Consider the following 112,511-nt stretch of genomic DNA (forward strand, 5'->3'; position numbering starts at 1 on the left):
AAAAGCGGTACTGAACCTGTTGCTCTGCGTGCGTGGCGACAAAGGTGCCTTTACCTTGGCGGCGAACCACCAAGTTTTCGGCAGACAGTTCGTCTATGGCTTTGCGAACCGTGCCTTGGCTGACGCGATAGCGGGCGGCTAAATCCATCTCGCTGGGGATGGCTTCCCCTGGCTTCCATTCGCCCGACTGCAAACTTTGAAGAATGAGGCCCTTGATCTGCTGGTACAGCGGGCTGAAGGCCGGCGTCAAATTGACCAAGCCAGATGCGTCGGCACCCATTAGGGACGTCGAAGTGGCATTGATCAAGGGGGACGGTTGCAGCGTTGCCATCAAGGTCGGGTCAAAAAGAAGAAATGTGTCAGGTCTTTGTCAACCTCAGATCATATCTTCTATAAGACATAAGACAGATGCCTTTGAGGGTTTTCGAGGGTAAAATTGATCGACATTCTTTTTTCAATCACTACTTGGAGTTTTTCTCATGAGCAAGAAGCCTGTTCGCGTTGCCGTCACTGGAGCAGCTGGTCAAATTGGTTACGCCCTGTTGTTCCGCATCGCCTCTGGCGAAATGTTGGGCAAAGACCAACCCGTCATCTTGCAATTGCTGGAAGTGCCCGTTGAAGGTCCACAAAAAGCCCTGCGCGGCGTGATGATGGAATTGGAAGATTGCGCATTCCCCTTGTTGGTCGGCATGGAAGCCCACGGCGATCCGATGACGGCTTTCAAAGACGTCGACTACGCGTTGTTGGTCGGCTCACGTCCACGCGGCCCTGGCATGGAGCGCGCTGAGTTGCTCGCCATCAACGGCGCCATCTTCACCGCACAAGGCAAGGCTTTGAACGCTGTGGCTTCACGTGACGTGAAAGTTTTGGTTGTGGGCAACCCCGCCAACACCAACGCCTACATCGCCATGAAGTCGGCACCTGACTTGAAGCCAGGCAACTTCACCGCTATGTTGCGTTTGGACCACAACCGCGCTGCGTCGCAAATCGCGGCGAAAACAGGCAAGGCCGTGGCCGACATCGAGAAATTGACTGTGTGGGGCAACCATTCGCCCACCATGTACGCCGATTACCGCTTCGCCACCATCAACGGCGAGTCTGTCAAAGACATGATCAACGACCAAGAGTGGAACGCCAACGTGTTCTTGCCAACCGTGGGCAAGCGCGGCGCGGCCATCATTGAAGCGCGTGGCCTGTCCTCGGCTGCTTCGGCTGCCAACGCTGCCATCGACCACATGCGCGACTGGGCCTTGGGCACCAACGGCAAGTGGGTGACGATGGGTATCCCATCACAAGGCTGGTATGGCATTCCTAAAGACGTCATGTTCGGTTTCCCCGTCACTTGCGAAAATGGCGAATACAAAGTGGTTGAAGGCTTGGCCATCGACGAGTTCAGCCAAGCTTGCATCGACAAGACGTTGAAAGAGTTGACCGACGAACAAGCTGGCGTGGCCCACTTGGTCTAAGCCCCACAAAGACAACGTGATGAGCCATCCGCGCGACGTACTGCTGGGCGCACAGTCCTCGGGAGCTTTGCTTCCCGTCTGTGACCATTACAGCGGTGTCGAGGTGCGGATGCGCAAAAGCTTGCAATTGCAAGCCGAGATGACGCAAGAGTTTGGAACCTGCGTTTTCGACGTCACGCTGGATTGTGAAGACGGTGCCCCTGTGGGCGGCGAGGCAGAGCATGCCGCGTTGGTCACGGAATTGGCACTGGCTGCCGCGCCCCAAGCCCGTGTGGCTGTGCGCGTGCACCCTGTGGATCACCCCAGTTTTGAGGCAGACATTGCCACTATTGCAGGCAAAGCTGCGAACCGCTTGACGCACATCATGGTGCCCAAGGTGGAGTCGGTCGCTGACGTGGTGCGCGCCGAACAAGCCTTGAACCAAGCAGGCGCAACAGATTTACCGCTGCATGTGCTGATTGAATCGCCAGCAGCCGTTCACCGTGCCTTTGACATTGCTGCGCACGCGCGCGTGCAATCGCTCAGTTTTGGATTGATGGACTTTGTGTCGGCCCATGGCGGTGCCATTCCTGCTGGCGGCATGTCTTCCGCAGGTCAGTTCACCCACCCTTTGGTGGTGCGTGCCAAGCTGGAAATTGCCAGCGCCTGTCATGCCCACGGCAAAGTGCCTTCGCATTGTGTGGTGACCGAATTCAACGACACGCAGGCTATGCGTGCCGCCGCCGAGCGCGCGGCCCATGAGCTGGGTTACACCCGCATGTGGAGCATTCACCCCGCGCAAATTCGCCCCATTTTGGAGGCCATGTCTCCCAAAGCAGCGGACATTGAAGTGGCCAGCGAGATCGTGCTGGCTGCGCAGGCCGCCGATTGGGCGCCGATCAGCCACCGCGGTCAGTTGCATGACCGAGCCAGTTACCGTTTCTTTTGGCAAGTGTTGGAACGTGCGCATCGCACAGGACGTCATTTGCCCGCAGAAATCCAACGATTTTTCCAAGACTAATCCGGAGGTGTTCATGCGTTATTTGGTATTAGGTGTGTTGGCTTGTTTGTGTTCTGGCTTGGCTTGGGCTGAGGTTGACGAGACCTTGGGTAAAAGCAAAGCAACCCATATCAATGCTCAAAAATTGGCCAAACCCAGCTTGAAAGCAAGCCCCAAATTGACGCCTGCTGAGCTTGCCAAATTAGCGACCGAAAAAGAAATTGCCCAAAGGCGTGCCGCCTTTGTTCCCACAGCCGCTGTGGCCACGACGGCCGCAACTGCCACACTTTCTCCAGCAGCAGCACCGCTACCGAACCCTGCGCTGGATGCCGCTGCACCCGCAACGATGCCCGAAGCGCAAGCCGCGGTGACGGGCGATGTGCACGTGGGTCGCATGGTGTGTGAGTTGGGCAATGCTGTATCGGTCACGCCAGATCCCAGCCGACTCGGAACCTACTGGGTGCAAATGCGGCAACATCGTTATCACATGACGCCTGTCGCGACCTCCACGGGCGCGGTACGCCTTGAAGACAAGCAAGCGGGCGCCATGTGGCTGCAGCTGCCCCATAAATCGATGTTGATGAACAGCAAAATCGGCCAACGCATGGCCGATGAGTGTCAAAGCGCCCACCAATTCGATGAAGCCAGTCGCATGAAGTCGGGTCCGCCATCGACTTTGCTGGATGGCCCCAGCTTCGCCAAAAAATAAGCCACCCATTTCCTTTTTGATTTGTTAGACCGGAGAAAACCATGTTGAAAGCCTACCGTGACCACGTAGCCGAGCGCGCAGCGCTGGGCATTCCCCCACTGCCGCTGGATGCCAAGCAAACGGCTGAATTGATCGAGTTGATCAAAGCCCCCGCCGCTGGCGAAGAAGCGTTCTTGATGGACTTGTTGACCCACCGCGTGCCACCCGGTGTGGACGATGCGGCTAAAGTCAAAGCCTCTTTCTTGGCTGCTGTGGCTCACGGCGAAATCAAAGTGGGCTTGATCTCTAAGTCCAAAGCCACTGAGCTGTTGGGCACCATGGTGGGTGGCTACAACGTACACCCGTTGATCGAATTGCTCGACGACGCTGAAGTGGCTGCTGTGGCCGCTGAAGCTTTGAAGAAAACCTTGTTGATGTTTGACTTCTTCAACGACGTCGCTGAAAAAGCCAAGGCCGGTAACGCCAAAGCCAAAGAAGTGATGAACAGTTGGGCCGATGCCGAGTGGTTCACCACACGTCCTGAAGTCGAGAAAAAAATCACCATCACTGTCTTCAAGGTGCCAGGTGAGACCAACACTGACGATCTGTCTCCAGCGCCTGACGCATGGAGCCGTCCTGACATCCCCTTGCACTATTTGGCGATGTTGAAAAACACCCGCGAAGGCGCAGCGTTCAAGCCAGAAGAAGACGGCAAGCGCGGCCCCATGGCCATGATCGAAGAGCTGAAGAAAAAAGGCAATTTGGTCTCTTATGTTGGCGACGTGGTGGGCACTGGTTCTTCACGCAAGTCAGCCACCAACAGCATCATTTGGGGCTTTGGTGAAGACATTCCTTTCGTGCCAAACAAGCGTTTTGGTGGTGTGACTTTGGGCGGCAAGATTGCCCCCATCTTCTTCAACACCCAAGAAGACTCAGGCGCTTTGCCGATCGAAGTGGACGTGACTGCACTCAACATGGGTGACGTGGTTGACGTGTTGCCCTACGACGGCAAGATCGTGAAGAACGGTGAAACCATCACCACGTTCCAGCTTAAGAGCGATGTGCTGTTTGACGAAGTGCGTGCCGGTGGCCGTATCAACTTGATCATCGGTCGCAGCTTGACCGCCAAGGCCCGTGAGTTCTTGGGTCTGCCAGCTTCCACCGTGTTCCGTTTGCCTACTGCACCCATCACCACCAACGCTGGCTTCACGCTGGCGCAAAAGATGGTCGGTCGTGCCGTTGGTTTGCCAGAAGGCCAAGGCGTTCGCCCCGGTACTTACTGCGAACCCAAGATGACCACCGTGGGTTCACAAGACACCACAGGCCCGATGACCCGCGACGAGTTGAAAGACTTGGCTTGCCTCGGCTTCTCTGCTGACATGGTCATGCAATCGTTCTGCCACACAGCGGCTTACCCCAAGTCGGTAGACGTCAAAACGCACCGCGAATTGCCAGCGTTCATCAGCAACCGTGGCGGCGTGGCTTTGCGTCCAGGCGACGGTGTGATTCACTCTTGGTTGAACCGTTTGTTGTTGCCTGACACCGTCGGTACTGGTGGCGATTCACACACTCGCTTCCCTATCGGTATCAGCTTCCCAGCTGGTTCTGGCTTGGTGGCCTTCGGTGCCGCCACAGGCGTGATGCCTTTGGACATGCCCGAGTCCATCCTAGTGCGCTTCAAAGGCGAAATGCAACCTGGCGTGACACTGCGCGACTTGGTGCACGCCATTCCTTTGTACGCGATCAAGCAAGGTTTGTTGACTGTGGCCAAGGCCGGCAAGATCAACGAATTCTCTGGTCGCATCTTGGAAATCGAAGGCTTGCCCAACCTCAAGGTCGAGCAAGCGTTTGAATTGTCTGACGCGTCTGCTGAGCGTTCTGCTGCTGGTTGCTCGATCAAGCTCAACAAAGAGCCTGTCGAGGAATACCTCAAGTCCAACGTGGTGTTGATGAAGAACATGATTGCCGACGGCTACGCCGACGCACGCACCTTGGCTCGCCGCATCGAAAAGGTGGAGCAATGGTTGGCTGCACCTAGTCTGTTGGAAGCCGACAAAGATGCTGAGTACGCACACGTCATCGAGATCGATTTGGCAGACATCAAAGAGCCGATCGTGTGCTGCCCGAACGACCCAGATGACGCCAAGTTCTTATCTGAAGTGTCTGGCACCCACATTGACGAAGCCTTCATCGGCTCTTGCATGACCAACATCGGCCACTTCCGCGCAGCTGCCAAGTTGCTCGGCGGCCAGCGCGACATCCCTGTCAAGTTGTGGGTGGCACCGCCAACGAAGATGGACGAGAGCGAGCTGATCAAAGAAGGTCACTACGCGGCGTTCGGCACAGCCGGTGCGCGCACCGAAATGCCAGGCTGTTCGTTGTGCATGGGTAACCAAGCGCAAGTGCGTGAAGGCGCGACGGTGGTGTCTACCTCCACACGTAACTTCCCCAACCGTTTGGGTAAGAACACCAACGTGTACTTGGCATCTGCCGAGTTGGCCGCCATCACCTCGAAGATGGGCAAGTTCCCAACCGTGGCTGAATACCACGCTGCAATGGGCGTGGTCAACAGCGACGGCGCAGCCATCTACAAGTACTTGAACTTCAACCAGATCGACGAGTATGTTGAAACTGCCAAGGGCGTGACTGCTTAAGCAGCCCGCGTCTTCACCCAGCGCTTCGGTGTTGGTTGATAAAAACCCGCAAAGCGCGAGCCTTGCGGGTTTTTTTATGCGTGGCTAAAAATCACTCAGGATCGATTTTTGCGTCTCGTACCACTTTGGCCCAGCGGGGAGCTTCAGCCTTGATGAGGGCCGCAAATTGCTCGGGCGTGCCGCCGCCCACCTCGTTGCCTTGACTCAAGATTTTGTCTTTCACCTCAGCCGTTTGCAGCGCTTGGTTGCACACGGTGTTGAGTTGCTTGACCAGCTCAGGCGACATGCCTTTGGGACCAATCAGGCCTTGCCAATTCAGCACTTCCACTGCTGGGTAGCCTTGCTCTCCCATGGTGGGCAGATCGGGCAAAAGAGGAGAGCGTTTTTTGCTGGTGATGGCCAGGGCACGCATGCGTCCACCTTGGATAGCGGGCATGGCGGCATACATTTGTTCAAACATCATGTGCACTTGGCCGCTCATCAAATCTGTAGCGCCAGCAGAGCCGCTTTTGTAGGGGGCATGAATCATGTCGATGCCTGCTTCATGCTCAAACAAGGCGCCGCTCAAATGGTGTGAACCGCCGATGCCGCCAGAGGCGTAGCTAAGTTTGCCAGGGGATGCTTTGGCTGCTGCTACGAGGTCTTTCACCGTTTTGTAAGGCGAGTCGTTGCGCACCATCAAAATGAGCGGGCCGCGCTCGATCAAGCAAATGGGTGTGAGGTCGTTGAGTGGGTCGAAGTTGAGCTTTTTGAACAAGGCTTGGTTGACGGCCAAGGGGGCGAAGTTGCCCATACCTAGGGTGTAGCCGTCTGGCTTGCCACGGGCAATGGCTTCGGTGCCAATGTTGCCGCCTGCACCCGCTTTGTTGTCGATGATGATGGGCTGCCCCAAGATGCTGCCCATGGCTTTGGCGACTTGGCGAGAACGGCTGTCGGCGTTACCACCTGCCGCGTAGGGGCAGATCCATGTGATCGTTTTGGTGGGGTATTTGTCTTGGGCTTGTGCGAACAGTGGCAGCAAGCTGGCACTGGCCGTGGCTTGAATGAGGGCGCGGCGTTTCATGGTCGGAGTCTCCTTATTTTTAAATGTAACAAAGCACAGGTCCCTGCTTGAGAACTTTGGACGCTGCCGGCATAGCACAATCACGTCCATGAATCGAAGTGTGTTGATTGCAGGAGGTGGCATTGCAGGCATGGCAGCAGGCTTCGCGGCTGCGCGTGCAGGCTGGCAATCTAGCGTGTTTGAACGGGCTGGCGCGTTTTCAGAAGTGGGTGCTGGTGTGCAGCTAGGCCCAAATGTGACCCGCATTTTGCAAGCTTGGGGTTTGGGTGATGCCCTCACGCAGGTGGCAGCATTTCCTTCGGGCTTGCATGCGCGCAGCATGACAACAGGAGAGGTGTTTGCCACACTGCCTTTGAAAGACGCGACTGCAACATATGGTGCGCCTTATGCCACCCTTCATCGCGCTGATTTACATGGCCTGTTATGGCAGGCAGCATCGCGCGAAGGTGTCACGGTGATCAGCGACGCTGTGGTGCAGAAGGTGAGCCAATCTTCGGATGATGTGGTGTTGGATGTCATGCAGCACGCGCAATGGCAGCAGCACACTGCGGCTATGGCCTTGGCTGCTGATGGTGTGTGGAGCCCGCTACGCCAACAACTTTTAGGGGACGGTTTGCCAAGCTTCACGGGGCACATCGCCTACCGAGCCTTGGTGGCACAAGCCGATTTACCTGTGAAATTTCGTAGTCAAGATGTGTCGGTGTGGATGGGTTCGCAAGCCCACGTGGTGAGCTACCCCGTGCGAGGCGGTGAGTATTTGAATGTGGTGTGTTTGACCGAAGGGCGTTTGCTGGATAGCGATGCGCACGACTTGCAGGTTTTGCAAACATGGAATGCCAAGAAGTCTGAATCGCAAACTGTGGCCGAACTGCACTACGCCCTACGTGGTGCTTGTCGTCCGTTGATTGATTTGATGGCTGCCTGTCGCGATTGGCGTTTGTGGCCTTTGTGCGGCAGACCCGCTATGCAGGGCCCACAACAGCATGTGCAAGGCCGTGTGGCTTTGGTGGGCGACGCCGCACACCCCATGCTGCCGTATTTGGCGCAAGGCGCAGGCATGGCAATTGAAGACGCACATGCATTGGCTGAAAAATTACTGGGTGCATCAGCAGCGAATGTGCCCGAACGATTGCAGGAGTTTGCCAGCGTCCGCTGGCAACGCAATGCGCGAGTGCAGGCGAGGGCGATTCGCAATGGGCAAATATTTCATGCCTCTGGGCCTCTGCGCGTGGGGCGCGATCTAGGCTTGCGCCTGATGGGCTCGCGTTTGATGGATGTGCCCTGGCTCTACGGCTACCGTCAGCCTTGAACCTCTTTAGCTAAGTGCAGGCAATCCGTGGCGCATGCGTGCACGTTGGCACGCATCGCTGCCTTCTTCAAACTCTCTGCAAGGGGAGGGGCGCCATTCGTAAATGCCGCAAGTGGCTTTTTCGCCCACTTTGCCGCTGAGTGCTGCGCAACGCGGCGGGGAGTAATCGGTGCCGCGCATGCGGCACATCGTCGACGTGAGCTCTTGGCCCAAACCTGACGGCACAGAGCCGCCGTGTGTATCCATTTCCTCCACGCTGAAATCGACCCGAAAGTTGGCGCAGCATGCACCGCAACTGGTGCAGGCCGACATCACTGACGTCCGAGCAGCAGGTACTCCATGAGCGCCTTTTGCACATGCATGCGGTTTTCGGCTTCGTCCCATACGACCGATTGCGGGCCATCGATCACGTCCGCCGACACTTCTTCGCCACGGTGAGCGGGCAAGCAATGCATGAACAGCGCGTCGGGTTTGGCGGCCGCCATCATGTCGGCGTCCACGCACCAATCGTTGAAGGCTTGTTTGCGCGCTTCGTTTTCAGCCTCATAGCCCATGCTGGTCCACACGTCGGTGGTGACCAAGTCTGCCCCTTGGCAAGCTTGCATGGGGTCGGTAAAAACTTTGTAGCAATCGCTGTTGCTGAGGCCTGCAATGGCGGGGTCGACTTCATAGCCACTTGGCGTGCTGACGTGAACGGTAAAGCCCAGCATATCGGCCGCCTGCAGCCAGGTGTTGGCCATGTTGTTGCCATCACCCACCCAAGCCACCACTTTGCCTTTGAGGCACTCTAGGGGATGCGCGGTCAAGCCGCGGTGTTCGATGAAGGTGAACAAGTCCGCCATGATTTGGCAGGGGTGAAATTCGTTGGTCAAGCCGTTGATGACGGGCACGCGCGAATTGGCGGCAAAGGTGTTGATCTTGTCTTGCCCGTAAGTGCGGATCATGACCAAGTCAGTCATGCGGCTGATGACTTTGGCGCTGTCTTCGATGGGCTCTGCGCGTCCGAGTTGGCTGTCGCCCGTGGTTAAGTGCACCACCGAACCACCCAGCTGGTACATACCGGCTTCAAAGCTCACACGGGTACGCGTAGAGGCTTTTTCGAAAATCATGGCCATCGTACGGTCGGCTAGTGAATGGTGCTTCTCGTAGGCTTTGAATTTCTTTTTGATGAACGCAGCCCGTGTGAACAAGTAGGCGTATTCATCGGCCGTGAGGTCGGTGAATTGCAGGTAGTGTTTCAGCGTTTGGGTCATGCGGCTTCTGCCAAGAAAGTTTTGATAAGCGGCACAAGGATGGCCACCACTTCGTCGGCCTCTGCCTCGGTGATGATGAGCGGTGGCACCAAACGCACCACGCTGTCTGCCGTCACGCTGAGCAACAAGCCCGCGTCGAGTGCACGTTGCATCAACGCGCCACATGAACGGTCGAGGTCGATGCCAATCATCAAGCCTTGGCCGCGAATTTCTTTAACGCCTTGCACGCCATCAAGCTCTCGGTGGAGTGCTGCGTGGAGGTGAGCGCTGACTTGGCTCACGTTGTTGAGCAATTGGTCTTCTTCCATGATGCGGATGGTTTCTACACCGGCGCGCATCGACAGCGGGTTACCACCAAAGGTGGTGCCATGGTTGCCCGGTTGGAAGATGTGGGCAGCTTTGGGGCCAGCCACCACCGCACCAATCGGCACGCCAGAACCCAAGCCTTTGGCCAAAGGCATCAGGTCAGGCACGATGCCTGCCCATTGGTGTGCAAACCATTTGCCCGTGCGGCCCATGCCGCATTGCACTTCGTCAATCATCATGAGCCAATCGCGGGCGTCGCACAGCTGGCGAACTTGCTGCATGTACTCAGCGCGCATGGGCGTCACGCCACCTTCGCCTTGGATGGCTTCCATGAACACCGCCACCACATTGGGGTTGCCTTCAGTGGCTTTTTTCAGTGCGTCGATGTCGTTCACAGGTACGCGGACGAATCCACCCATCATGGGTCCAAAACCTTCTTTGATTTTGTCGTTACCCGTGGCGGCAAGGGTCGCCAATGAGCGGCCATGGAAGGACTTTTCGTAGACCACGATCTCTGGCGACTCAATGCCCTTCATATGACCGAACTTGCGCGCCAGTTTCAGCGCTGCTTCATTGGCTTCCAAGCCGCTGTTGCAAAAGAACACGTTGGTCATGCCCGACAACTCGACCAGCTTGGCTGCCAGTGCTTCTTGCAAGGGGATGTGGTAGTAGTTGCAGCTGTGCATCATCTTTCCCACTTGGTCTTGCAAGGCGGGGGTGAGCTTGGGGTGAGCGTGGCCCAAGGTGTTGACGGCGATGCCAGCCAAGGCGTCGAGATAACACTTGCCGTCGACATCCCACACGCGCAAACCTCGGCCATGCGACACAGTCATTGGCAGGCGGCCATAGGTGTTCATGCAATGAGGGGATGCGGCAGGCGTGGTCATGTCAACTCCAAAAATAAAAACGACCCAACGAAGGTTGAGCCGTTGAAGCGTGATTTTAGAGGCAGCTTTTGACGCTTTCGTGAAACTGCCTCGCGACGTTCGCCCTGGCACCCGCATGACGCTAAAAAGCCATAAGTCTTATATAAGATAGAATGCATGACACACTGGCGACAGAGGGAGATCCCCCTTCGCTCAAGCCCAACATTCAGCATCTACCCGATGGTCTCACCCTCTGCCAAAGAAGTATTTATCCTGGGACTCACCCAAGAAGGACGCACATTCCGCCCCAGCGATTGGGCTGAGCGTTTGGCGGGTGTGATGAGCCAGTTTCGCCCAGGCGGCGCAACGCCGGGTAGCCATTTGAGCTATTCGCCTTGGTGTGTGCCCAATACCTTGGAGGGCAACAAGTGCGTGATTGTTCATACCGACTTGCGCGATGAAGAGCCTATGGCTTGGAGTTTTGTGATGAACTTTGCCAAAGACAACGGCTTGCAAGTGGTCGAAGCTTGTCTTTTGCCCGAGCCTCCCCCCAAATAACGTAGAACCTTGGCGCTTGGCTTGAAAAAGTCGAGGCAACAAAAAAGCCGCTTCACAGCGGCTTTTTGCTTTTTCTTTGCTGGCAGCGCACCCGTTACAAACGGCGGCTTGACGGATCAAGCCGGGCTGTTTGCCTGAGTGATCAGGCGGCAAGTGCCAAGGCCTTGACCTTGGTGGAGAGGCGGCTCTTATCGCGAGCAGCTTTGTTCTTGTGGAAGATGCCTTTGTCGGCAACCGTGTCCACCACAGCTTGCATCTTGGCAAACAGTTCGGTGGCTTTGGTTTTGTCGCCAGCCAAAACGGCTTTCTCGACGTTCTTCACCGCGGTGCGGTACTTCGAGCGCAACGAGGTGTTGGCGGCATTGATTTTGATGTCTTGGCGGACGCGTTTACGACCTGATGCCAGACGTGGGTTTTTTTTCTTGGGTTTAGCTGATGCCATGATGAGTTTCCTAGAGGTTTGTGGATGATGCCAGCAAAGCCCACGATTGTAGCCATAAACGCAGCGCTCGCTACACTCAGAGCCGTGTCACTGTTCAAATCTGCTTCCATCGTCTCGGGCTTGACCCTCATTTCACGCATCACGGGTTTGATGCGTGAACTCCTCATTGCCTCCACCTTCGGTGCCAGCGCCTTGACCGATGCCTTCAATGTGGCGTTTCGGATTCCCAATTTGTTTAGACGCTTGTTTGCTGAGGGCGCCTTCAGCCAAGCCTTTGTGCCTGTTTTGGCGGCCAGCCGCCAGCAGCAAGGCGATGAGGCGACCCATGCATTGATCAGCCAAGTCGCGACGTTGTTGGCGTGGGCGCTTTTTGTGACCTCTGTTTTGGGCGTTTTAGCCGCGCCTTGGTTGGTGTGGGCCATGGCCAGTGGTTTGCAACAGTCATCCGAGGGTTTTGAGGTGGCTGTGGTCTTGACCCGTTGGATGTTTCCCTACATCGCTTTCATGTCGTTGGTGGCGCTGGCGGCGGGGGTGCTCAACACTTGGAAGCGCTTTGCGGTGCCAGCGGCCACGCCAGTTTTGCTGAATGTGTCGATGATCGTGGCGGCTTGGTGGGGCGGGCCGTGGTTGGGCAGCTTGGGTGTGCCGCCCATTTATGCCTTGGCTGGCGGCGTCATGCTGGGCGGTCTGGCGCAACTCAGTGTGCAACTGGTGGCACTGCGTCGTTTGGGGCTGTTGCCACGCATTGGCTTACGTTGGCGCGATATTCGTCACGCTTGGTCAGGCCCGGGTCCTAAGCGCATCTTGCAGCTCATGGTGCCCGCCTTGCTGGGCGTGAGCGTTGCGCAAATTTCGCTGTTGATCAATACCCAAATTGCTTCGCACTTGGTGGCGGGCAGCGTGAGCTGGCTCAGTTATGCCGATCGTTTGATGGAGTTTCCGACCGCTTTGTTGGGTGTGGCGTTGGGTGTGGTGCTGATGCCCCAGCTCTCTGCTGCCAAAGCGGCCAATGACACGGCCAAATACTCAGACATGCTGGACTGGGGTTTGCGTTTGGTGGTGGTGCTAGGCGTTCCTTGTGCGTTGGCTTTGCTCGTGTTTTCCAAAGCCCTGGTCGCGGTGCTTTACAACTACGGGGCGTTCAGTGCGCACGATGTGCAGCAAACCACGCTTGCCTTGATGGGCTATGGCGTGGGCTTGCTCGGGTTGGTGGCCATCAAGGTGCTGGCACCCGGTTATTACGCCAGTCAAAACATACGCACGCCGGTGCGCATTGCGGTGGCGGTGTTGGTCATCACACAACTGCTTAATTTGGTGCTGGTCCCTTACTTGGCCCATGCTGGTTTGGCCCTCTCTATTGGCTTGGGTGCCTTGGTCAACGCGGCTTGGCTGCTATGGGGCTTGCGCCATAACGGCACGTATGTGATGAGCGCGGGCTGGTTGCGCTTTGTATTACAAGTACTGGTGGCGTGCGCCGTGCTGGGTGGGTGGCTGACTTGGGCTGCTCAGTTTTGGGATTGGACGGCTTTGCACGCCACACCGTTTTTGCGCGTGGGTTTGATGGCGGGCGTGTTGGCAGGCAGTGCGCTGTTGTACTTTGGTACGCTGTCACTCACAGGCTTAAAGCTGCGTGTTTTGTTGCGTCGATGAAAGGCGAGTTGCATGAATTTCAATTTAGAGGTACCCACTGCACTTGAATACTTTGAGTCTCTGGTGCAGAGCGATGCCCACTTTCCGTTGCTCGAAGCAGCCGCGAGTTTGGCGCAAGACGAATACCCCGAATTCGACATTCAGCAAGTGCTTGACCAAGTTGATCAACTCGTCGGACGCCTTAAGCAACGGTTGCCAGCGGATTCAGGCGCGCTACAAAAATTGCGTTTGTTGAACCAGTTTTTCTTCGATGAGCTGGGATTTGGTGGCAACCTGAACGATTACTACGACCCTGACAACAGCTTTTTACATGTGGTGCTGCGCACGCGTCGCGGCATTCCCATCAGTTTGGCCGTGTTGTGGCTGGAGTTGGCGACGGGCCTTGGGCTGGAGGCGCAGGGGGTGAGTTTTCCGGGGCATTTTTTGGTCAAAGTCCGTTTGCCCCATCCGCACGATGGCATGGCGGTGATCGATCCTTTTTCTGGCCGCTCCTTGGGCAAAGAGGACCTGATGGAGCGATTGATGCCGCTTTACAACGAGTCTGGCTTGGTGCGCAACGGTGAGGTGTCGGATGACTTGCTCAAACAATGTTTGCGCACGGCCACACCCCGAGAAATCATGGCCCGTATGCTACGTAATTTGGAAGAGGTCTACGTCAGCCACAACGACGCGCCACGTCTTGCGCTCGTGAAAAAGCGCCTGCAGGTGTTGATTCCTGAGGCGCCTGACGCCGACTAACAGCCCTTCGGGCCTGTGTTCGGCTCTGATTGAAGCAAGGTTATTGCACCAACACCGCCGCCGTGTCGCCGCGTTCGGCAATCACGCCAATGGTGTGCACTTGCTCGCCGTGCGCGCGCAGCACCTCTGCGCAGGCCTCGGCGTGGGCAGCGTCGATGACCACCACCATGCCAATGCCGTTGTTGAACGTGCGGTTCATCTCAATGTCGTCAATACCCGCTGTGCTTTGCAACCAAGCGAACAGCTCGGTTTGTGGCCAGCTGCCCTTGGTCAAGTGCGCGGCCATGCCTTCTGGCAAGACGCGTGGGATGTTTTCAAGCAAACCACCGCCCGTGATGTGCGCCAGCGCTTTGATGGGTTGGGTGGCCAACGCGGCCAACACGCTCTTCACATACAAGCGGGTGGGGGCCATGATGGCTTCTTTGAAGGGCTTGCCATCTAGGGTGACGGGGGCGTTGGCACCTGCGCGGTCGATCACCTTGCGTACCAGCGAGAAGCCGTTGGAGTGCACACCAGCAGAGGCCAAGCCCAGCACCACATCGCCAGGTTTGACGTCTTGACCGGTCAAGATTTTGGATTTTTCAACGGCACCCACCGCAAATCCTGCCAAGTCGTATTCGCCATCGGGGTACATACCTGGCATTTCAGCAGTTTCACCGCCGATCAATGCGCAGCCTGACAGCTCGCAACCTTTGGCAATGCCTCCCACAACCGCTGCGGCCGTGTCGATGTGCAATTTGCCGCACGCAAAGTAGTCGAGGAAGAACAGAGGCTCTGCGCCTTGCACCAAAACGTCGTTCACGCTCATGGCCACCAAATCGATGCCCACGGTGTCGTGCATTTGCCATTCAAACGCGAGCTTGAGTTTGGTGCCCACGCCGTCGGTGCCGCTCACCAGCACGGGTTCTTTGTAGCGCTTGGGCACTTCAAACAGAGCGCCAAATCCGCCAATGCCTGCCAACACGCCCTCGCGCATGGTTTTTTTGGCCAGGGGTTTGATGCGTTCGACCAAGGCGTCGCCAGCGTCAATGTCGACACCGGCGTCTTTGTAGGAAAGGGGTTTGTTCATGATGAGAATGTGCTGGGGCGAGCAGAAGGTGCGCGCCGATAGAATCAACACGTAATTTTAGAGCCAACACCTCCACCCGCTGTATGCAATTCAACCCCGCGCAACAACATGTCTTAGCCTGGATCGGCCTGTCGGCTGTGACCGCGCTTTTTTTGTGGTTGCTGGGTCCTGTGTTGATGCCGTTCGTGGTGGCGGCTGTGCTGGCCTATGTGCTGAGCCCTCTGGTGCGCGGTTTGCAGCGCCTGTTTGGACGCCGCTTGCCCCGCTTGATGGCGGTGGTGTTGGTCGAGGTGCTGTTTTTGCTGCTGCTGGTGGCGCTGTTTACTTTGCTGATTCCCATCTTGGCCCACGAGTTGCCGCGCATGCGCGACCAACTGCCGTTGCTGGTCGAGCGCTTGCAAACCGACATTGCGCCTTGGTTGCAAGCCAAAGGCATTCCAGTCATGTTGGACAGTGCCAGCATCAAAGCCTTTGTATTGCAAAACTTCAGCACCTCGTTTGAAGACGGCCTCAAGCAAGCGCTGAACTCATTGCGCATTGGCGGCAGCGTGGCCCTGACCGTGGTGGGTAACTTGGTGCTGATTCCGGTGGTGCTCTTTTATTTGTTGGCTGATTGGCAACGCTTGGTGCGCCATGTGGAAGCGCTGGTGCCCCTGCCCGCACGCGCGGCTTACGATAACTTTGTCTCTGAGTGTGACGATGTGTTGGGCCAATACCTTCGCGGCCAGTTGTCGGTTATGGCCTTGTTGGCGGTCTATTACAGCTTGGCGCTGTGGGCATTTGGCTTAGAGCTGGCGTTCCCCATTGGTGTGTTCACCGGCTTGGCCGTGTTTGTGCCTTACGTGGGCTTTGGCCTCGGACTGGTGCTGGCGGTGTTGGCGGGTGTGTTGCAGTTTGCGCCCAGTGAAGCCATGCTGATGGTGGCGGTGGTCTATGGGTTGGGTCAGCTGATTGAGAGCTTTTTGTTGACCCCGCGTTTGGTGGGCGAACGTATTGGTCTGCACCCCCTGCATGTCATCTTTGCGTTGATGGCGTTTGGCGAACTGTTTGGTTTTGTCGGTGTTTTGGTGGCTTTGCCTGTCAGTGCCGTGTTGCTGGTGGCGATTCGTCGTTTGCGCGCGCAGTACCAAGCCAGCCCCATGTATCGGGGTATTTGAGATCGCATGCAGCAAATCGCGCTCGATATTGGTTTGGTTTCTGGCCCCACGCTGACCAATTTTTTGGCGGGCCCCAATTTGGCGCCTTGGCAGCACATTCAGTTGTGGGTGGCCAGCGATCTACGTTCACCGGTGCCTACTTATTTGTGGGGGGAAGGCAGTTCTGGCAAAACCCATTTGCTGCGCGCAGCCCAAGCCGCGCTGCGCGACCAAGGCTGTGCGGTGGGCTGGATGGATGCATCGGTGTCTGAGCCTGCGGCGTTTGACAATGCTTGGCGGGTGTTGATCTTGGACGATGTGCATCTCTACAGCGCCTTGCAACAACACACCGCCTTCAACTGGTTTGTCAACGCCATGACGCCCGACGATGGACAGCAGCGCTGGGTGTTGTCGGCGGGTGACGCGCCGCCAACCGCGTTGATGCTGCGTGAAGATTTGCGAACCCGTTTGGGCTGGGGCCATATTTTTCAATTGCAGGTGCTGAGCGAACCCGAACGTCGCGCCGTGCTGCGTCAACAGGCCGATGAGCGTGGCGTGTTTTTGAGCGATGACGTGATGGACTTCATGCTCAAGCGCTTCAGTCGCGACCTCAGTAGCCTCGTACAACTCCTCGATCAACTGGATGGCTACGCCTTGCAAACACAACGTGCCATCACCATCCCGTTGCTCAAATCTATGCTGGAAGCCATGTGATGAAACTCGCCCTATTTGACCTCGACCACACCTTGTTGCCGATTGACTCTGACCAATCGTGGGGGGAGTTCACCGTGCGCTTAGGCTGGCACGAACGTGATGCATTCATCAAGCGCAACGACGAGTTTTATGCCCACTACCAAGCGGGCACTTTGGACATTCACGACTACGTGCGTTTTGCAGCCGATGCGTTTTGCCAGCGCAGCCCAGAAGTCGCTGCTCAAGCCCATGCGCAATTCATGCAAGAGGTGATTCAACCGGCCATTCGACCCGAAGCATTGGCTTTGGTGCAAAAGCACCGTGATGCCGGCGATCGCATCCTCATCATCACCGCCACCAACGAGTTTGTGACCCGCCCCATTGCCAAAGCCTTTGGCGTGGACGAGTTGATTGCGGTCGAGTTGGTGCGCGATGCCAAGGGTTGGTTCACCAACGAAATCAGCGGTTTGCCTAGCCTGCGCGAGGGCAAAGTGCAACGTCTGCAACAATGGCTCACACGCGAAGGCTTGGACTGGGCCGATGTAGACACCACGTTTTACAGCGATTCCCGCAACGATTTGCCCCTGTTGGAGCGCGTCAACCACCCCGTGGCCACCAACCCCGACCACACACTGCGCGCCGTGGCCTTAGAAAAAGGCTGGCCGATTTTGGAACTCTTCCCAAAACAATGATCAAACAATTCATCAACAAGCTGATGGGCAAATCGCCTGACAGCACCAAGCCCAATCTGGGCAAACGCCAAGTGGTGCCTGCCAAGGTGCATGGCATCAATGTCGATTGGGTCGACGAGCGCGCTTTGAACGTAGTCCGTACCTTGCAAGACCGTGGTTTTGAGGCCTACATCGTGGGCGGTGCCGTGCGCGATTTGTTGCTCGGTCTGAAGCCCAAGGACTTTGACGTGGCCACCAATGCCACGCCAGAACAAGTCAAAGCCGCATTCCGTCGCGCCTTCATCATTGGCCGACGTTTCCGCATCGTGCACGTGGTGTATGGCCGTGGTCGTGAGCATGACGTGATTGAAGTGTCCACCTTCCGTGCGAACTTGGACAACGCCGATGCCGAGCAAGTCAAGGGTAACGAGCGCAGCAGCAAGCAAGAGCTGGCCAACATGAAACACGCCGTCGACGCCAGCGGTCGTGTGTTGCGCGACAACGTGTGGGGCCCGCAAGACCAAGATGCAGCGCGCCGTGACTTCACCATCAACGCCATGTATTACGACCCCGAAACGGGCAACGTGATCGACTACCACGGCGGCATTGCTGACGCGAAGAAAAAAGTCATCCGCATGATTGGCGACCCCGCCTTGCGTTACCGCGAAGACCCCGTGCGCATCATCCGTGCGGTGCGTTTTGCGGCCAAATTGGCAGCGTCCGGCTTCAAGTTGGAAGCTAAAACAGCGGCCCCTTTGAAGCGTGCAGTCAAGTTGCTGGCCGATGTGCCGCAAAGCCGCTTGTTTGACGAAATGCTCAAGCTGTTGCAAACCGGCCACGCCTTGGCCAGCATTGAGCAACTCAAGCTCCAAGGCTTGCAAAAAGGCATTTACCCACTGCTCGACATCGTGGTGGAGCGTGCGGATGACGAATTTGTCAAAGCCGCTTTCAATGACACCGATCGCCGCGTGGGCGAAGGCAAACCGGTCGCACCTAGCTTCTTGTTGGCATGCGTGTTGTGGTCGGATGTGCGCGATATTTGGGCGCAGCGAAGCGTTAAACAGCCGTCGTTTCCGGCGCTGCAAGATGCGATTGACGAGGTGTTCGAGTCGCGCATTGGCGATGTCTCTGGCCGCGGCAAGTTGGGCGCGGACATGCGCGAAATTTGGACCATGCAGCCCCGTTTCGACAAACGCGTGGGCAGCGGTCCTTGGACCATGGTCGAGCAAGCGCGCTTTCGTGCGGGCTTTGACTTCATGCGTTTGCGTGCCGATGTGGGCGAGATTGATGTGGTCTTGGCCGATTGGTGGCAAGAGTTCAGCATGGCCGACGACGCCACGCGCGAAGACCTGCTGCAGCAAGTCCGCTTGGAGCAACAAAAGAATCAGCGTGCACCCCGTGTTCACTCGGTGCGTCGTGCCGAAAAGCCCGTGGATGATCCGCGCTTCCGTGAGGTAGGGCCAGATACTGAGTCTGCTGCAACTGATGCGCCAGAAAAAAAACGCCGTCGCCGTCGTCGCAAACCCAATGGCGGTGGCGAGAGCGCACCCGCGGCTGAGTAAGCATTTTCGATGGTTTTCTTAACCGAGCCATCCGTCTTGGCGTATGTGGCGCTGGGTGCCAATTTGGGTGATGCAATGGCTGAGGTTCATCAGGCTTTGCGCGATCTGTCGACCATTGACGGCACCCGTTTGGTCCGCACCTCGTCGCTTTACAGAACGGCACCCCACGAAGCTTCTGGGCCTGATTTCATCAATGCGGTGGCCTTGCTTGAGACGCAGTTGTCCCCTTTGGACTTGTTGCACGCACTTCAGAACATTGAGCATTCTCATGGGCGTCAGCGGCCTTACAGGCATGCACCGCGCACCCTCGATTTAGATCTCATTTTTCATGGCGATGTACAACTAGCCACGCCTGAGTTGACGTTGCCTCATCCGCGCTGGCAAGAACGTGCTTTTGTGTTGGTGCCTTTGGCTGAGGTGTGTCCAGATCGCGTGAGCGCGAGTTTGTTGGCGACTGTGAGTCATCAAGTGATTGAAAAGTTCACTGACGCTGAATGATCATTTTTTTGTGAATCGCGGGCACTGCCTCATTGATCTTTTTTAAGCGAGCTAGCGTTTACACTCTCTTGTCATTAAATTGTCATAAATCATTCATCTCACAGGAGAGCCCATGCTATTTGGGAAGCTGTTGCCGACAGAGGGCAATTTTTTCGTCATGTTCAACCAGCACGCCGATCGCATCGTCGAGGCTGCACATGCATTTTCAAACTTGGTCGCTAACTACAACGACCCTATATTGCGCGACAAGTACAACCAAGAGGTGGACAACGCAGAGCGCGCAGCCGACCGTGTGACCCAAGATGTCAACCGTGCCATTCATAAAACCTTCATCACGCCGATTGATCGCGAGCAAATTCACTCGCTCATCAACACCATGGATGATGTGGCCGACTTGATCCAAGACTCGGCCGAAACCATGGCACTGTACGACGTTCGTCACATGACCGATGAGATCGTGCGTTTGACCGATTTGAGCGTCAAGTGCTGTGAGCGTTTGCGCGATGCTGTGTATTTGCTCGAAAAAATTTCGGACCAAGCAACCGCTGAAGCTGCACTCAAAACTTGCGAAGAGATTGATAAGTTGGAGTCAGATGCGGACCGTGTCATGCGCAGTGCCATGAGCAAACTGTTCCGCGAGGAGCCCGATGTACGCGAAGTCATCAAACTCAAAGCGATTTATGAGTTGTTGGAAACTATCACCGACAAGTGTGAAGACGTGGCTAATTTGATCGAGGGCGTGGTCCTCGAGAACTCTTGAGTTAGGCGGTTTATTCATGGAAACCGCACAAACCGCCTTTTGGGTGGTCGCTTTGTTGGTGGCGTTGGCTTTGCTGTTCGATTTCATGAATGGCTTTCACGATGCCGCAAATTCGATTGCCACCGTGGTCTCTACGGGAGTTTTGAAGCCAGGCCAAGCCGTTTTGTTTGCTGCATTTTTTAACTTTGTAGCGATTTTCATTTTCCACTTGAGTGTGGCGGCGACGGTCGGCAAGGGCATCGTTCAGCCTGGTATTGTGGATACCCATGTGGTGTTTGGAGCCTTGGTGGGGGCGGTAACTTGGAACATCATCACTTGGTACTACGGCATTCCCAGTAGCTCGTCTCACGCGCTGATTGGTGGCATTTCGGGAGCTGTGATTGCGAAGGCGGGCACCAGCGCTCTGATCTCTGCTGGCATTTTGAAAACTGTGGCGTTCATTTTTGTCTCACCTTTGTTGGGATTCACACTAGGCTCGTTGATGATGGTTGCGGTCGCTTGGATTTTCAGAAGCTTTCGTCCCTCGCGCGTTGACAAATGGTTCCGTCGTTTGCAACTGGTTTCCGCTGGTGCATACAGTTTGGGTCATGGCGGAAACGATGCCCAAAAAACGATTGGCATTATTTGGATGCTGTTAGTGGCAACGGGCTACGTGTCTGCCACTGACACGTCGCCCCCCAATTGGACAATCGTGTCCTGTTACTTGGCCATTGGCCTGGGCACCATGTTTGGCGGCTGGCGGATTGTGAAGACCATGGGTCAAAAGATCACCAAACTGAAGCCAGTTGGAGGTTTTTGCGCTGAAACGGGCGGGGCCATGACCTTGTTCTTGGCCACTGGTTTGGGCATTCCTGTTTCCACGACACACACCATTACCGGTGCGATCGTGGGTGTTGGATCGACCCAGCGCGCCAGTGCCGTACGTTGGGGCGTCGCGGGTGGCATCGTGTGGGCTTGGATTTTGACCATTCCCGCCAGCGCTTTTGTGGCGGGCGTGGCCTACTGGATCAGCATGGTCTTATATTGAGTTACTGAGAAATTTTCCGCGCTTCTTCGATTTGATATTCGAAGTAGCGTTGAAAGCTGAACACGATGCTAGACATGAGCACCGTGGCCCCAATCAGCAACGCACAAACGATAGCGCCGATGGTCAACCAACCGGTTTGACCAGCCGGCGCTTCTTCGTTGGCGCTTGGGTTGAACTTGCGGTTCCAGACTTCAGGCGTCATCAAGGCATAAACGATGGCGTTGAGCGCACAAGCGGCGAACGTGAATCCCGCCAAAGGGATGAGCCACCAACTCGCCACATCATCTAAGCCGTACTTTTGGACCCGTTCAATGCCGTAAAACCCGAGTGCGGTTGGGACTGGCAGCAGCCAGCCCAGGGTGTCCCACATGCCAAAAAGATAGAAACGATGCAAGCCCAAAGGGCCTCCTGCGAAGGCCAACCAAGCGGCAAGGGTTTTGTTTTTCATAGGTCGTGAGTGTAAGGCGCTATACTTATGGGCTTTTCAGCGTGTCGCAGGCCGGGTGGCCTTAGCGCGTGTCTCAAACGTTGAAAACACCCACCACCCGAAGGATTCATCATGGTCGTCATCCGACTTTCCCGCGGCGGCTCTAAAGCCCGTCCATTTTTTAACATTGTTGTGGCAGACAAGCGCGTCCGTCGCGATGGTCGCTTCATCGAGCGCATCGGTTTTTACAACCCCATCGCTCGTGGCGGTGAAGAGGGCTTGCGCATTGCACAAGACCGTCTGACCCACTGGACAGGCGTTGGTGCTCAGTGCTCACCTACCGTTGAGCGTTTGATCAAGCAAGCTGCCAAAGCAGCCGCTTAATTTGACAGTCCCTGCACCTGCCATGCTGCTTGGCCTCGAGTCTGCGGAACTTCCTGCGGACGCTATCGAGGTGGGTCGAATTGCAGATGCTTGGGGCGTCAAGGGCTGGTTCAAAGTCTTGCCCTACAGCGCTTCTCCGGAAGCGCTTTTTTCTTCCAAGCGCTGGTTTTTACAACCTGCGACGCAAGGTGCCAAGACATTTTCTGGCACGCTTCAATTCAAAGTCATTGAAGCCAAAGATCACTCGGGTTCTGTGGTAGCCCACGGACAAGACGTGACGGACCGCAACCAAGCGGAGCTTCTCAAAGGTGCTCGCATTTTTGTCGCACGTTCTAGTTTTCCAACGCCTGATGCGGATGAGTATTACTGGGTCGATTTGCTCGGCTTAGAGGTCGTCAACCGTGAAGGTGAGGCTATGGGGCAAGTCCGTGAGCTCTTGCACACCGGCCCTCAAACCGTGTTGGTGCTGGAGTTCGTTGCAGACGACAAAACCCAAGAACGCATGATTCCTTTTGTCAGCGCCTACATCGACAACGTCGATTTGGCCGGCCGCCGTATCACGGTGGACTGGCACACCGATTACTGACGCCACCGCTGAAAGACGCCTTGTGCGCTTTGACGTCATTACCCTTTTTCCTGAGCTGTTTGAGCCTTTTCTCAAAATTGGCGTCACACGCCGCGCTTACGAGTCGCAACTGGTCGACGTCCGTCTGTGGAACCCACGCGACTTCGCCTTGGGCAATTACCGCCGTGTGGATGACCGTCCCTTTGGCGGTGGCCCTGGTATGGTCATGATGGCGGAGCCCTTGGCGGCTTGTTTGGCGGCCATTCGCGTGGATCGCCAACAAGCGCGCGAAGTGGCACCTTTGGTTTTGTTTTCGCCCATTGGACAAGCCCTGCGGCATCCCGCCGTGCAACATTGGTCTGACAGCCAAGGTGCAGTGTTGTTGTGCGGGCGTTATGAAGGCGTTGATCAGCGATTCATTGACGCGCATGTGGATGTCCAAATCAGCTTGGGCGACTTTGTGTTGTCGGGCGGCGAGTTGGCTGCAATGGCCTTGTTGGATGCGGTGGCGCGTTTGCAACCTGGGGTTTTGAACGACGAAGGCAGCCACCAACTCGACAGCTTCAACCCAGCCTTGGATGGCTTGTTGGATTGCCCGAATTACACACGCCCCGAAGTATGGGCCGAGCAGGGCGTTCCGCCTGAGTTGTTGTCCGGTCATCACGTCAATATTGAACGTTGGCGCCGTGACCAGCGATTGCTGTTGACGGCTCAGGTGCGCCCCGAACTTTTAGAGGCCGCCCGCGCAGCTCACAAACTGACCGCACTAGATGAGCAGGTATTGAGCGCCAATAAGACGCTATAATTGTGGGCTTTTCGATCCTCTGATCGGCCGCTTCGGGCACTGCGACCTGAAGCCTTTTGTGTAGCGCGATCAAGATCTTTAGAGGAAACCATGAACCTGATCCAAACTCTCGAGGCAGAAGAAATTGCTCGCCTCGGCAAAACCATCCCCGAATTCGCACCTGGCGACACCGTCATTGTGAGCGTCAACGTGGTTGAAGGCACTCGCAAGCGTGTCCAGGCCTACGAAGGCGTGGTGATTGCCAAACGCAACCGTGGCCTCAACAGCGGCTTCATCGTGCGCAAGATCTCCAGTGGCGAAGGTGTGGAGCGTACGTTCCAAACTTACAGCCCTTTGATTGCCAGCATTGAAGTCAAGCGTCGTGGCGACGTGCGTCGTGCCAAGTTGTACTACTTGCGCGACCGTAGCGGTAAGTCTGCACGTATCAAGGAAAAGCTGGTCAGCAAGTCTGCCGCAGCTTCCAAAGCCGCAGCAGCCGCAGCAGCAGCGCAATAAGCAGGTTTGTAACAACTTGTGATTTGCTTGCTAAGAAGCCGCCCCGAGTGACAAGCTTGAGGCGGCTTTTTTCATGAGCCAACTTCCTTTGTTTGACCCTCAAAAAATCGCGGTGTCGCAAGTCGACCACCACTTGCCGGCCGTGCCGCTTCACGCCTTCACAGCCGAGGCCTTGCAAGCGCGCTTCACCCGTCCCCCTGTTTGGCAACCTGAACTGGTTCGTGAGCGAAAGTTCCTTGAACGAGCCCCTGCGCAAGCCGCCGTTTTGTTGGCTTTGGTCATGCGCGATGAGCCCACCGTGTTGTTGACGCAACGCACCGCACACATGTCTACCCACTCGGGGCAAATTGCATTTGCTGGCGGGAAGTGCGATCCAGAAGATCTAAATGTCACAGCTACGGCCTTGCGTGAGGCCCAAGAAGAGGTTGGGCTAGATGCGCGTCATGTCCAAGTGTTGGGTACCTTGCCTGAATACATCACAGGCTCGGCGTTCTTTGTGACCCCCGTTGTGGCTATGGTCTCGCCACAGATGAACTTGCAGTCCAACCCTGATGAGGTGGCCGACACCTTTGAAGTGCCCTTGGCTTTTTTGATGAATCCTGCGCATCACCGTTGGCACAGGTTTGAGCACGAGGGGGTGAACCGCGAATGGCTGTCCATGCCGTATCAAGACGGCCCCCATCTGCGCTTCATTTGGGGGGCGACGGCAGGCATGTTGCGCAACTTTTACCGATTCATGTCGGCTTAAGCCCAAAGCATCAAGGGCCTAACGCTATCATCTGCGTATGAGTTTTTTGGCCCTGCTTTTTGCTTTGTTGATTGAACAAGCCCGTCCGTTGGCGCACAACAGTTGGGTGCATCGCAGCTGTCGTTCTTGGGTGGTTTGGTTAAGTCAAACCTTGGATGCGGGTCACGCCCGATTGGCTTGGACGACTTGGGCCCTGGCTGTGGGTGTACCGACCCTCATTGCCTTGCTGTTGCATGCAGCACTGATGTTCGTTTTTGGCTGGCCTGTGGCCGTTGTATGGAGCGTTGGCGTCTTGTATGCCTCGCTTGGATTCCGCCAATTCAGCCACCATTTCACCGATATACGTGACGCTCTAGATTCGGGCGATGAGCGCCTTGCCCGTGAGTTGCTGGCCGATTGGCAGCATGTGTCGGTCGGGAGCTTGCCACGCAGCGAATTGCTACGGCACGTGATTGAACATTCTGCTTTGTCTGCGCACCGACATGTGTTTGGCGTGTTGGCTTGGTTTTCTGTCTTGGCTGCCATTGGGTTGGGTCCTGCAGGCGCAGTTTTCTACCGCATGAGCGAGTTGGTGTCACGCCATTGGCGCAATGTGGATAAGCAAAAAAAGGGTTGGGTCAGCGACACCTTACAAGATACCGGTGATGCTGCTTGGCATGCTGTTGACTGGATACCCTCACGGTTGACGGCGCTCGCCTTTGCCGTTGTCGGTAATTTTGAAGAAGCCATTGATTGCTGGCGCAACCATGCGCAGCGCTTCCCCGATGACAACGATGGTGTGGTCTTGTCTGCCACTTCTGGTGCATTGAATGTGCGTTTGGGTGGTGAAGCATTGCGCCCAGACGCGGCCACCCGCTTGGGTGAAACTCTGGACGACGTTGACAGTGAAAGCACGCCAGGCCGTACGCCAGAAATGGCGCATTTAGCCAGTTTGGTGGGTCTCGTTTGGCGCAGTGTTGTGCTGTGGATGGTGTTGCTGGCGCTGCTGACGTTGGCCCGTTTGTTGGGCTGACCGCTTCAGTAGTGGGCAGGCTGCGTCAATTCGGCAAACAGCAAACCATAGAGTTTGTAACGCGACGCTGTGATTTCGCCTGCCGTCACAGCGGCTTGGACGCCACAGCCCGGCTCGTGCAAATGCGAACAGTTGTAAAACTTGCAATGCGCCACATGCGGTTTGAAGTCCGGCATGTAAGCAGCCAGCTGCATGGCATCAATGTGATGCATGCCAAATTCTTGAAACCCCGGTGAGTCAATCAAACCCGTCGTTCGCTCTGCATCGACCCAATGCCAAGTGGTGGAGGTCGTGGTGTGTCGGCCAGAATTTAGGGCATGCGAGATTTCACCCGTTGCCACATTGGCATCGGGAATAAGTTGGTTGATCAAGGTGCTTTTGCCGGTGCCTGAGGGGCCGAGGACCAAAGTGGTTTTGTGATCTAACCGTTCAGATAAATCGCCCAAGTCTGCGTCTCTGAGGCCCAGAGAAAGCACGGTGTAGCCCATGCGCGCATAAGGTTCTAACCTTGCCAAGGCGCGATCAAAAGGGATTTTTAGGTCACGTTTGTTGAGCGCGATCAAGGGCGTGATGTGTTCCGCTTCTGCCGCGATCAAGGCGCGTGTGAGTTGCATTTCAGAAAACTCGGGCTCCGCAGCAATCAAGATCAAAATTTGATCGAGGTTGGCGGCAAACGACTTGGTGCGAATTTCGTCTTGTCGGTAGAACAAGTTGCTGCGTGGCTCGACTTTTTCAATCGTGCCTTCGTCGGTACTGGCCAGCCATTGCACACGATCGCCCACCACCACCTGACTTTTTTTGCCACGTGGGTGGCAAATGCGTCGCTCGCCGTCGGGTGTTTCCACCACACAGTGACGGCCGTGGCTCGCCACCACTAAACCGGTTTGTTTCATGCGTTGAATCGCGCCAAGCGCTGCGCAGCAGGTGGGTGCGAGTAGTAAAACGCGACAAACCAAGGGTCTGGCGTGAGCGTTGCTGCATTGTCTTGGTACAACTTGAGAAGGGCGCTGCTCAAAGCGCTGGCTTGGCTGTTTGCGACTGCGTAGGCATCTGCCTCAAACTCAAATTGACGTGATCGTCGCGCCGACAACGGTGAGATGAAGAAGGTCAGCAGGGGCAGCGTCAGCATGAACAGCAGCAAGGCCAGAGCACTGTTACCGCCCGTCAAATTCGGTGTGACGCTCAAGCCGGTGTAAAACCAAATTTGTTGGGAAAGCCAGCCCAGCAATGCCAAGCCAGCCAAGCTCATGGCAAAACTCGTGGCCATCATTTTCAAAATGTGTCGGTGTTTGAAGTGACCCAGTTCATGTGCCAGCACCGCTTCCATTTCGTCGCCATTGAGTTTGGCCAGCAAGGTGTCAAAGAACACCACGCGCTTGGAGGCCCCAAAACCAGTGAAGAATGCATTGGAGTGCGCTGAACGGCGGCTGCCGTCCATGACGAAAAAGCCTTTGGCTTTGAAGCCAGCACGGTCCATCAACGCGGTCACGCGCGCTTTCAAGGTGTCGTCTTCGAGCGGTGTGAATTTGTTGAAAAGCGGCATGATGAAGTTCGGTGCAATCCACATCACCAAGAGCTGGTAAGCCACCAACGCAGCCCAGGTGTACAGCCACCAAAGCGAGCCACCCGTGTCCATCAACCACAAGACCAGCCACAAGATAGGCAGGCCAAGCACTGCGCCTACCAACAAGCCCTTGAGCATGTCACTGAGCCACAAGCGCACCGTGGTGTGGTTGAAACCAAACCGCTGTTCAACACCAAATGTTTGGTACAGAGACAAAGGCAAACCAATCAGTCCGCCGATGAGTGCAAAACCAACGACCAAAGTGACTTGTTGCGCCAAGCCAGTGCCCATGACATTCAGGGTCACTTGGTTCAGTAAATCAAGTCCGCCCAAAAGCGTCCAGCCCAACAGCATGGCGGCATCCAAAGCCATATCCAGCATGGCAACGCGGGATTTGGCGAGGGTGTAGTCGGCCGCTTTTTGGTGGGCTTCCAAGCTGATGGTGTGTGCGAAAGCTGCTGGCAAATGGGCGCGGTGCTGTGCCACATGACGCACTTGACGGCCGCTGAGCCAGAGTTTGGTGAGCAAGTTGGCAACCAGCAAGAGCGCCAGAGATACGGTCATCGCAAAAGAGGGGTTCATCATGGGGGCTGAGTTTAGATGAAGCGTCGTGAGTGATGGGCGACAATCTTCCACATGTCTGAAACTACCAACCTCCCTGTTGTCCCCAAACTTGCCAAGTCCGATATGAATTTGGTGTGGCTTGATTGCGAAATGTCGGGTCTTGAGCCTGAGCGCGAACGTTTGCTCGAAATCGCTGTAATCGTGACGTGTCCCAATTTAGTTACCCGCATTGAAGGGCCGGTTTTTGTCATTCACCAAAGTGATGAGGTCCTCAACAAGATGGATGCTTGGAACAAAGGAACACACGGTAAAAGTGGTTTGATCGACAAAGTCAAAGCCTCCACCATCACCGAAGAGCAAGCGCAAGAACAGCTGATTGCATTCTTGAAGCCTTATGTGTCCAAGGGCGTATCTCCCATGTGTGGCAACACCATTGGTCAAGACCGTCGTTTTTTGAACAAATACATGCCCAAATTAGAGGGATGGTTTCATTACCGCAACGTGGATGTGAGCACGCTGAAAGAATTGGCACGTCGTTGGAAACCGGAGGTCCAAAAAGCCTTCAAGAAGGCGCAAAAACACACGGCGTTGGCCGATGTTCATGAGTCCATTGATGAGATGCTTTACTACCGCGAAAATTTCTTGAAGCTTGATTAACCTTCAAGTTTTATAGTGATTAGGTAGAAACCCGAATTTGTGCCATAATCCAAGGCTTCACTACACAGAGTAGTGAATTTGTACATCTACCTTCATTCATCGGGCTCGCCAAATGAGTCCCAAGCACTGAAAAAACCCTAGACGGGTCAGAGCAGGTTCCGTTTGATGGTTGATGTTTTTTAACCTAGAACGGAGCAGCCGCACAACCTGCGGCGCTCACGTGCGAGAAAAAATCATGACTGACACTTTAAATGTGACAGGCGAATTTGCGCCTGCCGAAACTATTTCTATTTCCGCTCCAGAAGCCATCTCTTCTGAAACTATTTCTACAGAAGCGGTTCACGCTGAAGCTGAAGCAGTTGTTGAGCAACCCGAAGCTCCTAACGGTTTCGTCTTGCTAGGTTTGGCACCCCAGTTGGTGCAAGCGGTGAAAGACTTGGGTTACACCCAACCCACCACCGTTCAGCAAAAAACCATTCCTTTGGCTTTGCCAAACGACAATGCAGATGCCAAAGCTGGTTTCATCGACTTGATGGTGTCTAGCCAAACAGGTAGCGGTAAAACGGCTGCATTCTTGTTGCCTGTGTTGCACACCTTGTTGAAGCAACAAGCAGAAGCTGAAGCCAAAGAGCGCGCCGAGTTTGAAGCCGCTGTCGCTGATGCAGAAGCCAAAGGCGAGCCAGCGCCTAAGCGCCCCAAGCGCAAAGACCCGACCAATACACGCAACTTCAAAGCCCCAACACCTGGCGCTTTGATCGTTTGCCCAACCCGCGAATTGGCCCAACAGGTGGCTCACGACGCCATCGACTTAGTGCAACATTGCCGCGGTCTGCGCGTTGCCAACGTGGTGGGCGGCATGCCTTACCAGTTGCAAATTGCCAAACTGCAAAACGCCGATTTGGTGGTTGCCACACCTGGCCGCTTGTTGGACTTGCAACGCTCCATGCAAATCAAACTGGACCAAGTTCAGTTCTTGGTGGTGGACGAAGCCGACCGCATGTTGGACCTCGGTTTCTCGGACGACTTGGCTGAAATCAATCAGCTCACCATTGACCGCAAGCAAACCATGATGTTCAGCGCCACGTTTGCGCCGCGCATTCAGCAGTTGGCCACACGCGTCATGCGTCAACCCCAACGCGTGCAAATCGACTCGCCCCAAGAGAAGCACAGCAACATTCGTCAAATCTTGCATTGGGCGGACAACGCACAACACAAGCGCCGTTTGTTGGACCACCTGTTGCGTGACACCACGATCAACCAAGCCATCATCTTCGCCAGCACCCAAATCGAGTGTGACGGCTTGGCCAATGACTTGCAACAAGAAGGCTTCTCGGCTGTGGCTTTGCACGGTGCGTTGAGCCAAGGCTTGCGTAACCGTCGCTTGATGGCTTTGCGCCAAGGTCAAGTGCAGTTCTTGGTGGCCACCGACGTCGCAGCTCGCGGTATTGACGTGCCCACCATCACACACGTGTTCAACTTCGGCTTGCCCATGAAGTCTGAGGACTACACCCACCGCATTGGCCGTACTGGTCGTGCGGGCCGTGATGGTTTGGCTGTGACTTTGGCCGAGTTCCGCGACAAGCGCAAAATTTATGACATCGAAGCCTATACACGCCAGCAGTTCACGGCTGAAGTGATTCCAGGCATGGAGCCTACCCAACGTGTTGAACAACGCGGTGGTCGTGATTTCGACCGCAAAGGCGGCGGTGGCAAATTTGGTGGCGGTGGCGGCGGTCGTGGCAACAGCTTCGGTGGCGGCGGCAAATTTGGCGGCGGCGGTGGTGGTCGTTTTGAAGGTCAAGGACGCTTCGAAGGCCGTTCGGAAGGACGCTTTGAAGGTCGTTCAGAGCCACGTTTCGACGACCGCAAACCTCAGTCATTCGAGCCACGTCAAAACAACTTTGACGCCCGTCAAGGCGGCCCTCGCGGCAACTTTGGCGAAGGCGCTCCACGTGGCGGCGGCCAAAACTTTGGTCAGCCATCGGGCCCCCGTAGTTTTGAAGACCGTGCACCCGCTCGTGGCCCTCGCGCCCCGTTTGAGGCAGGCCGTACGCCTTTTGACAAGGCGCCACGTCCAGCTGGCAAGTCGTTTGGTAGCTTTGACGCCAAGAAGCGTGCACCTAAGCCTCGCACACCGCGTTAATTTTCAGCTCGGCTGAACCAGACGTTCAGCCAATGCACGACACACATGTGTACGGCATTGGTTTGAACGTCTTTTTTTTGGTTAACCGTTAAACCCCCAGTTTACGGGCCACAAAATCTAAGCGGTCTTGACCCCAGAACATCTCGCCATCGACCACATAGCTGGGGGCGCCAAAGAGATGTGCATCAATCGCTCGCTGCGTGTTGTGCGAGTATATGGCCTGAACTTCAGGGGTTTGTGCGTTGGCCATGCAGCGGGCCTCTAGGCCACATTCGTGCAGCAACTCCGTGAGTACTTGTGCATCGGCGATGTTGCGTTGTTGCACCCAAACGGCGTGAAACACGGCACTTGTGTAAGCCATGGCGGCTTGCGTACCGTGCTGCTGATTCACCGCAATGATGACGCGTGAAGCATCGTCGCCTGCCACCGGGAAAAATTGAGGTTCGACATTCAGGGGCATGTTCAGTGCTTGGCTGAACCGCGCCAACTCCAGCAGCCGGTATTGTTGGCGCTGTGGTGCACGTTTACCCAAGGGCAGTCCGCCAGAAACGGCAAAAACTTGGCCGAAGTCCACGGGCATCACGTGCAGCGTGGCACCGGCTTGGGTTGCTAAATTCCAGATGCGTTGATGACCCAAATAGGCCCAAGGGCTTTGTGCGGCGAAGTAGTAATCGATGGTGTGTTGCATAGATCAGGGAAGGTTCAAAAGAAATGATCAGTAATGGGGTGGCAATTCGTCGCGCAAACTACGAAATGAACCGCTACCACCGTCGGGGGTTTGCAAGCGCAATTGGCTCACCTCGCGAAGCAAGGCATCAATTTGTTCTTGTTGGCGAAAAATGGTTTGGTTCAATTGTTCCACCAAGTCTTCGGTGAAACTGGCCTTGATTTCAAGGTCCATCAAGCGCTGGTCAATGGCTGTGTGTGTTTCCATGGCTGTATTGGACATCAAACCCGCGCTTCTTCTCGTCACTTGTGCGAATCCCTTGGGCCCATGGCTGCAAGTTTGGCTCGCAGATTTTCGAGTTCACGTTGGTAGCCTTCAGCATCCCCGTAATCGACAAAGCCGGTGTAGTAGGGGTGAGCCACCAACAGCTTGCGTGCGTGTTTGATGGGGCACCAGTATTGCTCGGTACGGGCCACCACTTCGCGAGCGTACGACATCAAGCCGTTGCCATAAGAACAATAGGCGCAGTTGATTTTTTCAATCAAATTCAAATAGGCAAGGTGGGTGCGGTCATACACAAAATAATCACTGCGCACCACGCGTGTGATGCCATAGGCGCGAAAGCAAATGTGTTGATAAATCGTGACGGCGATGTCCAGCAATAGCATGGGAAAAATCAGGCTGTAAATCACGGGTGCTGTCAACACACTGAGCCAGTTGGCACTCAGCATGTAGTGCAGCAAACCCGTTTTAAAGCGCTTGTGTTGGGCCAAGATCTCTGCTTCGAACTGAATTCGTTTCTCTTCGAAATCCGCTTGCAATTCGGCACGTCGCGTTTTCATGACTTGCTCGATTTCGGACTCCATTTGTCCGATGCGATCTAACAATTCTGCGATTTTTGGGTTCATAAAGGTCTCGATTCAAAGTCATTATGAGTCGGCTCGGGCTAAAATAGCAGGCACATGTGGCCTAATTAGGGGCTTTAACTTTTTATTTGGAAATCTCATGGGAAACAAAATCGTCACCGAAGCGGATCGCAAGCGTTCACCTAAGCCTATCGCTTTGCCTGGCACCTCGTTGCCAACAATGGGCAAAGGTCAGCGCATCAGCTTGGAGCGTGGTGTTGCAACGCGTAGCAAAAAGAACCCAGGCAAGCGTTCTTCTAAAGGCGGTTAATTCGTCCGAGTCTGCGAAGACCCATAAAAAAAGCGACCTTTTCAGGTCGCTTTTTTGTGGGCGCTCAGAAAGCTGCGCCTAAGGTGATCAGGTTGTACTAAGCAGCTTCAAGCCGCATCCGGCAGCTCAATCTTCACCTCGAGCACCTCAAGGTTGCCGTGACGCTCCAAGTTGACCTTGATGTCATTGGGATTGATGTTCACGTATTTGGACAACACCGCCACCAAATCGCGTTGTAAGGCTGGCAAGTAGTCAGGTTGCGGATTGAGACCTGTGCGCTCGTGGGTCAGGATGAACTGCAAACGTTCTTTGGCAACGCTCGCTGTTTTTTTCTTCTCGCCGAGTAAAAAAGACAAAAGTGACATGGCTTATTTCCCGCCGAAAAGACGTTTCAGCAGACTTGGCTTGACGTGTTCAGTGAAACGCATGGGCACTTGTTCACCCAAGAAGCGGCTGATCACGTCTTTGTAGGCTTCGGATACATCGGTATTGGCCAGATGCACAGCGGGCAAACCTTGGTTTGAGGCGGTCAGCACGGTTTCTGATTCAGGAATCACACCGATCAATGGAATGCGCAAAATGTCTTGGATGTCTTCCAACGACAGCATGTGGCCTTCTTCCACGCGGCTGGGGTTGTAGCGGGTGATCAAGAGGTGTTCTTTGATGGGCTCACCGCCGTCAATGGCGCGTTGTGTCTTGCTGCTGAGCATGCCCAAGATGCGGTCTGAGTCGCGCACGGAAGACACTTCGGGATTGGTGACCACCAATGCTTCGTCTGCGAAGTGCATGGCCATCATGGCGCCAATTTCAATGCCCGCAGGTGAATCACACACGATGTAGTCAAAGCCCATGCCCGCCAGCTCTTTGAGCACGGTCTCGACGCCTTCTTTGGTGAGGGCGTCTTTGTCACGTGTTTGAGAGGCAGCCAGCACAAACAAGTTGTCGCACTGCTTGTCTTTGATCAATGCTTGGTTGAGCGTGGCTTCGCCGTTGATGACGTTGATGAAGTCATACACCACGCGACGCTCACAACCCATGATCAAGTCGAGGTTTCGCAGACCCACGTCAAAGTCGATGACCACTGTTTTAAAGCCTCGTAATGCGAGGCCAGAGGAAAAACTGGCACTGGTCGTGGTTTTGCCCACGCCGCCTTTGCCAGAGGTCACCACAACGATTTTTGCCATGAAAAGCCCTAATTTGTTCGAAATATCAATTTTTCAATTTTACAGTGCTTGCATGATGAGTTTGTCATCTTGCAGGCTGATCTGCGTGGGTTTGCCTGTCAGTTCTTTGGGCAGCGGTGAGTCGCCGCTGGTTCTGTAAGTGCCCGCGATCGACACCAGTTCGGCCTCTAAGGAAGATGTGAAGATGCGCGCTTGCGTGTTACCGCGCGCACCCGCAATCGCTTTACCGCGCAATGGCGCGTACACATGGATGTGCCCATCCGCCATGATTTCAGCACCCGGGTTAACCATGGCCAATACCACCAAGTCGCGGCCTTTGGCATACACATGCTGCCCTGATCGCAGGGGTTTATCGATCACCATCGCGGGCAGACTGGCCGCTTGCACTTCTCGCACCACTTCGCGAACCACTTCGACCTCGCGAATCACCTCTTGCACCACGGTCTCAACGCGCTGCGCCGCAGGTATTTGCACGTTCACGTCGCGCGCTTCAAACAAGCCTGCGGCGTTGGCGTTAATTAATTGGTATGCATTGGCGCCGCGTACGGCCACAGGCACCAAGCGGTGCGTGCGAAGACAGGCGCAAACAGCGGGCAAGTCAAGAATTTGGTCTGGGTCAACGAGGCCGCTTAAATCAATCACCACTGCGTCGTTGTCAAAAAAGTCGGGGGTTGCCCCCAGGCGGCGCGCTAAATCGGCTGTCAGCGTCGCGGTGTCGGGTGTTTTGAGCAAAAAAGCGACCAAAGGCAGGGTGGCACTTTTGATCTCGTAGGCGTGGGGCACAGAGGCTTGGCTCATGGATAGACCGGCAGAAAATAAAAGGTGAACTTTACACGGCAAGGTCTTGTTGGGCCTATTAAACTTTTTGATATGAATCCATCACACTTTGCACGTCGTTTTGTCACCACGCTTCCTTGGGTCTTTACCGCTGTGGCGGTTATGGCACAAACGGCACCCACCGCAGACTTGGGCCGTGTAGACGTGACTAGCGGCCGCGACAACGACACGCAGCAACGCCGCGAATCGACGGCCAGCAAAATTGTGATTGGTCGCGAAGAAATTGAGCGACAGGGCGACTCCAACCTCGGCGAAATTTTGAAGCGCATGCCGGGTATCACTTTGGGCGGAGCGCCTGGTCGCGGTGGCGGTATTCGCATGCGAGGTTTGAGCCAAGGCTACACACAAATCTTGCTCGATGGCCAACGCGTGCCACCGGGCTTCAGTGTGGAGTCACTCACGCCGGAGATGATTGAGCGTGTCGAAATCTACCGCGCACCCACGGCCGAGACGGGCGCACAAGCCATTGCGGGCACCATCAACATCGTCACGCGTGAAGGCCGCAAAGGCATGCCCACCGAGTTGAAAGCGGGCTCATCGTTTCAAGGTGGCTATGCATCGCCTAGCGCATCGTTGGTCAAGTACCACGACGCTGAAAAATGGACCGCCAACTACACCTTGTCGGTCAACCGTTATGCGGCACCTGACCACAGCGAGAATGATTTATCACGCACAGAAAGCATTGGAAATAACGCCTACACCACACAACGTCGACGCGTGAGCGATAGCCATTACGGACGTGAAGGCATGAATGCAACAGCACGTCTACAACTCAAGGGTGATCCCGGTGAGACTTTCACGTTGATGCCATTTATTGCGCTATCACAAGGCACAACACCTGGAACGATCCAGGCCACTCAAACTTCAACCAATCCGTCCACGGCCGTTGGCTCAGCCACGGCTAACAATGAAAACCAAAACCACTTTGCTGTTGCTCGCCTCAACGGCCAGTGGCGACGAAAGTTGTCGGCAGACAGCAACATGGAATGGAAATTCAATGTGGGTGGCTGGAACAGCCACAACGAATTTCAGCAAACATCAACCGCAACTCGATTGCTACCTAGCTTGTCTGAAAACTCCCACGTTCAAGATCGCTCAGCCAATCTCAGTGGCAAATACACCAATGTGATGGGCGGTGGGCACCAGTGGGTGAGTGGGGCTGAAGCCGAGTCCGTGCGACGTACGCAGTCGATCGTGGGCACCTACCAAGTCGGGCCTAGCGTTTCGGGTAACGCGGATTATCAAGCCAGCTCCATGCGCTACGCCATGTATTCTCAGGACGAGTGGCAACTGACGCCCCATTGGTCTACCCATCTTGGCGCTCGTTACGAGGGGTTGACGACCGAAGGCAGCACATCCGCTGGCAACGTGAGCAACCACAACAGCGTGTTCACGCCTCTGCTCCATGCCATGTGGCGACCTAACCCAGACAGCCGCGACCAAGTGCGCATGAGCCTGACGCGCAGTTTTAAAACGCCCAGCATGCCCACCTTGTTGGCGCGTCGCACCTACACGCGTGATGACAACAGCGCCACCAATCCTGATGTGTCGGGTAACCCCAACTTGAAGCCCGAAGTGGCCACGGGTTTGGATGTGGCCGTCGAGCGATACTTGCCACAAGGTGGTGTGTTGAGTGCCAGCGCATTTCACCGCCGTGTGCAAAATCTCATTCGCAATGTGATTACGCAAGAAAGCAGTGGTCGTTGGCTGTCCAGCCCACAAAACATCAGCGAAGCCGTGACCGAAGGCGTTGAGCTAGAAGCCAAGTTCCGCATGGACCAGTGGATAGCCGATGCCCCGCACATTGACTTGCGCAACAACCTGAGCTTTTACCGTTCACGCGTGCTCAGCATCATGGGGCCGGACAACCGCCTCGATCAGCAGCCCACCATGACCGCCAATTTGGGCGCCGACTATCGGTTGAAAACGGTACCCCTCACCATTGGCGGCAACGTCAATTACAACCCGGGTTACACCACCCGTTTGAGTGCAGAGCAACTGACCACCCTTTCACAAAAACGTGTGATGGACCTTTATGGCTTGTGGCGCGTTGACAGTAAAACCGCATGGCGATTGACCTTGAGCAACCTGGACCCGCGCAACTACAACACCGGCAGCGGGTACAGAGGCAACGGCGTGGTTGAAAACAGTCTGACCCAAAACCGCACCTGGACCAACGTACAAATTCTTTTGGAGAAAAAACTATGACGCAACGCGACGGCGCTTGGTATGACAGCATGTACAACAACCGTGCCTTGGTGCCCGAGCACGAGGCGCACTTTGCACATTGGCGAGAGGCATCGGCTCAAGCCCGTGCACAACACCGCTATTTTGAAGACGTGGCGTATGGCCAAGGCTTGAACGAAAGCTTGGACATTTTTCCAACCTCAGCGCCTTCACCCAAAGCGGGTGCGCCTGTGGTGGTGTTCATCCACGGCGGCTACTGGCGTTCGTTGGACAAGTCCGAGCATTCGTTCGTGGCACCTGCCTTCACGTCAGAGGGTGCCTGTGTGGTGCTGCCCAATTACGCCTTGTGTCCTGCGGTGACGATTTCGCAGATAAGCCTCCAAATGGTCAAGGCCGTGGCCTGGGTGTGGCGCAACATCCACCGCTTTGGCGGTGACCCCAGCCGCATTACCCTGATTGGCCACTCCGCTGGCGGGCACTTGGCCACGCAGCTTTTGGCCTGCGATTGGCAAGCCTACGCCCCAGATTTACCCAAAAATTTGGCCACGCACGCCATGTCGGTGTCGGGTTTGTATGAGTTGGAGTCGGTGCGCGCCACGCCGTTTTTGACCGACAGCTTGCGTCTGACGGAGCATGTCGCTGTTAGCAATAGCCCAGCTTGGATGCCTGCACCCTTAGAGGGCAAGCTCTACACCTTGGTCGGCGCTCTAGAAAGCCCAGAGTTTTTGCGTCACAACCTGTTGATGCAAAAGTCGTGGGGTAAAAAGCGTGTGCCCGTGGCTGAGGCTTTGCCTGACTTGCAGCATTTCAGCATCGTCGAAGCACTGGCCCAGCCTGGCCATCACTTGCATACGCTGGCCTTGAAATTACTGCGCCGGTAAGTCTTCGCAGCCATACATTGCGCATTCGCAACAAAAAAGCCTGTCATGCATCACGCAGACAGGCTTTTTAGTTGGGCCGAAATCTGGCCGCATCGCGAGATTTACATCAACAGATGTTCACCCGCGTTATCGCCTCCTAAAGTGACGTAGTTCACCTTGCGGATGTCCATCAGCTTGGTGCCGCCGGCGTAGCTGATGGAGCTTTGCACGTCTTGCTCCATCTCAATCAGCGTGTTGGCCAGTTTGCCTTTGACGGGCTCGAGAATGCGTTTGCCTTCCACATGCTTGTACTCGCCTTTGTTGAAGTCAGAGGCCGAGCCGTAATACTCTTTGAACAACTCGCCATTCACTTCAACCGTCTTGCCTGGCGACTCTTCGTGGCCAGCAAACAGCGAACCAATCATCACCATGCTCGCGCCAAAGCGGATGCTCTTGGCAATGTCACCGTGGCTGCGAATGCCCCCGTCAGCAATGATGGGCTTGGTTGCCACGCGGGCGCACCACTTGAGCGCTGACAACTGCCAGCCGCCAGTGCCAAAACCAGTTTTGAGCTTGGTGATACACACCTTGCCGGGGCCCACACCCACTTTGGTCGCGTCAGCGCCCCAGTTTTCCAGGTCGATCACAGCTTCTGGTGTCGCCACGTTGCCGGCGATGACAAAGCTGTTGGGCAACTTGGCCTTGATGTAGCCAATCATGTCGCGCACGCTGTCGGCGTGGCCGTGGGCGATGTCGATGGTGATGTATTCGGGTGTCAAGCCCGCAGCGGCCAAGGTGTCCACCGTGGCGCGGTCTGGTGCTTTGACGCCCAAAGAAATGGAGGCGTACACACCCTTGGCGTGCATGACTTTCACGAACTGGACGTTGTCCAAATCGAAGCGGTGCATCACGTAGAAGTAATTGTTTTGCGCCATCCACAGGCAGATGGTTTCATCCACCACAGTTTTCATGTTGGCGGGAACGACGGGCAAGCGGAACTTGCGGCCACCGAGTTCAACACCTGCATCGCATTCAGAGCGGCTTTCCACGCGGCACTTGCGTGGCAGCAACAAGATGTTGTCGTAATCAAAAATTTCCATATCCCAAGCTCCAGAATAAAACGTTCGAAGATTGAGCGCTTGGCTTGGCCGGTTTTTTCAGGTGCAAATAGCAGGCATAAAAAAACCGAGCGCAAGAATCTTGGGCCCGGTGGCTGATTCTAAACTCTAAAATCTTCCCATGCACTCTTTTGATGGGTTTGACACCCAATCGGCTTCGGCCCCCTCCCACGCTGGCGCGTTTTCTTCCCCCTTGCTAGAGGGTCTCAACCCTGAGCAGATGACGGCGGTCACTTTGCCTTCCGCCCACGCGCTCATCTTGGCGGGCGCGGGTTCTGGCAAAACGCGGGTGTTGACCACCCGCATTGCGTGGCTCATGCAAACCGGGCAAATTTCGCCCGGCGGCATGTTGGCGGTGACCTTCACTAACAAGGCGGCCAAAGAAATGCTCACGCGTCTCTCCAGCATGTTGCCCGTCAATGTGCGCGGCATGTGGGTGGGCACCTTCCACGGCCTGTGCAATCGCTTTTTACGCGCCCATTGGAAAATGGCGAACTTGCCTCAGACCTTTCAAATCTTGGACACCCAAGACCAACTCAGTGCCATTAAGCGCTTGAGCAAACAGTTTCAGGTGGACGAAGAGCGCTTTCCGCCCAAGCAAACCATGCGTTTCATTGCCGGCTGCAAAGAAGACGGCCTGCGCCCCAAAGACGTCGACGTGCGCGACCCCGACACCCGCCGAAAAGTAGAGCTGTACGAGCTGTATGAAATCCAATGCCAGCGCGAAGGCGTGGTGGACTTTGGCGAACTCATGCTGCGCTCTTACGAACTGCTGCGCGACAACGAACCCGTGCGCGAGCACTACCGTCGCCGCTTTCAGCACATCTTGGTCGATGAGTTTCAAGACACCAACAAGCTGCAATACGCCTGGCTCAAACAGCTCGCAGGCCCCGTGGGCCAAGGCGGAGGCTCTATTTTGGCGGTGGGTGATGACGACCAAAGCATTTACGCTTTCCGCGGCGCACGCGTGGGCAACATGGCCGACTTTGTGCGCGAGTACGACGTGCAACACCAAATCAAGCTGGAGCAAAACTACCGCAGTTACAGCAATATTCTGGACAGTGCCAACGCATTGATCAGCCACAACAAAACCCGCTTGGGCAAAAACCTGCACACCACCCAAGGCGCGGGCGAACCCGTGCGGATTTACGAATCGCCCACCGACTTGGCCGAAGCCCAGTGGATGGTGGAGGAGATGAAGCAACTGCTGCGTGATGGCCAAAACGGCGATGGTCAACAAGGCATTCAACACCGCACCGAAATCGCGGTGCTCTACCGCAGTAACGCCCAAAGTCGGGTGATTGAAACGGCCTTGTTCAACGCCGCCATGCCGTACCGCGTGTATGGCGGTTTGCGCTTCTTCGAGCGTGCCGAGATCAAACACGCGCTGGCTTATTTGCGCTTGCTAGAGAACCCGCGCGACGACACCAGCTTTTTGCGCGTGGTCAACTTCCCGCCGCGTGGCATTGGCGCACGCAGCATTGAGCAACTGCAAGACGCTGCCCGTGCCATGGGCTGCCCGATTCACGATGCCGTCACGGCCGTGGCAGGCAAAGCGGGTGCCAACTTGAGCGCGTTTGTGGCCAAGCTGGATGTGTTGCGCGAGCAAACGCAGGGCAAAAACTTGCGCCAGATCATTGAGTTGTTGCTGGACCATTCGGGGCTGATTGAGTACTACCAGTCTGAGCGCGAAGGCCAAGACCGCATAGAGAACTTGCAAGAATTGGTCAACGCGGCAGAGAGCTTCGTCACGCAAGAAGGCTTTGGCCGCGAGGCGGTGGCGTTGCCTGTGGACGGCCAAATGATCAATGCCGACACAGGCGAAACCTTGTCACCCTTGGCCGCCTTTTTGACGCACGCCGCCTTGGAGTCGGGCGACAACCAAGCCCAAGCGGGGCAAGACGCTATTCAGCTGATGACGGTGCATGCCTCCAAAGGTTTGGAGTTCGATTGCGTGTTCATCACCGGCATGGAAGAGGGCTTGTTTCCCCATGAAAATTCCATGAACGATTACGAGGGCTTGGAAGAAGAGCGTCGTTTGATGTACGTGGCCATCACCCGTGCGCGCCGTCGTTTGTATCTGAGCCACTCGCAAACGCGCATGCTGCACGGACAGACGCGTTACAACATCAAGAGCCGTTTCTTTGACGAGTTGCCTGAGCACGCGCTCAAGTGGATCACGCCGGCTCGTTCAGCCTTTGCCGATGCCCAGCCCTCGCGCCGCGATGCGTGGCAAAACCAATCAGGCTGGTCGAACAACCCCTGGGGCGGCGGTGCGGCCACGGCGGCAGCGCCGCCCCCCGTGACGCAACGTGCTGCACCAGTCAGCAGCGGCCCCAACGCGTGGGTGCGCAGCGGTGTGCAGGTGTTTCATGCCAAATTTGGGGAGGGGGCTGTGCTCAGCATCGAAGGCGTGGGTGACGACGCCCGTGCGCAAGTGAAGTTTGGGCGACACGGCGTCAAGTGGTTGGCGCTGAGTGTGGCCAAGTTGACGCAGGTTGGATGAGGTGCTGCACGGTCAGAACAGGCCGTGCTTTTTGACGCGGCGCACCTCAGGCGTAAAGCGTGTCGGACGTGAAGCAGTCTTTGAAACTGAAGTAGGTCGAACAAAAAAACATGGCCGCCAACATCAGCATGGCGGGCAGCAAGGTCAAAGCGGCAAAGTCACCGTCTCCGATCAAGCCTGACAACAGCGTGATGATCAAGGCGGTAGCCAAGAAAATCACCGACCACACCAACCCAAACACCAAGAACGCACGCCAGTTGCTGAGGCATGCCACGGCGCTGAAAAACAAGCTCTTGGTGGCTGGTACCCCATGCCAATGCACGAGTGCTGGGGCGTGCCAAAACACGGCAGACATGGGCATGTACAACAGCAGCGCCAGCCACATGGCGTTTTGAAATTCGGGCTTCATGACGGTGTCGGCATCGAGTGTGCCGCCCATCAAATACAGCTTGGCAAAGTCGCCGCCATCCATCAAGGCCGATACGCCCATCACCCCGATGAAACAGCAGGCGTAGAGCGCGCCCAACACCAGCATGTCGCGCAAGCGCTCTTTGCCCGCACGAAAGCCCACCGCCAAGATCGCGGGCATGGGGAACTTGCCCAAATCCACCTCGCGGGTCGCGGCCATCAGACCGAGTGTGGCCGCAGGTAACAAGGCCAGCGCTACAAAACTGCCTACCAAGGGCACCAACGAGGAGACCGACATGATGGCCATGAAGATAAAGAACAAGCCGCTCAAAGCAATGGGCTGTTTCCAAAATATGCGAATGCCTTGGCGGACCCAAAGCTTGCCTGTGCTGGCCGGTACGACGTTGAGTTTCATGGTTCAGAGTGTGACAGGTTGCGCGACGCGCTGACGCAGAACGCGCTCGAAGTGCGTGGGGTCGTGGGGCTTCAGCATGCTGGCTTCGCGGGGGAGGTGGAAGTCCCACAGCCGTGAGGTCCAAAAGCGCAGTGCACCGGCACGCAGCATGGGGTTGAGCAGCTGTCGTTCAGCGGCGCTGAAGGGGCGCACGGCTTGGTAGGCCGCCAGCAGCGCTTGCGCTTTGGAGGCGTCGTGTGTGCCGTCGGCGAGGATGTCTTCGGCGTGGTGGGTGCACCAGTCGTTCAGGCACACCGCCACGTCAAACAGCCAGGTGTCCACGCCGGCAAAATAAAAGTCAAAAAAGCCGCTCAGCTTGGGGGCCTCAGCGCTGCCATCAAACATCACGTTGTCGCGGAACAAATCGGCGTGAATTGGGCCGCGGGGCAGGGCGGTGTAGGCCGATGAGGCGGCGATGTGGTTTTGGTACGCCAGCTCGGTTTGGATCAGCGCGGCTTGCGAGGCGTCCAAGTAGGGCAGCACCACCGGCACGGTGTCGTTCCACCAAGCCAAGCCGCGCAAGTTGGGTTGCTGGCGCTTGTAGTCGGCACCTGCCAAATGCATGCGGGCCAGCATGTCGCCCACGGCGGCGCAATGGGCGGGGGTGGGGCTGAGTTCGCTCTGGCCTTTGAGGCGGTTCACCACGGCGGCGGGCTTGCCCTCGACGGTCAGCAAGATGTCGCCGTTTTTGTCAGACACGGGGTCGGGCACTGGAATGCCGCCTTGCGCCAAATGTTTCATTAGGTGCAGATAAAACGGCAGTTGTTCATGCGTGAGGCGCTCAAACAGCGTCAGCACGTAGTGGCCTTCGCTGCTGGTGAGAAAGTAATTGGTGTTCTCAATGCCACCTTGGATGCCCTTGAGTTCGACCAACGACCCAAGACTGAGTTGGGACAGCAGTTCTTGCGCGGAGGACTCGGGAACTTCGGTAAAAACAGCCATGACAACCAAGGGATTAAAAAGTTCGCACATTGTAGTTTGCACGTTTGTCACCCTTTGCGGGGCGTGCTCAGCGGCGCGCGTCCAAAACGACCGTTTCTTTTTTTGTCACGGCACAATTGGCTGCTATGAGTGAATCCAAAACATTGTTGCTGGTCGACGGCTCCAGCTACCTTTACCGCGCCTTCCATGCCATGCCCGACCTGCGCGCTGTGCCAGGCGACCCAACGAGTGCCGCCACAGGGGCCATCCGCGGCATGATCAACATGATGCAGGCCCTGCGCAAAGAGGTGCCCACCCAGTTGGCCGCTTGTGTGTTTGACGCCAAAGGTCCCACCTTCCGCGACGCGATGTACCCCGCCTACAAAGCCAACCGCTCGCCCATGCCTGACGACTTGCGCTCGCAAATCGAACCCATTCACGCCATGGTGCGCATGTTGGGTTGGACCGTGCTCGATGTGCCGGGCGTGGAGGCCGACGACGTGATTGCCACCTTGGCCGTAGCCGCTGCCGAGCAAGGCGTGACGGTGGTGGTGTCGAGTGGTGACAAAGACTTGAGCCAATTGGTGAATGAACACATCACCATCATCGACACCATGAACGGCAAGAAGCGCGACGTGGCTGGCGTGACCGCTGAGTTTGGCGTGCCCCCGTCGCTGATGATTGACTACCAAACCTTGGTGGGCGACACGGTCGATAACGTGCCCGGCGTGGCCAAGGTCGGCCCCAAGACCGCCGCCAAGTGGCTGATGGAATACGGCTCGCTCGACAACTTGCTGCAAAACGCCAGCGCCATCAAAGGCGTGGCGGGCGAGAACTTGCGTCAAGCCGTTGAGTGGCTGCCCACAGGCCGTCAATTGGTGACCATGAAAACCGATTGCGATTTGTCCGCCTACGTGCCCAACTTGCCCGCACTCGATGCGCTGCACTTGGCCGAGCCCGATAAACCTGCACTCAAAACCTTTTACGAAACCTATGGCTTCAAAGGTTTGGCCCGCGCCATAGGTGAAGCTGGCGATGCGGCAAGCGCAGCAGGCGGTGAATCAAGCGGCGGCGGAGCAGCGGCGGCCAAGCCCAAGTTCGAGCCCAACCTGAGTTTGTTCGATGAACCCGAACCCACCGTCTCGTCAGTCAGCGAGAAAGCTTATGACTGCGTGCTGACGTGGGAAGCCTTTGATGCGTGGCTGGCCAAATTGCAAGCCGCCGAACTGGTGGCTTTTGACACCGAGACCACCTCACTCGACGCCATGCGTGCCGAGATTGTGGGCTTGAGTTTTTCGGTCAAGCCGGGCGAAGCCTGCTACATCCCGCTCACCCACAGCTACGGCGATGCGCCCACCCAATTGCCTATCGACGAAGTGCTGGCCAAACTCAAACCTTGGTTTGACAACCCAGCCATTCAGAAGTTGGGCCAACACATCAAATACGACCGCCATGTCATGGCCAACCACGGGATTGAGGTCAAGGGCTACGCGCACGACACCATGCTGCAAAGCTATGTGCTGGAAGTGCACAAGCCACACGGCCTGGCCAGTTTGGCCGAGCGCCATGTGGGCCGAAAAGGCTTGAGTTACGAAGACCTGTGCGGCAAAGGCGCACACCAAATTCCGTTCTCGCAAGTGGACGTGGCGCGTGCCACCGAATACTCGTGCGAAGACTCAGACATGACGCTAGACGTGCACCACGTGCTTTGGCCGCGTTTGCAAGCCGACGACAAACTGCGCTTCATCTACGACCTTGAAATTCAAAGCAGCGAAGCACTGTATCGCATCGAGCGCAACGGCGTGTTGATTGACGCGCCCACACTGGCCGCACAAAGCCACGCGCTGGGCCAGCGCATCGTGCAGCTAGAAACTGAAGCGTATGAAATTGCAGGCCAGCCTTTTAACTTGGCCAGCCCTAAGCAATTGGGCGAAATCTTCTTTGACAAACTGGGCTTGCCCGTCATCAAAAAAACTGCCACTGGCGCTCGCAGCACCGACGAAGAAGTGCTGGAGAAATTGGCCGAAGATTACCCGCTGCCTGCCAAAATTTTGGAGCACCGAAGTCTTAGCAAACTCAAAGGCACTTACACCGACAAACTCGCACAAATGGCTGTGCCACGCACAGGCCGCGTACACACGCACTACGCGCAGGCCGTGGCCGTGACCGGCCGCTTGTCGAGCAACGAACCCAACTTGCAGAACATCCCTATTCGCACGGCAGAGGGCCGCAAAGTGCGCGAAGCATTCGTGGCCCCTGCGGGTTGCGTGATTGCCAGCGCCGACTACAGCCAGATCGAGCTGCGCATCATGGCTCATATCAGTGGTGATGAGGCTTTGGTCAAAGCTTTTCACGATGGCTTAGACGTGCACCGCGCCACGGCCGCTGAAGTGTTTGGCGTGGGTGTGGATGCAGTCAGCACTGAGCAGCGTCGTTATGCCAAGGTCATTAACTTTGGCCTCATCTACGGTATGAGCGCGTTTGGTTTGGCCAAAGCGCTGGGCATCGACAACAGCGCGGCCAAGAACTACATCACCCGTTACTTTGAACGCTTCGCGGGCGTGAAGCGCTACATGGACGACACACGCGAACAAGCCAAAGCACAAGGCTATGTAGAGACGGTGTTTGGCCGTCGCTTGTACTTGCCCGAAATCAACAGCCCCAACGGCCCACGCCGCGCAGGCGCAGAGCGCGCCGCCATCAACGCGCCCATGCAAGGCACAGCCGCCGACCTCATCAAGATGAGCATGGTGGCCGTGCAAAAAGCCCTAGACGCCCAGCCACGCGGCATCAAAGTGATCATGCAAGTGCACGACGAACTGGTGTTTGAAGTGCCCGAATCAGAAGTGGCATGGGTTCGAACCGAAGTGCCACGCCTAATGGCTGACGTGGCGCAGCTGAAAGTGCCGTTGTTGGCTGAGGTGGGGGTTGGGCCGAACTGGGACAAGGCGCATTAAGGTTCATCCATAGTCGTTGCCAGTTGGCTTTCGCACAGCCTCTCAAGCAGGTGTTTGTCGACTATTTTGAGTGCGATGCCATGTGTAATGCGAACGCCTGTACCTTGGCTGACGGGCGTCGCTGCGCTGGGCTCACCAAATGAATGGGCAGTGGCGGTGCGGGCCAGTCGGGCAACAGCACTTGCAACTCTCCGCGTGTTATTTCCTCCTCGAACAACCAAGTCGGCGAATAGCCGATCCCCATCCCCGAGAGCACTGAGGCACGGACAATTTCACTGCTGTTGGTTTGCAGATTGCCTTGCGCTCGGATGGTGACTTGCGTGCCCTCTGTCGCAACTGCACCCGCGCCTGCTGTGAATGTCCAGGCGTTCTGCGTGGCCAGTTCCGAATAGACGATGCAGTTGTGCTCCAGCAGATTCTCCGGCACGCTTGGCATTGTCAGCCCGGTGGGCAGCGAACGAAGGTATTCATGGCTGGCCAACACCACACGCTGGGTGGTGCCGATGCGTTGCGCCACCAAGGAGCTGTCGGCCAGTTCCCCGATACGCACTGCGATATCGATGCCTTCTTCGACCAGATCGATGAACCCATCGTTGAGCTTCAGATCGATTTTTACGTTCGGGTGGGCTGCCAAGAAAGTCTTCACCAGCGGCAACAGTTTGAGCCGTCCATAGCCCACCGATGCGGCCACGCGCAGCCAACCGCTGAGCTGCTGCTCACCTAAAAGAAGTTCCGACTCCGCCTCGGCGATTTCGGCAATCAAACGTCGCGCTTGTGCAAAGTAGCGTTCACCGGCTTCGCTCAGGGCCAAGGAACGGGTGGTGCGGCTCAATAACTTGGCACCCAGCTCGCGCTCAAGTGCCGCTACCTGTTTGCTCACACGGCTCTGCGTGGTTTGGAGTTCACGGGCTACGGCCGAAAAACTGCCGCTTTCTACCACACGCACAAAGCTCTGCATGGCTGCCAATCGATCCATGATTGTTCCTATTTAGTCTAAATTGGAATAAATAATAGTAAAATTAAATGACTAGTGCAATGGTTTGGATTGAAACAAACTTCGCGGCATGAATGAGGACGCCACTTGCACAAGGAAGCCACGATGAACACCAGCACTTTGACTCTGCCGCAGACAAGCCACAACGAGCGCAGCCAATTAGCCAAAGGTATTGCTGTTGGGCTGGTCGCTGCCAGCATCGGCGCGCTGTACACCGTGTTTGCCCGCTGGGGCATGGCACGCGGACTGTCTTCACCCGACCTCACGGTATTGCGGTTCGGCGTGGCAGGCATCCTGATGCTGCCGGTGTTGGCGCTGGCCTGGCGGCGTGACAGTGCGCAGTTCACCACGCGTTGGCGCGTTTGGTTGCTGGTGGCACTGCTGGCCGGCACACCTTTTGGCCTCTTGATGTTTGGTGCGCTGCAGTTTGCGCCACCCAGCCATGCAGCTGTTTTTCCGTTCACAGCCATGAGCGTGATGGGCATGGTGCTCGGTGCGGTGGTGCTGGGTGACCGTATGACGCTGCGCCGAGTAGTGGGCATTGCCGTGGTGCTGACGGGTTTGGTGCTGGTGTCTGGGGTCGAGGCCGCCAGCTTGACGCTACGGGCATCCCTTGGCGATGCCATGTTCCTTGCGGCCGGCACGTTGTGGGCCGGATTTGGCATCGTGCTGCGCAAGCACCGGCTCGCCCCATTGCTGGCTACAGCGGTAATTTCGATCAGCGCATTGTTCACCTATGTGCCTGCTTACATTGGGTTCACTGGCGGTGAGGGCCTCTTCTTGGCAGCGCCATTTGTTTTTTGGGTCGAGGTGTTGGTGCAAGGGGTGATCGCAGGTGCGGGCACGCTGTACACCTACTCAAAAATGGTGTCACTTCTCGGCCCGTCGCGCGCAGCGGTTTTCCCGGCGTTGGCACCCGGCTTGGCCGCGCTCATGGCTTGGCCAGTGCTGGGTCATGTGCCCGCACAACTAGAAGCTGTAGGTCTGCTCTTGGTGATGACAGGGCTGATCGTTGCTGTCACAACGTCCGCTGGTTCAGCCCAAAAAGCTTGAAGGTGAACTGAAGGGCTGTGATTTGGGTTGAAAACTACCCATCTGCTGGCTCAACACATTCTTGGATGCCAATCGTCCTTCTGTCTCGCCTGAGACAAATCCAAGGGTAGCTACTATTTATTCATCGTGACAGTGAGGCATATGCTCAAGTTGGCTTTCTTGATAAGTGTGTAAACGTAGACAACAACCATTTGGAGACAAGACCATGAGCTTTAAAAAACCGTTGCGCCTGACAGCGCTTGCCTTAACCAGTGTCGCTTTGCTGGCTGCCTGCGGAAGCAGCGACGCCCCATTACCAGCACCTGAAGAAACCCGCGCGCAAGACTCTCGCGTTTTTAGTCCTGCAGAACCTACGGCCACTACGTTTGCCGCGATGTCAACGCAAAGCTCAGACACGGTGGATATGAGTACAACAAGTCGCTGGTCTGGTGTACTGAACGGCGCTGCGTATCGCGTCGAAGTGCCGGCCAATTGGAACGGCAAACTCGTGATGTATGCCCATGGCTATGCGGGTACTGGTGCTGCCGTGGGTGTTTCAAATCCATCCATTCGCCGTTACCTCATTCAAAATGGCTATGCATGGGCAGCTTCGAGCTATGCCAAAAACTACTATGACGTTCGTGCTGGTGTTGAAGACACCAACGCGCTGGCTCTTGAGTTCAAGGCTATTGCAGCGAAAAACGCACGTACGCTTTCTGCACCGACCAAGATCTACATCACCGGACATTCAATGGGCGGGCACATCACTGCGGCGGCCATTGAAGATGAAGCAGCGGCTTACGCCGTGAACAAGGTGAAGTACGCTGGTGCCGTTCCTATGTGCGGGGTATTGGGCGATACAGAATTGTTCAACCAGTTTGCCGCCATGCAGGTCACAGCGCAAGCAATCGCAGGGCTACCCAGCTATCCGACCGCCAAGTGGAGTGAAATTGAACCCTTGGTGCGCAGCACGCTTTTCACAACGTTCCCTTCTACGTCAACTGCCCCTGCGACGCCAACTGCCGCAGGCGTAAAGTACCTTTCTGTATTGCAAAACATCACGGGTGGTCCGCGCCCGATGTTCGATCTCGGTTTTGCTTTTGGTGGCAGCTTTCCCTCAGCCTGGGGAACTTTTGGTTCAGACGGTACTGTGACGGGCATTCTGAACAAAAACGTGCTCGATACCAACGCTTACACCTACAAGATCGATGGTGACGTCCCTGGTTCAACCGCGCTGAACGCGTCCGTTCTTAAACTTACGGCCGATCCAGAGGCCAACCGCTTACGTCGTGACGGCTTGCGCTGGATTCCCAAAGCCAATGGCGAGTTCAAGATTCCTGTGGTTTCAATTCATACATTGGGAGACTTGTTCGTTCCATTCAGCATGGAGCAAACTTATCAAAAGCGAGTCGCCGCCAAGGGCAACAGTTCTTGGTTGGTTCAGCGTGCCATTCGAGGTGTGAGCCATTGCGACTTCACGGTTGCAGAGCAAGTGAACGCATTCGACGACATGATCAAGTGGGAGCGTGATGGCGTTAAACCGACGGGCGACGATGTGGTGACTCCTGCCACTGTGGCCGCAGCAACCTACGGCTGTACTTTTACTAAAAATACGCTTGGACCCGATGAGAGCGGCACTACCAATGCCTTGCGCCCACTAACGTTAGCTAACTCACCGGCTTGCCCTTGAACTTTCGCTGATCTTAGGTAGCTTTGGAGGGGGCGATCAGATGATCGCCCCTTTTTTTGCAAGGTGTATTTCCTCAATTTTTAAATAGTCATAGGAATCAAACAAGTTACGAATCAGCCGATCTCATTTGCCCCGTGCCAAGCACACGCCGCACCTCTGGCTGAAGCTGAATGACTTCGCTTGAAAGCCTCAGTCGATAATCCCCCCATGACCTTGATTTCTATTCTTGTCGGCACCTTGGTGGCAGGCATGGGCAGTGTGTGGCTGGCAGCGCTGCTGGCTTATGCCTTGCTGTCGCGCTTTACCCAACATTTGCTGAGTTTGGCCGCTGGTGCTTTGCTGGCCACGGCTTTCACGCGCTTGCTACCAGAGGCGTTTGAGTTGTCTGGTAGTGCTGGCGTTTCACCACAGACCATGTTTGCCGCCCTGTTGGTGGGCTTGGTGTTTTTCTTTTTGCTCGACAAGGCTGAGTTGTGGCATCACGGCCACGAGCATGGGCACAGTCACGGCGATGCAAGCCATTCGCACAACCCCCATGATTCGCACGCGCACGCCCATCCGCATAACCACAGCACGCACGCGCATTCGCATGACCATGCAAACAATGACCACCCCAGTCATAACCATGGGCATAACCACCACAGCGGTGGTTGGGCGGTGTTGCTGGGCGACAGCGTGCACGCCTTTGGCGACGGCATTTTGATCGCGGCTGCGTTTGTGGCTGACCCACGTTTAGGCGTTGCCGCTGCTTTGGCCGTGATGGCGCACGAGGTGCCCCATCATGTGGGTGACTTGGTGGTTCTGCGCCAAACGCTGAGCAACCCGCGGGCCGCATTGTTCAAACTCACCTTGGCAGGTGGCGTGACGGCCATTGGGGGCGTGGTGGGTTATGTGTTGGTGGGCGCTTTGCAGGCTTATTTGCCGTACTTTTTGGTGGCCGCGGCCAGCAGCTTTATTTACGTCGCGCTCGCAGACTTAATTCCACAGCTGCAAAAACGCCTCTCACCGCGTGAGACGGCGGCACAAGTGGCTTGGTTGTTTGCAGGCATTGCCCTCGTCGCCGCTTTGGGCGAATGGGTGCACCACTGATTTAAGATTTTTCGCAGGGCAAGCCGGGCGTGTTGCACCACTCGCTCCAGCTGCCTGCATACAACGCTGTGCGCCCAAAGCCAGCGACTTCCATGGCCAAGACATTGGGCACTGCGCTCACGCCGCTGCCACAGTGGTGAACCACATTTTCCGGTTTGGCATCGCCTAGCAAGGCGGCAAATTCAGCACGCAACTCGGCCGAGCTTTTGAAGAAGCCGTCCGCATTGAGGTTGGTACTAAAAGGGCGATTGAGTGCACCGGGTATGTGGCCTGCGACAGGGTCCATGGGTTCGACTTCGCCGCGGTAGCGTGGTGCGGCGCGTGCGTCGACGATGGTTTGCTCGCCCGTGTTCAAGCGTGAAAACACGGCGGCGGTCTCGATCAATTGAACCAAAGGTTCACGCAGCTCAAACTCGCCTTCAGTAGCTGTGGTCGGCGCTGGATGGTGTTCGCCTGACGCGACAGCGCCACCTGCAGCAACCCAAGCTTGCAAGCCACCGTCGAGAACGGCCACCGCATCGTGGCCGCACCATTTCAGCATCCACCAGAGCCTGCCGGCATAGTTCATGCCGTTGCGGTCATAGACCACCACTTGGGTGTCGTTCTTCACGCCCACGCTGTGCAGCCATGCCGCAAAAACTTCGCGTCGTGGCAAAGGGTGACGCCCACCGTTGACGCGCAGCGCGGGGTCGTGTGTGGCAAGGTTTTTGTCCAAGTCTGCGTGTTGCGCGCCCGCAATGTGTTGCGCCATGTATTGGGCATAGCCTTGTTCGGGCTTCATCAGGTCGCAGCTGCAATCAAACACTGCCAAGGGTTGGCCGCTGTGTTGCAGGTCTTTCAGTTGAGCAACAGAAATGAGGGTGGTGTACATACAAAGCTCCTGTAGCGTTCAGTGGTGTCAGTGTTCTTCTGCAGGGGCGTTGGGAACAGCGCGGGCGCGCAACAAGGTGGCCGCCATGCCGCTCAGCACGATCAAGGCCATACCCATCCAGCCGATGAGGGGAATGTCGTCACCAAACAGCAGCAAGCTGTAAAGCGCGGCAAACACGATGCCCGAGTACTGTAAGTTGGCCACCACCAGTGTGGCGCCTTTGCTGTAAGCGCGTGTCATGCACAACTGGCCCAGTGATGCAAAGACGCCCACAGGTAACAACCAGATGGCATGCTCCCAGTGCCATTCAGACACGCCTGCAAAGCCCATGCCAATCGCACCTGCCAAAAGCGTGCCCAATGCAAAGTAAAAAACGGTTCGCGTTTCGGGTTCGCCCAAGCGGCCCAGCACCATGACTTGCATGTAAGAAAACGCGGCGGCAAAGCCCGACATCAGGCCAATCAAGCCCGCAAAAATTTGGTTTTGTTCAATCGTGGGTCGCAGCATCATCACGACCCCAGCAAAGCCCGCCAACACACTCAAAGCAAGGGGCCCTTGTGACCAAGGACTGCGGTTGTCTTCGGGTTTCCAATTGATGAGTGAGCCCCCAACCAGAAAAGCGGCCACCCAAACACCACTCATGTAGTTCAGCGTCATGGCCGTGGCCAGCGGGAGTTTGCCGATGGCATAAAACCAAGCGCTGAGCGACAGCACGCCAATGGTGGAACGCCACACATGGGCGCCAGGATAGGCGGTGCGTAGGGACACCTTTTTTTGCTTGGCGATGACGGCCAAAAAAACGATGCCCACCACGCCTCGGTAAAACACCAATTCTGCCGAGTTGAAGTGCTCAGAACCAAACTTCACGCATACGCCCATGGTGGCGAAGAAGGCCGCGCCTAGCAGCATCCAAAGGGCTTGCATGTTGGCAGGTCAGGTGAAGCTGAGTTTGCCGCGGTACCACTCATGAAAGTGCTGCATGCCATCTTCCATGGGGCTTTGGTAGGGGCCCACTTCGTTGTCGCCACGTTGCATCAGGGCTTTGCGGCCTGCGTCCATGCGCTCGGCGATTTCGTCGTCTTCGATGCAGGTTTCCATGTAGGCGGCTTGCTGGGCTTCGACAAATTCACGCTCAAAGGCGACGATTTCTTCAGGGTAATAAAACTCCACCCTATTCAAGGTCTTGGTGGGGCTGATGGGGTGCAGCGTCGAGACGGTCAATACATGCGGGTACCACTCCACCATGATGTGAGGGTAGTAGGTGAGCCAAATCGCACCACGCTCAGGGAGCTCGCCGTTGCGGTACTTGAGCAACATGTCGTGCCACGTTTTGTAGGTCGGGGAACCGGGTTTGCCAAAACCCTCCGACACGCCGACGGTTTGCACCGAATAGTTGTCTTTGAATTCCCAGCTCAAATCGTCACAGGTGACAAACTGGCCGAGACCTGGGTGAAAGGGGCCGACGTGGTAGTCCTCGAGGTAGACCTCGATGAAGGTTTTCCAGTTGTAGTTGCACTCGTGCAGTTCCACGCGGTCCAAGGCAAAGCCCGTGAAGTCCAACGCAGCGCGGGGGCCCATGTTGGCCAAGTCTGCCTCGATGTCGACGCCGTTGTCTTCAAACAGCAAGCCGTTCCACTCACGCAACTTGTAGTTGTTGAGGTTGAGGCAAGGGTCATGCGAAAAGTGGGGGGCGCCCAGCAGTTCGCCCGTCGAGGCATAGGTCCAGCGGTGCAAAGGGCAGACGATATTGCCACCCGCTGATCCTGGGGCTTGGTTTTGCAAAGAACCACGGCCTTTGAGCATCACGGCTTGGCGGTGGCGGCAGACGTTGGAAATCAGCTCTACGCCTTGGGCGGAACGCACAAGCGCACGCCCTTCGCCCTCATGCGGCAAAGCGTAGTAATCGCCCACATCGGGCACAGCAAGTTGGTGGCCCACATACCGTGGGCCGCGCTGAAAGATGGTCTCCAGTTCGCGCTGAAACAGCGCCTCGTCAAAGTAACTGGTAACTGGTAGTTGGCTATTCGCCTGCTGCAGTTGAAGACTTAAATCAGACATGGGTGACCTGACCTAAAGACTCCCCACAGGGAGGTGTGTGAAAAAATAAATCAGCCGAAGGGCTGATGAAAGGAGGCTCATTGTAACGAAGCGTGGTGGCCCAAGCTTGGCAAAGCCTAAAATGAGAATCTACGTGTTCAACACATTCACTCTTTTTTCATCACGATGACCAAAGCCAAGACCCCTGCAAGCACGGCGCCTGCCAGCTATGAAGCTGCTTTGAAAGAGCTAGAAGGCATGGTGGCTCAAATGGAATCAGGTCAGCTACCTTTGGCAGACTTGCTGTCTGGCTACCAACGTGGCGCTGAATTATTAGCGTTTTGCCGAGCCCAGTTGGATGCCGTCGAGCAGCAAATTCAGGTGCTCGACAACGGCGTGCTCAAGCCATGGTCGGCTACTTAAGTATGAAAGAACAAAGCTCTCCCATGCCGCAGAATTCTTTTGATTTGACGCTTTGGAGTCAACAGCGTTTGGCCCAAGTCGAGTTGGCTTTATCGAACTGGATCAACCCCCAAGCGCCTGCCAATTTGGGTGAGTGCATGCGCTATGCCGCTTTAGACGGCGGTAAGCGTTTACGGCCCTTATTGGCCTTGGCCGCCCGTGAAGCCGTGGCGCAGGGCGATGCCCGAGTGGAAATGGACGAGGCGGCTTTGCGTGCAGGCTGTGCGGTTGAGCTGATTCATGCGTATTCCTTGGTCCACGATGACATGCCTTGCATGGACAACGATGTGTTGCGCCGAGGCAAGCCCACCGTCCACGTGCAGTTCGGCGAGGCGCAAGCCTTGTTGGCGGGTGATGCGCTGCAAGCGCTGGCTTTTGAAGTGCTAACCCCTGAGGCGTCCAACATCCCTAGTGATGTGCAAGCACGCCTGTGCCGTTTGTTGGCGGTTGCTGCGGGCTATCAGGGCATGGCCGGCGGTCAAGCGATTGACTTAGCCAGTGTGGGCCAAGCCTTGACCCAAGACCAACTGCGTCAGATGCACCGTTTGAAGACGGGTGCGCTGCTGGAAGCCAGTGTGATGATGGGCGCCACCTGCGGTAAGGCCGGCTCCCAAGCACTGAACGCATTGCAGCGTTATAGCCAAGCCCTTGGCTTGGCGTTTCAAGTGATTGACGATGTGTTGGATGTCATCGCTGACTCCGCCACGCTTGGTAAAACCGCAGGCAAAGATGCTGCGAACGACAAACCTACTTATGTGTCACTGTTGGGCTTGGCGCCAGCTCAGGCTTATGCGGAGGCCCTGTTGCAAGAAGCCTTAGATGCTTTACAAGACAGTGGTCTGACACACACCCACGCGCTGGCTGCCTTGGCCCAGCACGTTGTGAAACGGAACACCTGAACATGCCCAACTTGTTGCCCACCATCAACTCACCGGCTGACTTGCGCGCCTTACCGCGCCAGCAACTCAGCACTTTGGCCGACGAGCTGCGTTCGTATGTGTTGCAAAGCGTCGCCAAAACCGGCGGGCATTTGAGCTCTAACTTGGGGACGGTCGAATTGACGGTGGCGCTGCACTATGTTTTTAACACCCCGCACGACCGTATCGTGTGGGACGTGGGCCACCAAACCTACCCGCACAAAATCTTGACGGGGCGGCGAGACCAAATGAGCACGCTTCGTCAACGTCATGGCCTGAGCGGTTTCCCACGCCGTGACGAAAGCGAATACGACGCCTTTGGTACGGCTCACTCGTCCACCAGCATTTCTGCCGCCTTGGGCATGGCAGTGGCCGCGCAGCAAAAAGGTGAGCAACGTCATGCCATTGCAGTGATTGGCGATGGCGCCATGACGGCCGGCATGGCCTTTGAAGCCTTGAACAATGGCGGTGTGACGCATTCCAAACTGTTGGTCATCTTGAACGACAACGACATGTCGATCAGCCCGCCTGTCGGCGCGCTCAACCGGTATTTGGCACAGTTGATGAGTGGCAAGTTTTATGCGGCCGCCAAAGAGGTGGGCAAGCAGGTGCTCAAAGGCGCACCGCCTTTGTTCGAGTTGGCCAAGCGTTTCGAAGAGCAAGCCAAAGGCCTTGTGGTTCCGGCTACTTTGTTTGAAAAGTTTGGTTTCAACTACATCGGCCCCATCGACGGCCACGACCTGGAGTCGCTGATTCCAACCTTGGAAAATATCAAGCACTTGGAAGGGCCACAGTTTTTGCATGTGGTGACCAAAAAAGGCCAAGGTTACAAATTGGCCGAAGCTGATCCAGTGGCCTACCACGGTCCAGGTAAGTTTGACCCTGCTGTGGGTTTGGTGCCTTCGACCAGCGCCGCCAAAACCACCTTCACCCAAGTGTTTGGTCAGTGGCTGTGCGACATGGCCGAGCATGACCCACTGTTGGTGGCCATCACGCCCGCTATGCGTGAAGGCTCGGGTATGGTGGCGTTTCACCAGCGTTTTCCTGAGCGCTACCACGATGTCGGCATTGCCGAGCAGCATGCACTGACGTTTGCGGCAGGGCTAGCCTGCGAGGGTGTGAAGCCCGTTGTGGCCATTTACTCCACGTTCTTGCAACGCGCCTACGACCAAGTCATTCACGACGTGGCCTTGCAAAAGCTACCCATGGTGCTGGCGCTGGATCGCGCTGGCATTGTGGGGGCCGATGGTGCCACGCACGCCGGTTTATATGACATCCCGTTCATGCGCTGCATTCCTAACGTCAGCATGGCTTGCCCAGCAGACGAAAACGAATGCCGCCAACTGTTGACCACGGCTTACCAACAAGACCATTGTGTGGCCGTACGTTATCCACGGGGTGCAGGTGTCGGCGTGCCGGTGCAGCCTGGCTTGCAAGCCTTGCCTTTTGGCAAAGGCGAAATGCGTCGCACAGGTCAACGGATTGCCATTTTGGCCTTCGGTACCTTGCTTTACCCTGCGCTCGAAGCCGGTGAAGCACTCAATGCCACGGTAGTCAACATGCGCTGGGCCAAGCCGCTTGACACGGCGTTGCTGGCGCAAATTGCGGCCACGCACGATGCCTTGGTCACGGTTGAAGAGGGGGCCATCATGGGCGGCGCAGGTTCGGCGGTGCTTGAAGCCTTGCAAGTGCTTGAGCAACCCAAGCCCGTTTTGGTGTTGGGTGTGCCTGATGTGTTCACCGAGCACGGCGACCCCGTCAAGTTGCTTGCCGAATTGGGCTTAGATGCCGCAGGTATTCAAGCAGCCATTGCCAAGCGTTTTGTTAATCTTTTGGATTAACTTGCAAACCAATCATGGGCATGAGGCAATTTCATGCACTTTGAATTTTTTGATAGCTGGTTTTTTCTTCGGGCAAACCCGCAGATTTTGTCCCCCAAGCCTGCCTACAATCTCGCCTCGCTGGCTGTCATTCTGGTGTCACCTCTGACATTGACAAGCTCGCAGTTTTAACTTTTTGGAGTCTCACATGGACCGTCGTTCCGTAATCAAGAATGCAGGTATTGCTGGCATTTTGGCCGCAGGTGCCGCACCAGCCGTTCACGCACAAGCCGCTATCCGCTGGCGTTTGGCTTCGAGCTTTCCTAAATCGCTCGACACCATCCACGGTGCAGCTGACACTTTCGCCAAGGCTGTCAAAGCCATGTCGGGTGGCAAGTTTGAAGTCTCTGTCCATGCACCTGGCGAAATCATGCCCGCTTTTGGCGTGGTGGATGGCGTGCAACAAGGCTCCATCGAAATGGCCCACACAGCCCCTTACTATTTCTTTGGTAAGGACGAGACTTTTGCCTTGGGTTGCGCCATTCCTTTCGGTCTGAACAGCCGTCAAATGACAGCATGGATGTACGAAGGCAACGGCATGAAGCTGATGCGCGAGTTCTATGCCAAATACAACATGGTCAACTTCCCAGGCGGCAACACAGGCGCGCAAATGGGTGGCTGGTTCCGTAAAGAAATCAAATCGGTGGCTGACCTCAAAGGTTTGAAGTTCCGTGTTGGCGGCTTCGCAGGCAAGGTGCTTGAGCGCATGGGCGTCATTCCTCAAAACATTCCTGGTGGCGACATTTATCCAGCCTTGGAAAAAGGAACCATCGACTCAGCTGAGTGGGTAGGTCCCTATGACGATTTGAAGTTGGGCTTCAGCAAGGTTGCGCCTTTCTACTACTACCCAGGTTTCTGGGAAGGTGGCCCACAGCTCGACTTCTTCATCAACGACAAAGCATTTGCCGCTCTGTCGCCAGAGAACAAGGCCATCGTCGAAGCTGCAGCTGCGCAAGCCCACTCTGACATGCAAGCCAAGTATGACGCTCGTAACCCTGCTGCTTTGAAGCAGTTGGTGGGTTCTGGCACCAAGTTGCGTGAGTTCCCCAAAGACGTGATGGCGACAGCTTTCAAAGAGTCGATGGCTTTTTATGACGAAATCTCGGCCAAAAACGAAAACTGGAAGAAAGTCTACGCTGACTACAGCAAGTTCCGCGCAGACTCCAACCTGTGGTTCCGTTTCACCGAAGCCAAGTTTGACTCGTTCATGCAAGCGCAAAAGCTGTAATTCAGTTTTTCTACATGCAAAAAAACCGCGCTTTAGGGCGCGGTTTTTTTATGCCTGATGCAAGGGTTGAAGCGTCAGGATCACATGCGTCTAAAAGACTCGAGCTCTTTGGCTAATCGGCTGCAGTTCTCCAGCATATCCGGGCGAATCATATAAAAAACGGTGAATTTACCTGCCAAGGTGCGTGCATAAAAGCGCGGTGCCATCAGCCACTCCAGGCCTCGAATGCGCAGTAACTTGGCGTAAGCCAGTTCATCCAAATTTTGGTGCTTGTCCCAAATCCAAGTTTGGTGCATCCCTAGTGCATCTATTTTGACGCGGCTGCGCACCACATGCCAAGCTGTCCAAGCCAACAAGACCCAACCGACGATGAACCACCCTGCGCTGCGTAACCCTTCCCAGCCTGTGTCGCCGCCAAACTTGCCTTGTTGCCACAAGCTGAGCAGCCAGTAGCCTGATCCCAGCACAGTGAGCAGTGTGATGCCTTGAAACGTGCGCGAAAAGGCGGGACCTTCTAAGGTCTCAGGAGCGCATACAAAGCGAAAGGGCTCGGGTCCTCGCATGGGTAACGTCACGCTTGACTCAGAGGTGGATGGCGGTGTGTTGTGGTCGGTCATGGTCTAGCAGGGTTGGCCAAGAAAAAGCCCCTCTCGGGTTTGCCGGAGGGGCTTATGCTTTAAGTCGGCGCTTATTTCTTGAAGAGATCGTCCATTTTCTTTTGCTCCTCAGCCGCGTTGTCAGCGTCTGTAGGTTTGGTGCCGTCAAGTTTGAGCTCAACCTCAGGCACTTCTTGCTCAGAAGGCATTTCAATCACAACTTTGTCAAGATCGACTTTCTCTTCTTTGTCCAAGAACATGGTCACTGTCTCGGGCACGAAGATCACGATCACCACCAGCACCAATTGCATGATCACCCAAGGAATGGCGCCCATGTAAATGTCGTTGGACTTGACGGGTTTCTCAATGCGTCCTTCTTTGAACAAGGTGTCAGCAATGCCGCGCAGATAGAAAAGCGCAAAGCCAAAGGGCGGATGCATGAAGCTGGTTTGCATGTTGACGCACAGCAGCACGCCGAACCACACCATGTCGATGCCCATCTTTTCAGCAACTGGGCCGAGCATAGGCAAGATGATGAAGGCGATTTCAAAAAAGTCGAGGAAGAAGGCCAAGAAGAAGATGAAGATGTTCACCACAATCAAGAAGCCCACTTGACCGCCAGGCAAGCCTGACAGCAAATGCTCCACCCATTTGGCGCCGTCAACACCCTGGAACACCATCGAAAACACGCGTGATCCGATCAAGATGAACACCACCATGGCTGTGAGGCGCATGGTGCTGTGCATCGCATCCCAAATCAGGTTTTTGTCCAAGCGGTTGTGCATGGCGGCCAAGACCAACGCGCCTACACAACCCATGGCACCGGCTTCAGTCGGTGTCGCAATGGCGGTGTTGATGCCGGGCAATCCACCCATCGATCCCAGGACGGCAAAGATCAAGAAGGCGGAGGGCACGATGCCACGCAAGCACTTGGCCCACAAGGCCCAGCCATTCAAGGTGCGTGCTTCTTTGGGAATACCGGGCACATGTTCAGGTTTGACCAAACTCAAACCATAGGTGTAGAGCGCAAAAATGCCCACTTGCAACAAGGAGGGGCCCCAAGCGCCTTTGTACATATCGCCCACCGAGCGACCGAGTTGGTCGGCCATCACCACCAACACGAGAGACGGTGGCACCAGCTGAGTGATGGTGCCAGAGGCTGCCAAAACGCCGGTGGCATAGCGCATGTTGTAGCCGTAGCGGATCATCACCGGCAGCGAGATCAAGGCCATGGCGATCACTTGACCCGCCACGGTGCCTGTGATGGCGCCCAAAATGAAACCCACGATGATGACCGAGTAGCCCAAACCGCCTTTGACGGGGCCAAACAATTGGCCCATCGAGTCAAGCATGTCCTCCGCGAGGCCACATTTTTCAAGAATGGCGCCCATGAAGGTGAAGAACGGGATGGCCAACAACAAATCGTTGCTGAGAATGCCAAAAATGTTCAAAGGCAGATTGGACATGAAACTGGCAGGGAACCAGTCCATGCTGATGGCAAAGAAGCCGCAAGCGAGGCCTAAGAAAGCCAGCGAGAAAGCAACCGGGAAGCCAATCAGCATCGTGAGGATGAGTCCCCCAAACATGAAGGGGGCAAAGTTTTCCATTAGCATGATCATGTGTCCTTATTGCACGGGCTTTTCGTAGTGCGTGTTCATTTCAAACTTGCCTTGCAAGTAAGCCACGCGCTTGATGATTTCGCTGATGCCTTGCATGCACATCCATGTAAAGCCCAACGGCAATAACAACATGGCTGGCCAGCGGATCAAGCCGCCTGCATTGCTGGACATCTCTTGGGTCACAAACATTTTGAGAAAGAGCGGAAAGCTCAACCAAGCCAGCAAAAGCATGACGGGCATCAAAAAGACCACCAAGCCAAATAAATCCACATAAATGGGGCCTCGACCTTTGAGCTTGCCGTAGAACAAATCAACCCGCACGTGCTCATTGAGTTTGAGTACCAAGGGAGCGCCCAGCATCACAGTGGCTGCGAACAAGTACCACTGAATTTCGAGCCAGCCGTTAGAGCTCATGTCGAATCCGTAGCGAATGAACGCATTGCCCGCTGAAATTAGGGCGGCCGCCATCACGGTGAATGCGGCAACAGCGCCAAAACGCTCGCTGACCCAGTCAATGCCCAACGCTAATTTAAGAAGTTTTGACACCATGTGCCTCCAGTTTTCTGCCAACCCGCCATGGTACCAAGCCCAAGGGCGCTAGGCCTCTTCAAACTGTGAAGTTTCCGATGTCGTTGTGAAAAATACTTCAAAGGCCTTTGACTTGCAGTGTCAACTTGCAACCGTTGCTGCTTTTTTGCTTTTTTTGAATGTCCACCAAGGCAGCAAGGCACTGAGCGATTGCACGTCACCACTTGAGTGTGCTGCGTAGCCGGGCAGAGCATTTAATGCCTCGCACCAATCGCGTTCTTGTAGCAAGTCACGAAGTGCCTGCGTAGCGGGTGTGTCCAACGCAGATTTGAGGCAAACCAAATGAAAGTGTTCGTGCAGCAAGGGCGCAAATCCCAATCCTCGGGCACGGGCGGTGCTCTCAATGCCTAGGCCCACATCGCAACGCCCAGATGCAATGGCTTCAGCCAAAGCCGTGTGAGAGGGTTCATCATCGGGCAATGCATTCAAGTCATGGAGGTCAAGTTGGGCTTGACCCAGCAAATCGTCGAGCAACACCCGAGTGCCTGTGCCTAAGCTGCGATGCACAAATCGGGCACGCGTTCGCGCAACATCTTGCAGGCTATGGAGCTGCAAGGGGTTGCCTGGGGCCACGATCAAGCCTTGAACGCGCGTGGCAAAACCAATGATTTTGTGCAGGCCCGGTTTGAGCAAATCTTGGTAGGCCTTGGCCGTGTGCGAGGTTTTGCTGGATGGCGATTGCGTGTGAAAACCTGCCAAGGTGCAGCGTCCTTCATTCAGAGCGCGAATGGCGTCCACGCTGCCGCAAAAACGGATGTCTAAATGAAGGCCTTGCTCCGCCGCGTATTCGCGCAGTCGTGGCAGGGCATCATCGTGGCTGGCGTAGAGCGTCAGCACGTGGGCGTCGGGGTCAAACGCGACGGCAAAGGTGCGTTCTAAGTCGGCACGCAAGGCTTCGATTTGTGGGGCTAGGCGAGCTTGGGTTTGGCGTTCAGCCCACATCAGCTTGTCACCAAACTCGGTCAAGCGCGCAGATTGGCCTTTTTCCCACACGATCAGCTCATGGCCCAACACGTCTTCCCAGCGCTTGAGTTCGCCCCAAACGTGGCGATAGGACAAATCCAATGCGCGTGCTGCCGCAGAAATGGAGCCCTGTTGCGCCACGGCTTGCAGCAGGTCCATCAATGGGTGGCGCAGCAACATCGAGTCCGCTGCGGGGCTGAGTTTGTCGCTGTGGTGGTTGAGGGTGTAGTTAAGTCGAACGCTATGCACAGATTTACATATGGTGAGGTTTTGAGCGCTTGGCTAGGATGCCGCAAAGTCTAACTGTCTCATGTCTACGTTTACCGATACCGCCACCTCTTCGCTACAACTTCTCGTTCAATTTGATCCTGTGCTGTGGTCCATTGTGGGGCGATCTCTCTGGGTTAGTGTGCTCGCCACCGTCTTCGCATGTAGCTTGGGCGTTGTCTTGGGTGCTTGGTTGGGCGTCTCTCGGTTCGTTGGGCGGGATGCGCTGCTGACCGTGCTCAATACCTTTTTGGCGTTGCCGTCCGTGGTGGTTGGGTTGTTGGTGTATTTGCTCTTATCTCGCACGGGGCCTCTGGGTTTTTTGGGTTGGTTGTTCAGCCTCAAAGCGATGGTGTTGGCCCAAGCCATCTTGGTGCTGCCCGTGGTCACGGCGTTGACACGGCAGTGTGTGGAAGATGCTGAGCGTAGCCACGGTGAGCAGTTGCAGTCCCTGGGCGCCGCGCCTTGGATGCGCAGCGTGCTGCTGGCCTGGGACGAGCGCTACACCCTGCTGACCGTGGTGATTGCGGCGTTTGGTCGTGCGGTCTCTGAAGTCGGCGCAGTGATGGTGGTGGGCGGCAACATGGAGGGGTTCACACGCGTGATGACCACCGCCATTGCCCTAGAAACCAGCAAAGGCGATTTGCCTTTGGCCTTGGCATTGGGCTTTGTGCTGATGGCTGTGGTGCTGCTGCTGAACGTCTGCATTTCAATGCTGCGCCGTTGGCGTCAAGGTTCAGACGATGCCGTTCAAGGTCATGCGCAAGGGGCGTTGGCATGAGCACCGTGTTGGACTTGCAGCGGGTGGGGGTTCAATTTGCCCGCCACACTGCTTTGCGCGAGGTGAACTTGCACATTCGCTCGGGTGAGCGTATTGCCTTGGTGGGTGCCAACGGGAGCGGCAAAAGCACGTTGCTCCGTGTGGCTCATGGGTTGTTGAAGCCTTCGCAAGGTCAGGTGAGGGCGGCCCCTGAGGTGCGCCAAGCGATGGTGTTTCAGCGCCCACACATGCTGCGTACCTCGGTGCTGCGTTTTGTGATGTGGGGACTCTGGTTGCAAGGCGTGTCATGGCGCGCTGCCCAAGTGCAAGCGTTGGCAGCCTTGCAGCAGGTCGATTTGCAAGATTTGGCCGATCGTTCGGCACGCACTTTGTCGGGCGGCCAGCAACAGCGCTTGGCCTTGGCTCGGGCGTGGGCCCTACAGCCCGGTTTGGTGTTGTTAGACGAGCCTACGTCAAGCCTTGACCCGCATGCCAAGCGTGAGGTGGAGCGTTTGGTGTCGGATTGGGTCAGCGCCTCGGGCGTCACCTTGCTGTTCAGCAGCCACAACTTAGGTCAGGTCAAACGCATGGCCACGCGGGTTATTTACTTAGAAGCTGGCCAAATTTTGGCCGACTTAGCTGCAGATCATTTTTTCAATCAGTCCTTGGCGGATAGCCATCCACAAGCGCATTTGTTTCTTAAAGGAGAGTTGGTATGACACGTCGCACACATTTGTTCTTATGGGTCGCAAGCTTGGCTTGTGTCGTGGCTTTGGGATCCACCCCCGTGCGGGCACAAACGCCCAACATCGTCATGGCTTCGACCACATCGACCGAGCAATCGGGGTTGTTTTCCCACATGTTGCCCGCATTCAAGCAGGCCACAGGCATTGAGATCAAGGTCGTCGCTTTGGGCACAGGGCAAGCCTTGGACACGGGCCGTCGCGGTGACGCCGATGTGCTGTTTGTGCACGACCAAGTGGCTGAAGAGAAATTTGTGGCTGATGGTTTTGGCGTCAAACGTCACCCCGTGATGTACAACGATTTTGTGCTCGTTGGCCCAGCCAATGACCCTGCGAAGGCGCGTGGCAAAGACATCGTGACCGCCCTGCAAAAAGTGGCTGGCTCACAGGCTAACTTTGTGTCGCGCGGCGACAAAAGTGGCACCCATGCCGCCGAGTTGCGTTATTGGAAATTGGCAGGTGCTGAGAGCAAAGGCAATGGTTACAAAGAGTGCGGCTGTGGCATGGGCCCCGCATTGAACATCGCTTCGTCGACCGGCGGCTACGCGTTGACCGATCGCGGCACATGGCTCAACTTCAAGAACCGCCAAGATTTGCAGGTCTTGGTGGAGGGCGACAACCGCCTGTTCAATCAGTACGGCGTGATGGTGGTCAACCCCGCCAAACATTCGCATGTCAAAGCCGATTTGGCGCAGAAGTTTGTCGATTGGGTCATCTCACCCGCAGGTCAAGCCAACATCAACAGCTACAAAATTGGCGGCGAAGCCTTGTTTTTCGCCAACGCCAACAAATAAGGTTTAACGCTTTCAAGTCGGCGGTTTAAGAGAATGTGGCGCGCCGACTGAGCCGTCATAGCAAGATTTATCTCAACTTGAGAAATCTCTAACTTTTTTTCAGGAAATTACGGGTTACTCCTTAGGCACAACTTTGCACAAGATTCTCAAAATCTTATGCAACACGATTCATAGCCAACTGGAGACCTAGATGCAAAAAATCCTGCACATCAACCCAGACAAATGCACGGGCTGTCTGCAATGCGAGATGGCCTGTTCTTTTGAGAACTACGGCACGTTCGCCACAGCCAAGTCGCGCATCAAAGTGTTTGACTTCCATGAGACTGGCAAAAAAGTGCCTTACACCTGCACGCAGTGCGACGAAGCTTGGTGTTTGCATGCGTGCCCTGTGGAGGCGATCACCAAAGACAAAGTCACGGGCGCCATGGTGGTGAATGAAACCACCTGCGTCGGTTGCAAGGTGTGCACCATCGCTTGCCCCTTTGGCACCATCAACTACGTGCAAGAGACCGGCAAAGTTCAAAAGTGCGATTTGTGTGGCGGCGACCCTGCCTGCGCCTCGGCTTGCCCCACAGGCGCGATCACCTTTGTGGACGCCAACTGGACCGGCCTCGACAAGATGAAGCAATGGGCCAACAAACTTGGCAACCAGCCTTCCGCCACTTAAATCCCAATTAGGAGCACACATCATGACTTGGGCTGGAAAAATCCTCCGCATCAACCTCACCACAGGCACCGTCAAAACCGAACCCCTCAACATGCAATGGGCCCGCGACTATGTCGGCTCACGCGGTTTGGGTTCCAAGTACCTCATCAGCGAAATCGACCCTAAGGTGGATCCGCTGTCGCCTGAGAACAAAATCATTTGGTCAACCGGCCCGCTGACAGGCACCATGGCCTCAACGGGTGGTCGCTACACCGTCATCACCAAAGGTCCGCTGACGGGTGCCATCGCTTGTTCGAACTCGGGCGGTTACTTTGGCGCCGAGTTGAAGATGGCCGGCTGGGACATGGTGATTTGCGAAGGCAAGTCACCCACCCCCGTTTACCTCTACATCAACGATGACACAGCTGAATTGCGTGACGCCACGGAGCTGTGGGGCAAGAGCGTGTGGGAAACCGAACACGCCTTGAAGAAAACCTTGCAAGATCCGCTCACTCGCGTGTCGTCTATCGGCAAGGCCGGTGAGAACCATGTGTTGTACGCGGCCATCGTGAACGACTTGCACCGCGCGGCTGGCCGCTCAGGCGTAGGCGCCGTGATGGGCAGCAAAAACCTCAAAGCCGTGGCCGTGCGTGGCACCTTGGGTGTGGGCAACGTGCGCGATCCCAAAGCCTTCATGAAGGTCACGGCCGAGAAGAAAAAGATCTTGGCCGATAACGCGGTGACGGGTCAAGGCTTGCCCGCTTATGGCACGCAAGTGCTGATGAACGTCATCAACGAAGTGGGCGCTTTGCCTACCCGTAACCACCGCGACGTGCAGTTCGAAGGTGCCAAAGACATTTCTGCCGAAGCCATGGCCACCCCGCGTGAAACCGATGGCAAGAAGCACTTGGTGACCAACCAAGCGTGCTTTGGTTGCACCATCGCTTGCGGTCGTATCAGCAAGATGGACGAGACCCACTTCACCGTACAAAACAAGCCGCAATACTGGGGCGCGTCGGGTGGCTTGGAGTACGAAGCTGCGTGGGCCTTGGGTGCAGCCAACGGCGTGAAAGACTTAGAGGCTTTGCAGTACGCCAACTTGCTGTGCAACGAAGAAGGCATTGACCCCATCAGCTTCGGCGCCACCGTCGGTGCAGTGATGGAGCTGTATGAAATGGGTGTGTTGACCCAAGAGCAACTGGGCATCGATGCCAAGTTTGGCTCGGCGGAAGCTTTGGCCTTCTTTGCCGAAGAGACGGTCAATGGCCGTGGTTTTGGCATCGAAATCGGTCAAGGCTCTAAGCGCTTGACCGAAAAATATGGCCACCCAGACTTGAGCATGAGCGTGAAGGGCCAAGAGTTTCCTGCGTATGACGGCCGTGCCATTCAAGGCATCGGCTTGGCTTACGCCACGTCCAACCGTGGTGCTTGCCATTTGCGTGGTTACACCATCGCGTCGGAAGTGTTGGGCATTCCTGTCAAGACCGATCCGCTGGAGCACGAAGGTAAGCCCGAATTGGTCAAAGCGTTCCAAGACGCCACGGCTGCGTTTGACTCGTCGGGTCTGTGCATCTTTACCACCTTCGCTTGGGGCTTGGCCGATTTGGCACCGCAAATGCAAGCCGCGTGCAACGAGGACTACACCACCGAAGAACTCGAGAAAATTGGCGAGCGCATTTGGAACATGGAGCGCGAGTTCAACAACGCTGCAGGCTTCACCGCCAAAGACGACAGCTTGCCCAAGCGCTTGCTGACCGAAGCTGCCAAAACGGGCCCTGCCAAAGGCAAGGTCAGCATGTTGCCCACGATGTTGCCCAAGTACTACAACGTGCGTGGCTGGGACAGCGAAGGTCGCCCCACGGCTGAAACCAAAGCCCGTTTGGGTCTCTGAGGTTTATTGCCATGACACATCACGTCATTCTTGGCGCCGGGCCTGCTGGCGTGATCGCTGCCGAAACCATCCGCAAACACGCGCCCAACGACCGCATCACCCTCGTGGGTGATGAGGCCGAGCCGCCGTATTCACGGATGGCCATTCCTTACTTGTTGATTGGCAACATCGACGAGCGTGGCACTTACTTGCGCAAAGGCGCAGACCATTACGCCAGTTTGGGCGTGACGCAAGTGCAAGCGCGCGCGGTGTCGGTCGACGCCAAAGCCAAAACCATTCAACTCAGCAACGACCAAGTGCTGTCGTATGACAAGCTCTTAATTGCCACGGGCTCGCGTCCTGTGCGTCCCCCGATTCCCGGCATGGACAGCCCGCAAGTGCATCCTTGCTGGACTTTGGAGGATGCGCGCGCCATCATGGCCTTGGCCAAACCTGGGGCCCGTGTGGTGCAAATGGGGGCGGGTTTCATTGGCTGCATCATCATGGAAGCACTTGCCTCGCGTGGGGTGACGTTGACCGTGGTTGAAATGGGTGACCGCATGGTGCCTCGCATGATGGGACCTGTCGCGGGCGGCATGATTCGTTCGTGGTGCGAAACCAAAGGCGTGCAGGTGTTCACCGGTGCCAAGGTGGAGGCCATCGTGCCCAATGGCAGCGAGAACCCTGGCTTGTTGTCCAAGTTGGCACAAGCGGCGGGGCTGCATGACGCGCCGACCGATGCGGCCTTGACCGTGCGTTTGTCCACAGGCGAAAAAATCCCAGCTGATTTGGTGATCAGTGCCACCGGCGTCAAGCCTTGTATCGATTTCCTCCAAGCCTCAGGCATCACTTGCTTGCAAGGTGTGTTGACCGACGAGCACATGCAGACCAACGCTGATGGCGTTCACGCCGCAGGCGATTGCGCCGAAGCGTTTGACAAAGTCAGTGGCACCACCATCGTGAGCGCGATTCAGCCCAACGCGGCCGAGCAAGCCCGCGTGGCCGCGCTCAACATGGTGGGACAAAAAGCCAGTCTGAAGGGCGTGACACAAATCAACGTGCTCGACACCTTGGGCTTGATTTCGACCAGCTTTGGCAATTGGCAAGGTGTACCGGACGGCGAGCAAGCTTCACTCACCGCCGATGGCCGTCATTTGAGCTTGCAGTTCAAGGACGACGTGATGGTGGGCTGTAACAGCGTCGGCTGGACCGAGCACGTTGGCGTGATGCGCGGTTTGGTGGAGGGTCAGGTGCATTTGGGCGATTGGAAAGACAAGCTCATGCAAGACCCCACCCAACTCATGGCGGCTTACCTTGCGTGCGCGCAAGGGCAAGGTGCTTGGACGGGCGCGGCGGACACACGCAGACGGTAACTTCGGCGTGAGCTCACGCGCCAATGCGCTAACCTAGGCCCCATGGACATCACTTTCAAACTCTTCGCCACCCTGACCGATTACTTGCCACCTGCCGCACGCCGCAGCAACGCGCTGAACATGGAGGTGGACGATGACTTGACGGTCAAGCAACTCATCGACCTTTTTGCCATGCCTGAAAAACTGGTGCACTTGGTGCTCGTCAATGGCACTTACATTGCACCTGAAGACCGGGCTGAGAAGGTCTTGAAGGATGGCGATGTGTTGGCTGTTTGGCCGCCTGTGGCTGGGGGTTAAGCGCGGTTTTCTTCAGCGCTTTGTCACGCCACGATGCAGTCTGCTTACGACGCTGTTTTTTCCCGAGAAATGGGATGCACCGAAGCCGAATGGTTAGGCTGGTTGCCTGCGGCCATTGGCACGCACACTTGGCAACGTGACGCTTCATCGGTGCGGATTACCCTTCAAGAAGACGATGTCCTTTTGGGCCAGCTGCATCTCGATTGGCAGCAAGCCGCGCCGCGTGCGATTGCGCAAGTGCGCATTCCGTGTCTGAAGGTCAACTTTCGTTTTGAGGGCTTAGACGCTGCCCAACGCTATCGGTTCATGCGTCGCTTTGATTTGTACATGCAGCGTGGCGGAGGTTAAGGTGAATGCTGCGTGGGTGAACTTGATGCGCCCTGTGGGTGACGGGCCTTCGGCTCTGGCCATGTTGGCCGAGGGCGAAGCGTTGCTACTGGCACAAGGATTGACGCTGCGTCGACCACCGGCAGCACCCACCACCTGTTGTGGACGCGGCTGCAACGGCTGCGTGTGGGAGGGGTTTGTGGATGCCGCGAACTATTGGCGAGAGGACGCGCTTGCATTGCTGCAAACCTGTTCGGCTTGACGTTTGGCTGAAAATTTTGGCAAAGCTTAGGGCCGCTGTTGGCCGTGGTGTTTGGGTTCACGCGCTTCAGGAAACGTTTGACCGTTGACCGTCAAACCTTGCGCTGAGAACTGTTTGGCTTTGCCTGGCCCCATGCCTGAGACGCGTTGGAGCAGATCGGCCCAACTTTTAAAGTCTTCCTCAGCCCGAGCCTTGAGCACATGACGGCTGAGCGCTGGGCCCATGCCCTTGAGGCTGTCAAGTTCGGCTTCGTTGGCTTGGTTGATGTCCAAGGCCGACGCCGCAGCACAGATCACCCAGCAACTCAGGCCGATGAGCGTTCGTCGTAGCCATGACAACTTGAACATGACGTGCTAGGGCTTTGTCGATGGAGAGGCGAGGCGAGGCTTAAGGCTTGAGGTTCAAGCGTCGGTGGGTCAGGCTTTGCCCAACGTGGCCATGTATTGCGTCACACCGCTTTGCACATCGGCAAAGGCGTGGTCGCAGCCGCTGGCACGCAGATTCGTCAAGTCGGCTTGGGTGTAGCACTGGTATTTGCCGCGCAAGGCGTCGGGGAACTTCACGTACTCGATCAAACCGGCTTGTGCCGCACCGGCCAAGTCGAGGGCAGCCTCGCCTTTGTTGGCGCGCATGGCGTTGACGACCGACAAAGCCACATCGTTGAAGGGTTGTGCGCGGCCTGTGCCCAAGTTGAAGATGCCCGACTTGTCGGGGTTGTCCAAGAACCACAGGTTCACCGCCACCACGTCGTCGATGAACACGAAGTCGCGCAGTTGAGCGCCAGGTGCGTAGCCGCCGTATTCGCCGAACAACTTCACTTTGCCTTCAGCGTTGAATTGGTTGAATTGGTGAAACGCCACGCTGGCCATGCGGCCTTTGTGTTGCTCGCGTGGGCCGTACACGTTGAAGTAACGAAAACCCACCACTTGGCGCTTGAACTTTTTGAAGTTGTTGCCACACTCGCGGCGCATGCGTTGGTCAAACAGCAACTTGGAATAGCCGTAGACGTTGAGCGGTTGCTCAAATTCAGGTGTTTCGCGAAAGGTGTCGCTGCCGCCGTAAGTGGCGGCAGAGGAGGCGTACAACAGGCGTGTGCCCGCTTGCTGGCAGGCGTTGAACAAACCACACGACAAGGTGTAGTTGTTGTCCATCATGTACTTGCCGTCGCTCTCCATGGTGTCGCTGCACGCGCCTTCGTGGAACACGGCTTCGACTTTGCCAAACGCGTTTTCGGCAAAGAGTTCGTAGAACACATCTTTGTCGAGGTAGTCGGCAATCTTTAAATCGGCGAGGTTGCGAAACTTGTCGCCTTCGGTCAAATCATCGACGGCAATGATGTTGTCGATGCCACGGGCGTTCAGGCCCTTGATGATGTTGCTTCCAATGAAGCCCGCGGCTCCGGTGACGACGATCTTCATGCGAATAACTCCTGATAACTGACGGTGGCCGTGCCAAATTTGCCCACCACCACGCCGCCTGCTTTGTTAGCCAAAGGCATGGCGTCGCGCAGACTCAGGCCTGCGGCGACCAAGGTGGCGAGGGTGGCGATGACGGTGTCGCCTGCGCCTGTGACGTCAAACACTTCGCGCGCTTGGGCCGATACATGCAGCTCGCCTTGGGCATCAAACAAGGTCATACCCTCTTCGCTGCGGGTGAGCAGCAAGGCGTCGAGTTGCAGCGTTTCACGCAGCGCGTGGGCTTTTAAGTTCAACTCCGCTTCGCTGGTCCATTTGCCAATCACTTGCTCTAACTCGGCGCGGTTGGGCGTGATGCAGGTGGCGCCGCTGTAGCGCGAGTAGTCACTGCCTTTGGGGTCGATCAACACGACTTTGCCAGCGGCACGCGCGGCGGTGATCATTTGGGTGACGTGCGCTAAACCGCCCTTGCCGTAGTCTGAGAACAGCACCACGGGGTGGCTGTCCAAGAGGGACATGAACTGGTCGGTTTGCGAGGCCAACACTTCGTTTTGAGGGGTGTTTTCAAAGTCCACGCGCAGCAACTGTTGCTGGCGGCCAATGATCCGCAGTTTGACCGTGGTTTTGAGTTGCGCATCGCGGCCCAAGTGTGGGGCAATGCCCGTTTTGGCCACCAGATCTTCCAGCAAATGGCTGGCATCGTCGTCACCCACCACAGAAAGCAACGAGGCCTGAGCGCCCAAGCTGACCACGTTGTAGGCCACGTTGGCACAGCCGCCCAAACGGTTTTCTTCACGGGTGATGCGCACCACGGGCACGGGCGCTTCGGGGCTGATGCGGTCTACCGCACCGTACCAATAGCGGTCGAGCATGACATCGCCCACCACCAGCACGCTGGCTTGTTGGAGTTGCGCTTGGGGCACGGAGAGAAGGGGGGTGTTCATAGTTCTTCGACGCGGCGAGCGGGGTAGCTGTCCCAAGCTTGGCAGCCTGGGCATTGCCAAAAATGCTGCGTGGCTTCAAAACCACAGGCGGCACAGCGGTAGCGTTGTAGGGGTTTGGCAGCACGCTCGAGGGCGCGCTGCACCTGAGGGTGAAATTGTTCGTGTTCAAACTTTTCGTTGGCCACCCATTGCGTGGCAGCGACCAAAGAGGGTTCACGCTCAAGGTGTTTGGCGAACAAGCTGCTGGTGTCGATTTCGCCTTTGGCGGTCCGCAAAAGGACGATGGCACTCAACACATCCAGCGAGGGGGTTTTGGCGTAGCTGGTTTCTAGCAAGTTCAAGGCTGCATCCACGCTGTTGAGTTTTTGCGCCAAAGCGGCCAGTTTAGGTGCGAGCAGCGGCAGCGCGGAGGGCACTTGTGAGGCCAGCGTTTCTAGGGTGGCATAAGCGTCTTGCAGCTTGTCTGTTTGTTCGTAGGCTTTGGACAACGCCATGCGTGCACGCGCCCCTTGGGGCGCCACTTGAATGGCTTTTTGGAGCAAAGCGATGACTTGGTCATTGTCTTGCGTGACATCCAATGCCGCAGCTTGTTCACACAGGTAATGGGCTTGGCGGCCATGGAAACTGCCTTGGCCGTTGTCGCTGAGCTTTTGGGTCACTGCCGAGGCTTTGGCCCAGTCGCGTGAGCGTTCGTAAATACCCAGCAACGCCAAGTGCGCTTGCGAAGCGTGTGCAGTGTCTTCTAGTTGGGTGAGGGCATCTTCAGCACGGTCGAGCAAACCCGCTTTTAAGTAGTCTTGTGCCAACGCGTACTGGGCGCGGTCGCGGTCGGTTTGTGTGAGGTCTGCGCGTGAGAGCAAATGTTGGTGCACACGCACGGCACGTTCGTATTCGCCACGGCGGCGAAACAGATTGCCCAGCGCGAAGTGCAGTTCTGACGTGTCGGGGTCTTGCTGCACGGCTTCGATGAAAGAATCAATTGCTTGGTCTTGCTGCTCGTTGAGCAAGAAGTTCAAGCCTTTGAAATAGGCCTTGGGCGTTTGGCGGTTTTCCAAGCGCAGCTGGCGCAAGTCCATGCGCGAGGCGAGCCAACCCAAGCCAAAGGCCAAGGGCAGGCCAAGCAAGATCCAGCTGATGTCAAATTCCATGTGGGGCGTTTGCAGAGGTCGAAGTGGCAGCTTCAGAATTGCCTGAAGCCTCGGGATTCAAGCTGTTTGTGCGTTGGCTCAAACGACGCTGTTTCCACCAGCGCGGCACCATGCCCAGCACGCCAATGGCGACACCCAAAATAAAGGCTGACAACACCACCAGCACCAAAGGTGCTTGCCAAGTGGTGCCAAAGAAAAAATGGACCACGGCTTCGTGCTGGTTGTTCAGCGCAAAAGCGAACAGGGTAAAAAAAATGGCTGCTTTCAGTAACAACTGAAGCAGCCACATGAGGTTTTTCAAGGTAACTCCTCTGTGACGAGGAGATTTTAGCCTTGCAGCCTCCTGAACCGGAGGTTCAATTCAATTGATCCGGAGGTTCAAACTCAACTCTTGGGGCCAGACCCCGCCATCAATTCTTGAGTTCGTGCATCCACCGCTTCGCGCAGGGCTTTGCCCGGTTTGAAATGGGGCACACGTTTCTCAGGAATTGCCACGCTTTCGCCGGAACGCGGGTTACGTCCCATGCGAGGCGGGCGACGGTTGATCGAAAAACTGCCAAAGCCCCGCAACTCAATGCGGTGCCCGCGCACCAGTGCGTCGCTCATCGCGTCAAGAAGGGTCTTGACAGCGAACTCGGCGTCACGGTGCGTGAGCTGCCCAAAACGGGCAGCCAGCTCTTCGACCAGGTCTGAACGCGTCATCAGTTGTTGTTGTCGAGCTTAGCGCGCAACAAAGCGCCCAAGCTGGTCGTGCCAGCGTTTTCACGCGACGACTGTTGCGACAACGAAGCCATGGCTTCTTGTTGATCCGCTTGGTCTTTGGCTTTGATCGACAACTGGATGTTACGGGTCTTGCGATCCACGTTCACCACCACGGCCGTCACTTCGTCGCCGACTTTCAGCACTTGGCTGGCGTCTTCCACGCGGTCACGCGAGATTTCGCTGACGCGCAAGTAGCCGATGATGTCTTCGCCCAAGTCGATTTCAGCGCCCTTGGCATCCACCGTCTTGACCTTACCGGTCACGATTTGGCCTTTGTCGTTGATCGACGTGAAGGTGGTGAATGGGTCAGAGTCGAGTTGTTTGATGCCCAAGCTGATGCGCTCGCGGTCGACGTCCACAGCCAAGACCAAAGCCTCAACTTCTTGACCCTTCTTGTATTCGCGCACGGCGTTTTCGCCGGTTTCGTTCCAAGACAAGTCAGACAAGTGAACCAAACCGTCGATGCCGGCAGCCAAGCCCACGAACACGCCGAAGTCGGTGATCGATTTGATGGGGCCCTTCACGCGGTCGCCGCGCTTGGTGTTTTGAGCGAAATCTTGCCAAGGGTTAGCTTTGCATTGCTTCATGCCCAAGCTGATACGGCGCTTGTCTTCGTCGATCTCGAGGACCATGACTTCGACTTCGTCACCCAATGACACGATCTTGGAAGGTGCCACGTTCTTGTTGGTCCAGTCCATTTCAGACACGTGCACCAAGCCTTCGATGCCGGGTTCGAGTTCCACAAACGCGCCGTAATCGGCGATGTTGGTGATCTTGCCGAACAAGCGAGTGCTTTGTGGGTAGCGGCGGTTGACGCCCATCCAAGGATCGTCGCCCATTTGCTTGAGGCCCAAGGACACGCGGTTTTTCTCGGTGTCAAACTTGAGGATCTTGGCGGTGATTTCTTGACCAGCCGTGACCACTTCAGAGGGGTGACGGACACGACGCCATGCCATGTCGGTGATGTGCAACAGGCCGTCGATACCGCCCAAGTCCACGAAGGCACCGTATTCGGTGATGTTCTTGACCACACCGTGAACGATCGAGCCTTCTTTCAAAGTCTCCATCAGTTTGGCGCGCTCTTCGCCCATCGAAGCTTCCACCACAGCGCGACGTGACAACACAACGTTGTTGCGCTTGCGGTCCAACTTGATGACCTTGAATTCCATGGTCTTGTTCTCGTAAGGAGACAAGTCTTTGATCGGACGTGTGTCGATCAATGAACCAGGCAAGAAGGCGCGGATGCCATTGACCAACACGGTCAAGCCACCTTTGACTTTGCCGCTGGTCGTACCAGTGACAAATTCGCCAGATTCCAGAGCTTTTTCCAAGCTCATCCACGATGCCAAACGCTTGGCAGTGTCGCGGCTCAAAATGGTGTCGCCGTAGCCGTTTTCAACGCTACCGATCGCGACTGACACGAAGTCGCCAGCTTGGACTTCGAGTTCGCCCTTGTCGTTCTTGAATTCTTCGATTGGCACGTAGGCTTCAGACTTGAGGCCAGCGTTCACCACGACGTGGTTGTGCTCGATACGGATCACTTCAGCAGTGATCACTTCGCCTGTGCGCATTTCTGAGCGCTTCAGGGATTCTTCAAATAGGGCGGCAAAAGATTCGGACATTTTTTTCCTTGTGTCTAACCACGGGTAAGAGGGCAGCGGGATTGCTGCGCCACATGGGTCTGCGGTTAGCGGTGGGTTGTGGCGTGAGCCACGGGTTAAGTTTTAGATCCGTTAGGCCAGAGCGCCAATGCAGCGCGAGAGGAGCCAAACGGGCCAGGTTGTCAGCCTTTTTGAAATGGCTGTTTGCTTTGCCACCAGTTCAACACCTGATCTACCGAGGCTTCGATAGAGAGCAAGGAGTTGTCCAGCAGCACCGCATCTTGTGCCGGTTTCAGAGGTGCCACGCTGCGCGATGAATCGCGTGCGTCACGGGCCTCTAAATCGGCGCGAAGACTGTCGAGTGTAGTCGAAATACCCTTTGAAATCAATTGCTTATGACGGCGTTCGGCGCGTTGTGCGGCGCTGGCGGTCAAAAACACTTTCAGAGGGGCTTGCGGAAAAATGACGGTGCCCATGTCACGCCCATCGGCCAAAAGGCCAGGTAGGCGTTGAAAACTCAGCTGTAAATCCACCAAAGCGGTGCGAACGGCTGGGAAAACGGACACTTTAGAAGCGTTCATGCCGGCTTCTTCAGTGCGAATGGCGTCACTCACGTCGGCGTCGCCCAGCCACACGGTCTCGCCCTCAAAGCGCACTGGGAGGGCGCGGGCGAGGTTGGCAATGGGGGCTTCATTCGCCAGTTCCAGCGCCAAACTCGCTTGCAAAGCGGCATAAGCGGTCACGCGGTAAAGCGCGCCGGAGTCGAGGTAGTGGTAGCCCAAAGCTTGCGCCACGCGGCTGGCCAAAGTGCCTTTGCCTGAGGCCGTGGGGCCGTCGATGCAAATCACGGGAATGTCTTTGGCATGCGCGTGGGCGACTGAAAACAGGGCTTCGAAGTAGTCGGGGAAGGTTTTGGCCACGCATTTGGGGTCTTCGATGCGCACCGGTACTTGGTCAGCATTGAAGGCCGCCAGCGAGAAACACATGGCCACGCGGTGGTCGTCGTAAGTGTGGATGCTGGCAGCCGTCCATTGGCCCTGCGCCGTGGCTGGGTTGTGTTCGCCATGGCTGTGTTGGCCATTAGGCAGAGGATGGATGGTGATCCAGTCTGGGCCTTCTTCGACCGTTGCGCCTAACTTGCGGCATTCGGTGGCCATGGCCACGATGCGGTCGGTTTCTTTGACGCGCCAACTGGCGATGTTGCGCAGTGTGGTGGGGCCGTCGGCGTACAAAGCCATCACTGCCAAGGTCATGGCGGCGTCGGGGATGTGGTTGCAGTCGAGGGTGATGCCTTTGAGCGGCCAGGCGCCACGTTGGATTTCGAGCCAGTTGGGGCCGCTGGTGATGTGTGCGCCCATCTGTGCGGCCGCATCCATGAAGCGGATGTCGCCCTGGATGGATTCTGCGCCCACGCCTTGAATGCGGATGCCTTGGCCTTCAGCAATGGCCCCCAGCGCAATGAAGTAGCTGGCAGAAGACGCATCCGCCTCGACGTGAATCGTGCCTGGCGACTGATAGCTGCACCCCTGTGGAATGGTGAAACGCTGCCAGCCATCGCGCTTGACGGCAATGCCGTAACGCGCCAACAGGTTGAGTGTGATGTCGATGTAGGGCTTGCTGATGAGTTCTCCCACCACGTCAATCACGATGTCTTGGTCTTTTGCCGCAAGGGGGAGCGCCATCAACAAGGCGGTGAGGAACTGACTCGACACATCGCCGCGCACTTGAATCGGCGCATCAAGTTTGAGCGACGGTTGGCCAATGTGCAGCGGCGGGAAACCGTCGTTGCCCAAGTAGTCAATCTCGCAGCCGAGCAAGCGCAGTGCGTCCACCAAATCGCCAATCGGGCGCTCGTGCATGCGGGGCACGCCCTTGAGTGTGAAGTCACCACCCAACACAGCGAGTGCCGCAGTGAGTGGGCGCATGGCTGTGCCCGCATTGCCCATGAAAAACTCAATCGCGTCGTGGTGTTTGAGCTGACCGCCCAAGCCCGTGATGGTCACGGTGGTGCTTTGCACGTCCACACCGCAGCCGAGTTGGCGCAGCGCGGCCAACATCACGCGGGTGTCGTCGGAGTCGAGCAAGTCGTGCACCACGGTCGTGCCTTGGCACAGAGCCGACAGCAACAACACACGGTTCGAGATGCTTTTTGACCCGGGCAGGGTGACAGTGCCAGAGGCGCCTTGCAGCGGGGGGAGGTCGAGGAAGGCGTTGGAGAACATGGTGATTAACGTGAAAGAACGCTCATGGCGGAGATGCGGCGCATCGTCATGAACGTTGGGTTTCAGAAGTTGTGTGGCAAGCGTTGCCCGCTTGCAGTGTCCAAGCCGAGCGTACATCGCTGGCTTGTTGAATCAGGTGTTGCAGGGCGGCGGTGTCGCCTTGTTTCAAGACGGATTCAAAAGCGTCGAGCGCGGTGCGAAAGTGCGCCAATTGGGTCAACACTTCGGTTTGGTTGGCGCTCAAAATATCGCGCCACACGGCAGGATCACTGGCGGCGATGCGCGAAAAGTCGCGAAAGCCAGGGCCCGCCATTTGTAAAAACGTGTCGCCTTGTGCTTGCGCGGTCAAGGCGTTGACAGCGGCAAACGCGATCAAGTGGGGCAGGTGGCTGACCGCGGCAAATGTGGCGTCGTGTGCTTCGGGGTTCATCACCGTGACGTGGCTACCGATGGCTTGCCACACGGATTCAGCCGCTTGCAACTGGGCTGCGCCTGTTTGCGGCAAGGGCGTGAGGATGGTGCGCCGTGCTTGGTACAAATTGCTATCGGCGTGCTCGATGCCTGCCACTTCTTTGCCTGCAATGGGGTGGGCCGGCACGAAGCACGACAAGCGTTCGCCCAAGTGCTGCTGTGCCGCAGCGACCACATCGCATTTGGTGGAGCCCACATCCATCAACAAAGCAGACGCAGACAAGGCGGGGCGCAGGGCTTCGAAGCTGCTTTGCATCGCACCCACGGGCACGGCGAGCAGCACCAAATCGGCGTCTTGCACGGCCTCAGCCACGCTGTTGCAGGCGCGGTCAATGACCTGAAGTTCGACGGCGCGTTGACGGGTTTTTTCAGAGGCGCTGAAGCCCACGATATGTTTGACCCAACCTGCTTCGCGCAAGGCCAGCGCAAAAGAGCCGCCCATCAGCCCGCAGCCGATGAGCGCCAGTTTGTCGAATCGCGGTGTCAGCGGCGATTCGGACGTCATTCCGACACAGGGTATGAACCCAACACCTTGTAGAACGCGCACAGTCCTTGGAGCTCTTGCAGCGCAGCCGCCACATGAGGTTGGCTAATGTGGCCTTGGATGTCGATGTAGAAGTAGTACTCCCACTGACCCGATTTGGCTGGGCGCGATTCAAAGCGCGTCATGGACACGCCGTTGTTTTTGAGCGGCACCAGCAAGTCATGCACAGCGCCCGGGCGGTTGGGCACCGACACCACCAAGCTGGTGCAGTCGTTGCCCGACGCGGGGGGCGTGGCCAAAGTTTGGGGCAGTGCGATGACGGCAAAGCGCGTACGGTTGTAGGCCTCGTCTTGGATGGCATGGTGCACGATGTGCAGGCCAAACTGGCTGGCCGCACGCTCGCTGGCCAAGGCCGCCCAAGCGGGATTGGTGGCAGCCAAACGGGCACCTTCGGCGTTGCTGGCCACCGCGCGTCGTTCGACATGCGGCAGGTGCTGGGACAACCAGCCTTGGCACTGAGCCAAGGCTTGGGGGTGGGCCATCACCACTTCGATGTCGGCATCCGAGTTGCTTTGGCGCATCAAGTTGTGACGCACCAAGAGGCTGACTTCACCCACCACGTGCACGGGCGAGCGCAAGAACAAATCGAGTGAGCGGGCCACCACACCTTCGGTCGAGTTTTCCATGCCCACCACGCCATATTGGGCGGTGCCTGCGGCGGTGGCGTGGAAGACTTCGTCAAAGTTGGCGCAGTAAATCAAGTTGGCAGCGCTGCCAAAAAACTCGATGGCAGCTTGTTCGCAAAACGTGCCTTGGGGGCCGAGCACGGCCACGCGTTGGGGTGCTTCAAGGGCCAAACAAGCCGACATGATTTCGCGCCAGATGGACGCAATGTGCTCGTTTTTCAGCGGACCGGGGTTAGCTTGTGTGATTTTGTCGATCACTTGTGCCACGCGGTCGGGGCGGAAGAAGGGCGAGCCTTCGGCGCGTTTGATGTCACCAACAAGTTCCGCCACTTTGGCGCGGTCGTTGACCAGTTGCAGCAGCTGTTTGTCGAGTGCGTCGATTTGCACGCGCAAGGCGGCGAGGGCGTCAGACTGAATGGGTTGTTGGCTCATGGTGTTGTTGTTCGTTTAGAAGCTCAATCAAGCCTGTGTTTTTTCAAACGCTTGCAGGTAGCTCACCAACGCTTGCACACCTTCGATGGGCATGGCGTTATAAATGCTGGCACGCATGCCGCCGACTGACTTGTGGCCTTTGAGTTGCAACAGGCCCGCGGCTTTGGCACCAGCCAAGAAGGCATCGTTGCGCGACTCGTCAGCCAAGAAGAAGGGCACGTTCATGCGCGAGCGGCAGTCGTGCGCGACCTTGTTGCTGTAGAAACTAGAGCTGTCTAAAAAGTCATACAGCAGTTGGGCTTTGGCGATGTTGCGCTGCTCCATGGCAGCCACGCCACCTTGACGTTTCAGCCACTGGAAGGTCAGGCCCGCCATGTAAATGCTGTACGTCGGTGGTGTGTTGTACATGGAGCCGTTGTCGGCCACGGTTTTGTAGTTGAAGGCACTGGGGCAAACTTTGAGCGCGTGGCCCAGCAAGTCTTCGCGCACCACAACCAGCGTCACGCCAGCGGGGCCAATGTTCTTTTGTGCGCCACCAAACGCGACGCCTACTTTGGACCAATCGACGCTGCGCGACAGCACATGGGACGAGAAGTCGATCACCAGCGGTGCGTCAGAGCCCAAGGCTTTGAGGTCAGGCAGGCTGTGAAATTCCACGCCGTGGATGGTCTCATTGGTGCACACATGCACGTATTGCGCGTTGGCGCTGAGTTGCCATTGCGTAGGCGCGGGCAAGGTGGTGAAGTGTGTATCGGCACCCGTGGCCGCCAGGTGTGGCGTGCAGTATTTGCTCGCTTCTTTGTACGACTTGTCGCTCCAGCTGCCCGTGACCACCACATCGACGGATTCGCCGCGTGAGAGGTTCAAGGGCACGATGGCGTTTTCTGCCAAACCGCCCCCTTGCATGAACAAGATTTTGAAGTGGGCAGGCACCGCCAAAAGTTCGCGCAGGTCGGCTTCGGCTTGTTCGTAAATGCTGATGAACTCTTTGCCGCGATGGCTCATTTCCATCACGCCCATGCCGCTGCCGTTCCAGTCGGTCATCTCAGCAGCCGCTTGTTGCAACACTTCCAAAGGCATGGCTGCGGGGCCAGCCGAAAAGTTGTAGGGACGCACGCTCATGCTGACTTAGGCCTCGCTGGGTGCATCAGTACCGCTATTCGAACCGCTGTTTGTGCCGCCGTCTGCTGCGGGCGCGTCTGTCTCGCTCTCAGCGTCGCCTTCGGCAATGGCTGCGTCGTTTTCAACGATGCGTTGCAAACCGCTGAGCTTGGCGCCTTCGTCCAAACCGATCAAAGTCACGCCTTGTGTGGCGCGGCCGAGTTCGCGAATTTCAGACACGCGGGTACGCACCAACACGCCGGTGTCAGTGATGAGCATGATCTCGTCTTCAGGCTGAACCAACGTGGCAGCCACCACTTTGCCGTTGCGCTCTGATTGCTGGATGGCGATCATGCCTTTGGTGCCTCGGCCGTGGCGTGTGTACTCGGTGATGCTGGTGCGCTTGCCGTAGCCGTTGATGGTGGCGGTCAAGACGCTAGCGCGTGGCTTGCCTTCATCGGCGGGGGCGTTGGGGTCTTCTTGTTCAGACACCAACATGGCGATGACGCTTTGACCTTCTTCAATCATCATGCCGCGCACGCCGCGCGCGCTGCGACCCAAGGGGCGCACGTCGTTTTCATCAAAGCGCACGGCTTTGCCGCCGTCGCTGAACAGCATCACGTCATGCTTGCCATCGGTCAAGGCAGCGCCGACGAGGAAGTCGCCGTCGTCCAAGTTGACCGCGATGATGCCGCCCTTGCGTGGGTTGTTGAACTCATCCAACGAGGTCTTTTTGACCGTGCCCATCGAGGTGCCCATGAACACGTAATGGTCGCTGGGGAAGGTGCGCATGTCGCCGGTGAGGGGCAGCACGACGTTGATTTTTTCGCCTTCTTGCAGCGGGAACATGTTGACGATGGGGCGACCGCGTGAGCCGCGTGAGCCCGCAGGCACTTCCCAGACCTTGAGCCAATACAGGCGACCACGGTTGGAGAAGCACAAGATGTAATCGTGCGTGTTGGCGATGAAGAGTTGGTCGATCCAGTCGTCTTCTTTGGTGGCTGTGGCTTGTTTGCCGCGACCGCCGCGTTTTTGGGCGCGGTACTCAGACAGAGGTTGGCTCTTGATGTAGCCGCTGTGGCTGAGCGTGACCACCATGTTGGTGGGCGTGATCAAGTCTTCCGTGGCCAAGTCTTGGGCGTTGTGCTCAATCAGGCTGCGGCGCGCGCCGAGCTTGGTTTGGCCGAACTCTTGTTTGACCACGGCCAGCTCGTCACCAATGATGGTGGAGACACGCTCTGGCTTGGCCAAGATGTCGAGCAAGTCGTCGATCTCGGCCATGACGTCTTTGTACTCTTTGACGATCTTGTCTTGCTCCAAACCGGTCAAGCGTTGCAGACGCATCTGCAAAATCTCTTGGGCTTGGGTTTCGCTCAAGCGGTACAGACCGTCGCTGCCCATGCCAAATTCTTTTTCCAAGCCATCGGGGCGGTAGTCGTCAGCGTTGATCGCGCCACCGTCGAGTCGGCTGCGGGTGAGCATTTCGCGCACCAGTTGGCTGTCCCAAGACTTGGTCATCAACTCGGCCTTGGCCACAGGGGGCGTTGGCGCATTACGGATGATGCGGATGAACTCGTCGATGTTGGCCAAAGCGACCGCCAAACCTTCCAGCACATGGCCGCGTTCGCGGGCTTTGCGCAAGGTGAAGATGGTGCGGCGTGTCACCACTTCGCGACGGTGGCCCAAGAACACAGCAATCAGGTCGCGCAAATTGCACAGCTTCGGTTGGCCATCAATCAAGGCCACCATGTTGATACCAAAGGTATCTTGCAACTGGGTCTGCTTGTACAGGTTGTTCAGTACCACCTCAGGCACGGCGCCGCGCTTGAGTTCAATTACCAAGCGCATGCCCGACTTGTCGGACTCGTCTTGGATGTGGCTGATGTCTTCAATCTTCTTCTCGTGCACCAACTCGGCCATACGTTCTTGCAGGGTCTTTTTGTTCACCTGGTAAGGTAACTCATCCACGATGATGGACTGGCGCTGGCCTTTGTCGATGTCTTCAAAGTGGCACTTGGCGCGCATCACCACACGGCCACGGCCGGTGCGGTAGCCGTCTTTGACGCCGCTCATGCCATAAATGATGCCGGCGGTCGGGAAGTCGGGCGCTGGGATGATTTCCATCAACTCGTCGATGGTGGCTTCGGGGTGGCGCAGCATGTGCAAGCACGCATCCACCACTTCGTTCAAGTTGTGGGGCGGGATGTTGGTGGCCATACCCACGGCAATACCGGACGAACCGTTGACCAGCAAGTTGGGAATGCGGCTTGGCAGCACCAGCGGTTCTTTTTCAGAGCCGTCGTAGTTAGGGCCAAAGTCGACGGTTTCTTTGTCGATGTCGCTCAACATTTCATGAGCGATTTTGGACAAGCGGATTTCCGTGTATCGCATGGCCGCAGCGTTGTCGCCGTCGACCGAGCCGAAGTTACCCTGGCCGTCCACCAACATGTGGCGCAGCGAGAAGTCCTGCGCCATACGAACGATGGTGTCGTACACCGCGCTGTCGCCGTGTGGATGGTATTTACCAATCACGTCACCCACGATACGGGCGGACTTCTTGTAAGGACGGTTCCAGTCGTTCTTGAGCTCATGCATCGCGAACAAGACGCGGCGGTGCACAGGCTTTAAGCCGTCACGAGCATCGGGGAGGGCGCGGCCAACAATCACGCTCATGGCGTAATCTAGGTAACTGCGACGCATCTCCTCTTCTAGGCTGATGGGCAATGTTTCTTTAGCGAACTGGGTCATGAAAGCGGCCGTAAAGCAGGAAACCTGACATTTTAGGCGTTTTAACTGGGCTATCGGGTGTGGCTGACTTGCAACACGCTGTCGCCTTAATTTCTTAAGGCTTGTTAATTCGAGCAGCAGGATCGCTTGGCTATGGCACAATATTTCCAAGCGTTACGGTCTTTAGGCCTTGACTGCCTGAATTCGCAGGGTGTTCTGCGGCTTTTACATACCTCAGAGGTGAACTATGAAAAACTTGAAGAATTTCGCAGCTTTTGTTGCTACTGCCGCTCTGGCCACTGCCGCCGTTGCACAAAACGTTGACAACTGGCGCAATGCCTCTGGCGACGCATGGGTAAGCGGTACTGGCTTGTGCTGGCGTGATGCCAACTGGACACCAGCAACTGCTGCTAAAGGTTGTGATGGCGCTTTGGTTGCTCCTGCGCCAGCAGCGGTTGTTGCTCCCGCTGTTGCTCCTAAACCAGCTCCCGCTCCAGCACCTGCACCAGCTCCAGCAGCTCAAAAGCCAGCCGCAGCTAAGGTGACTTACGCTGCTGACGCATTCTTTGATTTTGACAAGCACGTGATCAAGCCCGCTGGTAAAGCCAAGCTGGACGACTTGGTTGGTAAAGTCAAAGGCATCAACTTGGAAGTCATCATTGCTGTGGGTCACACTGACTCAGAAGGCACTGACGCTTACAACCAAAAATTGTCGGTCCGCCGCGCTGAGTCTGTGAAGGCTTACTTGGTGTCCAAAGGCATCGAAAAGAACCGCATCTACACCGAAGGCAAGGGCGAGAAGCAACCTGTTGCTGACAACAAGACCAAAGAAGGTCGCGCTAAAAACCGTCGCGTTGAGATCGAAGTTGTTGGCACACGTGCTAACTGATCTTCATTGATCTTCCAAAGAAACCCCGCTTCGGCGGGGTTTCTTTTTGCTTGAACGACAATTGACGCTATGCAAACGACAGCCCATACCAACGTAGATCCGGCCGAATTGGCCAAATTTTCAGACCTTGCCCACCGTTGGTGGGATCCTGAGAGCGAATTTCGACCCCTGCACCAAATCAACCCCTTGCGTTTGGAGTGGATCAAGACCTGTGCAAGCTTGCAAGGTAAAGATGTTTTGGATGTCGGTTGCGGCGGAGGTATCTTGACCGATGCGTTGGCCCGCTCGGGTGCCAACGCGCTGGGCATCGATTTAGCCACCAAGTCGCTCAAAGTCGCGCAACTGCACGCTTTAGAAGCCCAAACGCCCAATGTTCAATACCGTGAAGTCAGTGCCGAAGCGTTGGCTCTGGAGCGCCCTGCCAGCTTTGATGTGGTGACTTGCATGGAGATGTTGGAACACGTGCCTGATCCGGCGTCAATCGTCAAAGCGTGTGCCGACATGGTCAAGCCGGGTGGTTGGGTGTTTTTCTCGACGCTCAACCGCAACCCCAAGTCCTTCTTGTTTGCCATTTTGGGCGCTGAATATGTGCTGAACTTGCTCCCCAAGGGCACGCATGAGTACGCCAAATTTATTCGACCGAGCGAGCTAGCGAGTGCTTGTCGTGCCGCCGGTTTGGAATGGCAACAAACTCGTGGCATGGAATACAACCCCTTGACTCGCCGCTATTGGATGAGCTCAGACACCAGCGTCAACTACCTCGTGGCCACCCAGAAAGCCTTCTGATGCTGCAACACATCCGTGCCGTGCTGTTCGATTTGGACGGCACCTTGATCGACAGCGCGCCTGATTTGGGTGCTGCCGCAGACAAAATGCGAATTGATCGAGGCTTGTCCTCGCTGCCCTACGAACTCTACCGTCCCCTGGCGGGTGCAGGCGCGCGAGGCATGCTGAAAGTTGCGTTCGACATGACACCCGAACATACCGACTTCCTGGCCATGCGCGAGGAGTTCTTCGCCAACTATGAAGCGGCCATGACGGTTCGGACCTACGCGTTTGATGGCGTCTCAGATTTGATCGCTGGTCTACAAAACCGTGGCTTACCTTGGGGTGTGGTGACCAATAAAATGGCGCGTTTTACCGATCCATTGACCCAAGCCATGCCCCTGTTCGCCAGCGCGGCGGCCATCGTGAGTGGCGACACCACGCCTCATCCCAAACCGCACCCTGAGCCCATGTTTGAAGCCGCACGACGGTTGGGGCTGCCGCCTGAGGTGTGCTTGTATGTGGGAGATGATGAGCGCGACATCGTGGCTGGACGCGCTGCAGGTATGCGTACCGTGGCCGCCAATTATGGTTATTTGGGCGAAAAGGCTGATATCAGCTGCTGGGGCGCAGATTTAAAAATAGATTCACCCCTTCAGCTCTTGCAATTGCTGGGATAGGCCTAAAATAGGTCTTCTGGGGCTGCACTGGTTTCGACATGGGTTCGGACGCGTGGCAGGGCATGTCGAGGTTCTGATCCTCGTAAAACAACAGAAAAAAAACTAACTGCAAACGACGAACGTTTCGCACTCGCCGCTTAATCCGGTGAGCCTTGTAACAGTTGGCCGATAGGCTGGGTTAGGGTGATGGGGGTGTTAAAGCCTCCAAAGTCCTAGCTACAAGGTAACTCATATTGGCTGGCATGACATCGGGCACCTTGATGTTGTGCGAGATCTAAGGATGCTGGTTTGATGTTCAGCGTGTCGCTGCGCGGTTCATCAGATAAGACTCAAATCAGACGACTACACATGTAGAACTGTACGAAAAAGACTTGTGGACGCGGGTTCAAATCCCGCCAGCTCCACCAATACCTTAAAAGCCAACCCTAATCGGTTGGCTTTTTTTCATTCTGCGCCTTGCTCTTCTGCTCAAACCTCTGAGGTTTCTATGTTTAAAGTCCACGCCGTCGCGACCGTCAATTTGCCCAAGCTCTTGCGCGAGATGCCCAAGGCCGAGCTGCACATTCACATCGAGGGTTCGCTAGAGCCCGAGCTCATCTTCGCTTTGGCCGAGCGCAATGGCGTGCAGCTGCCCTATGCCAACGTCGAGGCCTTGCGTGCAGCGTACGCCTTCACCAACCTGCAAAGCTTTTTGGACATTTATTACGCAGGCGCGAGCGTGCTGTTGCATGAGCAAGATTTTTACGACATGGCGTGGGCCTATTTGCAACGCGCCAAAGCCGACAACGTCGTTCACACCGAAATGTTCTTTGACCCACAGACGCACACTGAGCGTGGCGTGCCCATGGCGACCGTCATCAATGGCTTGCACCGCGCGTGTGTGGATGCGCAAGCGCAGTTGGGTGTCAGCGCACAGCTGATCTTGTGTTTCTTGCGCCACTTGAGCGAAGAGGCCGCGCTGCAAACCTTCAACGATGCCTTTCCGTTCAAAGACAAATTCATCGGCGTAGGTTTGGACTCCAGCGAAGTCGGTCACCCGCCCGAGAAATTTAAAAACGTGTTTGCCTTGGCGCACGCCCATGGCTTGCATTTGGTGGCGCATGCTGGTGAGGAGGGGCCGCCCGCCTATATGTGGAGTGCCTTGGATGTGTTGCACGTGGAGCGCATCGACCACGGCGTGCAGGCCGTACACGATGCGGCGCTGATGGCGCGTCTGGCTAAGGACCGCGTGCCATTGACGGTGTGTCCGCTGTCGAATCAAAAGCTCTGCGTGTTCCCCGATTTGAAAGACCACAACATTAGCCAATTGCTCGACGCCGGCTTGTGCGTGACCATCAACTCGGACGATCCCGCTTACTTTGGCGGCTACATGAACGACAACTTTGTGCAAACCTTCGCGGCCACGGGCATGACAGCGCAGCAGGCGTATGCACTGGCGCGCAACAGCTTTGAAGCCAGCTTTGTGCCAGAGGTGCAGCGCCAGAAGTGGATGCATGAACTCAAGCTGTGTTTTGAGCGCTTTGCCGAAGGCGACAACTGAAGAAAGAAAGGGGGCTTTGACGAAGCCCTAAAATTAGCCCATGAGCATCAAATCAGACAAATGGATTCGCCGCATGGCGCAAGAGCACGGCATGATCGAGCCGTTCGAGCCAGGCCAGATTCGTCAAAACGCTGCGGGCGAAAAAATCGTCAGCTACGGCACCAGCAGTTACGGCTACGACATCCGTTGTGCGCCTGAGTTCAAGGTATTCACCAACATCTACAGCACGGTGGTGGACCCCAAGAACTTTGATCCCAAAAGCTTTGTCGACATCGAATCGGACGTGTGCATCATCCCGCCCAACAGCTTCGCGTTGGCCCGCACCATGGAGTACTTCCGTATCCCTCGCAATGTGCTGACCGTGTGTTTGGGCAAGAGCACCTACGCACGCTGCGGCATCATCGTCAACGTCACGCCATTCGAGCCCGAGTGGGAAGGCTATGTGACTTTGGAGTTTTCCAACACCACACCGCTGCCTGCCAAGATTTACGCTGGCGAGGGCTGTGCCCAAGTGTTGTTCTTCGAGAGCGACAAAGACGACGTGTGCGAAACCAGCTACAAAGACCGTGGCGGCAAATACCAAGGCCAAGTGGGCGTGACGCTGCCTAAGACTTAAAGCCTTGACACGCTGCCTTTTCAAGGGCGAAAACGACTGCTTTGGGCCTAGCCGTCCACAATGCGACAATATGCCCCAGACATGACGACCTCTTTTTCCAATTTGCAGCTGGCCCCCGCGCTGGCACGCGCCGTAGCCGAGATGGGCTACGAATCCATGACCCCCATTCAAGCTCAGGCCATTCCGGTGGTTTTGACGGGCCAAGATGTGATGGGTGCAGCCCAAACCGGTACCGGTAAAACAGCGGCGTTCTCGCTGCCGTTGCTGCAACGTTTGCTCAAACACGAAAACAGCTCCACATCACCCGCCCGCCATCCTGTGCGTGCCTTGGTGCTGTTGCCCACCCGTGAGCTGGCCGATCAAGTGGCCCAGCAAATCAAACAATACGCCGTGCACACCAACCTGCGCAGCATGGTGGTGTTTGGCGGCATGGACATGAAGCCCCAAACCCTCGAGCTGAAAAAAGGCGTCGAGGTCTTGGTGGCCACCCCAGGCCGTTTGCTCGATCACATTGAAGCCAAGAACGTGGTACTCAACCAAGTTGAGTACGTGGTGCTCGACGAAGCTGACCGCATGTTGGACATCGGCTTCCTGCCCGACCTGCAACGCATCTTGAGCCACTTGCCCAAGACGCGCACCACGCTGTTGTTCTCGGCCACCTTCTCCCCCGAAATCAAACGCTTGGCCGGCAGCTATTTGCAAAACCCCGTCACCATTGAAGTGGCGCGCCCCAACGAGACAGCGGCCACCATCACGCAGCAGTTCTACAGCGTCAGCGTGGACGACAAGTACAACGCTTTGCGCCAACTCATCAAGTCCAACGGCATGAAGCAAGCCTTTGTGTTTTGTAACAGCAAGCTCGGCTGCGCCCGTTTGGCCCGCTCGTTGGAGCGCGATGGTTTCCGCACCAGCGCCCTGCACGGCGACAAGAGCCAAGACGAACGTTTGAAAGCCCTCGAAGGCTTCAAAAAAGGCGAAGTCGATTTGTTGGTGTGTACCGATGTGGCCGCGCGCGGTTTGGACATCAAAGACGTTCCTGCCGTGTTCAACTTTGACATCCCCTTCAACGCTGAAGACTATGTGCACCGCATTGGCCGCACAGGGCGTGCTGGCGCTTTGGGTCAAGCCATCAGCTTTGTGTCGGGCAGCGACCAACGCTTGGTGGCAGACATTGAGAAGTTGCTCAAAACCAAAATCACCTTAGAAAACGTGACCGTTGAGCAAGACCGCTCGCGCGAGCGTCGCGAACCCCGCAGCGACTCACGCGAACCGCGTGCAGATTTTTCAAGCCGTCCACGTGAAGGCTATGCCTCGCGCGATGCACGTCCCCGCGAGCAAGACAGCCGCCGCAGCCGTGAAGTGGGCTATGTGCCTGCACCACGCGTCAAGAACGACCCGTTTTTTGACAAGCCTTACGAAGCCTCCGTGCGTAGCGCAGAAGCTGTGGTGCCTGTGGCACCCGATCCCTTGCGCAAGTCGGCCAACATTAAGCCAAGGCGGGTGATGGCGGCGTTGTTCAAGTCGACCACTTAAAAGGAAACGCGCCAAAAAATGGCGCGTTTTTTTGGTCCGCCAGTCACTGCTCAGCGCATCCAGCCTAAGGTGGCGCATTATTTCCACGTCCTACTCGCTCTTGGACGGCTTTTTGCTAATACGTGTTTTTGGCTTCGCTGGTTGTGCGGGCTTCATGTCAGCAAGCAAATCAATCGGTCTTGCGCTGTTTGCCGTCTGAGGCCGTCAGTTTCAACCCGTGACAAAACGTCACGGGTTGGCCACCCTCTGCATTGAGCCGCTGTTTGAGTTTGCGCCAATAGGCACCTGCATCTAGGTAGGCTGCCGGTCAGGGTCGCGCAAACATCCACCACGGAAAACCACCATTCCTCGTTGTGCCAGACACGGCGAATGGTGGTTTCTTGGAATACCGCGATGTGGTGCGCGGGATCGTTGGGGGTGGGCGATTCGTCCACGCTTTGCGGGTATGTGTCGCTGCAGTTGCGCCGCTAGGACAATGAAGGTTAGATGCCTAGGTTATAGATCAAACGGTTCAAGATTTTTTACGACTTCGAGCCATGAATATTTCATTGACTCGCAGATTCCTTCAAGTCCTGGAAATAAGCGCTTTGCTGTCATTCCCATCTGCAAAAGCTGGTTGACCACCTTGTAATAGCTATCCTGTTCGTTATCAAAGACAAATTCGACCCAAGGCGTGTCATGCGGTTTTATGGCCTTCACCGGAACGAGGTTCTTGTGCAGCCAGTCTTCAATGTCCAAGTCGATGCGGCTTGGAATCATGAAAAGGCCGTCTTGGGCCTCCTGCCTTGGATTGAGTTTGGAGCCATCAAAGAAGCCCACAAAATCAACAGCTGCGGGTTTGGTGCCAACTCCATACTCTTCTGTTTTTGGATTAAATGGTGGGACTATCTTTTCATACTGAGGGAGCTTTTCTCGAGCGGCTTTTGCACGACCACGAACACTATCTACGTGGAGCGCGTGGATGCTGTACGGCCCCGTACTCTTGCCGGACTCACGCAAAGCAAAATAGAGTGCAGCAGCTGGATTGAAAGTGAAATCCAACAGTCGCGTAGGACTGCCGTAATGCTGCATCAAAGCCAGCCAAGTCAGCTTGTCGTTGGAGTCTGGAAGATGACCAAGATGGATGTGCGCAGCCCCGCGAAATCGATTGATCTGAGCTCGCTCTCTTGGATACCAGCTTGAAGAGGGGATCGCTTTCCCTCGATGATTTCTCAGGAAACGATCAAGGCTGGATTCCAGCTTCCAGTTATTGGGCCCATCGTCAGCGAAACGTGAGTGACCTCGGTAAACCCAGCTCCGCATACCCATTTGCTCGACTTGTTTGAAGTAGTCGTGTGCATCTTTACAGTAAATTTTTTTGATCAACATATTCATTAATTTTCTGTGGCCTTAGTTTTGCGTGTTTTCTTGGCAGCCGGAACAGGCAGCAAGCTGGTGATGCGTTGGTACAGATCGAACAGGAAGGCCACGCGTTCGGCGTCGGAGGCGTAGGTCTTTTTGCCGCCGCTGGGTTGGTAGGCGGAGTCTACGGCGGTGTTTAGTTTTTGGTGGGCCTTGAGCAGGGCCGGGGGCATGGTCAGCGGGTCGTAGAGGTCGGCCAATGACGAGCTGGCAAATTGGGCGCGGGCGTCGAGCACGCATTGGGCGGCTTGTTCGATGGCGGTGCGGTGTTTGTCGCTGAGTGCCTCACCTGCGAAGCCGGGCCAGGGGTAGTTGTTGTAGACGATGGTGTTGGAGTAGCTGTAATCGCTTTTCAAACGTCCACAGGTGTAACGCATCCAGGCGTTGTGCATCGTGCTGGTGAGCACCCCAAAGGTCAACAGTGAGGCGTCGTCGACAAAGAAGATTTTGTCGCCGCAGATGACGTCACTTTCCAGATAGCCGATGGGGATGAATTGGCGGCGCTCGGAAGAAACTTTCGGGATGGCCAAATAGCGGTTGGATTTAGGTTGGCGAATTTCACCGAACAGGGTTGGTGTACTAGCCAGAGCGACGGTTGCGGCTTTGGTGCTGGCTTCGCGCATGGCGCGTACACCTTCGACGCGCTTGAGCACATGGGGCATGGCGCGAAGCTCCGCTGGTGGGATGTTGACCAGCCACAAACACCAGCGGCCAATGTTGTTGATGAATTCATCGCCCATCAAAAATGGGCGAATCCATTTCTCGGCTTTGGGTTCGACGGCTATCAACTCAGCTTTCTCATCATCGCTCATGAGAAGATTGCCGCCGTCAGTTGCTTTGCCGCCGTTGGCCATCGGGCTGACGTTGCAAACTGGTGTCGTTCGTTTGTTCAGAAAAACATCTGGCGCATCCACTAAATACGCATTGATGCGCTTGACAGGTACGGCATGCGGCAGACCTTTGATGTCTTCGTATTCGTAAATGGTTTTGACCGCTTGATCTTCTGGGCCAAACCCCACGATCACGCAATGCACGGCGGCTTTGCCGCTGGCCTCGTTGGTCCACTGAAACGTGCGGTGCGCAAAGTGGGTGTGCATGCCCAGGCGCTGCATCTCGCCCCAGAGCACGGCCACTTGTTCGCCTTGGGTGATGCTGTTGGTCGACACAAACGCGGCTTGTGTGCCCGTGCGCCCTTGCAGGTATTGCGCTACCAGCACGTACCAGCCGCACACAAAGTCAAGGTCGCCCGCGCCGTGTATGCCTTGCATCACCGCAGCTAGGTCAGCTTTTTGTTCTTTGCTTTGGTAGGTCTTGCCCAAGAACGGCGGATTGCCCAACACATAACTGCACCGCTGTGCAGGCAGCACGTCGTTCCAGTCCACGCGCAGGGCGTTGCCATGTTGAATGTGCGGCGTGCTTTTGAGTGGGATGCGCGCAAAGTACAAACCAAACTCCACGCTCACGCGCAGGTTCATTTGGTGGTCCACCAGCCACAGGGCCACTTGGGCAATTTGTGCCGGGAACTCTTCGATCTCGATGCCAAAGAATTGGTCCACGTTCACGCCAATCAGGGCATGCACGTCCACCGTCAGCTGGCCTTTGTGGGCGCTCAGTTCGTGGTCGGCCCGCAGCACTTTTAGCTCCAGCTCGCGCAGTTCGCGGTAGCTGATCACAAGGAAGTTGCCGCAGCCACAGGCGGGGTCAAAAAACGTCAGCTGGCGCAGCTTTTTATGAAACTCAAACAGCTTGTTGCGGTTGCCTTTGACACGCTCAAACTCGGCGTGCAGTTCGTCCAGAAACAGGGGCTTGATCAGCTTGAGGATGTTGGCCTCAGACGTGTAGTGCGCGCCCAAGTTGCGGCGGGCCTTTTCTTCCATGATGCTTTGAAACAAGCTGCCAAAGATGGCGGGGCTGATGGCCGACCAGTCGAGCGCACACGCATCCAGCAGCGCTTCGCGCATGGCGGTGCTGAAGTCGGCCATGGGCAAGGTTTCTTCAAACAGTTTGCCATTGATGTACGCAAACTTAGCTAGCTGTTCGTCGATGTGTTTGTTGCGGCTGGCTTCGTGCGTGTTGAGCACTTGAAAGAGCTGGCTCAAGCGCGGCCCTAGGTCAGAGCCATCGGGCGCGGTGCGTTCTTCTACAAAGTCACGAAACGATTGCGCGGGCTGGAAGATACCTGTGTCGTCGGCAAATAAGCAAAACAGCAAGCGCACCAGCAGCACCTCTAACGCGTGGCCTTCGTAGCCGCTGGCCTTGAGGGCGTCGTGCAATCGGCCTAACGCCAAAGCCGCTTTGATGTTGACGGGATCTTCGGCCCGAATGTCTTGCACCTTGTAGCCCGCCAACAGGCCAAACAGCTTGACGTGTTTGTGCAGGTGCTGAAGCTCAAACTCCACGGTTTCGCCGGTGGCCAAGATGCGCACGCGAAAGCGGGCAAAGTCACACACCACCACCAGTTGGGGCAGGTCGCGCTCGGGCAGGTTGTGCAGGTAGCCCACGGCTTGGGCTACTGCATCGTCGAGGTTTTTGCCGCGTGACTTGTGCTCCACCAACAGCACGCCCGGCCAAAACAAATCGACAAAGCCTTGAGCACCGCCCAGCTTTTTGACGTTCAGCTCAAAGGTGGCAACGCGTTTGTCGGTGATGCCAAAGATTTCAAAGAAGGCAATCCAGAAGGGTTTGGCTTCGCTGTCTTCGTTAGTTGCGTCGGCCCAGGTTTTGCTGAAAAGCAATGCTCTAGATTTAATCTCGTTCCAATTAAGACCCATTTAGTGCTCATTTAAAGAGCCTGAATAGTAATGGAAAGTTCTCTATTTTTTGGTTGAGGTAGCTCTAGAGGAGTAACTAAAGTGCCTATGCGCGGTCCGCCAGCTGACACATTACTTGGCTAGCCAATGGGTCAATCTCGAATCAGCTGGAATACTTCCCAAAGAGGGTCAAACATCGCGTCCCAATGGCCCAAGAAAAAATGCCAGTCAGTTGTTTAACTGACTGGCATTAGCTGCATAGCTGGCTTTTTCATGCCTGCATCTGAATTGCGAATGTTGCTTACTCAGGTTTAAAGCCTGCGCCCTTTAACAATTCTGCGTTTTCGGTGATGTACTTTCCTGTGTACTTCTTGAATTCATCGACTGACTCTACGACGGGCTCAATGCCGAGCTGTTCGAAAGCGCCTGATTTAGTGAGTTGACGAACTGCTTCGTTGGCTGCTTTATTTAAAAATTGAACGCGGTCATCAGGCGTAGCTTTGGGCGCCCAGATCCCGTACCAAGATTCGGTGACAAATTTTGGATAACCACTTTCAGAGGCGGTGGGCACATTGGGCATCACAGAACTTCGGTTTGCAGAGGTGACGATGATGGGTTTCACCTTGCCTGCTTTAGCCATGGATTGCAGCGAAATGATGGAGTCAATCAAGATTTGTGAATGTCCGCCAGCAACATCGGTCAGTGCAGGCGCTGTGCCTTTGTAGGCGGTCATTGTCAGATTCAGATTTCCTTCTTTGGCAAACATCAACGTGGCCAAATGACTGGCTGCACCTAAGGCGGGCAAACCAGCTGTCCACTTGTCTGGATTTTGCTTGGCCGCATCCATCACTTCTTTCAGTTTCGTTTGTGGCAACGTCGGTGCAATCACCATCAGCAATGGGGCTTCGCCCACACGTGCGACATATGAGAAATCAGTCAGCGGGTCATAGGGCGGGTTTGAAATGACCAGCCTTGTCAAAGCGTGTGTCGACGCTGAGAAAAGCAAAGTCTGACCGTCAGGTGTAGCAGTTTGAACAAACTTTGCGCCAATTGTGCCGCTGGCACCTGGTTTGTTCTCCACCACGATTGAAGCATTCAAATTTGATTGCATCTGCTTCGCAATCAATCGAGCGGCATTGTCTACGCCACCACCAGCAGCAAATGGCACGATTAATTTAATCGTGCCATCTGGAAATTTTGTCTGCGCAGATGCAAATGCTGTTGCTGTCAGCAAAGCAATGGACAGTATTTTTTTTCTCAATGTAATCATGTTTGTCTCCAGTCAAATTTTGAACTCACACCAGCTTAATCTCTGTAAGCTTTGCGCCATGCGGAAGAGCCACCAAATAAAGGGGCCTCAGGCGCAGGGCCATGGAGCTTGACATATGACTCAATCGTTTTCGTCATACGTGGCAGCAACCAATTAGTCACAGATTCACTCACGTCCGCATCATCTTCCAAGCGGCTCAAGATGTTTCGAATGGCTTTGTTTTGTGAAGCAATAGGGCCGGGTGCAAGCAAAAAAGCCACGACATCTGTCTGGCCTAGTCGTTCACTTTCCGCCCATAAATAGTCTGCGATGTCGAGCTCGAAATCTTCGAGCGTGACACTCATGCCACTCATCGTGCATGAGCATCCCATGGCAACGTGCTGACCTGACAACCGATTCCAAAGACCGGAGAGGTAAGCAGCTTGCTGTTGGGATGCCGTCATTTCAAATAACTCAGGCAAGGGCTTTGCTTCGTAATTGCTGCGTCTCAGATGGCTTCACTTCAAAGTTGTCATCCAAAACCACGCCGTAGAGTTTTTCAGCAGCTTCGCGACTGACATAGCCTTCGCGCGCGTCATGTGCTACTGCATCTGCATCACGTTTGAATGGGCTGCCAAAGCCACCGCCACCACCAGAAAGCATCTTGTAGGCATCGCCGCGTTCTAGACGAACGTTGAAGATTTTGGCGTTGGGCAAATCTGAGCTCCACTCACCTTTGTGGCGAATGGCAATGCCATTGCCAGCGGCTTCTCCGCCGCCCTCTAAGCCCCAAGGTTTGCAATGCATGCGGTCGATTCGTGTGGTCACAGAGAACGGCGATAGCGCCTGCACCACCATTTCCGCGCCTAAGCCACCACGGAACTCTCCTGCGCCTGCGCTGTCTTCACGAATTTTGTAGCTTTCCACGAGTACAGGGTATTTGGCTTCGAGCTGCTCAGTTGGGCTGTTGTGCGTGTCGCCATCGTTGATACACACCGTGACAGAGACGCCGTCTTCACGGGACTTGGCCCCCCAGCCACCGCCCAATGGACCAATGCCCACAATGAACAAGCGACCATCCTCAGGCGAGATGCCATGAATATTGGGGAACACCAAATCTGCATGGTGGCCAGCAATGGCGCGGTGAGGAATCGCTGGTGCGAGTGCTTTGAAAATGGTGTCGATCACAGTCATTGGAAATGTCATCCACACACGCATGGGGTAGGGACGTTCAGCACTGATGACCGTACCCATCGGCATGATGACCTTCAGAGGTCGAAAGCTGCCGTCGTTGACGGGGTAGTCTGTCGGCGTGGTCAAACACTTGTAGGCGACTTGCGCACACGCAATACCTGTCGTGAAGCCAGAGTTGTAGAAACCCTTGACTTGCTTGCTGACATCCGATAAGTCGATTTCCATCTCATCACCCTTGACGGTGACTTTGACGCGAATCGGAATGCGCTTGCCAATTTCTAAACCGTCGTCATCCATGAAGGATTCAGCTTCATACACACCATCAGGAATGGTTAATGTGTTTTGACGAGCCAGTGCTTCAGATGCGTCCATGATCTGAAGAATGGACGCTTGTATGTCTTGGTTGCCATAGCGTTGCACCAGTTCGAGGAATCGACGCTCACCTGTGGTGATGGCTGTGATCTGTGCACGCAAGTCGCCCAAAGCACGCTCGGGCATGCGAACGTTCATGGCAATGATGTCCAATAAGTCTTGGTTCACTTTGCCCGCAGATTGATACTTGACGATAGGAATCTGGATTCCTTCGGAGTAAATATCAGTTGTGATCTGACCCAAGCTGCCGCCCACATCTAACCAGTGCGCCATGCAACAGGTAAAGCCAATCAGCTCACCCTCATGGAACACAGGCATCGTGAATGTGAAGTGGTTCAAGTGGCTGCCTGTGGTGTAGGCATCATTGGTCACCAAGATATCGCCGGGATGGATGTTTTCATAACCAAAGTGACGAATCTTGGACTTGACTGTTTCAGACATGCCGCGAATGAACATCGGCAATCCCAAACCGATCGAGACGGTATCCCCCTCCTTGGTGAATAGACCGACCGTGAAATCCAACGCTTCATAAATGATGAGGTTGTATGCCGTGCGCATCAAATTAGTTTTCATCTCCTCAGTCACAGCAAACAAGCCGTTACGGATGATTTCCACAATGACTGGATCAACAGCCTGTGCATTTGCGTGTTGTACTTGTGTCGTGTTCATGAGCGATCACTTCCGATGGAAATTTGAAGGTTGCCGTATAGATCAACTTTGACGCTATCGCCTGGTTGAACGACGGTGGTGGATGCGTGCTCTTCCACCAGCGCTGGGCCGTGAAACTCATTGCCGCTCTTGAGCAAATCGCGTCGATACACGGCCGTGTCAACAAACTGACCTGCACTGCGGAAATAGACGGGCTTGTGCGCACGCAAAGCTTTCGCATCGGGAGCGGCTTGACCTGATTCCACGACGTTGCGAGGTGGTTTTTTCATACGTCCTAAAACGGTGACGCGCAAGCTGACAATATCCGCTGCTTCTTTGGGGGCAGAGGTTCCGTAGCGAACTTTGTGAACTTCGTCAAAATGATTTTTGATCGCCGCACGGTCTTTGCTGAAAAAAAACTCGTGAGGCAAGTCGACTGTCACCGCATGCTCTTGGCCGACATAACGCATGTCTGCAGCACGCTCAAAGGTAATTTCTTCTGGACGAATTTGTGAAGCGCCAATTGCTGCACGGCCTTCGTCTTCCATCTCTTTGTAGTAGGTCTCGATCTCATCAAATGACAAGCTGTCTAAGCGGCGGAACACAGAGCGGACATAGTCATAGCGCAAGTCGCTGAACAACATCCCATAGGCGGAGAAATAACCAGGCGCATGTGGAATCAAAACCTTGCGGATACCAATTTCACGCGCAATGGCAGAGGCGTGCAGTGGGCCTGCACCGCCATACACCACCATGGTGAAACTGCCAGCATCAAGACCTCGCTCTGTCGTTACAGCTTTAACAGCATGAGACATTTGTGTCACAGCGATACGCAAAATACCATCGGCAGCCTTGGTGGCATCTAAGCCCAAAGGTTTGGCGATCTTGTCTTCCATGGCTTGCTTAGCGCGGTCCAAGTACAACGGCATTTCGCCGCCGAGGAAGTTGTGCTCATCCAACCGACCCAAAATCAAGTTGGCATCTGTCACGGTTGGCTCAGTGCCATCGCGACCGTAGCAAACGGGGCCTGGCATGCTGCCCGCAGATCGGGGACCGACGCGCAGTGAGTTACCCAGCTCAACGCGGGCGATAGAACCACCGCCCGTGCCAACTTCAAAAATGTCCATCATTGGGATCTGAATAGGCAAAGCCTTCTCATACCCACCGATGAGCGCACTACCTGTCGTCAGTGGACGACCTTCACTGATGACACCGGCTTTCGCAGTTGTTCCACCCATGTCAAAGGCAATGGAATCTGGCATCCCAAGTTGCGCGCAAATCGCTTGCGCACCAATCACGCCTGCAGCAGGGCCAGACTCCAGCATGCGCACGCAATCGCGGCGAGCATGCTCTACAGGGAACAATCCACCAGTGGATTGAACGGCATAAAAGTCACCTTCAAACCCTTTGTCGCTCAAGTGATGCTCTAGCTCACCGAGATACTCTGATACACGGGGGCCGACATATGAATTTGCTACGGCAGTCGATACGCGCTCAAACTCGCGGTACTCCTGCGATAACTCGTGCGATGCCGTCACAAACGCACCAGGAATTTCCTCTTGCAAAATGGCCTTGACGCGACGCTCGTGGTCTGGATTACGGTAAGAATGCAGCAACAGCACAGCAACTGCTTCAATCTGTTTCGCTTTCAGTTCTCGTGCAAGTCCACGCACAGCTTCTTCATCTAATGGCTTGTGCAAGGAACCATCTGCACGCAAACGCTCTGACACTTCATAACGCAATGAGCGCGGAACCAGTGGCTCATGCTTTGAAAAGAACAGGTTGTAGGCGTCTGGTCGATTCACGCGGCCAATTTCATAAATGTCGCGAAAGCCTTCTGTGATTAGCAAAGCGGTTTTTGCACCGTTACGCTCAAGCAAGGTATTTATCACAATGGTTGAGCCGTGCAAGAACAGATAACCATTACTCAAATCAATGCCAGCACCATCTAAGGTATTTTGAATACCTGTGACCAGTTCGCCATGGGTTGAGAGTGCTTTACCGAATGAAATTGCACCTGTTGACTCGTCAAAGCAAGCCATATCTGTGAATGTGCCGCCGATGTCGACGGCAATTCGTAAAGAGTTTTTTGAACCAGACATTGGTGATTCCTTTAAGCGGCGTTTGAAACTACGTTGCGTAGGGTGCCTAAGCCAGTGATTTCTACTTCAATCACATCACCTGCTTTCATGTAGAGAGGAGGTTCGCGACGATCGCCCACACCACCAGGTGTCCCTGTGGCAATGACATCACCGGGCGAGAGGTTCGTAAATCCAGATAGGTATTCGATGATCACGGGCAAGGTGTAAATCAAGTCAGCTACGGATGCATGCTGCATAACTTCACCGTTGAGCCGAGACTCCAAGGTGAGCTTGTTAACGTCGGGAATTTCTTTGCTGGTGGCCATGAAAGGGCCCAGTGGGCCTGTCAATGGAAAGTTTTTACCGGGAATCCATTGGTGTGTGTGACGCTGCCAATCGCGTGCTGTGCCATCGTTGAAGCAGGCGTAGCCAGCAATGTGATCAAACGCTTGTGCTTGGGTGATGTTGCGACCACCTTTGCCAATGATGACGGCCAATTCACCTTCAAAGTCAAAGCGCTGAGTTTCTTTGGGGCAGGGTAATGGTGCATTGTGGGCTGTCAGGCTATCTGCAAAGCGCGTGAAGATAGACGGATATTCGCTGTCTGTCCGCTTAGTTTCGGCCACGTGAGATTTGTAGTTCAAACCGATGCAGAAAATTTTGCTTGGATTAGGAATTACCGGCAATAGATGCGCTTGCGATGCAGTCACAGCTTTGCCGATTTGGCGAATTAAGGCTTCACATTCATCGAGTTTTTTAGCGGCAATGACGGATTTCAAATCTGGATATTCAACTTGAAATGCTTGGGGGACTTGTATCCAGTTGCCCTCATCCTTCCAGAGACCGTAGGACTGTTGACCGGCAATTTCAAAACTGACAAAGCTCATTATTTTTCCTTCGATATATGGCACCGACCATCGGTGCTTCTGAACAATGAGCGCGAGTTTATGGATGGACACACCATCTGCATAGAATGAATTCAGAGATTTCAGATATGCCTAAAACGGCATAACGAAGAGGTGACTATGCAAATTAATGATTTACGACTATTTATCGAGGTCGCTGAGCTTGGTAGCTTTACGAAGGTTGCGTTGCAAAGAAACACCGTTCAATCGCACATCAGCAGACAAATCAGTGATTTTGAGAAAACCTGTGGAGGTGCTCTGTTCAGACGAACGGGCCGAGGTGTTGTTTTGACAGAATTTGGCGAACATGTTCAGCAGCGTGTGCGAGGGTGGCTCAAAGACAGCGATGAACTTTTTTCCGACATACGTCAAACGTCCAAATTACCAATGGGAGAAGTGAGGATTGGCGTTCTTCCCTCGGCCGCACATCCTTTGATGACGCATATCTTCAAGCGTTTGCACCATGAGTATCCAAAGATCAAACTGAATATTCGTGAGGGCCAGGGCAGCGAATTAGATGCTCTGTTAGATACCGGAGCGGTTGATATGGCGATCTTGTTTCGTTATGAAAAACCAACGGGAAGCGATGAAACACTTTTGTCCACGGCTAATACATACCTTGTTTCGTGCCCAGGTCTTTCATTGACCTACCCAGATACCGTTGACTTCAAACGTCTTGAAGGGCTACCACTGGTTTTACCAAGACGCCCTTCGCATTGGCGATCGATCTTGGATGAAACAGCAAAAAGCAAGGGGTTCAGTTTGCTTGCTGAAGTTGAGGCTGATTCTTTGCGCGTGCAAAAGGAAATCATCGCAGCTAACCAGCATATGTATGCTTTGCTTGGTCCATTCTCTGTTGACGATGAGCTACGTACTGGAAAATTGCAAGCTGCAAAGGTCATCGCTCCAGACCTCAAGCGCTATGTCACGCTTGCCCATCCAAAACAAGGACATTTCACACAAGCCAGTCGAATAGTTTCTCAGCTCATCAAAGAAACGGTGGGAGGGTGGAAGGGGCAATTGATCAGCCTAACGGGTCCAGGGTCTGCGGGCACTTCACGCTGATCCGCTGCCACGAAGGCGCATCGCTCACGTTCAGCAGCGTGTCTTTGGCTTCTAGCTTGGCCGCACTCAAACATCCACCCCACACACAGCCATCGTCCAAGCACACCACCTCTGGGCGGCTGGCCGAGCCCATGGTGGACCAATGGCCAAAGGCGATGCGCACATCAGCTGTCAATCGGCCGGGCACATCAAACCAAGGCATCAAGTGCGCGGGCGCTTTGTCTGCGCTTTCTTTCACGCTGAAGTCCATCGCTCCCAGTGCATCACAAAAGCGCAAGCGGGTGAGGGCGTTGACGATCACGCGCAAGCGGTCTGCACCCTCTAGGTCATCACGCCACACATTGGGCAGACCGCCATACATCTGCGGCATGAACTGCACCCAGTCATCGCTGCGCAGCACGGCTTCGACTTCGCCCGCCAGCGCCATGGTCTGCGCCGCTGTCCATTGCGGCAGCACGCCCGCATGCACCATCAGCACGTTGCCCACATGTAGGCCCAAGTGTTGGTGGCGCAGCCAGTGCAACAGCTCGGCGTTGTCGGGCGCGGTCAAGATGTCTTGGATGGTGTCTTGCTTGTTGGGTTGGCGCACGCCACGTGAGACGGCGAGTAAATGCAAATCGTGGTTGCCCAGCAAACATTGGGCACTGCTGCCGTAGCCTATCAAGCGGCGCAGCACGCCGACGTTGTTGGGGCCGCGGTTGACCAAGTCGCCCAGCACGTACAAAGTGTCACGGCTGGGTGAAAACGCGACATGTGCCAGCAAGCGCTCCAGGGCTTCATCGCAGCCTTGGATATCGCCAATTAAGTAAAGTGCCATGGTTTTCGAGCGACTGTCTCAAGCGTCGGTGAATGAGCAACTGACGTGGCCCAGCACGCCGAAATCGACAGCCACCGTGTCGTCGGCTTGGATCTCCAAGGGCACCACGCAGGTACCGGTGGTGACGACTTGTCCAGCGGCCAATGTGATGCCCAGCTTGGACAGTTCATTGGCCAACCAAGTCAGGGCCACACGCGGGTCACCCAACACGTTTGACCCGATGCCATTGCGCGTATACCGCGCGCCGACTTTGGCAACGACGCGGTGCGAGGCCAAGTCGAGTTCGCGCCATAGGTCAGGCGCTTTGGGGCCGAGCACAAATTGGTGGGCGCAGGCGTTGTCTGCGATCAGTTGTGGCGCACCCACTGTTGCGAAATCTGCATAACGTGAGTCGGGTATTTCGATGGCCAGGTGAAGCGCAGCCACTGCGGCAAGCACTTCTTCCACGTCATAGGGCGTTTCACGCGGCGGGAGATCGTGGCCCATGCGAAAGGCAAACTCTGCTTCGGCCACGCGCATGCGGTTGGCACCCAAGGGCACCGCACTGCCATTGGGGTGCACCATCTCGGCCAGTAGGCGACCCGCCATCGGTCCGTCTACACCGATGTGTTGCTGGCCTGCCGCACTGGTCGCCGCGATTTTCCAGCCAAAGAGTGGTTGTTGACTGAGGGCTTCTAAGTAAGCCTGAACCGCATAGCCCTCTTCGCGATTCGCGGGGCGAAGTGCGGGCGGCAAGGCCTCTAAGGTGGTGCCTGCTTGCCAATGGCGCGCGAGCATTTCAGAGGCTGTTTGGGTTGACGTGGTATCCGACATAGCAATCCTGTCTCAAACTTCATCGATGAGCGCGAGTTTAATGCGCAGGTTTGCACGCGACCAATCAAGTAAAGTGACAGGGGTGAACCGTCTTCAATTCTTAATCTTGTAGTGCCGCGCATGGATGTTCTTCTCATCGTTTTTCTGACGCTGCTCAATGGCGTGTTTGCCATGTCGGAGATGGCGCTCTCATCGAGCCGCAAGGCGCGCTTGGCCGCGTTGGTCGAGGCGGGCGACAGCGGCGCACGCGCAGCATTGGCCTTGATGGCGCAGCCCACGCAGTTTTTATCGACCGTGCAAATTGGCATCACGTCCATCGGCGTGTTCAACGGCATCGTGGGTGAGGCTGCTTTCAGCGATGGCCTGTCGGTTTGGCTAGCGCATCACGGCGTGGCCGAACGCTTTGCAGAAGGCTTGGCCACCGCCTTGGTGGTCACGCTGATCACGTTCAGCACCATCTTGTTTGGTGAACTGGTGCCCAAGCGCATTGGTCAATTGTTTCCTGAGGCCGTGGCTCGCGTGACTGCGCCGTTGATGCTGGCGTTGGCCACCGTCGCCAAGCCTTTCGTCTATTTTTTGTCGGCGAGCACAGGCGCTATTTTGAAACTTTTGCGCATTGACGTAGACGGCGCACGAACGGTCACCGAAGAAGAAATCACAGCCAGTTTGGTCGAGGGCGTGGATGCGGGGGTGATTGAGCAGCACGAACACCAAATGGTGCAAAACGTGTTCAACCTTGATGAACGCACACTCACGTCCATCATGGTTCACCGCTCGGACATTGAATGGCTGGATGCCAAAACATCCGTGCCTCAAGCGCTGGCGCAGGTCGGCGCTGAAGGTGCACACTCTTGGTACCCCGTGTGCCGAGGTGGCTTAGACGATGTGGTGGGGGCGATCAGCGTGTCGCAGCTGCTGCGCTTGCCGCCCAACACCGACATGACGGTGGATCGGTTGGCGCAGCCCGTGTCGTTTGTGCCTGAGACCTTGAGCGGTTTGGATTTGTTAGAGCAATTTCGCCGCCCAGCCGAGCGGGCCACCGCGCATGGGCGCATGGTGCTGGTGGTGGACGAGTACGGCGTGGTGCAAGGCTTGCTGACCCCGCGTGATTTGTTAGAGGCCATCACGGGCGAGTTGTTGCATGCCGCTTCCGCCGATGAGGCATGGGCCACACCACGGCCCGATGGCAGTTGGTTGATTGACGGGTTAATGCCTGTCAGCGAATTCAAGGCACGCCTGCAAATTCGCGAGCTGCCTGATGAAGACCGTGGTATCTACAACACCGTGGCTGGTTTGGTGATGGCAATTTCAGGCCATTTACCCAAGGTGGCCGAGCGCGTGGCGTGCGGGGATTGGATGCTGGAAGTGGTCGATTTGGATGGTCGTCGCATCGACAAGTTGCTGGTTACCCGCGTCGTTTGAATGGCACTTGGTAGATCCAGACTGGACGGCCATCGCGGCTGTCCACCATGGCGTGAGGCACCAGCTCACGGGCCTCAAACTCTAGGCTCACCAGCCACGCACCTCGTTTCAATTCAGCCTCTGCTTTTTCAACGGCTCTGGGCATGCTTTCTGGGCGCTGAAACAAATACACCATGTCGTAGCTGCTCCAGTCGGCCAACCAAATATTGCCCTGGCGAATGCGCGCAAAGCCGCAGCGCAAGGCACTCAAAATGCGCAGCGGCCAGCTCATTTCTAGGCCATTCAAATCGGCGCGTGGGTAGGCGTCGCGCAGGGCGATCAGGCCATCACCTAAGCCGCTGCCTGCATCCAAAATCCGTGCACCACCCAGCAGCCTGATGTGGTCGGGCAAATGTTTGAGCGCCTTTTTCGGTGTAGGAAACAAAGGCGCGTCTCGCCAAGCTTGGCGAGGGTAGACCAACACAATCAGTCCCAGCAGTAGCAGCCAGATCCATGGCGGCATGTGCAAGTGGGTCGACGACACCATGATGGACAGCGGAAATCCCAGCACGATCAATGCTTTGCGCATGGGCGTGCTGCCAAACTTGCTCAAAAATCCACCCCAAAAAGCGGCGACGACCAGGGCGATGGTTTCGCTCAGCCCGGTCATTTGCAAGGCTTTGAAGATGAGCCACGATGAACCCCAAGCAAGCAGGGCAGGGGCAGGCCAAGTCATGAATTTCATAGGTCAGAATGATAGGGCTAACGCGACAGGTCTATATGACGTTTCGCCTGAAAATACCCGTTAGAAATCAGATCACGCAAAACCACGATGACGTCCTCCTACTCCCAGCCCTTGGCCTCTGCCGATCAGATGCGCGACGCTATTCGCCGAAAAGGTCAACTTAAAGGTCGGCAAGCCGATGAGGTATCCCTGCAAGAGGTGCGGGCCTTGGTGGGCGTAGCACCCCATCGCCGCGACTTGTTGATTGAGTATTTGCACCAACTCAACGATGCTTACCGCTGTTTGCACGATCGCCACTTGGTGGCTTTGGCCAAAGAGATGAAGCTGCCTATGGCCGAGGTGTTTGAGGTGGCCACTTTCTATCACCACTTTGAGGTGATACGTGGGGACGAGGTGGCGCCTGGCCTCACCGTGCGTGTGTGTGATGGCCTGAGCTGCGAGCTAGCGGGTGCCAAACAGCTTCTTGAAAAATTACCCGCTTTGTTGGGGCGTGCCGATGTGCGCGTCATCCCTGCGCCGTGTGTAGGCCGATGCGAACAAGCGCCTATTGCCGTTGTGCACCAAAACCCGATTTCGCATGCCACGCCTGAACGCGTACTTGCCGCTGTGCAAACCAACCAAACCCATCAAGTGATGACCGAGCATGTGGGTTTGGACGAGTATGTGGCTGATGGCGGCTACCGCTTGGTGGCTGACCTTTATGCAGGAAAAACCGATGCCGAGCCCGTGCTCAAAGCCATGGAAGATTCTGGCCTGCGCGGCTTGGGCGGTGCAGGTTTTCCGGCGGGGCGCAAATGGCGCATCGTGCGCGAGCAACCCGCGCCGCGTTTGATGGCCGTCAACATTGACGAGGGCGAGCCCGGCACCTTCAAAGACCGCACTTACCTTGAGCGTGACCCGCATCGCTTCTTAGAGGGCCTGTTGGTCGCGGCCCATGTGGTGGGCATTGACGCTATATATATTTACTTGCGTGACGAGTACCACGGCTGCCGCGAGCTGCTGACGCAAGCGCTGGCGCAGTTGCAAGCCAACCCACCTTGCCCCTTGCCGCACATCGAGTTGCGCCGAGGCGCTGGCGCCTACATCTGCGGCGAAGAGTCCGCCATGATTGAAAGCATTGAAGGCAAACGCGGCGAGCCGCGCATGCGTCCGCCCTACATTGCGCAAGTGGGTTTGTTTGGCAGGCCCACCCTCGAGCACAACTTTGAAACGCTGTATTGGGTGCGCGACATCGTGCAAAAAGGCTCCCAGTGGTTCAGTGGCTTTGGCCGACACGGTCGCCAAGGTTTGCGCAGTTTCAGCGTCAGCGGTCGTGTCAATCAGCCGGGTGTCAAGTTAGCACCAGCGGGCATCACCCTCCAAGAGTTGGTTGATGAGTATTGCGGCGGCATGTTGGACGGTCATCAGCTGTATGCGTATTTGCCCGGCGGCGCGTCGGGCGGCATTTTGCCCGCGCGTATGAACGACATTCCACTCGACTTTGACACCCTGCAGCCCTATGGCTGCTTCATTGGTTCAGCGGCGGTGATTGTGCTGAGCCAACACGACTCGGCGCGCGACGCAGCCATCAACATGATGAATTTCTTTGCGCATGAAAGCTGCGGCCAGTGCACGCCGTGTCGTGTGGGCACCGCCAAGGCGGCGCAACTCATGCAGGCCAAGGTGTGGGACAACACCACCTTGGAAGACCTGAACCAAGTGATGACCGATGCCTCGATTTGTGGTCTGGGCCAAGCTGCGCCCAATCCCGTGCGTTGCGTGCAAAAGTACTTCTCAGAGGAGATCGTTTGAATGAACGCCTCAATCAAACCTGCCGCTTTGATGCCGCAAACGGTTGAGTTCAAGCTCAACGACCAAGTGGTGCAAGCCTACGAGGGCGAAACCATTTTGAAGGCGGCGCAGCGTCACGGCGTCGACATCCCGCATCTTTGCTACAAAGACGGTTTGCGTGCCGATGGCAACTGCCGCGCTTGCGTGGTGGAGATCAAAGGTGAGCGCACCTTGGCGCCGAGTTGCTGCCGCACGGCGACTGCGGGGCTGGAAGTTTCGGTCAGTGAGCGGGCGGTGAAGAGTCAGAAGATGGTGTTGGAGATGCTGCTCTCTGACATGCCTGATACGGGCTACAAATGGAACGATGAAGGACAACACGGCGAGTTGAGCGAGTGGACTGCTCGTCTGGATGTCAAAGTCCGTCCAGAGCTAGATGCATTGCGTCGCGAACAACCTGCCTGTGATGTGTCTCACCCCGCGATGGCTGTGAACTTGGATGCCTGCATTCAGTGCAACCGCTGCGTGCGCGCATGCCGTGAAGAACAGGTCAACGACGTGATTGGCTACGCGAACCGTGGCGCACACAGCCAGATCGTGTTTGATTTGGATGACGCTATGGGCCACAGCTCGTGCGTGGCTTGCGGCGAGTGTGTGCAAGCTTGCCCGACAGGGGCTTTGATGCCAAAGAGCCAAGTGGGCTCGCAAGTGGTGGATAAAAAGGTGGACTCGGTGTGTCCATTCTGCGGTGTGGGGTGTTTGCTGACCTACAACGTGAAGGACAACAAAATTGTCAGTGTGGACGGCCGCGATGGCCCCGCCAACCACAACCGTTTGTGCGTGAAGGGCCGTTTTGGGTTTGATTACATCCACAACCCACAGCGCTTGACCGTTCCGCTGATTCGCAAACCCGGCGTACCCAAAGACACTGAAGCCATTGCTCACCTTAACCGCGACGCAGCCGATTGGTCAGAGGTGTTTCGCGAAGCCACTTGGGACGAGGCCTTGGCTTTGGGGGCAGGCAAGCTCAAACAGCTGCGCGACACGCACGGCAAAAAATCGCTGGCGGGTTTTGGTTCTGCCAAGGGCAGCAACGAAGAGGCGTATTTGTTCCAAAAATTGGTGCGTACCGGCTTTGGCTCGAACAACGTGGACCATTGCACGCGCTTGTGCCACGCCTCCAGTGTGGCCGCGCTGCTTGAGGGTGTCGGCTCGGGGGCCGTGAGCAACCAAGTGAACGATGTGGAACATGCCGGCTTGATTTTTGTCATCGGCTCCAACCCCACGGCCAACCACCCCGTGGCCGCCACGTGGATGAAGAACGCGGCCCAACGTGGCGCCAAAATTGTGCTGGCCGATCCTCGCGTCACCGACATTGGCAAGCACGCTTGGCGCACCTTGCAGTTCAAACCCGACACCGATGTGGCCATGCTCAACGCGCTGATTCACACGGTGATTGACGAAGGTCTGGTGGACGAAGATTTCATCCGCACCCGTGCCAACAATTACGAAGCCTTGAAAGAAAACGTCAAAGGCTACAGCCCTGAAGCGATGGCGCCGATTTGTGGCATTCCCGCTGAGACGCTGCGCGAAGTGGCACGCGAGTTCGCCACCTCCAAGGGCTCGATGGTGTTGTGGGGCATGGGCGTGAGCCAGCACATCCACGGCACCGACAACGCGCGTTGCCTGATTGCCTTGGTCACGGTGACCGGCCAAATCGGCAAGCCCGGTTCTGGCTTGCATCCTTTGCGCGGTCAAAACAACGTGCAAGGTGCCAGCGACGCTGGCTTGATTCCGATGATGTTCCCCAACTACCAACGCGTCACCAACAAAGCGGCGCACACATGGTTTGAAAAGTTTTGGGACACACCGCTGGACGACCAGCCCGGCTACACCGTCGTCGAAATCATGCACAAAGCCTTGGCCCACGACAGTGACCCACACAAAATTCGCGGCATGTACGTCATGGGTGAGAACCCCGCCATGAGCGACCCCGACTTGAACCACGCCCGCCATGCCTTGGCGTCGCTCGAGCATTTGGTGGTGCAAGATATTTTCATGACCGAAACCGCATGGCTGGCCGACGTGGTGCTACCCGCCACCGCATGGCCCGAAAAAACCGGCACGGTCAGCAATACCGACCGCATGGTGCAGTTAGGCAAGCAAGCCATTGATCCCCCCGGTCAAGCCAAGCCCGATTTGTGGATCATTCAACAAATTGCCAAAGGTGTTGACCTGACTTGGAATTACCCAGGCGAGTACGACGGCGTGGCCGAGGTTTACGACGAAATGCGCCAAGCCATGCATGCGGCCATCGGTGGCATCACTTGGGAGCGTTTGCAGCGGGAGTCCAGCGTGACCTACCCCTGCTTGAGCGAAGAAGACCCCGGCTCACCCACCGTGTTCATTGACAGCTTTGCGACCGACGATGGCCGTGTGCACTTGGTGCCTGCCGACATCATCCCCGCCAACGAGCGCCCAGACAGCGACTATCCCTTCGTGTTGATCACGGGCCGCCAACTGGAGCATTGGCACACCGGCAGCATGACGCGTCGCGCCACCGTGTTGGATGCGATTGAGCCCATAGCCACCGCGTCCATGTGCGGCGCAGACATGCAGCGCCTGAAGGTAGGGCCGGGCGACGTGATCACCATCGCCTCACGCCGTGGCCAGGTGACCTTGCATGTGCGCCGCGACGACGGCACACCACAAGGGTCGGTCTTTGTGCCGTTTGCTTATTACGAAGCTGCCGCCAACTTGATGACCAACGCGGCGCTTGATCCGTTCGGCAAAATTCCCGAATTCAAATACTGCGCGGTGACCATTCATGGCGGGGGTAAGTTGCCAGAAAATGTGGGTTTTGGCGTAAACCCTGCTTTGGACAAACATCCATCATGAAAGCTCGTTTAGTCATCATCGGTTACGGCGCCATCGCAGCAGAGTTAATCGGCCGCTTGCGCGAAAAGCATGGTCCCGATTGCGAGGTGGCTGTGCTGTTGCGCGCAGACTCACCTTCGCGCAGCAAGCTGCCTTCAGGTGTGGCATCTCTGACGAGTTTGGATGAGGTGCAGCAGTTCAAACCCGACTTGGTGGTGGAAGCTGCGGGTCACCATGCTGTGCACCAGTATGCGCATGCGTGTTTGCTGGCAGGCTTGTCGTTTGTGGCGGTCTCCGTGGGGGCTATGGCCGATGAGGCGTTTTTCAACCAGCTTTGCCAAGCAGCCGAGCAAGGTGGGGCGAAGTTGATTTTTCCGAGTGGTGCCATTGGCGCGTTGGACTACATCCGTGCCGTACGCGATTTGCCCGACACCAAGGTGGTCTATGAATCCCGCAAACCGCCATCGGCATGGGCCGACGAGTTGCAACGTTTAGGCATTGCGCAGCCGTTGACCGAGGACGTGGTGTTATTTGATGGCCATGCGCGTGAAGCGGCATTGCGCTATCCCCAAAACCTGAATGTGGCGGCCAGTTTGGCTTTGGCGGGGACGGGCTTTGAGCGCACGTTAGTGCGCATCGTGGTAGATCCTCAAGCCAAGGGCAACACACACCTTGTGCACGCCACAGGCGCGTTTGGTGAGATGCATGCTGACATCACCAACCGTCCATCACCGGACAACCCCAAAACATCCTGGGTCGTGGGCTTGAGTTTGTTGGCGACGGTGGAGCGCCACTTTGCGCCCGTGGTGTTTGGCTAAGTTACACCGCCAAATAACGCTCACGCACACTGGCATCTTCACGGAACGCGGCGGAGTCGCCAGACCACACGCAGCGGCCTTTTTCCATCACATAGTGCATGTCGCACAGCGTGATCAGTTGCTGCATGTTTTTGTCGGTCACCAAGATCGACAAACCTTCGTTGCGCAGCACTTTCAAAGCGGCCCAAATCTCTTCGCGGATCAAAGGCGATAAACCTTCGGTGGCCTCGTCCAAGATCAGCAGCTGTGGGTTGGTCATCAAGGCACGGCCAATGGCCAGCATTTGTTGTTCCCCGCCCGAGAGCTGGTTACCAAAGTTGTTTTGACGTTCGGCCAAGCGTGGAAAGAAGGCGTACACGCGTTCTAAGTTCCAGGCCTTGTTGCCTGCACGTGCAGGGCTTGCGGTGGCCACCAAGTTTTCCCAGACGGTGAGGTTAGGAAAAATCTGCCGCCCTTCGGGCACCAAACCAACGCCCAGTTGTGCCACGCGATGGGGTGGCAATGCGTGAATGGCTTGGCCTTGCCACAGCACCTCGCCTTGCCACAGCGGCAACAAGCCCATGATGCTTTTGAGGGTGGTGGTCTTGCCCATGCCGTTGCGCCCTTGCAAGCTCACGCATTGGCCCGCTTGCACACACAAGGCCATGTCAAATAGCACTTGGCTGCCACCGTAGCCGTTGGTGGCTTGCCGAATTTCTAACAGCGGTGTACTCATGCGTTCAGCGCCTCATCGCCCAAATAAGCTTCACGCACGATGTCACTGTTGCGAACAGCGTCGGGTGTGTCGCACAGCACCACTTGGCCATAGACCAACACGCTCACCTCATCCGCTAGCGAGAACACGGCATGCATGTCATGCTCGATCAACAGGATGGCAAACTGCTGGCGCAGACCTTGCAGTACTTCAATCATGTGTTGCGTTTCTGCTGGCCCTAAGCCTGCCATGGGCTCATCGAGCAAAAGCACGTCGGGTCGAGATGCCACAGCCATGGCCAATTCAATTTGGCGTTGCTGACCGTAAGACAAGTTACTCACGCGCTGTTGGCGCACAGCCAGCAAGCCCAGCAGTTCTAACACGGCGTCGCTGCGTTCGACCAATTCACGTTGCGAGGTGGCCGCCTGCCAAAAATGAAAGTTGTGGCCTTGTGCAGTTTGCACGGCCAGCAACACGTTTTCTAAAGCGGTGAATTCAGGAATGACCGAGTTGATTTGGTACGAGCGCCCCAAACCTGCGCGCGCACGCTTGGCCACCGACCAGTGCGTGATGTCTTGGCCTTTAAGAAAAATTTGCCCCGCATCGCTGCGCACTTCACCCACGATTTGGTTCACCAAGCTGGTTTTGCCTGCGCCATTCGGGCCAATCAAGGCATGGATTTGTGCTGCTTGCAGGCGGATGTTCACATGGTCAGTCACGCGCAGACCGCCATAGTTTTTGACCAAGCCGCGTACCTCTAACAAGTTGCTCATCTCAACGCTCCTCCAGCAGGCCCCAGAGCCCGCGCTTGAGGTAAATCACGATCAACACGATCAGCGGGCCCAAGATCATGGGCCAGCGCTCCGTCAATAATTTCAAACCCTCTTCGGTTAGGAGCAGCGCAAAGGCGCCGACCAAGGGCCCAAACACGCTGCCCATACCACCCAAGAGCACCATCACGATCAGCTCGCCCGAGACCGCCCAGGTCATCATGGCGGGCGACACAAAGCCCGTGAGGTTGGCCAAGAAAAAGCCTGCCAACGCGCACAAAACCGCCGAGATCACATAGGCCGTGATGCGGTAGGGCAAGCTGCGTGCCCCCAAGGCCTGTACACGTCGATCATTCACTTTGGTGGCGCGCAATACCAACCCAAAGCGCGAGGCCACCACATGTTGCAACACCCACAACGCCAACAGCACGGTGATGAGCAGCGACACATAAATGGCAAATTTGTTGCCGGTCAAAAAGCCGAAGTCACTGAGTTGCTGCAAGCTGATGCCATCGTCACCCCCAAAGGCTTTGAGGCTGACGAACACGTAATAAAACAGCTGCGCAAAAGCCAGTGTGATCATGATGAATGCAATGCCCTGTGTGCGCAGTGCCACCCAACCCAAAGGCGCGGCAATCACCACGGTGACGATCACGGCCGTGGCCATGTGCAGCCAACCTGAGTGCATCCCCAAGCTCGACAAGATGCCTACGGCATAAGCGCCCAAACCGATGTACATGGCATGGCCCAAGCTCACCATGCCGCCAAAACCCAGCGCCAAATTTAAGCCCAGCGC

106 protein-coding genes, 1 other RNA gene and 1 pseudogene (2 of these 108 cut by a window edge) are annotated in these 112,511 nt (G+C 56.1%); 56 read left to right on the forward strand and 52 right to left on the reverse strand.

Annotated elements, in window-relative coordinates:
* Positions 1-280: the 5' end (the start) of a GntR family transcriptional regulator gene (locus tag B9Z42_RS06430; RefSeq protein WP_100132774.1), read on the reverse strand. Its footprint begins 479 nt before the window's first position; only the first 280 of its 759 coding nucleotides appear in the window; it begins with the start codon at positions 278-280; its stop codon lies off the left edge, out of view.
* Positions 281-479: 199 nt separating this feature from the next.
* Here B9Z42_RS06430 and B9Z42_RS06435 point away from each other — a divergent pair, with 199 nt between their 5' ends.
* The 4 genes from B9Z42_RS06435 to acnB are packed head-to-tail and all read left to right on the forward strand — an operon-like array spanning position 480 to position 5,787.
* Positions 480-1,466: a malate dehydrogenase gene (locus tag B9Z42_RS06435; RefSeq protein ID WP_100132521.1), complete on the forward strand. Its 987-nt coding sequence runs from the start codon at positions 480-482 to the stop codon at positions 1,464-1,466.
* Between the two features lie 19 nt (positions 1,467-1,485).
* Positions 1,486-2,466: a CoA ester lyase gene (locus B9Z42_RS06440; RefSeq protein WP_100132522.1), complete on the forward strand. Its 981-nt coding sequence runs from the start codon at positions 1,486-1,488 to the stop codon at positions 2,464-2,466.
* A 13-nt stretch (positions 2,467-2,479) separates the two neighbouring features.
* Entirely contained in the window at positions 2,480-3,154 is a 675-nt protein-coding gene (locus B9Z42_RS06445; RefSeq protein WP_100132523.1) for a hypothetical protein, read from the forward strand.
* Positions 3,155-3,195: 41 nt separating this feature from the next.
* Positions 3,196-5,787 carry a bifunctional aconitate hydratase 2/2-methylisocitrate dehydratase gene (gene acnB / locus B9Z42_RS06450; protein ID WP_100132524.1) on the forward strand — a complete coding sequence of 864 codons (2,592 nt, stop codon included), beginning with the start codon at positions 3,196-3,198 and terminating at the stop codon, positions 5,785-5,787.
* 91 nt (positions 5,788-5,878) lie between these two features.
* Here acnB and B9Z42_RS06455 read toward each other — a convergent pair whose 3' ends face one another.
* On the reverse strand, positions 5,879-6,850 hold the full coding sequence (locus tag B9Z42_RS06455; RefSeq protein ID WP_100132525.1) for a tripartite tricarboxylate transporter substrate binding protein: 972 nt from the start codon (positions 6,848-6,850) through the stop codon (positions 5,879-5,881).
* An 88-nt stretch (positions 6,851-6,938) separates the two neighbouring features.
* Here B9Z42_RS06455 and B9Z42_RS06460 point away from each other — a divergent pair, with 88 nt between their 5' ends.
* Complete coding sequence (locus B9Z42_RS06460; protein ID WP_100132526.1) at positions 6,939-8,159, forward strand: FAD-dependent monooxygenase; 1,221 nt, start codon at positions 6,939-6,941, stop codon at positions 8,157-8,159.
* A 6-nt stretch (positions 8,160-8,165) separates the two neighbouring features.
* Here the strand turns inward: B9Z42_RS06460 and B9Z42_RS06465 are convergent, their stop codons facing one another.
* The 3 genes from B9Z42_RS06465 to B9Z42_RS06475 are packed head-to-tail and all read right to left on the reverse strand — an operon-like array spanning position 8,166 to position 10,605.
* Positions 8,166-8,471 carry a YkgJ family cysteine cluster protein gene (locus B9Z42_RS06465; protein WP_100132527.1) on the reverse strand — a complete coding sequence of 102 codons (306 nt, stop codon included), beginning with the start codon at positions 8,469-8,471 and terminating at the stop codon, positions 8,166-8,168.
* Entirely contained in the window at positions 8,471-9,412 is a 942-nt protein-coding gene (gene argF / locus B9Z42_RS06470; RefSeq protein WP_100132528.1) for an ornithine carbamoyltransferase, read from the reverse strand. Before argF ends, B9Z42_RS06465 begins: the two co-directional genes overlap by 1 nt.
* On the reverse strand, positions 9,409-10,605 hold the full coding sequence (locus B9Z42_RS06475; protein WP_100132529.1) for an aspartate aminotransferase family protein: 1,197 nt from the start codon (positions 10,603-10,605) through the stop codon (positions 9,409-9,411). The genes argF and B9Z42_RS06475 overlap by 4 nt, the downstream gene beginning before the upstream one ends.
* A gap of 219 nt (positions 10,606-10,824) precedes the next feature.
* Between B9Z42_RS06475 and B9Z42_RS06480 the strand changes: the two genes are divergently transcribed.
* On the forward strand, positions 10,825-11,142 hold the full coding sequence (locus B9Z42_RS06480) for a DUF3579 domain-containing protein (protein ID WP_100132530.1): 318 nt from the start codon (positions 10,825-10,827) through the stop codon (positions 11,140-11,142).
* 142 nt (positions 11,143-11,284) lie between these two features.
* Here B9Z42_RS06480 and rpsT read toward each other — a convergent pair whose 3' ends face one another.
* On the reverse strand, positions 11,285-11,584 hold the full coding sequence (gene rpsT, locus B9Z42_RS06485) for a 30S ribosomal protein S20 (RefSeq protein ID WP_100132531.1): 300 nt from the start codon (positions 11,582-11,584) through the stop codon (positions 11,285-11,287).
* 84 nt (positions 11,585-11,668) lie between these two features.
* Here rpsT and murJ point away from each other — a divergent pair, with 84 nt between their 5' ends.
* Together murJ and B9Z42_RS06495 are read left to right on the forward strand one after the other, a co-directional pair.
* Positions 11,669-13,234 carry a murein biosynthesis integral membrane protein MurJ gene (gene murJ / locus B9Z42_RS06490; protein ID WP_100132532.1) on the forward strand — a complete coding sequence of 522 codons (1,566 nt, stop codon included), beginning with the start codon at positions 11,669-11,671 and terminating at the stop codon, positions 13,232-13,234.
* Between the two features lie 12 nt (positions 13,235-13,246).
* Positions 13,247-13,957 (forward strand): annotated as a pseudogene (locus B9Z42_RS06495) (SirB1 family protein); the annotation flags it as partial.
* A 55-nt stretch (positions 13,958-14,012) separates the two neighbouring features.
* Here B9Z42_RS06495 and purM read toward each other — a convergent pair.
* A complete protein-coding gene (purM, locus tag B9Z42_RS06500; protein WP_100132775.1) occupies positions 14,013-15,041 on the reverse strand; it encodes a phosphoribosylformylglycinamidine cyclo-ligase in 1,029 nt (342 codons plus the stop codon).
* Between the two features lie 83 nt (positions 15,042-15,124).
* Here purM and B9Z42_RS06505 point away from each other — a divergent pair, with 83 nt between their 5' ends.
* The 7 genes from B9Z42_RS06505 to B9Z42_RS06535 all read left to right on the forward strand — a co-directional run bounded on the left by B9Z42_RS06505 (position 15,125) and on the right by B9Z42_RS06535 (position 21,388).
* Positions 15,125-16,198, forward strand: a complete 1,074-nt coding sequence (locus B9Z42_RS06505; protein WP_100132534.1) for an AI-2E family transporter — start codon at positions 15,125-15,127, stop codon at positions 16,196-16,198.
* 6 nt (positions 16,199-16,204) lie between these two features.
* Positions 16,205-16,891: a DnaA regulatory inactivator Hda gene (gene hda / locus B9Z42_RS06510; protein ID WP_100132535.1), complete on the forward strand. Its 687-nt coding sequence runs from the start codon at positions 16,205-16,207 to the stop codon at positions 16,889-16,891.
* Positions 16,891-17,562, forward strand: coding sequence for an HAD family phosphatase (locus B9Z42_RS06515; protein ID WP_100132536.1), 672 nt, complete (start codon positions 16,891-16,893; stop codon positions 17,560-17,562). The genes hda and B9Z42_RS06515 overlap by 1 nt, the downstream gene beginning before the upstream one ends.
* Entirely contained in the window at positions 17,559-19,103 is a 1,545-nt protein-coding gene (gene pcnB / locus B9Z42_RS06520) for a polynucleotide adenylyltransferase PcnB (RefSeq protein ID WP_100132537.1), read from the forward strand. Before B9Z42_RS06515 ends, pcnB begins: the two co-directional genes overlap by 4 nt.
* 9 nt (positions 19,104-19,112) lie before the next feature.
* Positions 19,113-19,601 (forward strand): 2-amino-4-hydroxy-6-hydroxymethyldihydropteridine diphosphokinase, encoded by a 489-nt coding sequence (gene folK, locus B9Z42_RS06525; protein ID WP_100132538.1) that lies wholly within the window; start codon positions 19,113-19,115, stop codon positions 19,599-19,601.
* 112 nt (positions 19,602-19,713) lie between these two features.
* Positions 19,714-20,361, forward strand: coding sequence for a DUF47 domain-containing protein (locus tag B9Z42_RS06530; protein WP_100132539.1), 648 nt, complete (start codon positions 19,714-19,716; stop codon positions 20,359-20,361).
* A gap of 16 nt (positions 20,362-20,377) precedes the next feature.
* Positions 20,378-21,388, forward strand: a complete 1,011-nt coding sequence (locus B9Z42_RS06535) for an inorganic phosphate transporter (RefSeq protein WP_100132540.1) — start codon at positions 20,378-20,380, stop codon at positions 21,386-21,388.
* A gap of 1 nt (position 21,389) precedes the next feature.
* On the opposite strand, the gene B9Z42_RS06540 is transcribed toward B9Z42_RS06535, so the two are convergent.
* On the reverse strand, positions 21,390-21,836 hold the full coding sequence (locus tag B9Z42_RS06540; protein WP_100132541.1) for a hypothetical protein: 447 nt from the start codon (positions 21,834-21,836) through the stop codon (positions 21,390-21,392).
* A gap of 111 nt (positions 21,837-21,947) precedes the next feature.
* Between B9Z42_RS06540 and rpsP the strand changes: the two genes are divergently transcribed.
* The 6 genes from rpsP to B9Z42_RS06570 all read left to right on the forward strand — a co-directional run bounded on the left by rpsP (position 21,948) and on the right by B9Z42_RS06570 (position 25,824).
* Positions 21,948-22,199 carry a 30S ribosomal protein S16 gene (rpsP, locus tag B9Z42_RS06545; RefSeq protein ID WP_100132542.1) on the forward strand — a complete coding sequence of 84 codons (252 nt, stop codon included), beginning with the start codon at positions 21,948-21,950 and terminating at the stop codon, positions 22,197-22,199.
* A 22-nt stretch (positions 22,200-22,221) separates the two neighbouring features.
* Entirely contained in the window at positions 22,222-22,785 is a 564-nt protein-coding gene (rimM, locus tag B9Z42_RS06550; protein ID WP_100132543.1) for a ribosome maturation factor RimM, read from the forward strand.
* A gap of 22 nt (positions 22,786-22,807) precedes the next feature.
* Positions 22,808-23,569, forward strand: a complete 762-nt coding sequence (gene trmD / locus B9Z42_RS06555) for a tRNA (guanosine(37)-N1)-methyltransferase TrmD (protein WP_100132544.1) — start codon at positions 22,808-22,810, stop codon at positions 23,567-23,569.
* Between the two features lie 90 nt (positions 23,570-23,659).
* Positions 23,660-24,064: a 50S ribosomal protein L19 gene (gene rplS / locus B9Z42_RS06560; RefSeq protein ID WP_100132545.1), complete on the forward strand. Its 405-nt coding sequence runs from the start codon at positions 23,660-23,662 to the stop codon at positions 24,062-24,064.
* Positions 24,065-24,137: 73 nt separating this feature from the next.
* Positions 24,138-24,812: a CoA pyrophosphatase gene (locus B9Z42_RS06565; RefSeq protein WP_100132546.1), complete on the forward strand. Its 675-nt coding sequence runs from the start codon at positions 24,138-24,140 to the stop codon at positions 24,810-24,812.
* A 37-nt stretch (positions 24,813-24,849) separates the two neighbouring features.
* Positions 24,850-25,824 carry a CobD/CbiB family protein gene (locus tag B9Z42_RS06570; protein ID WP_100132547.1) on the forward strand — a complete coding sequence of 325 codons (975 nt, stop codon included), beginning with the start codon at positions 24,850-24,852 and terminating at the stop codon, positions 25,822-25,824.
* Positions 25,825-25,829: 5 nt separating this feature from the next.
* Here B9Z42_RS06570 and rsgA read toward each other — a convergent pair whose 3' ends face one another.
* Both rsgA and B9Z42_RS06580 read right to left on the reverse strand, forming a co-directional pair.
* A complete protein-coding gene (rsgA, locus tag B9Z42_RS06575; RefSeq protein ID WP_100132548.1) occupies positions 25,830-26,717 on the reverse strand; it encodes a ribosome small subunit-dependent GTPase A in 888 nt (295 codons plus the stop codon).
* Complete coding sequence (locus B9Z42_RS06580; protein ID WP_100132776.1) at positions 26,714-27,970, reverse strand: M48 family metallopeptidase; 1,257 nt, start codon at positions 27,968-27,970, stop codon at positions 26,714-26,716. Before B9Z42_RS06580 ends, rsgA begins: the two co-directional genes overlap by 4 nt.
* Before the next feature lie 54 nt (positions 27,971-28,024).
* On the opposite strand from B9Z42_RS06580, the gene orn reads away from it, so the two are divergent.
* Together orn and B9Z42_RS06590 are read left to right on the forward strand one after the other, a co-directional pair.
* Complete coding sequence (orn, locus tag B9Z42_RS06585) at positions 28,025-28,609, forward strand: oligoribonuclease (protein ID WP_100132549.1); 585 nt, start codon at positions 28,025-28,027, stop codon at positions 28,607-28,609.
* Between the two features lie 235 nt (positions 28,610-28,844).
* A complete protein-coding gene (locus tag B9Z42_RS06590; protein WP_100132777.1) occupies positions 28,845-30,752 on the forward strand; it encodes a DEAD/DEAH box helicase in 1,908 nt (635 codons plus the stop codon).
* A gap of 88 nt (positions 30,753-30,840) precedes the next feature.
* Here the strand turns inward: B9Z42_RS06590 and B9Z42_RS06595 are convergent, their stop codons facing one another.
* Genes B9Z42_RS06595 through B9Z42_RS06605 form a run of 3 tightly spaced genes read right to left on the reverse strand, consistent with a single transcriptional unit; the run spans position 30,841 to position 32,327 of the window.
* Entirely contained in the window at positions 30,841-31,440 is a 600-nt protein-coding gene (locus B9Z42_RS06595; RefSeq protein ID WP_100132550.1) for a 2-hydroxychromene-2-carboxylate isomerase, read from the reverse strand.
* A gap of 27 nt (positions 31,441-31,467) precedes the next feature.
* On the reverse strand, positions 31,468-31,686 hold the full coding sequence (locus B9Z42_RS06600) for a SlyX family protein (protein WP_100132551.1): 219 nt from the start codon (positions 31,684-31,686) through the stop codon (positions 31,468-31,470).
* Positions 31,687-31,721: 35 nt separating this feature from the next.
* On the reverse strand, positions 31,722-32,327 hold the full coding sequence (locus B9Z42_RS06605) for a hypothetical protein (RefSeq protein WP_100132552.1): 606 nt from the start codon (positions 32,325-32,327) through the stop codon (positions 31,722-31,724).
* A 97-nt stretch (positions 32,328-32,424) separates the two neighbouring features.
* Here B9Z42_RS06605 and B9Z42_RS16340 point away from each other — a divergent pair, with 97 nt between their 5' ends.
* Positions 32,425-32,595 carry a hypothetical protein gene (locus B9Z42_RS16340; RefSeq protein WP_199171996.1) on the forward strand — a complete coding sequence of 57 codons (171 nt, stop codon included), beginning with the start codon at positions 32,425-32,427 and terminating at the stop codon, positions 32,593-32,595.
* 107 nt (positions 32,596-32,702) lie between these two features.
* Here the strand turns inward: B9Z42_RS16340 and minE are convergent, their stop codons facing one another.
* The 3 genes from minE to minC are packed head-to-tail and all read right to left on the reverse strand — an operon-like array spanning position 32,703 to position 34,577.
* On the reverse strand, positions 32,703-32,960 hold the full coding sequence (gene minE, locus B9Z42_RS06610) for a cell division topological specificity factor MinE (protein WP_100132553.1): 258 nt from the start codon (positions 32,958-32,960) through the stop codon (positions 32,703-32,705).
* A gap of 3 nt (positions 32,961-32,963) precedes the next feature.
* Positions 32,964-33,779: a septum site-determining protein MinD gene (gene minD / locus B9Z42_RS06615; protein WP_100132554.1), complete on the reverse strand. Its 816-nt coding sequence runs from the start codon at positions 33,777-33,779 to the stop codon at positions 32,964-32,966.
* A gap of 39 nt (positions 33,780-33,818) precedes the next feature.
* Positions 33,819-34,577, reverse strand: coding sequence for a septum site-determining protein MinC (gene minC / locus B9Z42_RS06620; RefSeq protein ID WP_100132555.1), 759 nt, complete (start codon positions 34,575-34,577; stop codon positions 33,819-33,821).
* Between the two features lie 72 nt (positions 34,578-34,649).
* On the opposite strand from minC, the gene B9Z42_RS06625 reads away from it, so the two are divergent.
* On the forward strand, positions 34,650-36,824 hold the full coding sequence (locus B9Z42_RS06625; protein ID WP_100132556.1) for a TonB-dependent siderophore receptor: 2,175 nt from the start codon (positions 34,650-34,652) through the stop codon (positions 36,822-36,824).
* Complete coding sequence (locus B9Z42_RS06630) at positions 36,821-37,684, forward strand: alpha/beta hydrolase (protein ID WP_100132557.1); 864 nt, start codon at positions 36,821-36,823, stop codon at positions 37,682-37,684. Before B9Z42_RS06625 ends, B9Z42_RS06630 begins: the two co-directional genes overlap by 4 nt.
* Before the next feature lie 101 nt (positions 37,685-37,785).
* Here B9Z42_RS06630 and B9Z42_RS06635 read toward each other — a convergent pair whose 3' ends face one another.
* On the reverse strand, positions 37,786-38,763 hold the full coding sequence (locus tag B9Z42_RS06635) for a GMP reductase (RefSeq protein WP_100132558.1): 978 nt from the start codon (positions 38,761-38,763) through the stop codon (positions 37,786-37,788).
* A 139-nt stretch (positions 38,764-38,902) separates the two neighbouring features.
* Between B9Z42_RS06635 and B9Z42_RS06640 the strand changes: the two genes are divergently transcribed.
* Positions 38,903-41,287 carry a UvrD-helicase domain-containing protein gene (locus B9Z42_RS06640; protein ID WP_100132559.1) on the forward strand — a complete coding sequence of 795 codons (2,385 nt, stop codon included), beginning with the start codon at positions 38,903-38,905 and terminating at the stop codon, positions 41,285-41,287.
* Positions 41,288-41,333: 46 nt separating this feature from the next.
* Here B9Z42_RS06640 and B9Z42_RS06645 read toward each other — a convergent pair whose 3' ends face one another.
* Complete coding sequence (locus B9Z42_RS06645; RefSeq protein ID WP_100132560.1) at positions 41,334-42,110, reverse strand: BPSS1780 family membrane protein; 777 nt, start codon at positions 42,108-42,110, stop codon at positions 41,334-41,336.
* A 3-nt stretch (positions 42,111-42,113) separates the two neighbouring features.
* Positions 42,114-43,091, reverse strand: a complete 978-nt coding sequence (locus tag B9Z42_RS06650) for a homoserine kinase (RefSeq protein WP_100132561.1) — start codon at positions 43,089-43,091, stop codon at positions 42,114-42,116.
* A 125-nt stretch (positions 43,092-43,216) separates the two neighbouring features.
* Here B9Z42_RS06650 and polA point away from each other — a divergent pair, with 125 nt between their 5' ends.
* Complete coding sequence (gene polA, locus B9Z42_RS06655) at positions 43,217-46,027, forward strand: DNA polymerase I (RefSeq protein ID WP_100132562.1); 2,811 nt, start codon at positions 43,217-43,219, stop codon at positions 46,025-46,027.
* 61 nt (positions 46,028-46,088) lie between these two features.
* On the opposite strand, the gene B9Z42_RS06660 is transcribed toward polA, so the two are convergent.
* Positions 46,089-47,003 carry a LysR family transcriptional regulator gene (locus B9Z42_RS06660; RefSeq protein ID WP_100132563.1) on the reverse strand — a complete coding sequence of 305 codons (915 nt, stop codon included), beginning with the start codon at positions 47,001-47,003 and terminating at the stop codon, positions 46,089-46,091.
* Positions 47,004-47,126: 123 nt separating this feature from the next.
* Here B9Z42_RS06660 and B9Z42_RS06665 point away from each other — a divergent pair, with 123 nt between their 5' ends.
* The 3 genes from B9Z42_RS06665 to B9Z42_RS06675 all read left to right on the forward strand — a co-directional run bounded on the left by B9Z42_RS06665 (position 47,127) and on the right by B9Z42_RS06675 (position 50,832).
* Positions 47,127-48,074 (forward strand): DMT family transporter, encoded by a 948-nt coding sequence (locus B9Z42_RS06665; protein ID WP_100132564.1) that lies wholly within the window; start codon positions 47,127-47,129, stop codon positions 48,072-48,074.
* Positions 48,075-48,279: 205 nt separating this feature from the next.
* Positions 48,280-49,743, forward strand: coding sequence for an alpha/beta hydrolase (locus tag B9Z42_RS06670; protein ID WP_100132565.1), 1,464 nt, complete (start codon positions 48,280-48,282; stop codon positions 49,741-49,743).
* Between the two features lie 207 nt (positions 49,744-49,950).
* A complete protein-coding gene (locus B9Z42_RS06675) occupies positions 49,951-50,832 on the forward strand; it encodes a ZIP family metal transporter (RefSeq protein ID WP_100132566.1) in 882 nt (293 codons plus the stop codon).
* Position 50,833: 1 nt separating this feature from the next.
* Here the strand turns inward: B9Z42_RS06675 and B9Z42_RS06680 are convergent, their stop codons facing one another.
* Genes B9Z42_RS06680 through B9Z42_RS06690 form a run of 3 tightly spaced genes read right to left on the reverse strand, consistent with a single transcriptional unit; the run spans position 50,834 to position 53,761 of the window.
* Complete coding sequence (locus tag B9Z42_RS06680) at positions 50,834-51,703, reverse strand: sulfurtransferase (RefSeq protein WP_100132567.1); 870 nt, start codon at positions 51,701-51,703, stop codon at positions 50,834-50,836.
* A gap of 27 nt (positions 51,704-51,730) precedes the next feature.
* Positions 51,731-52,627 (reverse strand): DMT family transporter, encoded by an 897-nt coding sequence (locus tag B9Z42_RS06685; RefSeq protein ID WP_100132568.1) that lies wholly within the window; start codon positions 52,625-52,627, stop codon positions 51,731-51,733.
* 9 nt (positions 52,628-52,636) lie between these two features.
* On the reverse strand, positions 52,637-53,761 hold the full coding sequence (locus B9Z42_RS06690) for an aromatic ring-hydroxylating dioxygenase subunit alpha (RefSeq protein WP_100132569.1): 1,125 nt from the start codon (positions 53,759-53,761) through the stop codon (positions 52,637-52,639).
* Positions 53,762-53,926: 165 nt separating this feature from the next.
* Between B9Z42_RS06690 and B9Z42_RS06695 the strand changes: the two genes are divergently transcribed.
* The 4 genes from B9Z42_RS06695 to B9Z42_RS06710 all read left to right on the forward strand — a co-directional run bounded on the left by B9Z42_RS06695 (position 53,927) and on the right by B9Z42_RS06710 (position 58,227).
* Positions 53,927-54,163 (forward strand): exodeoxyribonuclease VII small subunit, encoded by a 237-nt coding sequence (locus B9Z42_RS06695; protein WP_100132570.1) that lies wholly within the window; start codon positions 53,927-53,929, stop codon positions 54,161-54,163.
* Positions 54,164-54,186: 23 nt separating this feature from the next.
* Positions 54,187-55,101, forward strand: a complete 915-nt coding sequence (locus B9Z42_RS06700; RefSeq protein WP_100132778.1) for a polyprenyl synthetase family protein — start codon at positions 54,187-54,189, stop codon at positions 55,099-55,101.
* 2 nt (positions 55,102-55,103) lie between these two features.
* Positions 55,104-56,960 (forward strand): 1-deoxy-D-xylulose-5-phosphate synthase, encoded by a 1,857-nt coding sequence (gene dxs / locus B9Z42_RS06705; protein WP_100132571.1) that lies wholly within the window; start codon positions 55,104-55,106, stop codon positions 56,958-56,960.
* A gap of 187 nt (positions 56,961-57,147) precedes the next feature.
* Positions 57,148-58,227 (forward strand): TRAP transporter substrate-binding protein, encoded by a 1,080-nt coding sequence (locus B9Z42_RS06710; protein ID WP_100132572.1) that lies wholly within the window; start codon positions 57,148-57,150, stop codon positions 58,225-58,227.
* An 80-nt stretch (positions 58,228-58,307) separates the two neighbouring features.
* Here B9Z42_RS06710 and B9Z42_RS06715 read toward each other — a convergent pair whose 3' ends face one another.
* The 4 genes from B9Z42_RS06715 to B9Z42_RS06730 all read right to left on the reverse strand — a co-directional run bounded on the left by B9Z42_RS06715 (position 58,308) and on the right by B9Z42_RS06730 (position 62,242).
* Positions 58,308-58,844, reverse strand: a complete 537-nt coding sequence (locus tag B9Z42_RS06715) for a hypothetical protein (RefSeq protein ID WP_100132573.1) — start codon at positions 58,842-58,844, stop codon at positions 58,308-58,310.
* Between the two features lie 71 nt (positions 58,845-58,915).
* A complete protein-coding gene (locus tag B9Z42_RS06720) occupies positions 58,916-60,436 on the reverse strand; it encodes a TRAP transporter large permease subunit (protein ID WP_100132779.1) in 1,521 nt (506 codons plus the stop codon).
* A gap of 12 nt (positions 60,437-60,448) precedes the next feature.
* A complete protein-coding gene (locus B9Z42_RS06725; protein WP_100132780.1) occupies positions 60,449-60,988 on the reverse strand; it encodes a TRAP transporter small permease subunit in 540 nt (179 codons plus the stop codon).
* Positions 60,989-61,111: 123 nt separating this feature from the next.
* Entirely contained in the window at positions 61,112-62,242 is a 1,131-nt protein-coding gene (locus B9Z42_RS06730; protein ID WP_199171997.1) for a substrate-binding domain-containing protein, read from the reverse strand.
* A 61-nt stretch (positions 62,243-62,303) separates the two neighbouring features.
* Here B9Z42_RS06730 and B9Z42_RS06735 point away from each other — a divergent pair, with 61 nt between their 5' ends.
* The 9 genes from B9Z42_RS06735 (at position 62,304) to B9Z42_RS06775 (ending at position 69,332) form a co-directional block, all read left to right on the forward strand.
* On the forward strand, positions 62,304-63,041 hold the full coding sequence (locus B9Z42_RS06735) for an ABC transporter permease (protein WP_100132575.1): 738 nt from the start codon (positions 62,304-62,306) through the stop codon (positions 63,039-63,041).
* Positions 63,038-63,739, forward strand: coding sequence for an ATP-binding cassette domain-containing protein (locus B9Z42_RS06740; protein WP_100132576.1), 702 nt, complete (start codon positions 63,038-63,040; stop codon positions 63,737-63,739). Before B9Z42_RS06735 ends, B9Z42_RS06740 begins: the two co-directional genes overlap by 4 nt.
* Positions 63,736-64,557, forward strand: coding sequence for a substrate-binding domain-containing protein (locus tag B9Z42_RS06745; RefSeq protein WP_100132577.1), 822 nt, complete (start codon positions 63,736-63,738; stop codon positions 64,555-64,557). Before B9Z42_RS06740 ends, B9Z42_RS06745 begins: the two co-directional genes overlap by 4 nt.
* Positions 64,558-64,747: 190 nt before the next feature.
* On the forward strand, positions 64,748-65,224 hold the full coding sequence (locus B9Z42_RS06750; protein WP_100132578.1) for a 4Fe-4S dicluster domain-containing protein: 477 nt from the start codon (positions 64,748-64,750) through the stop codon (positions 65,222-65,224).
* A gap of 22 nt (positions 65,225-65,246) precedes the next feature.
* Positions 65,247-67,094 (forward strand): aldehyde ferredoxin oxidoreductase family protein, encoded by a 1,848-nt coding sequence (locus tag B9Z42_RS06755; RefSeq protein WP_100132579.1) that lies wholly within the window; start codon positions 65,247-65,249, stop codon positions 67,092-67,094.
* 11 nt (positions 67,095-67,105) lie between these two features.
* A complete protein-coding gene (locus tag B9Z42_RS06760; RefSeq protein ID WP_100132580.1) occupies positions 67,106-68,446 on the forward strand; it encodes an NAD(P)/FAD-dependent oxidoreductase in 1,341 nt (446 codons plus the stop codon).
* Between the two features lie 42 nt (positions 68,447-68,488).
* Positions 68,489-68,743, forward strand: a complete 255-nt coding sequence (locus B9Z42_RS06765; protein ID WP_100132581.1) for a MoaD/ThiS family protein — start codon at positions 68,489-68,491, stop codon at positions 68,741-68,743.
* Between the two features lie 33 nt (positions 68,744-68,776).
* Positions 68,777-69,091 carry a hypothetical protein gene (locus B9Z42_RS06770; protein ID WP_100132582.1) on the forward strand — a complete coding sequence of 105 codons (315 nt, stop codon included), beginning with the start codon at positions 68,777-68,779 and terminating at the stop codon, positions 69,089-69,091.
* Position 69,092: 1 nt separating this feature from the next.
* A complete protein-coding gene (locus B9Z42_RS06775) occupies positions 69,093-69,332 on the forward strand; it encodes an oxidoreductase-like domain-containing protein (RefSeq protein ID WP_369806849.1) in 240 nt (79 codons plus the stop codon).
* A gap of 26 nt (positions 69,333-69,358) precedes the next feature.
* Here the strand turns inward: B9Z42_RS06775 and B9Z42_RS06780 are convergent, their stop codons facing one another.
* From B9Z42_RS06780 to gyrA, 12 genes are all read right to left on the reverse strand, one after another.
* Entirely contained in the window at positions 69,359-69,679 is a 321-nt protein-coding gene (locus tag B9Z42_RS06780; RefSeq protein WP_100132583.1) for a helix-hairpin-helix domain-containing protein, read from the reverse strand.
* Positions 69,680-69,748: 69 nt separating this feature from the next.
* Positions 69,749-70,750: an ADP-glyceromanno-heptose 6-epimerase gene (rfaD, locus tag B9Z42_RS06785; protein ID WP_100132584.1), complete on the reverse strand. Its 1,002-nt coding sequence runs from the start codon at positions 70,748-70,750 to the stop codon at positions 69,749-69,751.
* Positions 70,747-71,691 (reverse strand): D-glycero-beta-D-manno-heptose-7-phosphate kinase, encoded by a 945-nt coding sequence (rfaE1, locus tag B9Z42_RS06790; protein WP_100132585.1) that lies wholly within the window; start codon positions 71,689-71,691, stop codon positions 70,747-70,749. Before rfaE1 ends, rfaD begins: the two co-directional genes overlap by 4 nt.
* Positions 71,688-72,839: a lipopolysaccharide assembly protein LapB gene (gene lapB / locus B9Z42_RS06795; RefSeq protein ID WP_100132586.1), complete on the reverse strand. Its 1,152-nt coding sequence runs from the start codon at positions 72,837-72,839 to the stop codon at positions 71,688-71,690. Before lapB ends, rfaE1 begins: the two co-directional genes overlap by 4 nt.
* Positions 72,829-73,128, reverse strand: a complete 300-nt coding sequence (locus B9Z42_RS06800) for a lipopolysaccharide assembly LapA domain-containing protein (RefSeq protein ID WP_369806856.1) — start codon at positions 73,126-73,128, stop codon at positions 72,829-72,831. The genes lapB and B9Z42_RS06800 overlap by 11 nt, the downstream gene beginning before the upstream one ends.
* A gap of 95 nt (positions 73,129-73,223) precedes the next feature.
* Positions 73,224-73,541, reverse strand: coding sequence for an integration host factor subunit beta (locus B9Z42_RS06805; RefSeq protein ID WP_100132588.1), 318 nt, complete (start codon positions 73,539-73,541; stop codon positions 73,224-73,226).
* On the reverse strand, positions 73,541-75,223 hold the full coding sequence (gene rpsA, locus B9Z42_RS06810) for a 30S ribosomal protein S1 (RefSeq protein WP_100132589.1): 1,683 nt from the start codon (positions 75,221-75,223) through the stop codon (positions 73,541-73,543). Before rpsA ends, B9Z42_RS06805 begins: the two co-directional genes overlap by 1 nt.
* A gap of 161 nt (positions 75,224-75,384) precedes the next feature.
* The gene (locus B9Z42_RS06815) at positions 75,385-77,424 is read right to left on the reverse strand and encodes a bifunctional 3-phosphoshikimate 1-carboxyvinyltransferase/cytidylate kinase (RefSeq protein WP_100132590.1); all 2,040 of its coding nucleotides are present in this window, start codon (positions 77,422-77,424) and stop codon (positions 75,385-75,387) included.
* 46 nt (positions 77,425-77,470) lie between these two features.
* Complete coding sequence (locus tag B9Z42_RS06820; RefSeq protein ID WP_100132591.1) at positions 77,471-78,400, reverse strand: prephenate dehydrogenase/arogenate dehydrogenase family protein; 930 nt, start codon at positions 78,398-78,400, stop codon at positions 77,471-77,473.
* Positions 78,397-79,497, reverse strand: coding sequence for a prephenate dehydratase (pheA, locus tag B9Z42_RS06825; RefSeq protein ID WP_100132592.1), 1,101 nt, complete (start codon positions 79,495-79,497; stop codon positions 78,397-78,399). Before pheA ends, B9Z42_RS06820 begins: the two co-directional genes overlap by 4 nt.
* A gap of 27 nt (positions 79,498-79,524) precedes the next feature.
* Positions 79,525-80,619 (reverse strand): 3-phosphoserine/phosphohydroxythreonine transaminase, encoded by a 1,095-nt coding sequence (serC, locus tag B9Z42_RS06830; protein WP_100132593.1) that lies wholly within the window; start codon positions 80,617-80,619, stop codon positions 79,525-79,527.
* Positions 80,620-80,625: 6 nt separating this feature from the next.
* The gene (gene gyrA, locus B9Z42_RS06835) at positions 80,626-83,346 is read right to left on the reverse strand and encodes a DNA gyrase subunit A (protein WP_100132594.1); all 2,721 of its coding nucleotides are present in this window, start codon (positions 83,344-83,346) and stop codon (positions 80,626-80,628) included.
* A gap of 226 nt (positions 83,347-83,572) precedes the next feature.
* Here gyrA and ompA point away from each other — a divergent pair, with 226 nt between their 5' ends.
* The 7 genes from ompA (at position 83,573) to B9Z42_RS06870 (ending at position 89,348) form a co-directional block, all read left to right on the forward strand.
* Positions 83,573-84,214 (forward strand): outer membrane protein OmpA, encoded by a 642-nt coding sequence (gene ompA / locus B9Z42_RS06840; RefSeq protein ID WP_100132595.1) that lies wholly within the window; start codon positions 83,573-83,575, stop codon positions 84,212-84,214.
* A gap of 69 nt (positions 84,215-84,283) precedes the next feature.
* Positions 84,284-85,000, forward strand: a complete 717-nt coding sequence (gene ubiG, locus B9Z42_RS06845; protein ID WP_100132596.1) for a bifunctional 2-polyprenyl-6-hydroxyphenol methylase/3-demethylubiquinol 3-O-methyltransferase UbiG — start codon at positions 84,284-84,286, stop codon at positions 84,998-85,000.
* Complete coding sequence (locus B9Z42_RS06850; RefSeq protein WP_100132597.1) at positions 85,000-85,659, forward strand: HAD-IA family hydrolase; 660 nt, start codon at positions 85,000-85,002, stop codon at positions 85,657-85,659. Before ubiG ends, B9Z42_RS06850 begins: the two co-directional genes overlap by 1 nt.
* 18 nt (positions 85,660-85,677) lie before the next feature.
* Positions 85,678-86,066: a transfer-messenger RNA gene (gene ssrA, locus B9Z42_RS06855) on the forward strand.
* Positions 86,067-86,146: 80 nt separating this feature from the next.
* Entirely contained in the window at positions 86,147-87,199 is a 1,053-nt protein-coding gene (locus B9Z42_RS06860) for an adenosine deaminase (protein WP_100132598.1), read from the forward strand.
* A gap of 40 nt (positions 87,200-87,239) precedes the next feature.
* A complete protein-coding gene (gene dcd / locus B9Z42_RS06865) occupies positions 87,240-87,815 on the forward strand; it encodes a dCTP deaminase (RefSeq protein ID WP_100132599.1) in 576 nt (191 codons plus the stop codon).
* Between the two features lie 81 nt (positions 87,816-87,896).
* Complete coding sequence (locus B9Z42_RS06870; protein ID WP_100132782.1) at positions 87,897-89,348, forward strand: DEAD/DEAH box helicase; 1,452 nt, start codon at positions 87,897-87,899, stop codon at positions 89,346-89,348.
* A gap of 495 nt (positions 89,349-89,843) precedes the next feature.
* On the opposite strand, the gene B9Z42_RS06875 is transcribed toward B9Z42_RS06870, so the two are convergent.
* The 7 genes from B9Z42_RS06875 to B9Z42_RS06905 all read right to left on the reverse strand — a co-directional run bounded on the left by B9Z42_RS06875 (position 89,844) and on the right by B9Z42_RS06905 (position 99,930).
* Complete coding sequence (locus B9Z42_RS06875) at positions 89,844-90,716, reverse strand: FRG domain-containing protein (RefSeq protein WP_158235918.1); 873 nt, start codon at positions 90,714-90,716, stop codon at positions 89,844-89,846.
* A 5-nt stretch (positions 90,717-90,721) separates the two neighbouring features.
* A complete protein-coding gene (locus B9Z42_RS06880) occupies positions 90,722-93,520 on the reverse strand; it encodes a DNA methyltransferase (RefSeq protein WP_100132601.1) in 2,799 nt (932 codons plus the stop codon).
* A gap of 280 nt (positions 93,521-93,800) precedes the next feature.
* Complete coding sequence (locus B9Z42_RS06885) at positions 93,801-94,769, reverse strand: tripartite tricarboxylate transporter substrate binding protein (protein WP_199171998.1); 969 nt, start codon at positions 94,767-94,769, stop codon at positions 93,801-93,803.
* Positions 94,770-94,804: 35 nt separating this feature from the next.
* Entirely contained in the window at positions 94,805-95,230 is a 426-nt protein-coding gene (locus B9Z42_RS06890; protein ID WP_158235919.1) for a hypothetical protein, read from the reverse strand.
* Positions 95,223-96,983: a hydantoinase B/oxoprolinase family protein gene (locus B9Z42_RS06895; protein ID WP_100132603.1), complete on the reverse strand. Its 1,761-nt coding sequence runs from the start codon at positions 96,981-96,983 to the stop codon at positions 95,223-95,225. The genes B9Z42_RS06890 and B9Z42_RS06895 overlap by 8 nt, the downstream gene beginning before the upstream one ends.
* Entirely contained in the window at positions 96,980-99,064 is a 2,085-nt protein-coding gene (locus tag B9Z42_RS06900; protein ID WP_100132604.1) for a hydantoinase/oxoprolinase family protein, read from the reverse strand. Before B9Z42_RS06900 ends, B9Z42_RS06895 begins: the two co-directional genes overlap by 4 nt.
* Positions 99,065-99,075: 11 nt before the next feature.
* A complete protein-coding gene (locus B9Z42_RS06905; protein WP_100132605.1) occupies positions 99,076-99,930 on the reverse strand; it encodes a fumarylacetoacetate hydrolase family protein in 855 nt (284 codons plus the stop codon).
* Positions 99,931-100,068: 138 nt separating this feature from the next.
* Between B9Z42_RS06905 and B9Z42_RS06910 the strand changes: the two genes are divergently transcribed.
* Entirely contained in the window at positions 100,069-101,013 is a 945-nt protein-coding gene (locus B9Z42_RS06910; protein ID WP_100132606.1) for a LysR family transcriptional regulator, read from the forward strand.
* Here B9Z42_RS06910 and B9Z42_RS06915 read toward each other — a convergent pair.
* Together B9Z42_RS06915 and B9Z42_RS06920 are read right to left on the reverse strand one after the other, a co-directional pair.
* Positions 100,973-101,830 carry a symmetrical bis(5'-nucleosyl)-tetraphosphatase gene (locus tag B9Z42_RS06915; RefSeq protein ID WP_100132607.1) on the reverse strand — a complete coding sequence of 286 codons (858 nt, stop codon included), beginning with the start codon at positions 101,828-101,830 and terminating at the stop codon, positions 100,973-100,975. The genes B9Z42_RS06910 and B9Z42_RS06915 overlap by 41 nt on opposite strands.
* Positions 101,831-101,848: 18 nt before the next feature.
* On the reverse strand, positions 101,849-102,643 hold the full coding sequence (locus B9Z42_RS06920) for a 2-keto-4-pentenoate hydratase (protein WP_100132608.1): 795 nt from the start codon (positions 102,641-102,643) through the stop codon (positions 101,849-101,851).
* 120 nt (positions 102,644-102,763) lie between these two features.
* On the opposite strand from B9Z42_RS06920, the gene B9Z42_RS06925 reads away from it, so the two are divergent.
* Positions 102,764-104,065 carry a hemolysin family protein gene (locus tag B9Z42_RS06925; RefSeq protein ID WP_100132609.1) on the forward strand — a complete coding sequence of 434 codons (1,302 nt, stop codon included), beginning with the start codon at positions 102,764-102,766 and terminating at the stop codon, positions 104,063-104,065.
* On the opposite strand, the gene B9Z42_RS06930 is transcribed toward B9Z42_RS06925, so the two are convergent.
* Positions 104,049-104,780, reverse strand: coding sequence for a class I SAM-dependent methyltransferase (locus tag B9Z42_RS06930; RefSeq protein ID WP_233203553.1), 732 nt, complete (start codon positions 104,778-104,780; stop codon positions 104,049-104,051). The two genes, B9Z42_RS06925 and B9Z42_RS06930, sit on opposite strands and share 17 nt — an antisense overlap.
* A gap of 96 nt (positions 104,781-104,876) precedes the next feature.
* On the opposite strand from B9Z42_RS06930, the gene B9Z42_RS06935 reads away from it, so the two are divergent.
* From B9Z42_RS06935 to B9Z42_RS06945, 3 genes are read left to right on the forward strand one after another with little or no spacing between them, the layout of a single operon-like run.
* A complete protein-coding gene (locus tag B9Z42_RS06935; RefSeq protein WP_233203554.1) occupies positions 104,877-106,580 on the forward strand; it encodes an NADH-ubiquinone oxidoreductase-F iron-sulfur binding region domain-containing protein in 1,704 nt (567 codons plus the stop codon).
* The gene (fdhF, locus tag B9Z42_RS06940; RefSeq protein WP_100132612.1) at positions 106,581-109,454 is read left to right on the forward strand and encodes a formate dehydrogenase subunit alpha; all 2,874 of its coding nucleotides are present in this window, start codon (positions 106,581-106,583) and stop codon (positions 109,452-109,454) included.
* Positions 109,451-110,251, forward strand: coding sequence for an aspartate dehydrogenase (locus B9Z42_RS06945; RefSeq protein WP_100132613.1), 801 nt, complete (start codon positions 109,451-109,453; stop codon positions 110,249-110,251). The genes fdhF and B9Z42_RS06945 overlap by 4 nt, the downstream gene beginning before the upstream one ends.
* A gap of 1 nt (position 110,252) precedes the next feature.
* On the opposite strand, the gene B9Z42_RS06950 is transcribed toward B9Z42_RS06945, so the two are convergent.
* The 3 genes in view from B9Z42_RS06950 to B9Z42_RS06960 are tightly spaced (at most 1 nt apart) and all read right to left on the reverse strand, a layout consistent with a single transcriptional unit that may run on beyond the window.
* Positions 110,253-110,966, reverse strand: coding sequence for an ABC transporter ATP-binding protein (locus tag B9Z42_RS06950; RefSeq protein ID WP_100132614.1), 714 nt, complete (start codon positions 110,964-110,966; stop codon positions 110,253-110,255).
* On the reverse strand, positions 110,963-111,718 hold the full coding sequence (locus B9Z42_RS06955) for an ABC transporter ATP-binding protein (protein WP_100132615.1): 756 nt from the start codon (positions 111,716-111,718) through the stop codon (positions 110,963-110,965). The genes B9Z42_RS06950 and B9Z42_RS06955 overlap by 4 nt, the downstream gene beginning before the upstream one ends.
* A 1-nt stretch (position 111,719) precedes the next feature.
* Positions 111,720-112,511 carry the 3' portion of a branched-chain amino acid ABC transporter permease gene (locus B9Z42_RS06960; RefSeq protein ID WP_100132616.1) on the reverse strand. 156 nt of this gene lie beyond the right edge of the window, so 792 of the gene's 948 nt are visible here — the last part of the coding sequence; its start codon lies beyond the right edge, outside the window; it ends in the stop codon at positions 111,720-111,722.

Origin of the sequence: Limnohabitans sp. B9-3, assembly GCF_002778325.1 — a bacterium.
GTDB lineage: Bacteria > Pseudomonadota > Gammaproteobacteria > Burkholderiales > Burkholderiaceae_C > Limnohabitans > Limnohabitans kasalickyi.

Bases quoted from the DNA above. Each gene is read 5' to 3' on its own strand.
- B9Z42_RS06435 (WP_100132521.1), top strand. From the start codon at position 480: ATGAGCAAGAAGCCTGTTCGCGTTGCCGTCACTGGAGCAGCTGGTCAA.
- B9Z42_RS06440 (WP_100132522.1), top strand. From the start codon at position 1,486: ATGAGCCATCCGCGCGACGTACTGCTGGGCGCACAGTCCTCGGGAGCT.
- B9Z42_RS06445 (WP_100132523.1), top strand. From the start codon at position 2,480: ATGCGTTATTTGGTATTAGGTGTGTTGGCTTGTTTGTGTTCTGGCTTG.
- acnB (WP_100132524.1), top strand. From the start codon at position 3,196: ATGTTGAAAGCCTACCGTGACCACGTAGCCGAGCGCGCAGCGCTGGGC.
- B9Z42_RS06455 (WP_100132525.1), bottom strand. From the start codon at position 6,850: ATGAAACGCCGCGCCCTCATTCAAGCCACGGCCAGTGCCAGCTTGCTG.
- B9Z42_RS06460 (WP_100132526.1), top strand. From the start codon at position 6,939: ATGAATCGAAGTGTGTTGATTGCAGGAGGTGGCATTGCAGGCATGGCA.
- B9Z42_RS06465 (WP_100132527.1), bottom strand. From the start codon at position 8,471: ATGTCGGCCTGCACCAGTTGCGGTGCATGCTGCGCCAACTTTCGGGTC.
- argF (WP_100132528.1), bottom strand. From the start codon at position 9,412: ATGACCCAAACGCTGAAACACTACCTGCAATTCACCGACCTCACGGCC.
- B9Z42_RS06475 (WP_100132529.1), bottom strand. From the start codon at position 10,605: ATGACCACGCCTGCCGCATCCCCTCATTGCATGAACACCTATGGCCGC.
- B9Z42_RS06480 (WP_100132530.1), top strand. From the start codon at position 10,825: ATGGTCTCACCCTCTGCCAAAGAAGTATTTATCCTGGGACTCACCCAA.
- rpsT (WP_100132531.1), bottom strand. From the start codon at position 11,584: ATGGCATCAGCTAAACCCAAGAAAAAAAACCCACGTCTGGCATCAGGT.
- purM (WP_100132775.1), bottom strand. From the start codon at position 15,041: ATGAACAAACCCCTTTCCTACAAAGACGCCGGTGTCGACATTGACGCT.
- B9Z42_RS06505 (WP_100132534.1), top strand. From the start codon at position 15,125: ATGCAATTCAACCCCGCGCAACAACATGTCTTAGCCTGGATCGGCCTG.
- hda (WP_100132535.1), top strand. From the start codon at position 16,205: ATGCAGCAAATCGCGCTCGATATTGGTTTGGTTTCTGGCCCCACGCTG.
- B9Z42_RS06515 (WP_100132536.1), top strand. From the start codon at position 16,891: ATGAAACTCGCCCTATTTGACCTCGACCACACCTTGTTGCCGATTGAC.
- pcnB (WP_100132537.1), top strand. From the start codon at position 17,559: ATGATCAAACAATTCATCAACAAGCTGATGGGCAAATCGCCTGACAGC.
- folK (WP_100132538.1), top strand. From the start codon at position 19,113: ATGGTTTTCTTAACCGAGCCATCCGTCTTGGCGTATGTGGCGCTGGGT.
- B9Z42_RS06530 (WP_100132539.1), top strand. From the start codon at position 19,714: ATGCTATTTGGGAAGCTGTTGCCGACAGAGGGCAATTTTTTCGTCATG.
- B9Z42_RS06535 (WP_100132540.1), top strand. From the start codon at position 20,378: ATGGAAACCGCACAAACCGCCTTTTGGGTGGTCGCTTTGTTGGTGGCG.
- B9Z42_RS06540 (WP_100132541.1), bottom strand. From the start codon at position 21,836: ATGAAAAACAAAACCCTTGCCGCTTGGTTGGCCTTCGCAGGAGGCCCT.
- rpsP (WP_100132542.1), top strand. From the start codon at position 21,948: ATGGTCGTCATCCGACTTTCCCGCGGCGGCTCTAAAGCCCGTCCATTT.
- rimM (WP_100132543.1), top strand. From the start codon at position 22,222: ATGCTGCTTGGCCTCGAGTCTGCGGAACTTCCTGCGGACGCTATCGAG.
- rplS (WP_100132545.1), top strand. From the start codon at position 23,660: ATGAACCTGATCCAAACTCTCGAGGCAGAAGAAATTGCTCGCCTCGGC.
- B9Z42_RS06565 (WP_100132546.1), top strand. From the start codon at position 24,138: ATGAGCCAACTTCCTTTGTTTGACCCTCAAAAAATCGCGGTGTCGCAA.
- B9Z42_RS06570 (WP_100132547.1), top strand. From the start codon at position 24,850: ATGAGTTTTTTGGCCCTGCTTTTTGCTTTGTTGATTGAACAAGCCCGT.
- rsgA (WP_100132548.1), bottom strand. From the start codon at position 26,717: ATGAAACAAACCGGTTTAGTGGTGGCGAGCCACGGCCGTCACTGTGTG.
- B9Z42_RS06580 (WP_100132776.1), bottom strand. From the start codon at position 27,970: ATGAACCCCTCTTTTGCGATGACCGTATCTCTGGCGCTCTTGCTGGTT.
- orn (WP_100132549.1), top strand. From the start codon at position 28,025: ATGTCTGAAACTACCAACCTCCCTGTTGTCCCCAAACTTGCCAAGTCC.
- B9Z42_RS06590 (WP_100132777.1), top strand. From the start codon at position 28,845: ATGACTGACACTTTAAATGTGACAGGCGAATTTGCGCCTGCCGAAACT.
- B9Z42_RS06595 (WP_100132550.1), bottom strand. From the start codon at position 31,440: ATGCAACACACCATCGATTACTACTTCGCCGCACAAAGCCCTTGGGCC.
- B9Z42_RS06600 (WP_100132551.1), bottom strand. From the start codon at position 31,686: ATGGAAACACACACAGCCATTGACCAGCGCTTGATGGACCTTGAAATC.
- B9Z42_RS06605 (WP_100132552.1), bottom strand. From the start codon at position 32,327: ATGAACCCAAAAATCGCAGAATTGTTAGATCGCATCGGACAAATGGAG.
- B9Z42_RS16340 (WP_199171996.1), top strand. From the start codon at position 32,425: ATGGGAAACAAAATCGTCACCGAAGCGGATCGCAAGCGTTCACCTAAG.
- minE (WP_100132553.1), bottom strand. From the start codon at position 32,960: ATGTCACTTTTGTCTTTTTTACTCGGCGAGAAGAAAAAAACAGCGAGC.
- minD (WP_100132554.1), bottom strand. From the start codon at position 33,779: ATGGCAAAAATCGTTGTGGTGACCTCTGGCAAAGGCGGCGTGGGCAAA.
- minC (WP_100132555.1), bottom strand. From the start codon at position 34,577: ATGAGCCAAGCCTCTGTGCCCCACGCCTACGAGATCAAAAGTGCCACC.
- B9Z42_RS06625 (WP_100132556.1), top strand. From the start codon at position 34,650: ATGAATCCATCACACTTTGCACGTCGTTTTGTCACCACGCTTCCTTGG.
- B9Z42_RS06630 (WP_100132557.1), top strand. From the start codon at position 36,821: ATGACGCAACGCGACGGCGCTTGGTATGACAGCATGTACAACAACCGT.
- B9Z42_RS06635 (WP_100132558.1), bottom strand. From the start codon at position 38,763: ATGGAAATTTTTGATTACGACAACATCTTGTTGCTGCCACGCAAGTGC.
- B9Z42_RS06640 (WP_100132559.1), top strand. From the start codon at position 38,903: ATGCACTCTTTTGATGGGTTTGACACCCAATCGGCTTCGGCCCCCTCC.
- B9Z42_RS06645 (WP_100132560.1), bottom strand. From the start codon at position 42,110: ATGAAACTCAACGTCGTACCGGCCAGCACAGGCAAGCTTTGGGTCCGC.
- B9Z42_RS06650 (WP_100132561.1), bottom strand. From the start codon at position 43,091: ATGGCTGTTTTTACCGAAGTTCCCGAGTCCTCCGCGCAAGAACTGCTG.
- polA (WP_100132562.1), top strand. From the start codon at position 43,217: ATGAGTGAATCCAAAACATTGTTGCTGGTCGACGGCTCCAGCTACCTT.
- B9Z42_RS06660 (WP_100132563.1), bottom strand. From the start codon at position 47,003: ATGGATCGATTGGCAGCCATGCAGAGCTTTGTGCGTGTGGTAGAAAGC.
- B9Z42_RS06665 (WP_100132564.1), top strand. From the start codon at position 47,127: ATGAACACCAGCACTTTGACTCTGCCGCAGACAAGCCACAACGAGCGC.
- B9Z42_RS06670 (WP_100132565.1), top strand. From the start codon at position 48,280: ATGAGCTTTAAAAAACCGTTGCGCCTGACAGCGCTTGCCTTAACCAGT.
- B9Z42_RS06675 (WP_100132566.1), top strand. From the start codon at position 49,951: ATGACCTTGATTTCTATTCTTGTCGGCACCTTGGTGGCAGGCATGGGC.
- B9Z42_RS06680 (WP_100132567.1), bottom strand. From the start codon at position 51,703: ATGTACACCACCCTCATTTCTGTTGCTCAACTGAAAGACCTGCAACAC.
- B9Z42_RS06685 (WP_100132568.1), bottom strand. From the start codon at position 52,627: ATGCAAGCCCTTTGGATGCTGCTAGGCGCGGCCTTCTTCGCCACCATG.
- B9Z42_RS06690 (WP_100132569.1), bottom strand. From the start codon at position 53,761: ATGTCTGATTTAAGTCTTCAACTGCAGCAGGCGAATAGCCAACTACCA.
- B9Z42_RS06695 (WP_100132570.1), top strand. From the start codon at position 53,927: ATGACCAAAGCCAAGACCCCTGCAAGCACGGCGCCTGCCAGCTATGAA.
- B9Z42_RS06700 (WP_100132778.1), top strand. From the start codon at position 54,187: ATGCCGCAGAATTCTTTTGATTTGACGCTTTGGAGTCAACAGCGTTTG.
- dxs (WP_100132571.1), top strand. From the start codon at position 55,104: ATGCCCAACTTGTTGCCCACCATCAACTCACCGGCTGACTTGCGCGCC.
- B9Z42_RS06710 (WP_100132572.1), top strand. From the start codon at position 57,148: ATGGACCGTCGTTCCGTAATCAAGAATGCAGGTATTGCTGGCATTTTG.
- B9Z42_RS06715 (WP_100132573.1), bottom strand. From the start codon at position 58,844: ATGACCGACCACAACACACCGCCATCCACCTCTGAGTCAAGCGTGACG.
- B9Z42_RS06720 (WP_100132779.1), bottom strand. From the start codon at position 60,436: ATGCTAATGGAAAACTTTGCCCCCTTCATGTTTGGGGGACTCATCCTC.
- B9Z42_RS06735 (WP_100132575.1), top strand. From the start codon at position 62,304: ATGTCTACGTTTACCGATACCGCCACCTCTTCGCTACAACTTCTCGTT.
- B9Z42_RS06740 (WP_100132576.1), top strand. From the start codon at position 63,038: ATGAGCACCGTGTTGGACTTGCAGCGGGTGGGGGTTCAATTTGCCCGC.
- B9Z42_RS06745 (WP_100132577.1), top strand. From the start codon at position 63,736: ATGACACGTCGCACACATTTGTTCTTATGGGTCGCAAGCTTGGCTTGT.
- B9Z42_RS06750 (WP_100132578.1), top strand. From the start codon at position 64,748: ATGCAAAAAATCCTGCACATCAACCCAGACAAATGCACGGGCTGTCTG.
- B9Z42_RS06755 (WP_100132579.1), top strand. From the start codon at position 65,247: ATGACTTGGGCTGGAAAAATCCTCCGCATCAACCTCACCACAGGCACC.
- B9Z42_RS06760 (WP_100132580.1), top strand. From the start codon at position 67,106: ATGACACATCACGTCATTCTTGGCGCCGGGCCTGCTGGCGTGATCGCT.
- B9Z42_RS06765 (WP_100132581.1), top strand. From the start codon at position 68,489: ATGGACATCACTTTCAAACTCTTCGCCACCCTGACCGATTACTTGCCA.
- B9Z42_RS06770 (WP_100132582.1), top strand. From the start codon at position 68,777: ATGCAGTCTGCTTACGACGCTGTTTTTTCCCGAGAAATGGGATGCACC.
- B9Z42_RS06780 (WP_100132583.1), bottom strand. From the start codon at position 69,679: ATGTTCAAGTTGTCATGGCTACGACGAACGCTCATCGGCCTGAGTTGC.
- rfaD (WP_100132584.1), bottom strand. From the start codon at position 70,750: ATGAAGATCGTCGTCACCGGAGCCGCGGGCTTCATTGGAAGCAACATC.
- rfaE1 (WP_100132585.1), bottom strand. From the start codon at position 71,691: ATGAACACCCCCCTTCTCTCCGTGCCCCAAGCGCAACTCCAACAAGCC.
- lapB (WP_100132586.1), bottom strand. From the start codon at position 72,839: ATGGAATTTGACATCAGCTGGATCTTGCTTGGCCTGCCCTTGGCCTTT.
- B9Z42_RS06800 (WP_369806856.1), bottom strand. From the start codon at position 73,128: ATGTGGCTGCTTCAGTTGTTACTGAAAGCAGCCATTTTTTTTACCCTG.
- B9Z42_RS06805 (WP_100132588.1), bottom strand. From the start codon at position 73,541: ATGACGCGTTCAGACCTGGTCGAAGAGCTGGCTGCCCGTTTTGGGCAG.
- rpsA (WP_100132589.1), bottom strand. From the start codon at position 75,223: ATGTCCGAATCTTTTGCCGCCCTATTTGAAGAATCCCTGAAGCGCTCA.
- B9Z42_RS06815 (WP_100132590.1), bottom strand. From the start codon at position 77,424: ATGTTCTCCAACGCCTTCCTCGACCTCCCCCCGCTGCAAGGCGCCTCT.
- B9Z42_RS06820 (WP_100132591.1), bottom strand. From the start codon at position 78,400: ATGACGTCCGAATCGCCGCTGACACCGCGATTCGACAAACTGGCGCTC.
- pheA (WP_100132592.1), bottom strand. From the start codon at position 79,497: ATGAGCCAACAACCCATTCAGTCTGACGCCCTCGCCGCCTTGCGCGTG.
- serC (WP_100132593.1), bottom strand. From the start codon at position 80,619: ATGAGCGTGCGTCCCTACAACTTTTCGGCTGGCCCCGCAGCCATGCCT.
- gyrA (WP_100132594.1), bottom strand. From the start codon at position 83,346: ATGACCCAGTTCGCTAAAGAAACATTGCCCATCAGCCTAGAAGAGGAG.
- ompA (WP_100132595.1), top strand. From the start codon at position 83,573: ATGAAAAACTTGAAGAATTTCGCAGCTTTTGTTGCTACTGCCGCTCTG.
- ubiG (WP_100132596.1), top strand. From the start codon at position 84,284: ATGCAAACGACAGCCCATACCAACGTAGATCCGGCCGAATTGGCCAAA.
- B9Z42_RS06850 (WP_100132597.1), top strand. From the start codon at position 85,000: ATGCTGCAACACATCCGTGCCGTGCTGTTCGATTTGGACGGCACCTTG.
- B9Z42_RS06860 (WP_100132598.1), top strand. From the start codon at position 86,147: ATGTTTAAAGTCCACGCCGTCGCGACCGTCAATTTGCCCAAGCTCTTG.
- dcd (WP_100132599.1), top strand. From the start codon at position 87,240: ATGAGCATCAAATCAGACAAATGGATTCGCCGCATGGCGCAAGAGCAC.
- B9Z42_RS06870 (WP_100132782.1), top strand. From the start codon at position 87,897: ATGACGACCTCTTTTTCCAATTTGCAGCTGGCCCCCGCGCTGGCACGC.
- B9Z42_RS06875 (WP_158235918.1), bottom strand. From the start codon at position 90,716: ATGTTGATCAAAAAAATTTACTGTAAAGATGCACACGACTACTTCAAA.
- B9Z42_RS06880 (WP_100132601.1), bottom strand. From the start codon at position 93,520: ATGGGTCTTAATTGGAACGAGATTAAATCTAGAGCATTGCTTTTCAGC.
- B9Z42_RS06885 (WP_199171998.1), bottom strand. From the start codon at position 94,769: ATGATTACATTGAGAAAAAAAATACTGTCCATTGCTTTGCTGACAGCA.
- B9Z42_RS06895 (WP_100132603.1), bottom strand. From the start codon at position 96,983: ATGAACACGACACAAGTACAACACGCAAATGCACAGGCTGTTGATCCA.
- B9Z42_RS06900 (WP_100132604.1), bottom strand. From the start codon at position 99,064: ATGTCTGGTTCAAAAAACTCTTTACGAATTGCCGTCGACATCGGCGGC.
- B9Z42_RS06905 (WP_100132605.1), bottom strand. From the start codon at position 99,930: ATGAGCTTTGTCAGTTTTGAAATTGCCGGTCAACAGTCCTACGGTCTC.
- B9Z42_RS06910 (WP_100132606.1), top strand. From the start codon at position 100,069: ATGCAAATTAATGATTTACGACTATTTATCGAGGTCGCTGAGCTTGGT.
- B9Z42_RS06915 (WP_100132607.1), bottom strand. From the start codon at position 101,830: ATGGCACTTTACTTAATTGGCGATATCCAAGGCTGCGATGAAGCCCTG.
- B9Z42_RS06920 (WP_100132608.1), bottom strand. From the start codon at position 102,643: ATGTCGGATACCACGTCAACCCAAACAGCCTCTGAAATGCTCGCGCGC.
- B9Z42_RS06925 (WP_100132609.1), top strand. From the start codon at position 102,764: ATGGATGTTCTTCTCATCGTTTTTCTGACGCTGCTCAATGGCGTGTTT.
- B9Z42_RS06930 (WP_233203553.1), bottom strand. From the start codon at position 104,780: ATGACTTGGCCTGCCCCTGCCCTGCTTGCTTGGGGTTCATCGTGGCTC.
- B9Z42_RS06935 (WP_233203554.1), top strand. From the start codon at position 104,877: ATGACGTCCTCCTACTCCCAGCCCTTGGCCTCTGCCGATCAGATGCGC.
- fdhF (WP_100132612.1), top strand. From the start codon at position 106,581: ATGAACGCCTCAATCAAACCTGCCGCTTTGATGCCGCAAACGGTTGAG.
- B9Z42_RS06945 (WP_100132613.1), top strand. From the start codon at position 109,451: ATGAAAGCTCGTTTAGTCATCATCGGTTACGGCGCCATCGCAGCAGAG.
- B9Z42_RS06950 (WP_100132614.1), bottom strand. From the start codon at position 110,966: ATGAGTACACCGCTGTTAGAAATTCGGCAAGCCACCAACGGCTACGGT.
- B9Z42_RS06955 (WP_100132615.1), bottom strand. From the start codon at position 111,718: ATGAGCAACTTGTTAGAGGTACGCGGCTTGGTCAAAAACTATGGCGGT.